Source organism: Methanohalophilus euhalobius (assembly GCF_900215215.1).
In the GTDB taxonomy this organism is placed as follows: Archaea; Halobacteriota; Methanosarcinia; order Methanosarcinales; family Methanosarcinaceae; genus Methanohalophilus; species Methanohalophilus euhalobius.
In genome coordinates, this window is sequence record NZ_OBDR01000003.1 from 115,343 (window position 1) to 229,409 (window position 114,067).

Sequence of the window (114,067 nt, forward strand, 5' to 3'; positions counted from 1 at the left end):
GATCTCATCTTCTATTTCTGCTACGTCTGCGGATTTGCGACGCAGGGAATCCAGCAGCCTGTCCTCGTTACGCATGAGCTCGTTTTTCTGGGTTTTCAGTTGTTCCAGTTCTTCCTTGTTTGCAGAAAGCTCGTCCCTTGTACGGGCAAACTTTTCGTCCACATCGGCAATCCTGCTCTGCAGTAGCATTCTCTGGGTGCGTTTTTCAGAAATTTCCGATTGCAGGGTTTCCTTCTGGAAACTGTGTTCCTTAATCTTTTCCTCGATGCCATCTACCTTACCCTTTGATTCATCGATTTCCAGAAAAGACCTGCGTCTTGCGGCATCGATCTCATCGATTTCCTGGCCTGCATATTCGATACGGTCACTGCATCCCGATATTTCCCCACGGATCTCTTCAATTCGCCTTTTTACCTCGATCTGCTCATCTTCGCCCATCTTCTGGATGCGCTGGTTAAGTAAGCGTAATTCTTCTTCCCTTTGTTCCAGGACATCTTTTTTCTGTTTAAGTTCAGAGGAGATTTCTTCCAATTTTTCCTGCTGGGCGCTGAATTCCTGCCCGACTCCTTCAAGTTCGGTTTTTGCATCCTTGAGTTTAGAAAGCAGCACGAAACCTTCAAACTTCATCTTTTCTTCCTTGAGGGACTGATACTTGACGGCCTGGTCACGTTCTCCCTGGAGCTTTTCCTTTTGCTTATCCACTTCATCTATCAGGATATCTGCCCGTTCAATGCGCTCCCTCACAACTTCAAGCTCATTGAGGGCTCTCTCCTTCTTATTGTCAAACTCTGCTACCCCGGCAATCTCATCTATGATCTTGCGTCGCTCCCCGGCGGTCATTGTGATGATTCGTGTGACATCTCCCTGCATTACGACATTGTATCCTTCGGGGGTGACCCGGGCCTTTGCAAGATAATTGTGCACATCGCCAAGACTTACTGATTTGCCGTTGAAATAGAAATAGCTGTAGTAACCATTGTCTGTGCTACGTACCTTCCGGCTGATCACTACTTCATCGTTGTCAACAGGCAGTTCCCTGTCCTTGTTATCAAAATAAATGGTAACCTGGGCATTGTCGGGATTTTTGCTTTTTTCCCCGTTATATATGAGGTCGGTAAGTTTTTCCGCCCTCAATGTGCGGGAGCTGGACAATCCCAGTACAAAAAGAATACCATCAATTATATTGGATTTACCACTTCCGTTGGGGCCTGAAATAGTTGTGAAATCATCAAAAAAAGGGATTTTTACTTTTTTCCCGAATGATTTGAAATTCAGAAATTCTATCTTTTTAATATACACGCCAATCCTCTTTGGACTTTAGAACGATTTCTTCTTCCTGACGATTATTTCAGAGTCCTCATCTTTGTTTTCGACAGTTTCGTATTCGCACTCCTTTTTATTTTCCAGGGGTCCCTTGTCACCGGCAATTATGTATTCACAGTTCTCGTTCTGGGTTTCTGGCTTGATGGTCTTTTCCACTTTGCGATTCTCACTTTCAGCAACGATGTACTCATCTTTTTCCTCTTCAGAAACCTCATTTTCCTGATTTTTCTCAGAAGGCATCATTTTATCGACATCCCTGATCTGGAAGTGCATACGAGGTTTTCTTTTTTGCTCGGGGGAAGACCGGGATCTTTCAGGGGTATCGTTACTGGTTTCTGCAGGTTGGGGTACAGGCTCCTTTTCCTCGGTATAAGCATCCTGGCTGACTGTTCCTTCTTCATATTTGCTCCATGCATCGGACTCCCTTTCCCCGGGTTGCTGTTTGTTTGCCTGTTCCATTTCCCGGATACGCGATTTCTGGTCCAGGAGTTCCTCAAGGATTCCATTTATATTTGTAGATATTTCTTTGACCTGTTGCTCAAGTTCGGCCAGCCTCTTGTTTATATCCATATCATTTCTCAATTCTTCTCGTAGTTCCGTCATAATAGAACTCTTGAGATTTGTTTTGATATCGGATATTTCCTCTTCTTTGTTACGGATCTGCTTTTCAAGACGTTCAATAATTAAATCTCTCTGCCCGGATTCCATCCAATTCCTCGCAAAACGTTCATTCCCTCAATATGAATATGATTTATTTATTCTTATAAATATTCTATTTAAATTATTCTTATATGCTTTCATTGCGCAATAATGGAAGATATATTTGTAGTGGGATCTTTCTGGACTTCAAATACATTATCAGCCGAATCGATAAGGGTTTCATCGTGGGATACTATCAGTATCTGGCCGACTCCCATGTCCCTCATAAGATCTATTAACTTTAAAAGCTGGTGCACATGTCCCCTGTCCAGGAACACAGTGGGTTCATCCATGATCAGAGGGGGCATTTCATTACGGTATTCCCCGCCGGCCAGTCCTTCCGAAAGTAACCTGTAAATAGCACATCTTAAAACAAGGTTAAAGATCGCCCGCTCTCCTCCGCTCAACAATTTGGGTTCCAGGGGAGTCCCGTCCTTCTCATAGATGGTAAGCTCATAATCAGTATCCAGCTGGATATGTGAGTAGGCATTGTTGGTGTACATAAAGGAAAAGATTTCATTGAGCAATCTGTCCAGTGCATCAATATTGCGTGTACGCAGATCTGCACGCAATCTCATGTACATATCTTCCAGATTTTCTACATCACTTCTTACAGCTTTGAGGTACTTTTCCCGGTTATTGAATACTTTTAGTTTTTCCTGCAACGCTTTTTTCCTTTTGAGGTTGGTTTCTATTTGCCCTATTTCCTTTAAAAGATCCGTTTTTTGTTTGTTCTTTTCTTCAATATCCCCAATTATTTTTTGATAAGCTTGCTGGAATTCATGCAATTTCTTCTCCAGTTTTTCGATATTTTCCTTGCCAAGTTCGTTTTCAAGTTGCTTTTTATTCCTTTTTTTCTCTGCTATCTGTTCATCAATGAAACGCACATTTTCCTGAATATCCGCAATACCTGTTTTCAGGTGTTGATGATCACTCTGCATTTGTGTATGATCCTGCCTTATCTTTATCAGGTATTTTGCACTTTCAAGATTTTCTTTCATTTTCTTATGATGCTCGGTGGCAGTTTTTGCAGTTTGCTGTATTTCTTTTATTTCATCTTCGGCTCTTTTAATATCTTTTTCCAGTTCTCCTATCCTTTCTGAAAGTTCCTGTTTTTTCTTTTCATCCTCCTGGTTTTGTTTCTTCAATTCCTCATTGTAGGAGGTCAGGTTTTCCTGCTTTTGATTTATAAGCAATTGCTTCTGTCTTTTTTCATCGACCTGTTTTTTTATTTTGCCTGCCTCTTTTAGGGTGGCAATTTTCTCTTCGGTCCTTTGCGTGTCCTGGATGAGTTTTTCAAGTTGCTCCTCAAGCTCTTTTTTCTGTAATTCTTCCTCCTTAGTATCATTGACAATGGTCGAGCCCTGCAGGTCCTGTCCACATGTGGGGCAGGCTCCTTTTTCCAGCAGGTTTCTATGTTCTGTGAGTGTTTTTGAGAGCTGGTCTAGCCGGGTTCTGACTTCCTTTTCTTTTCCATGGAGATGACGTTGCTTGTTCAAAAGCAGGTCTTCCAATTCCTCCAGATTGTCCAGTTTCCTCCGATCAAAACCCATTGATTGGGCATTCTCAAGGAGTGTCCCGATCTCGTCTTCCAGCACCGAATACTCCAGGTTGATTTCCTCTATTTCCTTTAACCGATTCTTTTCCTGAGTGGATCTTTTTTTGATTGCTTCTTCCAGTGCACTGAGATTTTGTTTTGTTTCAGTCAGGCCTTTCTGTGAATTTTCCCTTTCCTGTAGTTTCAGGTCCTGTTTGTTTTTTATTTGACTGATTTTTTCATAAGCATCCCGCTCTTCTTTTTCTGTACGGGCAGTGAAATTGTCCACATCTGTGGTTTCGTCAAGTTCGAAATAATCATATAATTCCTGTATTTTGTTTTCAATTTCCAGAATGGATTTGTGGAGCCTGTCTCCCTCCTTCCTTTTACTTTCCAGGGATGTGAGAGCTTCTTTTTTCCGTTTTTCCAGTCCGCTTATTCCCCTGTCCAGTTCATCGATCTGCTTTTGGGTTCTGGTATATTGCTCGATGTGCTGGCGATCCTTTTCGATACGGGTGCTGGTTCTGTCTCGCATCGTCTCCAGATTCGCAACTTCCTGTTGCAATTGCTTCAAATCCGTATTCAACTGATTTTTCCTGGCCACGGGTTTGGTTGCGTCAATTGTTTCAATCTCTTCCTGCTGGTCCTTAATCCGGGCATGAGTTTCAGTGATATGTCTCCCCACACCGGTCCTGGCACTTTTTGCCCGCTCCCGGTACTCTTCCAGTCTGCCTATTTGCAAAAGGTCATCTATCATCCTCTGCCTGTCTTTTTTGCGGGCATTGATGAGAACGTCAATATCTCCCTGCCTGATATATACACAGTTCTTATAGGCTTCTTCATCCATGCGCAGCAGATTTCGAATGGAATCATACGTCTGTGTGGCCTGGTTTACAACTACTTCCCCGTCAATCTCCAGATAAGATTTGGTGGTGGAGGCTTTGCCCGTTTCGGGATTGTTGCGAAATTCCTGAATGACAGCATACTCCTGCCCCCTGTGCTCAAATTCGAGGTGAATTACAGCTTCTTCACATCCCTTGCGCACCAGGTCTGCAAGTACGAAATCTTTTGGAATCCCCCTGTGGCCGAAAAGTCCCACAAAACAGGCTTCAAGAAGGCTGGATTTTCCACTTCCGTTGACTCCCGAAACCACAGTTACACCATCGTTGAAATCAATCTCGAGATCACTGTAACTGCGTATGTTTTTCACTTTAAGTCGTTTAAATCTCAAAGATAATCCCCCAGATTGTACTGTCGTGGAACCTTTGTTTTCTGTGGTTTTTGCTCAACATCCTTGTCCACTGCATTGGTTTCCTTTTTCTTCTTCCTTGGAGGCCGGGATTTTTTATCTTCTCCCTTTTCAACGAAGACAGGCTCCTCCTTTTGGGATGGCTCTTCTTTCCGATTACTTTCAACTTGTTTTTGCCGGTGAATGTTTAAGGGAATTTCCTGACTGAAATCCATTTGTTCTATCATCGTCGCTATAGAAGCTTCTGTTTTGTGGTCGATGGTGGTTTTAGGTATGGACAGGTCCCTTATGATTTCATCAATCAACAGGCCTGCATCTGTAAGATCCATTTTCTTGATTTCTTCCCGGGCAGCAATGTCGGGATCTGAGAATATTATTTCCGGTTGATTTTCAGTCTCGTCAGGGCAATTGCTTCGCAAATCGGATATGCGACTGACCAGTACTCCCTGCTTATCAAGAAATTCTTCTATCTCACTATAGGCAATATCCACCTGTAAATTGCCTTTTAGTTCAATAAAAACGACCTTTTCCTTCACATCATATTCGCGGATCGTATTGAAAATATCGCGGTATGCATCATTCTCATCCTTGATGTCCACTACGATGTGCAAAAATTCTCTCGTATTTATTTGTCGCCTGCCTATATCAATGCCTTTTTGGGAAACAGTGATTAAATTATATCCTCTGGGTTCTTCTTCTGCAGCACTGTTCCTTTCTGTGCTTCCACAGTAGGTAACCCATGTATTTTCCACCTTTGTTTTTTCATACTTGTGGTAGTCCCCGAGCAATATTGCATCCAGTGCACAGGGGAATGAATGGATTACTTCAGCCACATCCCATTCCCCGAAAGGAAACGGTTTCATTAGCTGATGCATTACAAGGATATTGTGTGTAGCTTCCCGGGCAGTTTCAAAAACGGAGTAGTCAAAAGACTGTATCTTCGGTCGGGGGATACTGTCTATACCATAAATCGCAATATTGCCTGCCATAAAAGGACTGTTGCCCAGGCGCCTGACCAGACGCATGTTTTCCAGCAGATCGAGCCACTGGGTTTGCTGTTTGCTTTCATGATTACCCACAATTCCCAGCAGGGGAATTTCGGCCGCTTTTAATTTAGACATTATCTGAATTGTTTCGAGAATGTCTTCCAGGGTGGGATTGCGGGAATCGAACAGGTCTCCTGCATGAATTACAGCATCGACTTTCATGTCAATGGCATCATCAATTACCTTTTCAAAGGCTTCCAGGAAATCCCGGCGGCGTACATCGCTGTGATATTGCCGATAACCAATATGTGTATCAGCAGTATGTATTAACCTGATTTCTCTATCCATTACAGCATCCCGTTTTACATAATGTCAGCCTCTATTTAAAAAGGCACTGGAGGAAAGTTTTAAATTCTTTTGTTTATTAATATTGCCGCTGGCAGCTTATAAGGGGAATAAGTCTTGAAGGAGTATGATAATGTCAAATGAAATTATTTTCGGTGGGGTTGAAAGGGTACCAGATGTACGTATGCTTTATGATATGGCTGAAGTTGTTTATGACAAAAAATGGCTTGAAGGAAGGGAAAATGAAGAACTCTATTATATGTACAGGGACCTGTCCCAAAACCCTGGCGATCTTGATAAAATAAAATCACATAACCTCAGGTATGATATCACAATAATACCTCCGGCAATGTTGGGAGTGGAATATGTAAAAACAGCCGGTCATTATCATCCGCAGGTACCGGGCAGCAATCTTTCCTATGCAGAGGTTTATCAGGTACATGAAGGCAGTGCTACCTATCTTCTCCAGAAAGTTAATGATGGTAAGGTTGAGGATGTTGTGGTTGTGGAAGCCAGCGCAATGGACGTGGTGGTTGTACCTCCCGGATACGGTCATATTACGATCAATGCATCGGATTCAACCCTCAAAATGGCCAACTGGGTGTGTCGTGATTTTTCCTCGGTGTATGAGCCTGTAAGAAACAAAAAAGGTGGTGCCTATTATTTACTTGAAGATGGCTTTATAAAAAATTCTGCATACTCGCAGGTGCCTGAAATACGTCACGTTAAACCGATGGATGTGCCTGAATTCGGCCTTTTCAGGAGGGAGGACATGTACGGATTAGTTGAAGATCTTTCCCGGCTGGAATTCCTGACAGTGCCTGAAAAGTATACTGATATTTTCAATCAGATTATCAATGAGTAAACATATAAACTATTGTGTATATTTTTCATAAAAACGATTTAAGGGTGTATCAATGCAGGATAAACGTGGTGTTGTGCAGTTCACGTCTTCAAAGATCGAAGACCTTATATTCAGGACCACCCTGGACTTAAAAAGTATGGAGGGGGATATAATTGTCAACCTCTCCATTGCTGATGCGGATGATATTGTCGATGTACTGGAGTTTTTGAAGCTTACTTCCAACAGCGGCCTTTCAGTAAGTCCTTTCTTAAAGGTCCTGGAAAGCGGAGACGTTATAGGTGATCTAACCATACCGGAGGGTAAGGTAGGCATCGCTACAATGTGTAGTATGACCATAGACGGGGTCTTGCTAAAATCGGGAATTATGACAAATCCCAAATTCGGGGGAGTTGTGCAGATCCGCAATGGTCTGCCCGTCAGATTTACTGATGTGCTGACCTATGCCAGCACCACAATAGATCCTCTTGAAGTACTCATGTCACAGGATATTACCTCTGTAACCCGGATGCTTCAGACCGGTTCGGGTAAGATTCTTGCAAACTTAAGGGAAGTCCATCTTGCAAAAAGGGATGAGATTAACAGTGTTCTTTCGGGAATGATGGATATTGGAATAAATGGTATTCTGGAGGTAGGGGACCCCAACAGCCGTGTACTCGATGTTCCAGTGGAACGTGACCATTTTGGTGTGGTGGTTATCGGGGGTACCAATCCAATGGCTATAATGAAAGAACAGGGAATCAATATCCGCACCAATGCAATGTCTACACTGATGGATATCAATTCCATGGACAAAATCGAAGACTATTTCTAAATTTAGTTTTTCTGGAATTGGGTTCCTATTATTTCATCCAGCTTATTGAGGAATTCGTTTCTGCCCGTTGCAGGTATTGTCGCTCCTGCTGCAATGTCATGTCCTCCTCCTGCGCCGTTTACGAAGCCGGCCGCATCTGACATTGCCTGTGATAGGTTGAGCCCCTTCCTGATAAGGTCCTGTGTTCCCCGGGCGGATACTTTTACACCATCATCTGAATCCGCAAAGGCAATTATGGGCTTGTCCCGTCTTCCGGCAGAAGTAATGCTCATACCGGCGATAATGCCGACAATCGTTTCTTTGATCTTGTTTCCTGCATCAAAATACTGTATGTGGTCCAGTTGTATAATGCCGTTTTCTTTCACAAGTTTTAGGCCGTTGACAAGATTTTGCCTGTGTTCTCCAAGAAGCTTCTTTGCATCCTCGTAAGCCTTTCCCCGTTCTCCCATGCATACGGCCAGTCCGGTCTCTGCGTGGTCATAGCGTGCTGTGGCATTGAGCAGTGTGGAAAATTCGGAAGCGTCCCGCATTTCCGTTCCTTCACGTTCATTGAGCAGGACATAAACTTCCCCGATCAATCTCTCAACCTTGAAGGGTTGAAGCCCGGATTTGATACAGTGTTGCATGACCCCGGATATTATTCTCTGTTTTTCTGCAGATTCAAGATCAATCCAGCGTCTCCATCGTTCATCGCCCCCAAACCGGATATTCATGTCATGGAGAAAGCCTATGCATGCATCCTCGTCACCGGACAGGCCTGGCAGGAAAGGATCAGAAGAAAATTGCAGAAGTTTATAGACCGGGCGGGTTTGTTTACCAAAAAGGGTGAGATCTTTTTCGTAACTTAGATGGCCGTTTTTCACTCCTTCTTCAAGTAGCAGGCGGTTAACACCTGTCAACTGCCCTTTTTTTAGGTGTTGCATGTCTCCGATAGCACCAACCATGGCTATATCAACCAGATCTCTATTCTGGCCAATCTCATTTGCAAGGATGTAGGTTGTTCCGGAGCCGCTTAACTGGTATGATCCGTTAGCACCGAAAAGATGGGGATTGAGGTGATATTTCCCTTCTCCACGAGGCTGGTGATGATCTGATACTATGGCATTGATACCCTTTGCAGTTATGCTGTCCAGCATGCCGCTTCCCAGATCTGTGAAGATTGCAAGTTCCGGATTTATATTTGCGATGTCTTCTATGATATTGTCATCCAGCTGTTTTACAAATCTCATTTCATAATTGATACCTGCACGTTGCAGGGCTTTACATATTATTCCGGCAGAAGTCAGGCCGTCTGCGTCAATGTGGGATACCACATATACAGATTCATGTTTCTGTATTTCTGTATTACATTCTCTTGCATGTTCTTTCATTGATCTGAGTACTTTTTCTATATGTCATTCCCCCGTCTGCATCCATTTATTTTGCTTGGCCCATTTTTCAGGTTCGATATGATATGCGTCACCCTTTCTTTCAAGCTTTGAATAAAGTTTAATTTCATCAATTGTGTATTTCAGTTCTCCTGATTCGTATTTTTCCTCGATATCTTTCCAGGGGATTATATAGGCTTGCCGGGACTTCCCGGACCCCTGTCGTAATTCAACAACCAGAAATCCGGCCCTTCCGGACCTTCTCAGGTATTCCGATATGCGTATTACCTGATGTGCCCCATTTTTGTCTATGGTGAAATGCTGACTGAAATAAAGTGCATTGGCCCCCTTTTCAGTTGAAATACTCTTGCACTCTATCCCTAAATAATAGTCCGGGTTCAAAGAATCTACCATTACATCCAAAAACTGGGGTGTGAAACGATGTTGTTTAATGCGGTGGGCTATCGCTTTTATATTGCAATTCTCAAAATAATCATTGAAAGACTGCACAAGTTTCCTTTCGAATTCTGTCATAACAGCTCTTTACCACCTTTTCTGATACATTCCATCGGTATTATTTTTATAGCTTGTCTTTATTTGCGTTAATTTCATGTATGAAGTTGAACATGTAAGTTTTCATGAGTAAAAAGAGCATTGAAATTCTGCTGGCTGTGGGTTCAGTAACCCTTTTCGCCGTTATGCTTATTGTTGTGCATTCTCTTGGAATGGCAAACGAGGGATACGGTTATGTGGTGTCACTGATGATTTTTGTACTTGTAGTTTCAGTGGTAGGGCTTAAGCTCCCTTCACTGGGATAATTAGTATAAGACAGGTTAAAAAGAGAAAGCGTAAGACCCCTTGAAGGGATTCTTACTTCTTTTTGCAGAATCAGGAATTCTGCTTCATCAGGAAAGTTATGAAATCCGGGCTTAAACGGGTTTCCTTGACCATTTTGTCGATAATTTCTTCTTCGGCAAGCCCTTCTTTCCTGAATTCTTCAATACGGTCATACACACTTCTGGATACTTCAGAATACTCGTTTATGTCTTTCCTGTGTCCCCATACATCGCCTTCAAGTAAGTCAATACCCTGCATTTCAAGATACATTCTTGCAGAGCTGGATATCGTTCTTTTATAGGAGCTGGGGATGTGCAGGGCCTTTACGTTGGGACATTTCATCACAAGGGAAAAAATATCCGTATTGGATGGCCTGAATGCGAGGTGAATAATCTCCTCATTTTCATCCAGGGTCTCGATTTCTTCTTTAGAACTGACTACTCTTATTTTCATTTTAGGTCCCTTCTTCTTTGATGTCAATTTTTCAAGCGGCATAAAATCCTTTCAAAACTGACTTATAATTGTATATACATTAGTTATTCTATATAAATTTTGTTAGGTCGAATTTAATTTAAATTAAAGGCGGTTTGTATTAATATTTCCTGATGTTTCATTTTTAAAATGAAACTCCCATTTAATCTCTGATTAAATGTGACTGGAAAAAGTTGAATTATGGAATATAAGGGATATTTTTTTGTATTAGCTTTGATAAAATGAAATATTAATAAACTTACCGCCATTAAATATTCACAGGAGGTTATAGACTGAAATCTATAGATATAGGAAAAGTGCACATTGATTGGCTGGGGCATGCAGGATTCAGATTGCGTGGGGATAATCTGGTGGTATATATTGACCCCTATAACGTGGGTGGTTATATCGACTACGAAGACCAGGCCGATGTGCTGCTTATCACTCATGAGCATTTCGATCATTGTTCCCCGCAGGATATTCAGAAGGTCAGGAAAAGCACGACTACTACCCTGATTCCGACAAGTTGCAGTCTGCAGTTTCGGGGCGATGCAAGAAGAATTGAAGCCGGGGATGTCCTCAGGGATGAACTTGCAATAAAGGGATTGAATATAGAAGTAGTTGCAGCTTACAATATAGACAAACCCTTCCATCCGGCCGGTGAAGGTGTGGGTTACGTGATTGAGCTGGAAGGTTTGCGGATATATCATGCAGGGGATACAGATTTGATCGATGAAATGGCTTCCATTGAAGCTGATATCGTCCTGCTTCCTATAGGGGGATATTATACTATGGATGAAAAGGAAGCTGCAGAAGCAGTTTCATGTATAAAGCCAGCTTATATCATACCAATGCATTATGGAAGTGTGGAGGGAACGGACGCCGACACAGATCTCTTCAAAAAACTTGTAGAAAAAAGAAGTAAAGCAAAGGTAATTATTCTTGAAAACAATAGTGATCCCTGAATATTTGAGGTAGTTTGTGTGTCTAAATCCCGAAAAAAGCAGAAAAATCTCATGAAGGATCTGGCAAAACAGAGAATTGAACACCTTTTCAAACTTGCAGAAGCATCATACAGTGTACACCCTCACAGAAGTAACAGGTATGTTACACTTGCACGCAGGATTGGTATGCGCTACAGAATCCGTTTGCCTGCCTCCCTTCGCAGAAGGGTGTGTCGTAGTTGTAATTCTTATCTTGTACCGGGTAGTAGTTCCAAAGTGCGGCTGAAAAAAGGAACAGTGTGTATAACCTGTCTGTCATGTGGCAGGAAAATGTGCATTCCTTACAAATAATTCTTTTTTTAAAATGAGGACAGTAAGGCCTTGATAAGCAGAGCTGTAATTATGATGACAATCCCCATTGTCAGATAAATTAAGACATTACGATATACTTCCTCTTTTTCAGAACCTGGCTTAATTCCCCAGTGATTGCAACTTCCCTTTGAATCACAACCACCACAGGAAGGAGTTTCATCTTCAGGCGCAGGTCTTTGGATAACCGGGAGTTTTTTCATTTTATCTGACATGTATTAACTTTCTATGTTTTCATTGATAAAACTATTGAAAAAATGATTAACGACGAGAGGGGGATTCGAACCCCCGAGGTGGCGAGCACCACAGGATTAGCAATCCTGCGCCATACCGGGCTTGGCTATCTCGTCCCGGGTAAGCAGTCCATAAGCCAGTCATATATATAAGATTTTGCTTGTATAAAGTGGCAGGCATGCATCCGGTTGCCATCATTCTCATTTTCCAGGGGACTGTGACCTCGCCTCCACCCCGCAACCCTGAGAGCGATGTATGTTCGCGGTAAGTCTGCTCCCTTCCGGGCCTCGACCGGTTTCCACGGTAAAGATAGAGGGCTGATTCTCCAACCAACCTCTCTAGCAACATCATCCAAACAGGACGGAGTTTCTTAGTTGAGGTCACAGGCTTGAAAATAATCCTGATGACTTCCTTCAGCTTCGTCTCCCGCATATCGGCGATTTCGGGTTACAGGTGACGCCGACCTACCCAGACTAGCCTGCCACCCTTAAATGTGGTTTGATGCTTATAAAATTATTCCTCTGCAGATGCGTTCTCCAATAGTCAACTACCCCTCCCTTACGGGAGGGGCTTGAATGTCAATTAAGCATTCGTCCGGGTGGCTGACAAGCACCCCCTGAGATTCCAGGATATACCTGTAATCCCGTGTTTTGTGTTCAATATTCATTGCACCAATCAGGTCGGCATTGTTCTCATAACCACATTTTTCACATCTAAAAGACAACCTGTTACGATTGTTTTTTGAGATATGATTGCACCGAATACATGTTTGAGAAGTATACGATGGGTCAACATAATGTGTAATTATACCTGCTTCTCTTGCTTTGTATTCAATGAATGTTTGTAATTGGCGGAAAGCCCAACTACTGTGGTTATGTCTTCTCTTTTTGGGAGTTTTGGAAAGAGTGGAATCACGTATTCCTGTTAAATCTTCCAGACCTATTACTGATACTTTGTTTTCAATTGCGAATCTCACAATTTCTTTTGAGATTGTGTGGTTTACATCTCGCATAAGACGTTTCTCTTTACCTGCAATATGTTTCAACATACGTTTTGCAGATAAAGTTCCCTTCGATTGTAAACGCTTTCGCATTGACTTGTACTGATTGCGAAGATTCTTAATTTCCCCACCTGCAAAAAAACTACATTTTTTGTCAGTGGTGGAAGCAACAGCAAGATAGTTCATACCAACATCTATACCCATGAAGGTAGATGCATCTGTCAATTCTTTATCAGGAACTTCTTTTTCCACACACAGATGGAAATAATAGTCTCCGTCTTTGTGTTTTACAACTTTGGATGCCTGATATTTCCATGAACCATCAAAATACTGTTTCGCATAGTCATAATTCAAAATGGAATATGCTTTCCTTCCGTTAATAGTGGTTATTTTAACCATATTTTCACTAATAGCAAAATCCCTTTTGTAAGAAAAAGTCATCGAAGACGGCGAAAATTGTACCTTTTGCCATTTTGATTCTTTCAGTTTATACAATGTTTTGTAACACCCTGCAACTTGTCGTGGGATATTACAACTCATTTGAGATTTCAATTTTAATGTTTCACGAAGATATGCGTAAACTTCCTGCTGTAATTTCATCGCTGAAATCGGTTTTCCATTGTCAAAAACGATTTCAGAAACATAATTCATTCCATCTGAATATTTCTGCATAGTTTCCACCAAATCATTATCAGGATTTGCTATTTTCAAGATAATTGTTTTAGTGAGAAACATACAATAGTATGTTCACTTACTTATTATAAAAAATTACTTTTGTGAAATATCAGGCGCATTCCTCTCCTACCTTACGGAAAGGAGACTCCTGCTTGATGAGTTGAAGAAAGTTAGTTATAGCTGTAAACTTAATATTAAATGGTGATTCTGTGGAGGAAATAATGGGTTTTGTGACAGGGAATACGAATCGACAAAAACTTCTTGAAATGCTGGCTTCTAAAGGTGAACTCGAGACATCCCGTATTGCAAAGAATATGCATCTTGCACAGCCTTCTGTCAAAAGACTGGTAGAAGAGCTGATGGAAAAGGAACTTGTAGTGGAAAATGAAGGCAAGTGCAGTCTGACAGAACTTGGAACAACAATTGAGAGGAAAGTGCAAAACCTCTGATTTATACTATCTCAATTCCGCCTTCTTTTATTTCATATTCTTTTATAAGGGGTTCACTGGCGGTTCCCCTTGATTTGATGATCTGGAACTGCCTTTTCATTCCTTTTTCAGTATCTGTCTGTTTAAGCAGGATTACATTATCCATTATGAAAGATGACTCCTTGCTCCTTATTTTTTCAGCCCCTCCAAAAAGTTCCGTGGTAAAAAGTGTCGTAACATCATGGCTTTTCAGGTAACCTACAAGGGAATGCAAAAATCCTCTTCTTTTAACAGGATCTATTATTGTGATTTCCACGTTCACAAGGCCATCTATTAGCAGTCTGGCAGGCTTTTTTTCCTCAACAATATTACTTATACGGTTGGAATATTCTGCATAACAGACGTTTTCGGTATCATAAGTGATTATACTAAGTTTTTCCTCGTCAATATATGATTGCAGGTCCCAGCCAAGATCCCCTGTGGCTTTTATTATCTGGTCTGCACTTTCGTAAAAGGTGATGATAGCACAATTTTCCCCGTTTTCGAGCCCCTGCTGGATAAATTGCCATCCCATTATGGTTTTCCCGGTGCCTGGTTCTCCTCCTACAAGAATAGAACTTCCAGCCGGGACACCTCCGTTTAACATTTTGTCAACTTCATCGATGCCAGTGTCAACTTTTTTATCTTCAGGAGCCCGTTCCTCATATTTCAGATTTGGGTATGCACTGAATCCACGTGTGTTCACCAGATAATTGAATTTCTGGGTCATGCATTCATTACTGTAAGAGGGCTTGACTCCCGTCATCTTGAGGATTTCCATCTGGTTGGAGGTCTGCATACCCTGATTGGTTCTGGACAGATAAATTATTCCATCTGCAAGATGGCTGACCACATAATTGTGAATTTCATCTTTCATTAACTCGCCTGTCAAAAACACCAGGGAATTGGATTCACGCACCATTGAGTCCAGGGTGTAAAAGAAACGCCTTCTCTCCTGTTCCACAAATCCAAATCCTATGGGTGTGATAGGGTCTATTACAAGTCTGTCTGGTTTTGCGGATGATATCGTATTGTCCATTTCGATAAGGGTACTTAGTGGATCCTTTTCTGCAATCGGCCTGTTAATCTCATGTACTTCCACGGATTCATCCAGAAATTCAAAAGTGGACAGGTACATCTTCAGTCGATCGGAATCTTCCGTTGTAATGGGTATGTACAGGGTTTTTTCGCCGGCTTTTGCTGCATTTGACAGCATCTGCAGTGCCATAGTTGTCTTACCTACACCAGCTGTCCCCGCAATAAGAATGATCGAAGGGGACTTGAAACCACCCACAATTTCGTCCATGCCATCAATATGACAGGGGATTTGCCTCAATTCACTCATCATAAGTTCTTATGAATTAAGAATTACTTATACTTTCTTGATTTCGTTATGCATAGAAGTTAAACATGTTTGTTTCAGCTTTGCTGTTCTAAATCACAGGTCTCAATTTCTTCGTTTTTTTCTATGAGTTGCTCTATGCGTTGTTCAGATTCTTGCAAAATGTTATTGCAGATGCCTGCAAGTTTTATTCCCCTCTCGAACATTTCCATGCTTTCCTGGAGGGATATCTGTCCGTTTTCAAGTTTTTCCACAATATCCTCGAGTTCGAGCAGGCTATCCTCAAAGTTTTTGTTTTCAGTGTTTGATGACATTTAGCATCCCTCATCCAAATTTTCTTTATGCTCCACTCTGCAACACCCATCCCTGAATTTCAATTGTAAACTCTGTCCCTTCTCAATATCAATAACACCGGTTATGGTCCCTCCCTCATCGGACTGTGCCACACAGTAACCACGGTCAAGAGTATTAAGGGGACTTACGGCATTCAATCGTCCTGCAAGGGCTCCGAGTTCTGCAACTTTAGTTTGCATTATATATTCCGTTCTGGATGTCAGGCGATATGTCACCTCATCCAGATGTTGGGTGCGCTGGTTGAGCAGTTCCCTGTATCTATCAGGACTAATTCGGCCAGAAAGGTATTCAAGATGTTTTTTCTGGTTCAGAATACGGTTTTTGAGTGCAGATTCCATTCTCTGTCGGAGGGCATCGATATGCCTCACCATTTCTGTCCTGTCGGGCACTGCAATTTCTGCGGCTGCTGAGGGGGTGGGTGCACGCACATCTGCTGCAAAATCTGATATTGTGAAATCAGTTTCATGCCCGATTGCCGCTATAACCGGCAGTCTGGAATTGTAGATAGCACGTGCCACCTTTTCCTCATTGAATGGCCACAGGTCTTCAAGGGAACCTCCTCCCCTGCCGGCAATAATGAGGTCTGCATCTGTACGATTGAGCAATTCCAGGGATCTTATAATGCTATCTGCGGATGCCTCCCCCTGGACAGTTGTCGGACAGAGCAGGATATCTACAGGATAGCGTCTCTGTAGTACATGCAGTATGTCGTGTATAGCTGCACCCGTGGCAGATGTGGCAACTCCTATCTTGCGGGGATAACGGGGGAGGAGCCTTTTGTGTTCGGGAGCAAACAAACCTTCTTCTTCAAGTCTTTTTTTGAGTTGTTCGAATGCTTTATACAATTCGCCCACACCATCCGGGCGGATGTCCCGCACCTGTAGCTGGTACTGTCCACGGACGGTGTAAACATTTACCGATCCAAAAACCAGCACTTTCATATCTTTTTCAGGCTCAAATTTTAATTTGCGGTTTGTGGAGCGAAAACTGACACAGCTTACCTGGCTTGATTCGTCCTTTATTGAAAAGTAGTAATGCCCGGATCGGTGTTTTGTGAGGTTGGATATTTCTCCTTCTACCCAGATCTGCTGCAGGGCCTTTTCAGAAGTTAACACGTTTTTGATATAGTTGTTCAGCCCGGTTACAGTATATATGCCCATCGTATTCTCCCCGCTGGTATATGCAAATCATGCTATTATAAATTGGTGCAGGCAGTATGAAAGTATTTGGATATCTTCAATAGGCATAAAAGAGTAAAATAAAGCAGTGATTAGCTGCTTTTGAATTCATTTTTGCTGCTTTTTGTCCCTGTATTTTGTGACAACTGCAGGGTCAGCCTCATCTGTTGCAACGAGCCTGCCACTTTCAAGAGCTCTGTCAACTGCCAGTTTACCCGTATCGCTGCGCACAATCAACGTTGTATATCCTTCCGGGCTTCCTACAGAACCTGCTGAAATATCAGCATACAGGGCATCGAAATCCTTACATATGTGACAACCTGGACGAATAGTATCTTCGATATCTTTCAGGGGGATGCTGATATTCTCATTCTTGAGTGTGACAACAAGTTTTCCCCGTACATCCATGCGTTCTATGTCCAGTGGGTTGATCTGCAGTTCTGATTTGAGTTTGCCTTCCATGAGTTTTTCGTAATCGAAACTCTCTGTACAGAACAGGCCGATTACATATTTTATCGACTTTGCAAAGGGTCCAAGTAATTCATTATCACTTTTACGCAGCTTCTCCACTGCCCGGGCGGCACAGGGCAGGGCAACAATTGCTATGTTCTTGCACTTCTTCCCGATTACGGCTTCCTTCAGGGCTGCAAGCAGCGGAACCCACCAGTTATAACGGCTTCCTGCACTGCTTATCAATGCCTCGCCGGATGTGATGACTGTGGATTTTGGTTTCAGGGTCCAGGGGTCTTCTGTTACAGTTACAACAGCATCAACAATGCCTCTCTCCAGACTGTCATACAGAATCGCAGAAACTGCCCCTCCACTCTGTTTTCCCGGGATTTCAAACCCTGCCTTTGCAGCCATGTATTCTTCCCTGCAACTGCTACTTTCGGGCATTTCTCCTTCTATGCGGGGGCATATGTCATAACATGCACCGCAGGGAACACCATCAGTGGCCTCCTTGCAGTAGCCATTGCTGGAAGGTTTTATGGATTCTTCTCCCTTCTTGAAATACAGGGCATCTGCAGGACATACCGCCACACAACCCCCGCATCCGCTGCAACGGTTTGTATCCCAGACTTTTTCCTTAAGATCGAGGTAGTTTCCCATCATGATCACATACATTTGACTAGGTTGGTTGTAAGGAAAGAAAACACTGTCCTATTTCGATATAACTTTTTCTTGTTTCTGATGGTAATGCGCTTTCTGGATACTGGGTTAAACAGAAAATAGAAATTAAAATTATGGTTAATAAATCAGATCCATCAAATTGTTTTATAAACCATGGAGTAATTTTATTGCAATATACACAGTGCAACTTTCATGTGCAATTATCCAATAAATAGTTGCATATGATGGCATATGAGTTTGAATCAAAATGCAAAAAAGAAATTCAATAATTGTGGGGTTACTTTTATTTATTTTAATTGGAATAGTATTGGCCATTCCAATTCTCATTTTCCAACCTGAGCCTGGCCCACTTGCATTCGGTGTCGATAATGTGGATAATACTGAACATAATGTCGTTGTAGAGATATTTGATTCTGACAACCAATCTATATTTTATGAATCCTATTTCCTTAAATCAGGAGACAGGACCGATCTTCAGTATATTAAGGGGCCTTTAGGTGTGTATAGGTTTGAAGTCACTCTGGATCAGGAAACCAAGCGGATTCACATGGCAGAGATACGATATGCACGAGATGTGAGCGGCTCTGATCTCGTGTATATAGACATCGTGAACAATACTGAAAATCCTATTGAATTTGGTATTGCTGTTCCATAAAGTCATTTTTGTTGCAATTGTTTCTCTGTTGCTATGTGTCGTCAAAGAGGAATGCATGAATTAATAATGCAGTTCACTCCCAGACATATTTGCCTGCAAAAGGCCTGCTGCTTGACGCGACTATTTTTGTGTACTTTGTATCCAGATATTTTTCCGGGTCAATTTCAAAAGATCCGCAAAACTCTTCAATATAAGGACTTATCTTCTCCAGATCCTCTTCTGTGAACTCCGTGATTTTGGCACCCACGCCAAGCTGTCTTTCTTTCAATTCACCTCGCAGGATGATCTCACCACCGTGAATTCCACTGCCAACACCTCTGCCTCCAAAAGTATTGTCACTTTTGCCCAGGACGATTATAATTCCCCCGGCCATGTATTCTCCCAGGAATGAGCAGGCATTGTCTCCAATAACCAGGATGGGTTTATGATCCTCTCCATATTCCTTCATATGAATGCCTCCTCTGTAACCGATATCGTCTCTCACGAATACTTTGCCGCCTCTCATGCTGTGGGCCACGGCATCACCTGCACTCCCGTGGATAACGATCTTTCCGCTGTCCATAGTATTGCCGGGTGCATGGTCGCAGTTGCCTTTTACGATACAGGTGGGACCGTTCATAAACATTCCAAGGTCACCACCCGGAACACCGTTGATCCGGATGGTAACTTCCCCTTTCAGCCCGTCTGCTATGAATCGCTGTCCAAGTACATTATCCACGATAATCTCAGTAGCACCCTCTGAAACAGCTCTGCGTATCTGCTGATTCAGGGGTGTGTAATGGAGTCCTTTTGCATCTATGTGTACTGGTTCCATTTGATCAGGCCCCCACAGGCTTTACCTGCAACACATCCAGGGTGCCTTCATCCAGCATATAGCCACGCAGCCTGCTACGATTACCTCTCAGGCTTTCTATACTGTTGATTCCGGCTGCACCCATGAGTTCACTGAGCTCCAGGGTCCAGGATTTAATTAGATTTGCAACATGTTCGGACTCAACTTCCGGATCAAGCCGGCTGACAAGGTCTTCCCTCTGGGTGGCAATACCCCAGGGACACAAACCACGGTAACAGTTTCCACAAACCCGGCATCCCATTGAAATCAGGGCTGCGGTTCCGATATAAACTGCGTCTGCACCAAGGGCTATGGATTTGGCAATATCTGCACTGTTGCGAATTCCCCCGCTGGCAATAACAGATACCTTGTTACGGATACCCTGATCATTGAGTTTCTGATCGACACTGGCAATCGCTGCTTCTATGGGAATGCCTACATTATCCCTGAAGACTTTCGGAGCTGCCCCGGTGCCTCCACGGAAACCGTCTATAACCACTGCATCTGCTGAGGACCTTGCAATACCAGCCGCCACAGCTGCGACATTATGCACAGCTGCAATTTTTACGAAAACCGGTTTCTTCCATTCGGTTGCTTCCTTGAGGCCTCTTACCAGCTGTGCCAGGTCCTCTATGCTGTAGATGTCATGGTGGGGGGCGGGGCTTATCGCATCGCTGCCTGCAGGTATCATTCGTGTGCAGGAAACATCCGTGCACACCTTCTCACCAGGCAGATGTCCCCCAATACCGGGTTTTGCTCCCTGTCCAATCTTGATTTCTATAGCGGCTCCCCTATCAAGGTAATTAATATCCACGCCGAACCGTCCGGAGGCCACCTGCACTATGACATTATCCTGATATGGATAAATGTCCTTATGCAGGCCACCTTCCCCGGTTCCCATGTATGTGCCGGTTTTGGCTGCTGCCTTTGCAAGACTTAACTGGGCATTGAGGCTGATAGCACCATAACTCATATGTCCGATCATTATCGGGGTCTGCAATTCCAGATTTGGGGATAGTTTGGTATTGAGTTTAATCTCCCCGTTTTCCTGCTTCCTTATATCAAGTTTTGAAGGTTTTTGCCCCAGGTAGGTACGTAATTCCATAGGCTCACGTAGGGGGTCTATACTCGGATTGGTTACCTGGCAGGCATCCAGCACCAACCTGTCGTAGATTATAGGATAATCCTTGGCATTTCCCATTCCCGCCAGGACGATCCTGCCACTTCGTGATTGGTTTATGACATCCTCCCGGGCTTGCGGAGTCCATAAGGGATGGCTGCGGTAATCAACGGGATGCTCACTGAGATTGATGGCATCCCGCGGACACATTGAAATGCAACGGTGGCATGCTGTGCATTTGCGTGAATCGATCAGGATATTGCCGTCATCCTCTTCCCGGAATACACCATAGGAACAATTATACACACACCTCATACATTGCATACATTGCTGCCTGTCTATCTGTATACGGTATTTCAGGGGTACACTTCCCAGGCTCATGTTACAACCCTCCCGATTACCGGCTCACCAGCACCCGGCATGTGGATATCCTCCACCTGGGGGTCCATGGTTCGAATTGCGGCTTCCTCACTGGATATGTACAACCTCGAACCGTGTTCCCCAACTACCAGTGGCCTGAGTTTTATCCTGTCAGTGAACCCTACTATGCCATCATGAGTGGCCACAACTATTGCGAAGGGGCCATTCATGAGAGCCGGGCCATAGGTCAGGCGAATTGCTTTGTTGAGTTCACGCTCTTTATCATTCATTTCATCGATCTCATCCCAGAAAGGCGGAGCCATTGCTTTTACAATGATCTCTGATGGTAATTCGTGATGTCTGCCGAGCAGGTCGAACAGGTATGCAACAACCTCGGTATCTGTATACATTGTACACTGGTAACCATTGCTTTCTACATATCTCTGATTTGTCCCGTAGGAAGTAATCTCTCCGTTGTGTACCACCGACCAGTTCAGCAGGTTAAAGGGATGTGCTCCTCCCCACCATCCCGGGGTGTTGGTGGGATAACGGTTATGTGCCAGCCAGATATAACCTTCATATTCATCAATTTTGTAAAAATTTGCCACATCTTCCGGCCACCCTGCGGCCTTGAACACTCCCATATTTTTCCCGGAGGAAAATACCAGGGCTCCTTCGATAGTCGAGGAATTAATTTCCATGACCAGATATTTGACGATATCTTCATCCGGTGTGAGACTTCCGGTCATAAGATCAGTATAGGGTTTGAAGAAGTATCTCCAGGGAACATGACTCCTTTTCAGGTTGGGTTGTTCCTTTGTAGGAATTTCTTCCTGATGGACGACGCGTCCCCATTTCTGGATAATATCATCAACTTTTGATTTTGGCTCCACAAGATTATCAAAGAATATGTGCAGGGCATAACAGTCTTCAAAATCGGGGTATATGCCATATGCAGCATAACCTGCACCTTCACCACTGCCACGCTCATTCATAAGGCTGAGGGCTTCTTTGATTCCCGAACCATTCATTTTTTGTTTCTGTCTGTCAATAACTCCTATTATCCCGCACATCGGCATCACCTTGTTATGATATGTAAAAGTGTGTATAAAGTGTATGTATCTAAAAAAATTTGGGCGGGACTTCCTGTGAAATCCCTGCTTAAAGTACACCAAGGTAGGTATCCAGTTCCCACTGGTGTACTTGGGCCTTATAATCATCCCATTCCTTATTCTTGGCACATAGGTAGTTGTTGAAAAGGTGGTCTCCCATGGTCTTTTTAACAAATTCACTGCCTGCCATTTCGTCTATCGCTTCCTTGAGGCTTCCTGGAAGAGAATTGATCCCCATGCCTTCTCTCTCCTGTCCGGAAAGTTTGAAGATATTGTGGGTTACTGCTTCTCCAGGGTCGGTTTTGTTCTTGATTCCATCCAGGCCTGCAGAAAGCATGGTTGCAAAGGCAAGATATGGATTACATGCCGGATCAGGACACCTGAGTTCTACCCTTGTACCCTTGCCCCTGGTTGACGGGATGCGTATCAGGGAACTGCGGTTACTGTCCGACCAGGTTATGTAGATGGGCGCTTCATATCCCGAGACAAGTCTTTTGTAAGAGTTGACAGTTGGGTTGGTTATTGCCGCGAATTCCCTGATATGTTCCAGCAGTCCGCCGGTGTAATACCTGGCTATGTCGGAGAGTTGGTTTGGAGTATTCGGATCAAAGAATACGTTTTCGCCATCCTGTGACATCAGGGATTGGTTGGCGTGCATTCCTGAGCCGTTTACACCGTAGAGTGGTTTCGGCATGAAGGTTGCATAGTAACCGTGGTGGTTTGCTATGGATTTGACCACATACCTGAATGTGATTACATTATCAGCTGTAGTAAGGGCATCCGAGAACCTGAAATCGATCTCGTGCTGTGAGGGGGCAACTTCGTGGTGTGATGCCTCGAGCTTGAATCCCATGTGTTCCAGGGCATAGTCAATTTCCCTGCGCACATCCTGGGCCATGTCAAGGGGTGCAAAGTCGAAGTAACCGCCTTTATCGGTAAGTTCGGTTGTGGGATTGCCTTCACTGTCCAGTTTGAACAGGAAGAATTCAAGTTCCGGTCCCACATTCATGGAATATCCCATGTCCTGGGCTTCCTTAAGGGTCTTTTTGAGAATGTAACGTGGATCTCCCTCGAAGGGGTTGCCATTCGGCAATTTTACATCACCTATTATACGCGCAACAGCTCCTTCGGTTGGTCTCCAGGGCAGGATACGGAATGTTGAAGGGTCGGGCATTAGCATCATGTCCGATTCCTCAATGCGGGTGAATCCTTCGATTGAAGAACCATCGAACATCACTCCTTCATCGAATGCCTCATCCAGGTCTTCGGAAGGAATTGCCCAGCTCTTGATAATTCCCATTGTGTCGGTGAACTGGGTACGTATAAACTTTACATCATTTTCGACGACCGCTTCAAGTACGTCTTCTTTGGTCTGTATCTCTGGCTTATGTTTCATTTCTCTCACCCTTCACAGGAATGCAGTAACCACTTACCGTATTACTTATATATAAAGATAACTACTGCATGCAAACAAATATAAAAAAAATATTTAAGCAATCTCATTTCATATAGATAGGGGGTACCAGGAAAACGGTCAGATTATATGAGTTTGATTCTTGGTAGAAAACTATGGATTATTCATCAAAAGCACAGACTGAAGAAATGGCATCTCTTGTAGAAACATGGTTAGGTAATCCTGCCACACGCAAAGTTCTCAGCAAGGTCGTTGCCGGATCTGATGGCATGCAGCGAATGGAAAGAATCCTGAAATCTTACGGGTGGGATACGGAGGATGATCTTGGCCTGAAGGACCGAATTGTCGGCAAAACGGTTAGAAGTATAATTGGACAGGTTGCCAATAAAACCGGCATCACAGAGGATGATATAAAGTCCAATATGAAGGTGGGTTACTGGCGCAAAGGGCTTGTCTCGACTCTGGCAGGTATTGGTTTGTGGGGTCCACAAAAGCCCTTCACTTCTTATGCACCCTTCCTGGTCGTCTGGAACTCTACCAATGCATGCAACCTTCATTGCAGACACTGTTACCAGAGTGCCATTAGCAGGCCCACACCGGATGAATTGAACACAGCTGAAAGGGTCAAAGTTGTGGACAGACTGGCAGATGAAGGGGTTGCCTATATCTCCCTGTCAGGGGGAGAGCCTCTTATGCGGAATGATTTTTTTGAAGTGGCTGCAAGAATATGCCAGAGGGATATGGGACTGGCTCTTGCGACCAACGGTACAATGCTAACGGCTGCACGGGCAAAGCGACTGGCAGATCTTGGTTGTTCCTTTGTCCAGATCTCTCTGGACGGTACCAGGCAAACTCATGATAATTTCCGTGGACTGGATGGAGCCTTCGATAAGACCCTGGAGGGTATCAAAAATGCAGTGGATGCGGGCCTGAACACTGAAGTAGCGATGACAGTAACCTCCCAAAACCTCGATGAGGTAAGTGAAGTGATTGATATCACTGAATCACTGGGTGCCGGCACCTTTATGCACTACAATTTCATCCCTGCCGGAAGAGGAAAGGAGATTATGAACAAGGATCTTTCTCCTCAGCAGCGTGAATCCCTTCTTGAGGAACTGGCCACAGAGGGGGAGAGAAGAAATATCAATGTACTTTCCACGGCTCCTCAGTTTTCACGGGTCTGCATGGGTGGGAGACATTCAATATCTTCATTGACCCACTTTGATTCGATCGGACAGAATAAACAATTGGCAGACAAAGTTGAATTTCTTGCGGAGTTTGTGGGAGGCTGCGGAGCTGGCCGTCTGTACTGCGGCCTCCAGCCAAACGGGGATATAATTCCATGTGTGTTCCTGCCAAAAACACTGGCAAACATCAGGTACAACAACCTTGTAGATGTGTGGCAAAACAGTGATTTTCTTGCAAAAATGCGTCAAAGGAATTCCTTTAAAGGGCAGTGTTCTGAATGTGCTTATTTGAAGGTTTGCGGGGGATGCCGGGCACGTGCATTTGGTTATTTCAATGATGTACAGGGGCCTGACCCCGGCTGTATACGGAATGCCGCTAGCTGGGATGAGCTGGAAAAGAAAATTGAGCACGATTCTGTACATCCTCTGTGAAAACAGTCGTTGTCGTTTGCCTCATCTTTATAACAAATGAAAATTTACTTGCAGGTAGGTGAATATAATCATGGCAAACTGGGTACGTATAAATTTTACATCATTTTCGACGACCACTTCAAGTAGTCTTCTTTGGTCTGTATCTTTGGCTTATGTTTCATTTCCCTCACCCTTCACAGGAATGCAGTAACCACATACCTTGTTAGTAGTATATAAGACATTCTGTAACGATGGGCTTGACCATAAAGTCCACTACATTGTGGTCAATGGGATACATAATAGTTAAAAGGTCTACTTTATGGTCAAAACATTAACTCGGAAAACGCTTGCTTGTAATATGATAGGCAAAAATCAGGGAGTGATAAATTACAATATTAAGAGACTGTCGGATAATAGATAAAAAAGATCCCCTTTACTTCATTAAAGAGCAAATTTAAGGCTTAAATTCATTTTTTTGAGAAATTATCATCTATTTGTTTGACATATTTTCAATCCAGCTTCTTTCAATCCTTTTTTAAGCCTCAACTCTTTCATCCCTTCTATCTTTAACATATATCCCCACTCATTTTAATAAATCTCTTTAGATTAACTGCAATTCCTGTTAACATTGCCTGGATATTCATCTTCTCTTTCCCCCAGAACTTTGCTCTTTTCAGCCCATGAAATCTCTTCATCTCTCCCTGTTTTGGTTCGATATGTGCCCTCATTTTCATATCCCGTTTAAAATCTCGAGATTTACTGTATCTTTTAGCCTCTTCTAAAAAGGTATTGATTCTAAAAAGGTATTGAACTACTGCAGACCGTAGCATCATTTCAGGTGTGTTGGTTACAGGACGACCTTTGTTTGAACAATAGAGTTTTTCACATGTTACATTGATGAACGAGAAATCAACATTTTCATTGATCTTATAAAGCAAATGGTTTTTGAGTATCAATTCGTAGACATCAGGACCATACACGAATGTTGTTTGCTTGGGTTTTGAACAGAATACATTTTAATCACGATAGAGTTAATTATTTCAGTTGATTATGGTTATATGATATAAATGTATCTCTTGATTGTGATTATGCGGTAGAATATGAGTATATACAATAGAAACTGTATGATATGTGTCTGTAAGTAGTAGACTTTTCCGACAGCCTCTACAAATTCCATTCAAAATTTATAAAAAGATTTTGTATATTGATATATTTCCTCACTCATAAAATAATAAATAAGTTACGCTCATGCAATGCCTGGTGATAATGAATAAATAGTTACGCTTTTAAAATGAAAAACTAATTTGATGGTCTCAGTTTCAACAGAGCAATCAATTGATAAGATATTAATATTATTGAATTTCATGGTAAAGGCATGCCAGAAGAAGACGAAACCTGCCAGGTGAATGTAAAGGGGGTTTACCTCATGAAAATGGAAGAGGGAATAGCGCCAACTGTCATCCTGGAAGATCCGGCCGGAAAAATAATGCCGATTTATATTGGGCATCTGGAAGCCCTGTCCATAAATAATGCATTAAACAGTGAGACCACACCTCGTCCAATGACCCACGACCTTTTAATGTCCATCCTCTCAAGAATGGAAGGCAAAGTTGAAAGCGTATTGATTGATGAAAAGACAGAAGGAGTATTTTTCGCCCGTCTGACTTTGAGCAAAAACGATGTTAAAATGGAATTCGATGCAAGACCCAGTGATTGCATCGCCCTTGCTCTGAGAGCAGATGTTCCAATCAATATCAAATATGAAATTCTGGAAAATGACATCATAAGTCCCGAAAAACTGGACGGTGCGAAATCATTCGAATCTCTCCTTTAACCGGCTCAAAAGTAAGAAGCAAGCGTTGTCTGAGACGATATTTCCTGTAACCCGGCAACTCTAACTCCAATCCGGCGAATGGTAGGTTTGTTTTCTTCAAGGAAGGTTGTTAGCAATTTGTCCAGATGTTGTCTCAGAATTTCTTTTTCAGCAACCGCTCTCTGGAGGGTATGGTTACGAGTTTGGGTTTTGAAATCAGATGTGATCATGATCAGTGTAACCTGACGGAAAGAAACACTTCTTTCGATAGTCTTTTTAATCACATCCTCGGCAAGGTTATCCAGAACTGGCATTATCAAATCGTAATCCGATGAATTTTCCGGCAAAGTGGCTATCCTCCCAATTTGCTCACTTCCTTCCCTTTGCCTGACAGGAGACTCATCAATCCCCTGTGCAGCCTTTTTGAGCCATGAACCTTTCTTTTTACCAAAAGCATCTATGAGAGACACAATGTCCGAAGAAGCAAGTTGTCCCACTGATTTTATGCCCATTTTTTCAAGCCTGGCGGCTGTGACATCCCCTACACCCCAGAGTTGAGAGGGAGCACGATTCGCCAGAAATTGATTTACATCATGTTGTGGGATGACAGTAAGTCCATCGGGTTTATTTTCTGAGGATGCCATTTTGGCAATGAGTTTGTTGGGCCCGAGCCCCACAGAACATGTCAGCTGTTCTTTTTCCAGAATCTTTTGCTTAATATCTTCACCCAGTTTACGGGCACATTCAAAATCACCGTTGCATTTTGCCGTAACTTCGATGAATGCCTCATCTATACTTATCTGCTCAAAGGATTCATCATTATCTGCATGAGAGCGCAGTATTTCCATGATACTGTCAGAAACTTCAGTGTAAAACTCTTTTCTTACAGGAAGAAAAACCGCATCCTGATTCAGTTTAATGGCTCTGGAACAGGGCATACCGGATTTAATACCGTATTCGCGGGCTGTATAATTGGAGGTGCTTACCGAGCCCCCGTGCTCCCCTCTCCCCGAATACATACAGACCACCACAGGCCTGCCTATAAGGGAAGGGTCTTCACGCTCCTCAACAGCAGCATAAAAGTAGTCCATGTCCACATGGACAACAATACGTGACATAATAAAAAGAGAGGTTTTTTAGATTTGTATAGTTTGTGGAAAAATAGATTCTCATTCTTTTTTCACATATCGATAGGAATAAAATGAACTATACGGATATATCAAACCAAACTGGAGGGACATAAGTGATTTACAACACATTTCCCACATGCGGGTTTGCGGGCAAAACATATGTTCCTGCCATGTAATATCAGGGTCAGGGAAAAATCATCCCACTCACTTTGATCGACAAGTTCTATCAGATCCTTTTCAATTTTGACAGGATCCTTATTTTCAGTAAAACCCAGTCTTGTAGCAAGACGTTTGACGTGGGTATCCACAGCAATACCCGCTTTTACACCAAAACCCCTGGCAAGCACTATATTGGCAGTTTTGTGAGCCACCCCGGGCAGTTTTAACAGGTCTTCCATCGTGGATGGAACTTCACCCCCAAAATCCTCGATGATAATTCTGGCACTCTGTTGCAGATGTTTGGCCTTGTTGCGGTAAAAACCCGTGGAATAAATATCCTTTTCCAGTTGTCGGATGTCCGCATCCGCATAATCAAAAACCGTGCGGTATTTCTTGAACAACTCACGTGTCACTTTATTGATCTGCACATCCGTACTCTGGGCTGAAAGAATAGTGGCTACCAGCAGTTCCAGAGGGTTTTTGAAATGCAGAGCAGGCTGCGGATCAGGATACTCCTTTTTAAGAAGTTCCCATATTTGAGAGAATTTAGAAAGATTACTGGCCGTCATAGAAAAAGAAAAGGAGATTTCAGACTTATTCAAGCCCGAAATCTTCAATGTTTTTATCTGCAAGTGCCTGGATCAGTTTGAGTTGTTCCTCTCCGCCTTCCATTTTGAAAAGATGTTTGAACCTTTTCTGCATCTTGAGATAATCCTCGACAGGCTTTTTCTGTTTGCCTATTTTGCGTACCTTTGTAACTTCACCATTCTCCATTTCATACAGCGGCCACAGACCGGTCTGTACTGCCAGTTTTGCAACTTCCACAGTCTTGGAAGTGTCAAAACCCCATCCTGTGGTACAGGGCGCATGGGCATGAATGTAGGTTGGGCCTTCAATCTCGGTTGCTTTCTTGATCTTTTTGATCATATCCCTGGGATAACCCAGGGAAGTTGTAGCAATGTATGGAGAACCATGAGCTGCCATAATTGCAGGCATGTTCTTCTTGGGCCTGGGGTTCCCATAGGAAACCTTTCCGGCAGGGCTTGTTGTGGTAGACGCATCAAAGGGTGTAGCACCACTCCTCTGCACACCGGTATTCATGTATGCCTCGTTATCGATACATACATAGGTTATATCATGGCCTCTCTCAAAGGCACCGGAAATGGATCTCATTCCGATATCAAGAGTAGCACCATCTCCTGCCAGAGCGATTACCTTGGTATCACCTTTATTACCCATTGCCTTAAGGGCAGCCTCCACACCGGAAGCCACAGCCCCTGCATTCTCGAAGAGGGAATGAACCCACGGGACCTCCCATGAGGTTTCGGGGTAGGGGGTACTCATAACTTCCAGACAGCCGGTAGGGGATATAATAATACAGTCCTCTCCTGCGGCCATAAGGGTGAACTTGGCCACCATTGCATCACAGCAACCTGCACAACCACGATGTCCTGATGTAAACAATGATTTCACAACAATTCCTCCTTCAGATCAGCATATTTGCTCTCAGTGTTGATACCCGAAGAGATTATGCCTTTAGCTTCCTCCACTATATCCTCAATGGTTTTTTCGGGTATGTCACGACCACCGTGTCCGATCATCCGGCCCACTATCGGGACATCAACCTTAGTATTATACAGGCTTGCCTTGGTCTCGGTAAACAGGGATCCTTCATTGAGTCCCAGAGAGATGTTCTTGTCAAGTGCGACAACAACCTTTGCATCCTTGATAACATTCTTTATTGCTTCTGCCGGGAATGGCCTGAAAGTCCTTACTTTAAGTAAGCCGACCTTGACTCCCTTCGCACGGAGTTTATCCACGACATCCCTGATGGTTCCTACAAGTGAACCCATAGCCATAAGGATTATATCAGCATCTTCTGTCTCGTATTCATCGATCAGACCACCATAGTACCTTCCAAATATTTCATAGAACTCATTGGCAGCTTCTTCTATCTTGGGCAGGGCATTATCCATTGCCTGTTGCTGCAGGTACCTGAATTCGGTATATACAGTCGGGTCTGCAAAGGCACCGAATGTAAGCGGGTTTTTAGGATCGAGTGAGTATTCCGGTTCATAAGCAGGCAGATATTCATCCACAAGGTCCTGTTCCAGCAAGACCACGGGCTCATAAACATGAGACAGGATGAAACCGTCCATACAGGTCATTGCAGGCATCATTACATCCTTATCTTCTGCAACCTTGTAAGCCTGAGCGGTCATATCCGAGATTTCCTGCAGATCTTCGGCATACATCTGGATCCAGCCTGTATCCCGCTGAGAGATGGAATCCTGCTGGTCGTTCCAGATATTAATCGGGGCACTGACCGCACGATTTGCGATGGTCATTACAATCGGCAGGCGCATTCCTGATACGTTAAAAAGCACCTCATGCATCAGTTCCAGCCCCTGTGAGGTGGTGGCTGAATAACACCTGGCACCTGCTGCTGCAGAACCTACAAGAGCCGAAAGGGCGGAGAACTCTGATTCGACTGTTATATATTCACAGTTTGGAATCTTACCATCGGCCATGAACTGGGAAAGGTCCTCCACAATATGGGTCTGTGGTGTGATAGGATATGCGGAAATAACATTTGGCCTGCATACCTTCACAGCATGGGCCACTGCATAGGAACCTTCGGCCACATCCATCTTATCCTTGTCAAGGGTACGTATAACTGTCATTTATTTCTCCTCCAGTACCATATCAATGGCTTCCGTGGGACATTCATTGGCACAGATTCCGCATCCTTTGCAGTAATCATAATCAAATTCAAAGAATCCGTCGTCCATGGGTAGTACTGCCATATCAGGACAGAGCAGTTCACATAATTTGCATTTGATACATTTGTCGTAATCAAAGACTGGTCTGAAAGTTCTCCAGCCACCTGTCTTGTTTACCCTCGTGGTACCGGGTTGACAGACTCCTCCGAGTTGTATGCTCATTATTTATCCTCCGCCATCAAGTCATAGGCTTTCTGCACAGCCTCTGCATTTTTCTCTCCTATTTTACCAGAGAAGCGCCCCTTTACTGCATTAACAATTGAACTGGCCCTGACCTCGCCCGTTGCACCGGCAAAGGCTCCTAAAAGAACAGTATTGACAATAGGCCTTCCAATGATATCAAGAGCTACCTTTGTTGCATTCACGGTCATTATACGGGCATTTGTGTCAAGATCAAAATCTTCCGGAGCAAAATCAGAATTAATAAGTATGATACCATCATCTTTTGCCCCGCTGTCAATATCCACTACCTCAAGAAGAGTGGGGTCCTGAACGATTATGTAATCTGGTTCATAAATCTGGCTTCTGAGCCTGATTGGGGCATCACTGATCCTTGTGAAAGCCTGAACCGGCGCTCCACGTCTTTCGACACCAAAGGCCGGGAATGCCTGGCTAAACTGGCCATCCTCAAAAGCGGCGCCTGCCAGTAGTTCGGCTGCTGTAACCGAACCCTGTCCGCCTCGACCATGTATTCTTATTTCTTTCATCTGTATTCTCCGTAACAAACGTAATGAACATATATTGTAGATAGCGGATACGAACCCGCATGCATCAACAATTACCGTTTGGATGGTAATTGGAATAAATGCAATGTTTAATTGTGTAGAATAGCTAATTATTATTTAGTTTTTCGGTGATAACAGATAAAAATTATTTTAAAAAATCCTAAAAGAACAATTATGACTCCTTGCATAGCATTCCCATCCTGGAAATGATATCATCACTACTCTTTACGTTCTGGATGGATTTGCGAAATGACCTGGAACCTGCAAGACCCCTGGTAAACCACGCAGAATGTGCTGCCAGGTTTACATTTTTGTCCAACCCATAGGTTTCCAGCAGTTTCAGGTATTCCTCCAGACTGCTTTTTCTCTGATCACAACCGGCTGGAGGGGACTCCGTGCCGCTTTCAAGAAATGACCCTATCCTTGAGAAGATATCAGGATCTCCCATGGCTGCCCGCCCTATCATAAGACCGTCACATCCCGTATATTCAAGAACCTGGGCAGCAAAAACACCGTCCCGTATATCCCCGTTTGCAATAACAGGAATTGATAGTTCCTCTTTTATCCTGCGAGCGTGCAAATGATCCGCCAACCCCGAATAGTGCTGCATGGCAGTCCTTCCATGGACTGTTATGGCCGAGACACCGGCGTTTTCAAGCCTTGATGCAAGTTCCACAGTCTGTGACACATCCCTGAATACGCGTATCTTTACAGTCACAGGCACATTTACTGATTCCACCACACACTGTATAATATTTTCCAGCACATCGGGTTTTTCCATAAGCTTTGAGCCCGCACCCGTTTTTCGGATTCTGGGAGACGGGCAGCCCGCATTGATATCTATAATTGAAGGAGATGATTCATTTTCAATCAGGCAGGCAGCCTTTGCCATAGAAACCGGAGAATTGCCAAATATCTGGACACCGAATATACCCTCATCCGGAAAACTTAGAGCCATCTGATGTGATTTTGCATTGTCGTGCAGTATCGCCTCGGAATTGATCATCTCGGTAAAAGCAAAAGATGCACCCCTACGCCTGCAAACTACCCGGTAGGCAAGATTGGTTACCTCTGCCATTGGAGCAAGCAAAAGGTTTCCTCCAAGCCTTATCTTTCCGATTTGCATGATATTCCATAGGGATAACGATATATAAATAATAACATATCATAGGGCAGGAGAGGAGAAACAACTCATGAAAATAATAGCCTTTGTAGGAATGCCCGCCTCCGGGAAATCCGAAGCCTCAAAAGTGATCCGTAATATGGGAATTAATGTAATCAATATGGGAGATGTGATACGGGAAGAGGTCAAGCACCGCCAGCTCGATCCAACAGACAGCAACACTGGAATGGTAGCCAATGACCTGAGGGACAAAGAAGGCATGGATGCAGTTGCCAGGAGATGTATCCCGAAAATCAAACAGAATGATAACGATGTTGTTGTGATCGATGGCATCCGCGGGATTGCAGAGGTGGAAATTTTCAAGAAAGAATTTGGAGATGAGTTTTCATTAATCGCTATAAGCAGTCCTATTGAAAACCGGTTTAAACGTGTGCGTAAAAGATGCAGAAGCGATGACATGCAAAAAATCGAAGATTTGAAAATCAGGGACGAAAGGGAGATGAAATGGGGAATGGGTCAGGCAATGGAAACTGCCGATGTAACCATTGACAACACCGCAAGTCTCAAGGAATTTAGAAAACAGGTGAAAGATACGGTGGGAAGAATAAATGGCCAGCGTTAAGTTTTGGGCCCGTGTAAATCCAACAGAGGATGTCTCAAAGGTATGCGAGGCGCTTACAAGGATTAGTGGTCTTGCACCCCGTTTAGATGATAATATCGCAGTTATAGATTGCAACCATCGTGACCTGCAAATATTCCACCACCTGCTGCGGGATGAAGCAATCCTCGATACCGCAAGGTCCGTTCTCGAAAAAGGAATACACAGCCCGGAAGAAAAAATAAGTTTCATGCTCAATAAACAGGTTGCTTTTGTGGGACGCATCAGTTTTCCTGCAGGAGAAGAAGAGCTAGGGTCGATCCATGTGGAAATTAAATGTAATGAAGGGGAACTGGAAGATATAATTAACTGGTTAGCCCCTCCCACAGAAGAAGGAAAACCTGTTTATGAAAAGGAAATGCCCCCATTAAGAGAAGGTGAGTAAGTTGCCACCGGCAATCGGGTTTTCTGCAAGAGCAAGCGGGGAAATGCCACTTGAATGGGCTTATGAACTGGAAGAGATGGGATATTCAGCAATTGAACTTGTACAGGAAGGAAAACAGAAAATTACTGCTGAAAACATTGACAGGATACAACAGATAAAGGATACAACAAACCTGACCTTCACAATACACCTGCCGTTTTCTGACATAAACCTTGCAACCCTCAATCCCGGTATACACAAAGAAATTATAAGGCAGATGGGACATTGCCTGCACATGGCATCAGGTCTTGCTGAAATCGCAGTAATCCATCCTGGTTATCTCTCCCCTGAAGGAGCATTATATCCCGAAAAAGCCTGGGACAATACGATAGGATCACTGAAAGAGATAAGCACGATTGCAGAGGATAAAGGAATTACGATTGCACTGGAGAATATGCCAGATATGCCTCACATATTTGGAAAATATCCTGCTGAAATACTGGAAATAATAGAAAAGGCAGATTCGGATAATATAGGCATGACACTGGATATTGGCCATGCCAATACAATGGGCTTGCTTGATGAGTTTCTGGATTCCTGCAGAGAAGTAATGATCCATTCCCACATACATGACAACCATGAAAAAAGGGATGAACACCTCCCTCTTGGCAAAGGCTGTATTAATTGGAAAAAAGTATTTGACAGGGTTGACGGTTATGAAGGGTTGTTTATTACAGAAATGAAAAATCTGCAAAATGGTACAGAATGCATGGAATATTTGAAATCAAATCTTATTCTTTAATTCTTCCGTGCCTTGTGTCCACATCATCCATCCTATCCAGTAATTTACGGATTGCAGTCCGAATAGCATCCGACTGACTCACGAATTTCCTATCTACCCCTACATGACAATTAAGATCATCAAGCAACTGCTGGGGGATATCCACACTAACCTTGGGCATAAATCTCACTCTCCTGTGAATTTTATATAAGATAATAACTGATAATACATATAAACAACTCGTTGAAAACGGGCCTAAGAAAATAAAGTTGGCATACGTTCAATTATGTTTATAGAATAAGGGGAGTTCTATTTCAACAACCGGATACAACATATTTTTGGGATTTTACAAAATAATAAGCTCTATATTGAAACCTATAGAGGAAAAGCCAGACACAAAATACTCTGGTATTGAGTGGGATGTATCACACAAGCGGCTCAAACCTGGGGAAATATCACAATAACGGGCAATACTAAGCCCGACGCCCGCATAAACATGATCGTGAGATTCAAGGTGGCAGTTGAGGTGCATGATGGCAGGTACAGTCATGATTTCCGGAAAGTGCAAATTCCAGAAGGCCGAATGAATTTAAAGTCCAAACAAGGCCTGTTAAGAACATGACATTTACCGTTAAAATGTTGATGCCTTCCCGACAACACAGGGATGCTGAAGAGTCGGTGGCCACATACATAGACACAAATGTGCCTTCCGGCACCTTCAATATATTCTTAGATTAAAATAAGAAAAGCAAATAGGCGGGCCGGAAGGGATTTGAACCCTCGGCCTATGGATTAAGAGTCCATCGCTCTGCCTGACTAAGCTACCGGCCCATTTGTGCGGCCCTTCATAAGCATTACCTGAATATATACGTTTCGGCAAAAAGATAGGCACTGTTCAGTTAAAAAATAACTAAATGGGGATTCATCCCCCCATTTAAAGGGGATGAAAATGGAACAGAATGCATAATTAGATTTAGTGCCGGTAGATATTAAATCTTACGTGCAAAGGAAAAGAAGGAATCTAAAAGCCATAGCATTATCCATACTTGTGTACCAGCAGGGACTTAAGTTTGAGGAAAAACTCAGAACTATTATTATAACGCGGCTATAAATCCCGATTCTAAAAGAATAATCTATGCCAAGATATATCCTACAAGGAACCACTTAACTACGAAATCTTTCTTTAAGGATTTGAAACGAATATATGGAGAAATGCCAAAGAGGGCAGTTGTGGATGGGGGGGCCACGGTACACTGTTATGGAGAAACCCGGGATTAAGAGAACTGTAATATCCGGGGGTATCAGAAACTATATCAACCGATGGTTCAAATCTTTTAAAAGCAGGATTAAGGTGTTCGATAAATATTTCCCACATAAAGAGGGACTTGTTCAGCATATCAGTAATTGGATCAATATGTTTAATCCTAATTACATCAGAAATCATCAAAATCTAAATTCATATACGCCGTATCAATGGGAAAGATGTTTTAACTGAACAGTGTCTTTGTGTACAGCCGTTAAATATATATCTATAGATTCTCTACTTCACTTTCGCATAACCTAATATAATATGTATTCTAATTTTCCTCTAGCAGTGGGTCATTTATGTATATTGAGAGAACCGAAGAATATCTGGAAACCATACAGGGTTTGATCACTCGCACCAGTTCCCCGGCCAAGAACAAGGATATAGCAAAGGAACTTGAAATTGCTCCGGCAACAGTTACTGAAATGATACAGCGTCTCTCGGATGAAGGTCTTGTGACTCATGCTCCTTATCGCGGGGTTGAATTGACCGAATCCGGAATAATACAGGCCAACAATCTCCAGCGAAAACATCTGGTGCTCAAGAACTTTTTCACCAGGGTACTTGATATAAATGAAGAAGTAGCGGACCAGGAAGCCTGTGCGCTCGAACATGTTATGTCAGATGTTGTACTTGAAAGAATGTGCTCTTATCTGGCAGAAAAAGGCCTTTGCGATATTTCTGAAACCACTCTGCCTGCTAAATGTAGTTTGAGCAGGGAACATTATATTTCTCTTGTAGAAATGAATGAAAAGACTAAAGGAAAAGTGGTAATGGTTGCCCTGCCAAAAGAGACCAAGGATAGGCTCACGTCACTGGGGATGGTCGCAGGAGAGGATATTGAAATCAAAAGAAAACAGAAACAGGGATGCATTTCTATAATTACCAAGGGTACTGAAATAGCCCTGGGAAAAGAAGTGGCGGAAAAAATCTTTGTAAAACCTGCAGAAAACGACCACAGGCAGCGGAGACGTGGTACTCATTCCTGATTCTTGCTGCGGGGCAGCCGAAAAACGCATGCATGACGGCGATCATGACATGACAATTGCCTTTGTTGGCAATCCCAGTGTAGGTAAAAGTGCTTTTTTTTCCAGGGTCACCGGTGTGGGTGTCATGGTTTCCAATTATCCGGGAACCACTGTGGAAATGACACGCGGGACTGTAAAGGTTGGCCAGAAGAAAATAGATATCGTTGATTTGCCGGGTATTTATTCACTGGGTACATCCACAGAGGACGAACGGGTCTCAAAGGAATACCTGCTGCGTGAATATCCCGATGTGATTGTAAATGTGGTGGATGCCACAAGACTGGAACGTAACCTGTATCTTACCCTCCAGATACTGGAACTCGGTGTACCCGTAGTAATTGCCCTAAATCAGCTGGATGCCGCCAGGGAAATGGGTATTGATATTGACGCCCCCAAATTATCCCGGCTACTTGGTGTGCCGGTTGTACCTACTGTTGCCACCAAGGGAATCGGGCTTGAGGAGGTCCTGAAAGAAGCAGTTGACCCATCCCTTTCACCAGCAGGGCGAATCCGTGTTCACTATGATAACCATATAACTAACGCTATCAATGACCTTGGTGTGGATTTTCCTGATACTGCCTCTGTAATAAGATTGCGTGCCCTTGAAAATGACAGTGATTTTGTACGCATGTGCTGCAGACCCCATGAGGCAGACCTGCTTTTGTCAAAAGCTTCAGAAATGGCTTCAGAGATCGAAGATGCCCACAATATGGCTATTTCAGATACCATGGCAAGAGACCTCTATGGGGAAGCCGGCCAGATTACAGACTCGGTGCAGTCAATTGTAGAAAAGGACACTTCTCTAAAGCATCGTATTGATGATATGCTCACATCTGAATATGTGGGTGTCGTGGGTCTTGCAGCAGCCCTTTTACTTACTTTCCTTCTGGTTTTCAGGGTTGGGGGATTCCTGGAAGAGGGAATCGTCCATCTTTTCGAAACCTACCTCATAGCTCCGGTTGAAGCGGAGCTTGCAGCAAGCAACCCCCTTGTGCGCAATGTGATCATCTATTCCCTGCTGGGCATAGAGGCTGGATTTGCCATTGCAATTCCCTACATAGGGATTTTTTATATTATACTCTCCATTTTCGAGGATTCGGGATACCTGACCCGCGCAGCTTTCCTGCTGGATAACCTGACCCACAGGATGGGATTGCATGGTAGGGCAGTGATTCCCCTGGTACTGGGATTGGGTTGTAATGTACCGGCAATCATGGCTACCCGTGCATTGAATACATTGAGGGAAAGGCGTATCGCTTCGGTTCTCATATCCCTTATCCCCTGTTCTGCAAGGACTGTTATTATTCTGGGACTTGTAGGCACTTTTGTAGGTTATTGGGCTGCAGTATCTATCTATGTGCTGGAAATCTTTATAATTTTCATAACCGGCTGGATATTGGGTAGGGGTCTTCCCGGGGAGCGGACCGGTTTTATAATGGAGATGGGTCCGTTGAGACATCCTGATGTTGTGTCCACTCTTAAAAAGACCTGGCTTAGGATACGTGAGTTTGTCTACATCGCTTTTCCTCTGCTGATAGTGGGGAGTGCATTTTTGGGTGGGCTGGATAGCCTGGGTATACTGGATATTTTCGAGAATGCCGTATCTCCTATATCTGTGGGGATTCTCGGTCTGCCTGCTTTTGCTGCCACAGCACTTGTATTCGGTATATTGCGCAAGGAAATGGCGCTTGAGGTACTGGCGGTACTTGCGGGTACTGCTAATTTTGCAACGGTATTGACGCCTCTACAGATGTACGTGTTTGCTGTAATTACAACAATATATATTCCATGTGTTGCAACCATTGCAATACTTAAACATGAGCTGGGCACAAGGGATACTGTTATGATCTCCACATTTACGATACTCCTTGCATTCACAGTGGGTGCAGTGGTCTACCAAATCGGAATGCTCTTGTAAAATAGGTAAAAATCGGCAGGTTTTTAAAAACAATCAACGGTGTTAACTTTAATGACACGCATCACTGATCCCCGGAAAAGAAATGCAATATCTGTTTTACAAGATATTTTTGAAATGAACAATATGAGGGAACCTGTGGGAGAAGAGGTAGATTCGTTGCTCGAAACCATAGGCACACATGCCAGTCTTGTAGAGGGCGATGTTTTATTAAAGGAAGACTTTGGTGATACAGGCCCTTATTCGCCATTGAGAGACAATGAAGGAATGTAATTTTACCAGTCAGGCGCGAGATTGAGTAAATCTACTATATCCCGCAGGATGTCTGGATCAAACTCATCATCTATCCTGTAGTCACTTATTACATGGCCTTCCAGGCTGATCCCATCCACATAACCGTACCAGTATATCACCATTCCACTGCCATATAATTCTTCATAGTGGAAAAACTGCTTTTTGATATAGGTCTGATGATCGGTTTCGTTACCAAATACGGCTTTGCTTTCGATCCAGTTTACCTGCTGACCCCGGATCTCAACAGGATCAGGAAGGAAAAAATCAGGTGTCTTTTCTGCACTTTGTTTTCTCAATTCTTCTTCTGTTAGATATTCGATATTTCTGTATTCAAGCCACTTGGCTACAATCATTTCCCCTAATATTCCTTTCCTGGCCTGAAAAGAGTGGGCTTCAGGTGAAAAATAAAGATCTATTTCAAGAGCTTCCTTTATTTCAGATGCAAGCCGGTTGTCTTCTATCTCATCTAGGTGGTTGAATACGTATTTCTTGGACATCCCCATCTCTTTTAGCAGCGTTGTAGCTATAAGTGTAGGAGGGAATTTGTATTCTTCTGAAAGTTGAATTATACTGCTGCCCCTTTTCCATTTTTTGAGCAGTAAAGCACTTTTATTCTGTATGATATAGTATTTTTTCTTGACATAATCGATAATTTTCTGGTGCAGGATGGAAGCGATTACGCCTACGGGCTGGCAGTAATCCAGGGCCAGTTTTTCGAAGTCTGAAGCATTCGTGACGCTTCGGTGTATCTCATTGAATTCAGTTTTGTCCATCTTTGTTCCCCTTCAGGAGACATTTGTGGCACTGCCTGGTTGCACAGTACCTTTTAGCATACTCCACTATCAGGGCGTGGTATTCCTTATACATATCCACATCTTTTGGAATATTTTTCTCAAATATTTCCTGCAGTTGGTGGTAATTACCTTCAATTCCGATACATCGCATTATTCTGGTTGTATATGCATCAATTACAAAACAAGGTTTGCCGGCAGCATATAACAGGATACTATCTGCAGTTTCAGGTCCGATACCCTTTAATTCAAGTAAACGTCTGCGTAGTTTTTCTGTTGGAAGGGAGAAAAGTACTTCTTCACCGTGATAATGAAAAAAACTTGATATTCCTTTTAATCTGCTGGCTTTTTGTCTGTAAAATCCGGTACATCTGACATCCTCTTCAAGTTCCTGCAGATCCATCTCTGCCAATCTGCCCGCCTCAACCATATTTTTCTGTTTAAGGTTATCGATAGCTTTTTCCACATTCGTCCATTTTGTCTGCTGGGTAAGTATTGCTCCCACGATAACTTCAAAAGGGGTTTCAGCAGGCCACCACTGCTGTGAACCTAATTCCCGGATAAGTGTGTTATAAACAGATTGCAGCATCTCTGCATGCATATTATCTGCTTTATCTGTCGGACCAGAACTCTTCTTCATAATCATCTGGAAGGTCAAGTTCCATTGCTTTATCTATACTTTTCCTCTTTCCTTCTGTGGATATCTCTCTGGTTTTTTCTTTTGTGGGAGCCTTATCTCTTCCAGGTTGTGGGATTTCTTTTGTGGGTTCTCTGGAATCTACCGGTGGTTCTGTTCTGTCCCTGAGTTTTTCCTTCACACGTTGAGCATATTCATCCACTACAGATTCGGAACTCCTTCTCATTTTTGTGGTCTGATTATACCCAACGGAACAGTTCTCATCACCGCTACGCCAATCCACATGGTAGAGGTGACACTTTCTTTTTTTGCACACATGAGTCCTATCAATGGGACAGATTTCCGGTAAAGACATACTTAACACTCCTCATATAGGTGAATATTAGAGGCTTTTAAGAGTATCGGCTATCAGGGGGGCTACCGAGATACTGCTCTGTGGTTTTTCAAGGGTATCAGTGGATATAATCTCCTTGACACCAGCATTGTAAAGACGCACCACGGCATTGCGTGCAAGTACCGGGTGTATACAGGCAACATATATGTCTGCTGCACCCTGCTCTTTAAGCATACGGATAGATTCTGCCATGGTACCACCGGTTGCAATCATGTCGTCCAGCAGTATCAGATCCCTTCCGCTCACATCAATCTCTTTTTCAGCAATCGTTACACTTTCTCCGCTATGCCTTGTTTTTTCAAGTTGTTCGTAGGGAATGCCTATATCTGCAGATGCACTTTTTGCAAGTTCGAGGGCACCAACATCCGGGGAGATTATGAGTGGATCTGTCAGGTTCAGAGAACGTATATGATTCCCGATTAAGTGTGAAGCGTCAAGGTCAAAGGAATCGGCATTGAAATGTTCAAGTATGCTTCTCTCATGTATGTTTACAGTGAAAACCCTGTCAGCATTAATGGTTCGGCCAATTGCACGCGCACTGACCGGTTCTCCCCGATTGAAAACTTTGTCCTGTCTGGCATATCCCATATACGGTATTACAACGTTGATGGTTGGTGCTTCTTCACAAGCATCTATTAATTGTAGCAGGGCTACATAATCACTATCTGTAGGTGTACTCTGTATTATAGTAACATCATCGATGCTGTCATCCCTGATGCGGGTATACAGTTCCCCGTCAGGGAATCTTTTATAGTCGCATATTGTGGGAGGCGTATTGAGTTGCTGTGCCACTTTAGAGGCAAGCAATTGGGAAGCTGGTCCGGCTATTATTTTCACATCATTCCCTCGCTTTTTTGATAATGGTTATGAATGTATTGGTTACTTATAAGAATTGGGTATCAGCTTTCTTTTGCTTTGTGGATTACCTCAATATCAGTGATCCGGGTATGGGGATAGTTTCCGGTTTCATCCTTCTCAAGTGCTTTGACCATGTCCCATATTGCAAGGAGGGCACAGCTTACGCCTGTAATTGCTTCCATTTCCACGCCGGTCTGGCCTCTGGATTTGACGGATAGGTTAACAGTAATCCTGTCTTTACATATCTCAAAATCCATGTCGATACCGGTTATCGGGATCTGGTGGCACATCGGAATAAGTTCCGGAGTCTTTTTGACAGCCATTATGGCGGCAATACGGGCTGTGGCCAGTACATTGCCCTTTTCGACATATCCCTTTTGGATTTCTTCAATGGTTTCTTTACAAAGGAATATACTCCCCCGGGCAAGAGCAGTGCGTTTGACCTCGCTTTTTCCGGATACATCGACCATATGAACATGGCTATCTTTGATGTGAGTGAATTCTCCCACGGATTCGCCCCATTTAATCTATTCTGAGATTCTGGCGCTGCTTATAGTCCTCAAGTTTTTTCCCGAGGGCTTCGTACAATGTATGGGCTTCACCAAAACTCAACTTGATGATTTCTTCATCTTCTCCATGACTGATTATAACTCGCAGTCTGTTCCTTTCAATATCCACTACAACATTCCTGTCTTTTGTATGTGTCATTTTATCACCTGTTATTGTCTCATAATGTCTGTAATATGTTCGATCACATCTGTTGCCAGTAATCCGTACCCCTTTTTTGCAAAAGCCACATCTCCTGCCTCTCCATTAACAAATGCCCCGCAGCAAGCGGCATTAAACGCATCCGTGCGACAGAACAGGGCACCCACGATTCCTGCGAGCACGTCTCCTGTGCCGCCAACGGACATACCGGCATTTCCACTATAGTTTTGTCTTATGTATTTGCCATCAGAAATAATATCGGTTTTCCCCTTTAGGATGGTTATAACTTTATTTTCCCGGGAAAAATCATGTAACATTTTGGCCCTTGCAGGCAGTTCTTTTTCAACTTCCTTTCCTGTAAGTCTGGCGAATTCCCCGGGATGAGGCGTAAGTATCATTTCACAATTTTCAGGAGGGGGCAGTTGTAATTCATTAAGGGCATCTGCGTCCGCAACAACTTTCTTGCATAGGGGCAGGATTTGGTGTATTGCCTGGTGTATTGTTTCTTCGTTACCCAGCCCCATTCCGATAACCACCACATCGTGTGCATGAATAAGGTCTTTTAAGATTTCAATATCGTTTGTATGCAGAATTTCAGAGGATAATTTCCTGACAATGAGGTTGGGGGAAAATGAGGCGATTGTGTCCGACACATTTGCCGGGGAGGCAATGGTCACGATGTCTGCACCGGTGCGCAGGGCAGCCATTGCTGAAAGGGCTGGTGCTCCGGAGTATCTACCTCCTCCGATGATAAGTACCCTGCCTGACTGTCCTTTATGTGAATCAATACGACGTTTGAGCAGAGGTTCCAGGTCCCCTCTGTTTACAGTGTCTTCTGCGTCCCTGCAAACGCCGATATTGATAACTTCGACATCTCCTGTAAATTCACCCTGGTTTTCGAGGCCGGTTTTCATTCTGTGGAATGTCAGGGTTGTATCTGCCATGACAGTATTCTCACCCTTTCCAGTAGCAGGATCGAGACCCGAGGGCGTGTCTACTGCAACCACATAGGAGTTGCCGGTATTAATGGCATCTATCAATGTAGCTTCAGGTTCCCTGACATGTCCCCGGATTCCCGTGCCAAGCAGGCCATCTACAATGACATCCGCTTCTTTGAACCATTGGAAAACATCGGATTGTGTGGAATCCGTAATCTCAGCCAGGCCCTTAATACCACAATGTTTCAATAAATTGAAATTTTCCAATGCGTCCTTTGTTCTTATGCCGCTTGCTTTCCCCGCCAGGATCACCCTTGCTCTAATATTATCATAATAACTTAGATGACGGGCGGCAACAAATGCATCGCCGCCATTATTTCCCCTTCCTGCCACGATCAATACATTGTTGTGAACATCCAGGGATAACACTTTACGTGCAATCGCAGCTCCTGCATTTTCCATAAGCTGTATCCCTTTCAATCCCAGATGTGTGCAGTTTGTGTCTATGGCTTTCATTCTGTCAGGTGTAATAGATTGCATTCTTTCCTCTGTTATTTATTGTTCTTCTGAGTTAATGAAATTTCTGCTGTTTTATCTTTTATTCACCATTTTGAGACGAAAATGTCTTAATAGTTAGGGATTATTTCATCTTCTACAGGGAGGTATATTCTCATTCCCGCCGCACCAAAAGAAAATGAACCTGAAAGGACACGTTTTAAACCTACCTATCTGATACTTGGAAGTGGAAGTATTGGTTTTGCCACAGCAAAGGCATTGAGGGAATTAGGAAAAGAACTTATCATAGTTGATAAGGACCCACAAAAAGTCGAGACCCTGCGTGAGGAAGCCTATGAGGCGATAGTGGGTGATATTTCCGAGATTGAAACTCTACGTGGCCTTCAGACTAAAAAACTATCCGGTGTATTGATTGTCAGTTCAGATAACGAGGCCAATAAACAGGCTCTCAGGAATGTGAAAAAACATTTCCGTCCTTCTCTCTACTGTGTTGCAAGGGCATCGGATGTAATTAATCTGCAGGAAATGGAAGAAATTGGTGCGGATTTTGTGTTCATGCCATCCCGGATAGTATCAAAATCCCTTTCAAGGTCCCTTGAACGTGCTGAATCTGTGAGAATCGGTAACCAGCTTTCCCAGTGGTTCAGAAAAAACACTGGGAAAAGCCTTGCTGTAGTGGTTCATGATAACCCTGACCCTGATGCTATAGCAGGTGCCCTGGCCCTTAAACTCATGGCCGAAAATTATGGTCTGTATCCCACGATTCTCTATAATGGTGAAATAGGCCATCAGGAGAACAAAGCATTTGTAAACCTGCTGGGTATCAATCTCGAGCATATGGAAGGTCGGGATATATCTGAATTTGATGAGATTGCTCTTGTCGATTGTGCGGTGGCAGGGTCAAACAATATGCTTCCAGAAGGGACACATATTGGTGTGGTAATAGACCACCATCCTGTAGGTGATGCTGAAATAGATGCTGATTTTATTGATATTCGCCCCAATGTGGGGGCTTCTGCTACTATAATGACCAAGTACCTGCAGGAATTGAATATAGAAATCAGCAGTGAAATTGCCACAGCTCTGCTGTATGGCATTCGTACCGATACACTGGATTTTAAGCGCAACACCGATCCCAATGATCTTTCAGCTGCTTCTTTCCTTTATCCGATGGCCGACCATGAAGTTCTGGATCAGCTTGAAAGGCCGTCAATGTCTATCGAAACCCTTGATGTACTCGGCCAGGCTATCAAGAACCGGCAGGTCATTGGTAGCTACCTGCTTTCCAATGTGGGAATCATCCGGGACAGGGATGCTCTTCCTCAGGCAGCCGATTATTTACTCAATCTTGAGGGTATATTTACCACAATCGTTTTTGGTGTAAGTGACGAAGTTATCTATGTTTCAGGACGCAGCAATGATATCCGTGTCAATCTGGGTGCCATCCTGAAAAAGGCTTTTGGTGAGGGGTCTGCCGGTGGCCATTCCACAGCTGCAGGTGCACAGATTCCTCTGGGTGTTTTCAGTGACATAAAGGACCGTCAGACTTTACTGAAACTTGTAGATGAGGCAGTCGTTAAGAAATTCCTCAAGGCTGTCGGGGTAGAGGAAGTAGATGAATGAGATATGAATGAAGGAAAAAGAATATCGTTCACTTATTATAAAGGATTTGGAAAAACGAGTATTGGACTCTATTTCCATATCTCTTCATGATCTTGCCATGGAAATAGTCCGTATCGGTTTCAGATGCAGTGGATGTGGCAGATGCTGCAAGTTTTCCACTGGAGATAACAGCGTACTCCTGACCTATTTTGATATTGACAACTTGAAAAAAAGCGGCAATATAACTGCTATTGAACCAACGGTAGCAGAAGAGGATATGTTTCTGGCAGATACTGAAGGTATAGTACATACATTCGGCTGGAGGCTTAAAAGGAAAACAAACGGAGAGTGTGTCTTCCTGGGTGAGGCCGGATGTGCCATATATCCATTCAGGCCTCTTCTCTGCAGGACCTATCCTTTCCATATCGCAGAAGGCAAGCTGGAAATTTCTGAATGTAAAGGGGAGGGCAGGATTATACCGCTTTATCATGCACGCAGGCTTGCAAATGAAGTGTTACAACGCTATATTATTGAACTTCGGGATACTATTATGACATACAGGCATTTTAAAGAGGGACCATTATTTCTGGCTTCCCAACCTGCTTCTGATTATAAGTTGATTGTACATGATAGCAGGGGAAAATGGAAACTCGATGACAAATGATTCTATCGATTGGTTTATTTATTATATCACACATTATTTTTGCTGATTATCATGTCTGCCAATGACTCTCACCCAATGACTATTTCAGAAAAGATATTTTCCCGTGCCTCGGGCAAGGAAGTCAAAGCCGGGGATTTCGTCCTTGCAAATATTGATCTTGCAATGACCCATGACATCACCGGTCCACTGGCTGTTGATGGTTTCTATGAAATCATGGAAGGTAAGGAAGAAAAAAAGGTCTGGGATCCCAGCAAGATTGTAATCCTGTTTGATCATCAGGTTCCGGCTGATTCTCTCCATGCAGCAAAGAATCACATTATGCTGCGTGAGTTTGCACAGGAACAGAATATTCTCAATTATGACGTTTATGAAGGGGTCTGTCACCAGGTGGTGCCCGAAAAGGGACATGTGAAACCCGGTGACCTCGTAGTAGGTTCGGATTCACATACATGTGCCTATGGTTCCCTGGGTGCTTTTTCCACCGGTGTGGGCTCTACGGATATGGCAGCGGTACTTGCTTCTGGCAAACTCTGGTTCCGTGTTCCCCAGACCATTCGCTTTGAAGTTGAAGGAAAATTGCCCGAGAGGGTTTATTCCAAGGACCTCATCCTTCACCTGATAGGAGATGTGGGTGTTGAAGGTGCAAGATACATGGCTGCGGAATATGCAGGTTCGACAGTACGTTCCTTTTCTATCTCCGAAAGGATGACCATGTCCAATATGGCCATAGAGATGGGAGGAAAAGCAGGTATCATCGAACCGGATAGTGTTACCGAAAAATATCTTCAGGAAAGGATTCCTGGATACAATCTTAATTCCCATTGGGTTTCCGATGAAGGTGCGGATTATCAGGATATCCGTCACTACGATGTGTCGAACCTGGAGCCACAGCTTGCCTGTCCTCATAATGTTGACAATGTAAAGCCCGTTTCAGAATTAGAAGGAACAAAAGTGGATCAGGTATTCGTAGGCTCCTGTACCAACGGCAGGTTTGAGGACCTTGAAATTGTTGCCAATATGATGGGTGATGAACCCGTTGCAGAGGGCGTCAGGCTGCTGGTTATACCTGCTTCAAGGACTGAATACATGAAAGCCCTCAGGGCCGGCTATATAGAACAGTTCATGGAAGCCGGTGCAATTGTGGAATCTGCATGTTGTGGACCTTGTATGGGTGGCTCATTCGGCCTTCTGGGTGACGGTGAAGTTGGCCTGGCAACCTCTAACAGGAACTTCCGTGGCAGGGAAGGAAGTGCTGAATCCTTTGTTTATCTGGGCTCTCCTGCGACAGCTGCAGCTGCTGCACTGACAGGTGAAATAACCGATCCAAGAAAAATATAAGTAAGCAGTAGACGGGAGACCACAAAAAATATATTTATCAATGTTAATTGGATGATAAGACGTTGGCTGAAAAGCTTAAAGGTGTCCCGTCATACTGGTTTTTCTTCCAACGTCATCCTATTTATTTTTGAACAAGATATTTTATTACGTCTACCGGGCTCAGTATCCCGATTGGCCTGTATGACGCACCTACCTTTTCCTCTGACATTACTATCAGGCGATGAATGTGCTTTTCAGCCATCTGTTTTGCCGCATCCTTTAGTTTCATATCCGGATTTACGGTTTTAACAGATGATGCCATCAAATCTTCTATTGAGGCAATTTCCCAGTTTTTGTTTCCGAGTCTGGAGAGAATATCCATTTCGGAAACAAATCCAAAGGTTTCACCATTTTCGTCAACTGCTACAACAGCAGAAACATCACGATTTGCCATTGTTTCTGCTACCTCTGCTGCGGTTGCATCCATTGGTACTGTAACCACTCCTCTGCTCATTGCATCTTTTACCTGCATATTTTCCCCTATCATTTTTCTGACTCCTTGGAAAGATATCATTTACCTCTTCCTCATTTAATTTATTTTTTGCAGGCATATATAGGCATTGGCTATTGAAGAAGGGAAAATCATATAATATCATATATCCTTTGGAAAACTTGTATTCCTTTCTTCAGGGAGTGATTACCAATGAGTTCAATTTCAGTTCTAGAAGACGTATATGATGTTATAGAAGATCGCAAAGAAAACGCAGTTGAGGGTTCTTATGTATGCTCTCTTTTGAAGCACGATAAAGGGATGGATAAGATTCTGGAAAAAATAGGTGAAGAATCCACTGAAGTAATCCTTGCCGCAAAAAATGGACAGAAAGACAGGATTATTGAGGAATCCTGCGATTTGTTTTTCCACATGCTGGTTATGCTTTCAGCCAACAATATTACCCTGGACGAGATATCTGCTGAGATGAAAGGCAGACGTCACTGATATTTCAGTAAACAGCAAGTTCGTGCAGTACATCGGTTTTTGATAACAGTCCTGCAGGCTCGTCGTTGAGTGTCACCACAAGTCTTCCGATGTCATACTTGTTGAACATCTGGACCGCATCACTGAGGGAAGAATTCCCGTTAATGGTGATAAGATCCCTTGTCATAATATCTTTAACTTTGAGTGTCATTTTTCCACTTGCAAGAGCTTCTCCTATATCTGTGAATGTCACAACCCCGACCATCTTGCCATTATCTTCCACGGGAGCACCATGTATATTGTTGCTTACCAATATCCTGGCAGCTTCCTGGATGGTTGAATTGACATTCACATAAATTGGCTGGTGAGTTATGTAATGTTTGACGGATTTTTTGGGTAGTGAAACCATTTCGTTTATTGAGAATAGAAGGGAATTTTCGGTATCATCCCTGCCTACAATTTCCCCTCGAACTATCAGCCTGTTTACAGGTGTTGGGCCTACCTGCACCTGGTCTCCTTCGAGGAAACTGCGGACATTGCCTATTACTTTAATCCTGCCATTGCAAAGGTCTGGATGCCTGACTGTTGTGAATATGATCTCAGCAGCTGTAGCTCCCTGTACAAGTTCCCCATTACGATAGATAGGCACAATTGCTTCATGTTCCATGGATGTGACACTAAGAGCTTCATAGGCGGTACCCGTTGCACGGTATCCTCCTTTTGGGCCGGGGACTCCTTCTACAAGTCCCAGCATTTTCAGGGATTGCATCTGGTTTCGGACTGTCCCTGGATTGCGGTCAATCAGATCGGCAATCTCTTCCCCTTTAACGGCCGAATCTTTCTGGCGCTGTAAATTTATCAATGCAATTAGTATTTCTTTCTGGATTGGAGTAAGTTCCATGATGACCACCGCTTTGTAGTAAGAAATGATCAAAAGCTGTATTTATAAATAGTGTTTTTGCAGAATAAAGACTATATATCTTACTTGTGTTTGTCGCAATCGGAAGGTAATCGTATCATGATATTTGAGAAGATTAGTACAGTACCTACAGAAGATGAACTTGTAGACAAGGCTTTCAGGCGGGCCAGTCGTGCAAATGCAGGTAAGAAGAGAGGAGGTAGGGAGGCTGCTCTGAAAGCAGACGAATCAATGGTACTTACTGCAGGTAACATCCTGACAGATAATCTCTCCAATATTGTGAGGAGGTTCCCCAGTTTTGAAACCATACCACCTTTTTATTATGAACTGGCCCAGATTCTTGTTGATGTCGACAGGATGAGGCAATCCTTATCCCGGCTTGACTGGGCATCTTATAAGATCCATGATCTCTCCAGAGAATATGTCCAGAAAATGAGAGGTGCCCCTTCATCACCACAGGTACGAAAAGAAGCTTTTGGCAGGATGGCTTCCGTTATTTCATCTATCAAGAAGGATCTTTTGTATCTGAATGAAGCACGCAACAAGCTTCGCAAGCTTCCGGATGTGAGGGAAGAACCCACAATAGTTGTGGCGGGTTATCCCAATGTGGGTAAGTCGAGTTTTGTGGCTGCTGTCACCGATGCAAGACCAGAGGTTGCCTCATACCCCTTTACAACCAAGGGTGTTACGATAGGTCACTTTATGCGAGGATATAACCGCTATCAGGTAATCGACACCCCCGGTCTGCTCGATCGTCCGATGGCTGATCGCAACGAAGTGGAGATGCAGGCTATTACTGCTCTGAAATATCTTGATGCAGTGGTAATTTTCATCCTTGATCCCAGCGAAACCTGTGGCTATGAAATGTCCCAGCAGGCAAAATTGCTTGATGATGTGCGGAATAATTTTGGATTGCCTGTGCTGGTCGCTGCAAACAAATTGGACCTTTGTGGAAACAACACATTTAAAGTGGATATTGAAATGTCCACCCTCTCCGGTGAAGGAATAGATGAGGCGCTTTCGTTGTTACTCGAGCGTCTGGAAGAATAATTTAGAGTATTTCTTCCATAATTTTCATTGCTTTTTTTATGTTTTCCATGGAGGTGGCGTATGATATGCGCATATGTCCTGCTCCACCTTCACCGAATGCTTCACCCGGCACGACCACTACTCCATTTGCGATAAGTTGCTGGGCGTATTCAGGTTCGACCTCGGGAAATGCATAAAATGCACCTGCGGGCTTGTGGCATTTGATACCCATCCCATTGAGCCCTTCTATTAGCATATCCCTGCGTTTTTTGAATTTTTCGCGCATATGCACAACCGGGTCAAAGGGTCCCTGAATGGCAGCAAGGGCAGCCCTCTGGGATATGGAACATGCACACGCCTGTACATATTGATGAACTTTTAACATTTGCTGGATGTATTCTGAAGGAGCGGTAACATATCCCAGTCTCCAGCCGGTCATCGAATAGGTCTTTGATGTTGCATTCACGGTAATTACATTGTCAGAATATTGGGCGGGACTGACATGTTCTCCTTCATAGATGAAATGCTCATAGACCTCATCAGAAATCAGTGTGAGATCATAGTCATCTGCAATCTCGGCAAATCCTTTCATGTCCTTTTTCGTCTGGACTGCCCCTGTGGGATTGGAAGGAGAATTCACGATAAAAGCTTTGGTTTTTGAGGTGATCTTTTCCATCACGTCTTCAGGTTGCATTCTCAGGTCATCGGACAGGGGCACACTGATTCCTTTTCCTCCCATTATGCTTGCAAGAGATGAATATGATACGAAACCCGGATCTGCAAGAAGAACTTCATCACCCGGATTTACCAGTGATGCAAGTGCAATTTCCAGGGCCTCTGAGGCACCGGATGTTACGATTATATCATCCGGTGTGGTGGCAATTGCGTTTTCTTCCCGGAACTTTTTGCTCAGTGCCTCCCTGAGTTCTATGATGCCGGGCCCCAGGGTATAGCCTGTAAATCCTTCATTTATGGCATTTATAGCACCCTTTTTCACATGTTCGGGTGTGTCGAAATCCGGCTGGCCCAATCCAAGATTGATGGCATCCGATCCGGCCGCTTCGAATATTTTGCGGATGCCGGATATGTCGATGTCCTGCACCCGTTGTGAAAATTTGCCGGCAAACATTTTAATTACTCCAATTTGGCATGGCGGGATTTAAGATCCGCTTCTGAGGCACCTGTGATAAAGATTAATTCTGCAACAAGGGCATCAAGGAAGACAAGGGAAGATATTTCAAAGGAAGTGCCCAGGGGTGTGAGGTGGGAATATTCCCCTCTCATGTGTCTTTCAAGATAGCCGCCTGCATCTTCCTTGCTGCGTCCATGTATTTCCAGGGTTGTATCTGATATATGGCCAAGTGTGGAATCCTTATTGGAAGTTACTGTTATCAGGGTTGCTCCGATATCCTTTGCAATTCTTCCCAGGTCTGATACTGAGCGTGTTTCTCCTGATCCGGAAATGGCAATAACTACATCGTTTTTGTGTACTGCAGGGGTTGTAGATTCTCCTACGACAAAACTTTTAAATCCCAGGTGCATGAGGCGCATGGCAAAAGCTTTCCCAACAAGGCCTGACCTTCCAGCTCCTGTTATAAATATGGAATCTGCATTCATTATGTACTCAATGGTTTTCTTGATACTTTCCTTGTCAAGCCTCTGTGCTATGTCCTTTATGTGATCAGCCATCAATTCCATGGATAATGTGAGGTGTTCACATTCATTACAGGTATTCATTCTCTTTATTTCTCCTGTTTTTCTTTACTGCTATCCTTGTAATTTATGTTTTTTACTTTCCAGTCATCAATTTCTTTGAGATGCTCGGTTAATCGGGTGATGTCTGAATCATCCCCATTCCAGTATATATCTATTTTTACATCTCTCTGCTGCAATTTTCTGACTATGTGTTCTGCAAAAAAGAAAAGGGCCTTTTTGTTATAGAAGGGTATGTGGAATGTAGCCCTGTAACCACTTTCACATTTAGCGTAGGATACCAATACATATCCATGGCTTTCATATTCTGTTATTTTCTCAAAAGGACAAACAATTTCCACTTCATGGACAGCGGATTTATCAATCCGGGAAATAGATATAAGAATTCTCCCAACAACGACTTCAGGAGTCTGCCTGCCAAACCACACAGATATTTTTCCATAGGTACAAATGACATTGACGTCGTCTCTCCCCATTTCATAAGATGAAAGGGACTGGTTGCTGGTATTTTCCTTAATGTCTCTTTCTATGGATTCCATAGGTTAAACAACACTTATCTGTTTGAGGATACCAATGCTGTAATCATATCCCTGTCTTTTTTGAGGGTCTTAAGCTGATCTGCCGGGCCTATAAGGGTCAGTCTGCCTTTTGGGCCTTTGTTGAAAAGTTTTCCCAGAAAAGACTTTGTTTCGTGGGCTGGATACGTCTCCATTTCGATACCTGAGAATTCATCAGGTGCTATTTGTGTCATTGTCATCTCGATAAGATTGGCTTCTTCCTCAGGACTGAGTCCTCTTTCCAGTACAAGGATTTTACCGTTTTTGACTTCATCAATGATGAAACGAACCTTTTCCACAGGGCTCATCCTTGCAAGACGATCCTCTGAAAGTAAATCCATTTGAATACCCTGCATTTCAAATCACCCAAATCTCTTTGCAATTTCCTCATAAAGAGTATCAATGTTCTTTCCTTCAAGGGCAGATATGGCAACGAGTGGATGCTGGGGGAATGCTTCCCTTATTGTTGAAGGTGATGAATCTTCACGATCGATCTTGTTGGCAGCGATTAAGAGCGGAAGGCCGCGAGCTTCCATATTTCCTATGACCGTGACATTTACCTGTGTAAACGGATCCTCGGTTGCATCCATTACAAGGATTATACCGTCAAGATTTTCCAGCCATTTGACCGCTTCAATTACTCCTTCGGTGGCTTCCTTTGCTCTGCGTTTAGATTCTGCTTCACTCATCCCCTGCTCCATGAATTCATGGAAATCTATCTTTGTGGCAAGCCCGGGTGTATCTATAATATCAAGTGATAGTGAATTACCATTGCCTTTGATCGTTACTCCTTCTCTTCTCCTGGCACGGCGTGTCTCATGTGCTACATTGGATACCGACCCCATAGCATCTCCTGTCCAGTCACGTAGTATGCGGTTTGCAAGGGTGGTCTTCCCTGCATTTGGGGGTCCATAAATGCCGATCCTTGCACTTTTTTTATTGAGCAGTTTCTTCAGGAGATCTGTGAAGTTTCTTTTTAATGATCTTATTACTCCCATCTATTTCCTCCATTTATAATGTGGGAATTGTCCTCGTGATTTCTGATATTATCATTATATAAATAAGCGTCTGTTTTTTAATTCAGGCACTTTCCTCTGTAGTGGCGATGGACATATTTATAGCAGTCTCAGCAATATTTGTCCCGTATTCTGCTGTCCTCTCTATACTATCGGCCACGGTCCCCAGTCCGACTACAGTCCCTACGTCTTTTAGTTTCATAAAGGATGCATTGAGTTTGTCAACATCGGTTTTTATGTGCTGTATGTTCTCAATGGTTTTATTCGCCAGTTTCACATCACAACCATAGAGGGCATCAATTGCCTTTTCCACAGTGTTGCGTGCCTCCTCACTCGCCTTTTCGATAGGCTCCATTATTTCTTCGGGAACAGGTCCTTGCAGTTTTCTGGTAACTCCTGCGATTCTGTGGGCATGGTCTGCAATCCTTTCCAGGGAACTTGCAACAAGTCGGAAATCATGATATTCATCAATAGATGTCTCTGTGGTATCGGCAAGCCGTGTTCCTCTGAACAGAGAGCGGAACTGTTTTGATATGAGTAAAAACAATCTGTCCACTTCATCATCCCTGAGCATCACATCAAGTGCAAGGTCTTTTTCACCGGTCCTGAGAGACTGGATGGCGTCCTTGTGCATTGAAGTGGAAATAAGGTACATTCTGCGGATACTTTTTTTGATGGAAACTTCTTCAGGGTTGAGTAGATCCTGTATGAGGACACTTTTGGAGGTTTCCTCGATGATTTCGGGGCCGATTAATTTGTGGCAAATTTCTCGTATTATTTTTTTTTGCTCGGCAAGTATTCTTGGGGACACAAGTTCGATAAGGTCGTAACCGGCAACATAGGCAGCAATTATGTTACGTATCAGGCCTTCTCCCTTGTAATTGGTGATTTCCATCTTACGTTTTTTGGGTTTTGTTGTGGTGTCCAGAGTGGCTATATTAAGGGATCCATCAGGTTGGTTTCTGACGGATACTCTGGAGCCTGCTTCAACTCCCATTCTCTGTGCCCAGGGTTTAGGGAGAGAAATAATATATGTAGAACCTCCGGTTTGCTGTACTTTTCTTGTTTCTATATCCATCCCTCGATTAATTCGTCATCACTATATATGCGTATATAGATGGGTTCCTTGTATATATGTCCATCGTATATAATTTTCATTAAATAGATTCTCTGTACCCGTATTTTCCAATAAGGGGTACAAAAATAACGCCGCCAAGGTTTTCCTCACTGAAGGTTCCGTCATCAAGTTTGTGGACAAGAATCAGATTTTGCATGTATTTGCCAACCGGAATCACCATAATTCCGCCAGCTGAAAGTTGCTCTTTGAGGGGTCGAGGGATAGATGGAGCTGCAGAGGTTACGCACATACGTTCATATGGAGCCTGTGGAGAATAACCGAGAGTGCCGTCGGCTTCGATGACAGTAACATTGGTGTAACCCGCCTTTTTAAGGTTACTTTCGGCAAATTGTTTTAAAGAAGGGATTCTTTCCAGGCTGTATATATGGCCCTTTTTGCCCACTATTTCGGCCATAACAGCAGCATTATAACCGGAACCGGTTCCGATTTCAAGAATCTTCATGCCTTCTTCTATTTTCAGGACATCACACATTATGGCTACCATATGAGGTGCTGAAATCGTTTGCCTGTTCCCTATAGGTAAGGGAGAATCAATATATGCAGAGTCTTTAATATCTTTGGAAACAAAAAGGTGTCTGGGAACTTTACCCATAGCTTCAAGCACCTGTTTTCCGATTCCTTCTTCTTTGATCTGGTTCACCAGTTCCTTACGTTTCTCTTCATACTCCAAGCGGTCCTGCCCCCTCCCCATCCTTTCTTATAGGCCACCCTGCCGAAGATTCTTTTTATATATTTGGCCTCTACTTTGTCTCCCCTTTTAAACCTGAATTTTCCTCCACGTATCTTTATTCTTGTGATCCTGAAGCGCTCTCCCCCAGCTTCGTATTCCAGGCCGACTTCAAAAATTTCTTCTCCGGGTACTCTTTTTGTATGGGGATTAGTATTTCCTATGGATTGTACTGATATTTTGACATCGACTTCATCAATCGCACGTGCCCAGATGGTTTCAACATCTGCAATCTTTGCGTATTCTTCACGTTTTGTAGGTGTTTCGATGGAAGTGATCTGTATGGGGTATACATCTTCACCGTTCTGGTCCTCCACAACCAATTCTTCGTTTGTCGTGATGACCTGTGTCTCTTCAAAAAGTGCATTTGTCTTGAATGATTCATCCCCTCGACTGATTACTAATCTTACAGGGATGGTCTTCTCTGTCTCGATCTCTGTGGGATGTACATCACCGCAAACCTGGCACCGGACAAGCATGTTCTGTCCATCCTTCAGTATGTCGTGCCACACGAATTCCTGTGGTGAGCATGCAGGGCATGTGGTCTCGATCTCTTCACTCATAATCGCCAGTTAGGTTTGAGGGTATATATCTAATTGATGCTTATTGGATATTGCCGGCTGCATGTGCGGCTATGAATTCCCTTAGTAGTTTTGTACCGAGCAGGGCTGTCTGTCCACTGTCATAGTCCGGAGCAATTTCCATAATATCAAAACCAACTGTGTGGGGGGCAAAAGCATGTATCAGGTCCCTTACCTGCCAGGGATCAAGGCCAAAGGGCTCAGGAGTACCTGTTGCAGGGGCATAAGCAGGGTCCAGACAGTCCATATCCAGAGAAAGGTAGAATTGTGAGGTTCCTATTTCTTTCATAACCTTTGTAGCAAGTTTTTTGGCAGAATATTCTTTCACATATTCCGGTGTGTAATAGGATATGTGATTATCTTTTGCAAAATCCCATTCGCCCCGGGGTCCGCTCCTTGTTCCAATGGATACATACCTGTCGGTGGCCTCTTCTAATATATGCCGGCTGACGCACGCATGGTTATTTCTCACTCCGCCAAACTCTTCCCGCAGGTCAAAATGGGCATCCAGTGCGATCACTCCAATGTCATCATCGTCTTTTGTACAGGCTTTAATGGTGGAAAGGGTAAGAGAGTGTTCTCCCCCTATCATAATGGGGATTTTTTCATTTTTTACGATGTCCCTGGTATCATAGTAAAGGTCCCTGAGGGTTTCATCAACAGAAGAATAAACTTCAAGGTTGCCTGCATCATGGATCGGAATAGATGCAAGGTCAATATCAAAAAAAGGATTGTAACTTTCAAAATTTTCAGACGCCTGTCTCATAGCATCCGGAGCCCTGCGACTTCCCGGCCTGTAAGAGGAAGTCCCGTCAAAAGGGACTCCGAATATAACATATTTTGCGGCCCCGTAATCCCACAGGGCGTCCATCATAAGGGGCTGGTAGAACATTTCATTATTTAACGCAGGTCTATCTTCATTTTACCCATGGCGGTTATGTATGAAATGTCTCCCCCTTCGTTCACCCTATCCTTGTATTCATCGGGGATTTCCATTTCGAAGGTGGAATAGTCTTCCATGTCCATGAGCTGGGCGATGTTTCCTGTGACGGAAAGTACCTGTGCACTTTTCCTTTCGACAATAGGCACAAAGGTCTTTGAGGAAACGGAGCTTACGATTGAGCGTTTTTGTCCATCGAATATACCAACTGCGTCAATCCTTGCTTTAGCAGAACCATGTTTTCCGGGTTTGGATTTTGACAGGCCCTTGATAATGCATGGTTCGTCATCGATAATTACGTACTTGCCTTCCTTGAGTTCCTTTACTTCAACCTGTTGTTTCATGTGATTATACTCCTTTGATAAATTATGAGCATCTGATAAGTCAGGGGTATAATTTTCAGTTCCCGTATATCAACTTAACGAACTGATTCATCGTAATTAATGGCTTTTTCCATTTCCAGTAATTTTTTCTTTAATTCTTTGCCACCTGCATAGCCACCTATATTATTTTTAGCAACTACTCTGTGGCAGGGTATTATCAGGGGGTAGGGATTTTTGTTAAGTGCCCGGCCGACTGCCCGACTTGCTTTGCTTTTTCCAATGTCTTCTGCCAGTTGCCCGTATGTGCGTGTTTGTCCGTAAGGGATTTTGCGGGTGGCTTCCAGGACTTCCCGCTGGAACTTTGTAAGATGTGTAAGGTCCGGATCATATTTCAGGAAATCCACATACTCGCCTGCGAGATATTTCATGATGTCGCAACACAGCTGCTGCATATTCATTCTTTGCCTTTAAAAACCTCCTTCTCGATTTGTTTGCGTTGCTTGCGCATTTTTCTCCATCCAATCCCGTGGTATCCTATTATGGTTACGATTACTATTATTGCACCTATCAGGTAGGGGAAAGTGGATTCTAATAGAAGGGGATTGATGTTATCACGTTGTTCATAGCTGGGATACATGATATCTCCTCTTTCTGTGCTATGTCCCAGTCCCAGGGCATGTCCTATTTCGTGCTTGGACACCTCCTGCATATTTGCATCACCATATTGCACCCAGGAAAACCCCTGGTAGTTTCCTGCTTCAAGCACTATTTCAGCATGCAGGTATTTGTTCCCGACAATGGTGGGTCTACAGTATCCAGCCACTCCTTCACCGGCTCCCTCTACCTTTTCAAGATTCTCCACCCAGCGAACATTTATGTCTGCGTCAGGATTATCGATGATTTTGAATTCAGGCTGGTAACTGAGGGCCCCGTTTCCACCTTTTTCCCAGTAATCCAGGGCAATTTCTACCTGTTCTCTGTAGGTGGGACTGTAGTGTTCAGGTGTATCCTTATCATCTATATATACGGATATGGGGCTGTGGTCCCAGGGTTTGTCTGATATTTTTTCAATATCTGCAAGGGAGGTGCTGGTGAAAAATATCATGACGGCAAGTAGTACGAAAAGGATTTTTCTAGCCGGTATTTTCATACCAACCAATAATCCCCCATCAAAAATAAAGATTGCCCGGAATACAATTATATTTTAATAGTAGTAGAATTATTTTCCTCCTATGTTTAAAAAGTCATTAATTATGGTCGTTGCTCTTCTCATACTTATTTCGTGTGGATGTCTTTCTTCGGAGGAAAGCCAGATCGGGAATTCGACCACAACGGTTGCCAGCGTGATAGATGGGGATACTTTCGTGACGGATTCCGGGGAGAAAGTAAGACTAATCGGGATAGATACACCGGAGGTGGATGAACCCTATTATACCAAGGCAAAAGATTATTTGTCCAACCGGATCGAAGGTAAACAGGTTTTGCTGGAAGGGGATAGCAGTAACCGGGATACTTATGGCCGTCTCTTGAGATATGTCTGGCTTGACGGTGAACTGGTAAACAGGGAGCTTGTGGAAGAAGGTTTGGCTCTGGCCAGGGCCTATGAGCCCGACACGAAGTATCAGCATATTTTTGCTGAAGCCCAGCAACATGCAAGAACTGAGAAATTAGGGATTTGGTCCTATTCGAAAAATAACAATACCGCAGTTATTTCTTATCTGGAAGCAGGCAGCCATGTAGGTGAGGTGAACACGGTTGAAGGTAGGGTGGTATCAACAGCTAAAAATGAAGAGGATGGCATAATCTATCTGAATTTCCATGATCCTTACAAAGGTTACTTCACTGTAATAATATGGCAGGACAGCTGGTCAAATTTCCCCCAATCTCCTGATACTTACTATGAAGGTAAGGATGTGCTGGTGACAGGCAAGATCAAGGATTACAAGGGCACACCTGAGATTGAGATAAGTGGAGTTTCACAGATTGAAATTGTGGGGTGAACTTAAAGGAATCTTTGTCACCTCCTGTTGCACAATTGGTTTACCGGTAATAATGTAGCATCGTCATTATTTTCCTTGATATTTTTTTGAAAACTGAAATGACAATAGCAATCATTGCATACAGCAGTAAAAATCAAATATCCAGAATGGATGAATGACGGATAAATCATTCCTCCCTTCGTACTGATACAACTAGATCTTCACAAAAATACAGAGACTATCAAACAAATTTGTTATTATATGAATGAATATATCAATCCGTGCAGATGCACGGATTCTTTCCACAGGTAGGACAACTCTGTGGATATTTTTCGTTGAATACCTCTTCCAGGTCTATCCCGTAGAGATTTGCCAGTGCCCCAATCCATGCAAAACAGTCAGCCAATTCCTCCCGGATGCTCTCCGGGTCATCCCGCCGGATAGCCTCGGCCAACTCACCCACTTCTTCCACCAGCCAGAGGGCGGTCGCTGTTTTTCCCCGCCTTTTGTCGTTCTCCAGATAGAGATCGCACATCAATTGCTGGAAGGCTGCTATCTCCATTATTGTCACCTCAGGGACGTACAGGCACGTTGTTCTTACGCAGGTGTTTTTTCACATCATCAACCGTATATTCCCCGAAGTGGAAAATGCTGGCAGCCAGTCCTGCATCGGCTTTACCTTTTACAAACCCTTCCTTCATGTGTTCAGGGCCACCCACACCGCCGGAAGCAATAATCGGGATTTCCAGTTCCTCGGACAGTTTGCGGGTTATCGGCAGGTCAAAACCATCATAGGTACCATCACGGTCCATGCTGGTTAGCAGGATCTCACCCGCACCCAGTTCTTCCACCTGTTTGGCCCACTGTACAGTATCGATACCGGTACGTTTGCGTCCGCCATAGATGACAACCTCATACCATACCCGGCTTCCGTCCTCAAGTTCGATGATGGTCTTGTCGGGATTGTTCTCAACGTCTGTATTGCGCTTACAATCAATAGCAACAACAATACACTGGGAGCCGAATATGTCCGCACCTTCCCGCACAAGTCCAGGGCTTTTGACCGCGGCGGTGTTGATGGAGACCTTATCCGCACCCGCACGCAGGATTTCACGGATACGTTGCACCGAACCAATTCCTCCCCCCACTGTCAGGGGAATGAAAACCTCGTTGGCTGTGCGCTGTATTACATCGATCATGGTATCCCTGCCTTCATGGGATGCCGTGATATCCAGGAAAACCAGTTCGTCAGCGCCCTGTTCATTATAGCGTTTTGCCAGTTCCACCGGATCACCGGCTTTCCTGAGGTCAAGGAATTCCACACCCTTAACTACGGTCCCGCCGGCTTCATCCAGGGTTACATCAAGACACGGGATGATTCTTTTTGTGAGCATGCAATTGACAATGAACCATTATTGTATTAAATATTGCTGTAGAAATACAGTACCTACTTCGTAAATTACATATACGTACAATAAATACATTCTATTGTTGACTAAAAACGGGAGTGGTTGTATGATGTACAGCAGGCATGCGTATGCCTCACCAGTGAGACATATGCTACATGACATGCCGCATGATTCCTTTGTCAATGCACACGTAGTGCTGCAGGATAAAAGAGAATGCGACATACCCCGGATCACTGATTGCAGGGAAACTTCCGACGGCAAATGGATTGTATTTGCCCAGCATATCGAGGATCGGGAAAAGGCAACATTCCTTAAGAAAAGGGATGTGCAGAGTTTCTATGTTTTTTATGTGCATACCCCGCATGACACCGGGGCATGTGCTTAATTTTTTTTCAATATCTTAAGAAAAGGTGATATGAAAGCATAAATTCAGCCTTGATTAGCCTATACTACATGCAATTAAATCACAAAATAATAAATATTAGTAACACTTATTGCTTTTCCTATATATAATAATCCTACAGGAAGAGTACAAAAGACTGATAAGATCATATTTTGAGAAAACACGGAAAATCGTAATGTATGTGCGGAGTTTTTGAACATCAATTTATTATGTGTTGTCCTGTTACTAGATGTATTTTCGTGCCTCTGACTTCTTATTGGGATTCGTAAAGATAGTATATTCTTAACTCCGGACTGACCAACAGATCACAGACACAATAAATGAATATGATAAACGGTGAAATAGGTAATACTAAACAACTATTTATAACAGCGTCCTTATGTAGAACCAAAAATTCCATCCTGAAAAGTATCTCATTTTCCCGTAAGAAGCACAGTGATCGATCAACATGACAAGTGATAGCCCTTTGATAGAGCTTAAAGAAACCTCATATTTCTACGCAAACAGCAAAACAAGAGCTCTTGACAATGTAAACCTGAGGATATACCCCGGAGAGAAGATAGCACTCCTCGGAGCGAATGGTGCAGGAAAGTCAACACTTTTCAAACATCTGAACGGCATACTCAAACCAAGTTCAGGCCAGGTTATTGTCAATGGACAGAAGATCTCCAGGAAGAACATAAAAGAAGTGAGACAGACCGTGGGGATCGTATTCCAGGACCCCAATGATCAGATACTGGCACCTACTGTCGAGCAGGATGTTGCTTTTGGACCAATGAACATGGGACTTCCCATCAAGGAGGTTGAGAGCAGAGTCTCCGAAGCCCTTGAACTTGTACACATGTCAGGTTTTGAAGAACGCTCACCTCATCACCTGAGCGGAGGGCAGAAAAAACTTGTGGCAATCGCCGGTATATTGGCCATGCGACCGCAGGTAGTAGTACTTGATGAACCCACTGCGGGACTGGATCCGCTGACCGCCAATAAGGTAATCAGTGTGATAGAGAAAATGAACAAAGATATGGGAATAACTGTAATACTTTCAACCCATGACGTTGATATCGTACCTCTATTTGCTGACAGGGTCTATGTTATCCACCATGGAAGGATTGAAGCAGAGGGAACCGCCAGAGAGATATTCAAAAAACATGAGATACTGGAACATGCACACCTGAGGATGCCCAGAATCGCAGAGGTCTTCGAGCTGCTGCTGGAGAGTGGAATCGAGGTGGATATAAAGATAACACCACACGATGCAAGGGATGAAATACTTCGTCTTCTGGGAATGCAGGCAGGAAAATGCAGATAACGCTTACCGATATCGAGAGAGAATCCTACAAGAACAGTCCCGTTCACGGCCTTGACGGCAGGGTCGAGATACTTGTGACAATTGCAATAATAGTCTTTGCAGTAAGCCTTCCGCGCATAGATGACAGCAATTTCATTCGCCTTGCAATAATTGAATTGTACCTTATCATCCTGATACTGCTAGCAAGACTGAATCTTTTCTACGTGCTGGTCAGATTCCTTGCAGTGCTGCCATTTGGACTGTCAATAGTCCTGATTCAACCCTTTGTGAGACAACCTTTCATTGATACGTTCACAGTATATACAGAGCTCCCGCTTGGCATCACAATGACCTATGAAGGCACATACTTCGGATTGACACTTCTTGCAAAATACACAGTCTGTGTGACAGCCATCGTACTTCTTTCCTCCACAATGAAGATGAACGAAATGGTCGTATCCGCAAGGCGCCTTGGAATTCCCAGGGAATTCACGCTTCTGCTGACAATGATGGTAAGGTATCTCTTCGTATTCTGGATAATGCTCAAGCGCATCAGGACAGCCCAACAGACCCGCCTTTTTGACATATGGAACAAAAATGCACCGCGCAGATGGATACTTGAGCAGGTGGGATATACAATCAGTTCTTTGTTCATCCGCTCCTATGAACAGGGGGAGCGAACGTACATCAGCATGTTATGCAGGGGTTACGGGAATGATACTGCCAACATCTATATGCACAGTAACAAATTAAGATTCAAGGATGTTTTCTTTTTCTTAGCAACAACCGTAATTTTGATATTTTCTGCTGTTATGTAAAAAAGGCTCTGTAGAAAAACTCATTTGAATAATTACTGAAACAGAGATTGCCCGACCTATATTATGGAATAAGAACTTGAACTTAACTTCTTTGACCTGATTTCTGTATTTCCTTGTCCTCAATTCTTCTCTATACTTCCTTTCCAAAACAGAAAACATCGTCTCTGCCAGGTTTCTATAATGGTATATATTTTCATCAAATTCATCTCTCATCTTTCGACGATATACCATTAATTCAACAAGTTTAACTAACTCAACAAGGTTAACAACATCTCTATAGTTCTTACCTGTGTACTCTTTGATCAATACCAGTGTCATTAACTGATGTTGAGTATATTTTCGTTTGGGATACTTACAACTGTGGATTGGAAGATGAGATATACAGCTACAGACAAGCTGTATCAATAAAGTTTAATTAATCGCTTGACATGCCATCAAATCACAGATTTAATGGGAATTCCAGATTTCCAATCTGGAACAAAATACATTCATCACCTTTGTGTTTTTATGGCTAAAATCACATTGGGAATTGTTCTTATAAAAGTAATTATTAGTGGAAATTAGAAGAAAGGGTTTCTACAGAGATGCAAAAAATTAAAAGAAGGTATAAATACTCCACACCAAACGCAACGCTTAAAGGCAGAGGATCATTTCTTTACTAATTTTCCGATGACAAAAGCAATGACCAACATCATGAGAGTGCCAGAGACGATAGCTACCACTTCACCCGTCTTACCATGGCCTTCAATCGCGTAATCAGGCACTGGTGACTCGAAGACCGGATCCATTTCTTCCATGGCGGCCATCTTTACTTCATCAATTACATCATAGGATGCACTCTCAAGACCATCAGGGTCCTGAGATGCAATAAAAGGTGCAAGGACGGATATTAGCAATGCAATGGCAATACCTGCGTAAAGGAACTTCATGTTGTTTTCTGACATGATCTCACTCATGCTGTCACACCTCCTGACTCTGCACTCAGAAAGGAGTTATCAAGAAGATCCGGCCTTGATTTCTGGATTGCTGTTATCACTATGGCAGTGATAAGACCTTCGCCTACGAACCCTATTATCAGATGATACAGACCCATTGCTGTAAGTCCTGCAGCAAGCGGGAAGGTTCCTGCAATGTACATTTCAACAGCACAGGCAAGGGCAGATACGAATAGACCAAGCCATGCACCGATGAAGGCGGAAATTGTTATACTGAGCTTGCTTTTCCTGAGAGCGACAAATGTGTAATAGCCCAGAAATCCAGAAATTACGCCCATGTTAAGGATATTTGCGCCCATTACAGTGATACCACCGTCAGCAAATACAAAACCCTGCACAAGCAGGACAAGTGTGAGTACAAGTACACCTGCAAAGGGGCTTCCGAAGATAATAGCCACAAGAGCTGCCCCGATCATATGACCACTGGTACCCATGCCGATTGGAATATTTAGAGCCTGTATTGCAAAAATACCAGCTGCAAGAGCTGCCAGTATAGGTACTTTTGTGTCATCAAGTTCTTTTCGAGCCCATTTGACGGACATAAAAATAAATGGGAGGGCAATGACCCAATAAATCATTGCCTGACTTAAAGGCATAAATGAATCTGGTATATGCATTTTAATTCCTCTTTTTGTTAATTGAACAAAATTCAATATGAAATTTGTTCTCATTCGTAACACTTACATGAATGGAAATAGTGTCATATATATTTATGGGATAGATTAAGCCTGCTACCGTATTGTTCTCTGATATTTTAGGATGCAGAATAAGTCCTGCGACAATAATGAACACAGAACGCAGTTGCTTTGCAAAACTTGAAGGTTTTGAAAACAAAATGAACAATACCTTAAACAATCTCCTGTGATCAATCTGGATGAAACTGGGATGAGGATTAATGCAACTCGTGATTGGCTCCATGTGGCGGGGACGAACAAACTGAAATATTATTTCCCACATAAAAAGAGAGGTTCAGATGCAATGAACACATGGGTATTCTACCAGGTCACACTAGTGTTGCAACTCATAATTTCTGGAAACCTTACAACAAATACGATTGGAAGCATTCATTATGAAATGCGCATCTATTGAGGGAGTGGAGCTTCTGAAAATAGTGATCAACAATGGCCAAAGATAATGCCAGATCTGTTGATGTGCATCAAACATCATGTTAATAATGGTCTTTTAGATCCGGAGTCAAATCAAAGGTTAAGTGAAGATTAGGGTCACGTCATTTGTTTTGGGATAAGTGAAAATCCTCCAGACCTTGAATCAAATGTTCAGTCTGGAAAACAAGGACCTAAAAAGCAAACCACGGTAAAGAATTTGCTGGATCGGTTTATAGGATACAAGGAAGATATCATGCAGATTATGTACTACCCAAACGTTCCCTTTGATAACAATCAGGAGGAAAGAGACATCAGGATGACGAAAGTACAGCAGAAGATATCAGGTACTTTCCGTAGCGAAAAGGGTACAAGGAATTTCTGCCGCCTTAGGGGTTACGTTTCTGCTGTCAACAAGAAATCTGTATCTGTTATAGACTCGATCAGTGAAATATTCTATGGGATTCCACTTATTCCATTATTGCAGAATTGAGCGCAGATAGAGAAGTCAGCGTGGTGGAAACGAGCTAGGCTGAATAGTTACAAATCGGGAAATAATTGCCGAAGGTACGCCTCGCGAAATATTTTCAGACTGGCAATTACTCAGGGATAACAATCTGGAGGCACCCGATGTGTTCAAACTATTCCAGGTACTCACATGTTTTGGATATGACTGTGAGAAGTTGCCCTTAAGCATTAATGAAGCAGTTGAAGAATTAACAAAAACGATAGAAAGTGGCAAAGGACATGTCCACCTGCACATTCATGAACATACCCACAGGAATGTCAGTGAGTACCTGAGTAACTATAATCACCACTCATAAAAAATAACCTTCTCATTCATCCAGAGTGTAATAATAATATTCACCCTTGGATTTTTGCAACCTGTCCAGATGTGAATCCTTTTTATTGACCCGGGGCCGGGACGTATCTTCATCACGGCGAAAAGTTATGTCCAGGTTGGAGAGGAACTTATTCATTCCTTTCTGCATACCGGTCGGAGAATGGGCTTCACCATATACAGCCGGCTCACCTTCAAACACAATCAACCTTTCACTTAGCATATCGATCATGTAAATATCATGATCTACAACCATGGCGGTTTTCTTATTGTTCTCGGCAAAACGCTTGATGGTCCTGGTGGCCTGGGAACGCTGCTCTACATCAAGATGAGCACTGGGTTCATCCAGAATATACATGTCTGCATCCCTGGTCAAACAGGCTGCTATTGCAACCCTCTGTAGTTCACCACCACTGAGGTCTGTCAGCATGCGGTCATAGAGTCTTTCAAGCTGGAGAGGTTTGGCAATCTCGGCCTCATAGTAACTGGTGTCGACCTTTGAGGAGATTCCCCTCAGGAAATACTTAACCGGCAGATTCTGATCAACTACGACATACTGGGGCTTATAGGAAATGGATATATCAAAATCCATCTCTCCACCATCCGGTTCCTCCTCGCCCGCAAGGACCTTTACGAAAGTGGACTTACCGATTCCATTGGGACCGACAACACCGAGCACTTCACCGTTTTTAAGAGAACCTCCAGCTGCTTTGAGGCTAAACTTATCATAGTTCTTGGAAAAGCCCTCATATTCCACAAGCGTGCCTACTTCTTTTTCAGCTCTTGGGGGATGTACCTCAAAATTAATACTGTCCGGCCTGACACGCACATTTTCCTCGGGAAGATAGCCTTTGAGATACTGATTGATGGCAATACGCACTCCCTTGGGATGAGTAATCACACCATAGCCGGAAGGCATACCATAAGCAACATGTACCACATCAGAGAGCATGTCCAGAATTGCCAGATCGTGTTCTACAACAAGTACGGCCTTGTCCTGTGAAATTTCCTGAATTAACTGGGACACTTTTATACGCTGGTAAATGTCAAGATAGGGACTGATCTCATCAAAAAAGTAGAAATCGGCATCTTTGGCAGCACAGGCAGCAATCGCTACTCTCTGGAGTTCCCCTCCGCTCAAGTCCCCGATATTGCGATCCATTATATGAGATAAACCGAGTTTATTCACAAGATCATCCAGCCTGCCGCATTCATCTGTATTTTCAAGCAGTTCACGGGTTTTGCCCTTGAAAGCTTTGGGGATCATATCCACATTCTGGGGTTTCTGGGAAACTTTTATAGTGCCTTCTGCAACCTTGCTGAAATATTCATACATAGAGGTTCCTGAATAATATTCAAGCACCTCATCCCAGCTTCCTTCCTCACCACCAAAATTGGGGATCATGTTTCCTGAAAGAATCTGCACACAGGTACTTTTACCGATACCATTGGGCCCCAGAATACCGGTTACCCTGCCGGTTTCAACTGAAGGCAGGCCATAGAGTGCAAAGCCATTGGTACCATAGCGATGGATTGGTTTATCCAGTTCCTCGGGCAGGCCAATGATCATAATGGCATCAAAGGGGCATTTATTGACGCATATACCACAACCCACACACATTTCTTCTGAAATAATGGGTTTCCCGTCTTCTCCAAAAATGATGGTTTCATCGCCTGTCCTGACGCGGGGACAATATTTCTCACACTCGTGGCTGCATCTTCTGGGCTGACATCTATCTTTATTCAGTACTGCAATTCGCATATCAAAATACCTGCCAGACAAGAGTGGATATCAGTTCAAAAGTAATGTCCATGTGACAAGGCAAAAATCAATAACTATGAACTCTACGTAAAACCAATCTTTCATACCAAATTCCTTGGTATCGATATTGATCTTTGGGTAAATCAGGCGCTGGGCGTAATAGGCAAGTATTGCAACAATTACAAGGATAGCATACCATTTTGTGTCCGCTCCTATTCCCAGTACGTTGAATGCTATGATACCTGCGAAAATTCCTATAAAAGCAGCAACTGCAGTCTTCACGATACCCTCAACATGAGCTGCTCTCTTCTCCTCGGGGGTCATGACCTTCGTAGCTGTGGCCACTTCTGCAGCAGAAGCCTTTTCCCCTTCAGCAGGCTTATTTTCCTTTTTTGATTTATTTGCTTTATTTTTCAAGGGGCATCTTCTCCTGAATGAATATTATAAATGAACATACAACACAATAACCTATATAAACGTTTATTCATAGGTGATCACCTATTACATAAATTCATTGCTGACAACATTATTGATATCCGCAAGGCAAACGGCATCATAACCCAATGAATTCAGATGACAAGCAAATCTAGAGGGACGATGTCCCCCGGGATGATAAACAACCACAAATTCAGGATCGATATCCAGAACCATTTTTTCCAGGCCTGAAGCATCCAGGTGGTCGCTGATATTAATGGAAGGAAACCTATGGTCCCGGCGTCCTGTAATCATGTATTTGGACATATAAAGGGGAAGTTCTTCGAGTTTGCCCGGAGAAACAACATTGACTCCAGCTCCTGCACCCATTGAAACAAGTTCACCTGCATCCTCAAGCAGGTTTTGTGTAAGTTCCTGCGACTTATCATCCATCCCTATTGGCCCTTCATAACCTGATTGCCTGATCAGTCTGACAACTCTTTGCGCCTTCCCGAAGGGATACGCGCCAAATGCTACATCCTGGGGAGATTCAAGAGCCGCATATAATCCTTCCAGGTCATCCTCAAAATAACAGGAAAGGTCAGCAGGATCTCCATAATTTGCCTCGGTTATGAGTACATCACAAGAGGGAAGATTTGAGGCATCCTTCACATCACCTGTTGCAAGAATACGCATCCCATTTTCATTTTCCCACCCAAAGGCCACAGAACCATCGGTGTGATGGGTTGGATAGGTCTGGATTTTTACTCCCCTATGCTCAATAAGCCCATTTTCCCCTGTCAAATTGCCTTTAAAGTTACGACTATGCCGTACCTCCAGGGCATTCATGGTTTTTTCCGTGCATATTGAGCACTCAGAAAGCATTGCTGAACTTCCATGATGGTCAGAATGGGCATGGGTTATCAAATAAGCGTCTGGCTGCGGATATTTTGCCGCAACCCTTGTAGAATCAATAAAAAAAGAACGCAAATTCCCTTCTTCACTTCTGAACTTTACAGCCAGATGGGGCTTGAAACTTCCACGGGCGTTTTTTTGCCTATACGGCATCATACCCATCCTGACCAAACGCTGCACTTGTAATACCTCAGGACAGGAAAGGATTACAACTTATTTACCATTTCCGAAAAAAGAAGATAAAAGAAAAGGAGAATGTATCAGAACAATTTATTCAGTTCAGCACTCAGTATATCGGCACTGGTTACACCGGTATACCTTTTAATTTCCGAACCATCTTTTTCGATGATTAGGGTAGGTACCGCATGAATTCCATATTTCCCGGCAAGATCCGGACTCTGGTCCACATCAACTTCCTTAATATCGACCTTGTCGCCGAGTTCCTTCTCCAGGTTCTCAAGAATTGGTTTCTGCATCTTGCATGGGCCACACCAGGTGGCGCTGAAATCATATAATACAACATTACTCATCCGATATCACCTTGAATATTACCATATATATCTACAACAGTATCTTTGAAATGCTTTACCGTGGGTTGCACGGTGTTGCACCAACCATACAAAATCATGTTTTTATCCTATATAAATTTGCTGGTGCAAGAATCAGGGTTTCGATGTACCGTTCATACGAATATTGCTATAATACATACATTCTTCCCTGGAAAAGAGAGGCATAGGCACATCTTCATCCACCAACATTACAGGTGCATTCCTCACAATTACGCAGGGTACACTTTCTCCACCCTCACCCATTACAAGCTGGCAGGCAGACATAATATTATCAGCCACAGCCTTATGAGTGATATGAAGGATATTTCCAAACAGGTCACTCTCTCCCCGGGCATCCTCGACCGGAATTATTCCGGAGGTACCAAGCGCCACACCCACACATCCCAGTCGCAGGGGCTGGGTACGACTGTCACCCACAATTACACCTATATCACATCCAAATTTATCCCTGAGTCCTTTCCTTATAACTGAAGCACTTTTATCGGCATCTTCTGGAAGCAGGACAACATGGCCTGCCGGGGCATTGGAACCATCAATTCCTGCATTGGGAGAAAGATTTCCTTTAGTTATAGTCAATGCGGCACCGGGCACTCCCCCGAATACTTCATCACATTCCTGCAACACCAATTCCATTTCCCGCGGATCGAGGCTGTAGCGGTGGGCCAGTTTCAGTGCCTGTTGTGTGGGACTTATGTCTGAAAGGTTCACTATCCTTCCTTCAGCTGTAGCAACTGCAGATTCGGCCAGCACTACCACGTCACCATTTTCCAGAGTAATGGATTGTTCTGCAAAAGATTTTGAAAGAATCTCTACAATATTATCCCCGGAATTTATAATGGGGGTTTTTACGCCTATAAGCTGCATTGAAGGGGATTTATTCGCCTTCTGCAAGATATTCCCCCATTATCTGGATGGCACAATATTCCCCACACATGGAACAGGGGCCCTCCATCGGGCAAAAATCCCTTGGACGATCCGGGTCAACAGCAAGTTCCATCTGTCCTTCCCAATCAAAACTGGCGCGTCTTTTTGCAAGCATACGATCTTTTTCTGCCATACCATATTTCATCGAGTCACCTATATGAGCCGCTATCTTGAAAGCAACAAGGCCTTCCATCACCTGATCCGGGGTTGGCAGGGAAAGGTGTTCGGAAGGAGTTATGTAACAAAGATAATCGGCACCGGCACCGCTTGCCATACTTGCCCCTACAGCCCCTGCGATATGATCATAGCCCAGGGCAATATCCGTAGGCAGGGGACCTGCCACAAAAAGGGGATGAGGGGATTTGGAACGATAGGCCTCAACATATTCAGCAATGGAAGATGCTGCCACATGGCCACCCATACCTTCTATGATTACCTGCACGCCTTGCTCATTGGCACGTTTTGCAAGGGCTGCATTTTTTTCCATCTCCATCAGCTGGGCCGGGTCCGGCCTGTCATGGATACAGCCGCTTCTCATAGTGTTACCCAAAGACAGCACCACATCCTTATCCCGGAGAATTGCCATGACCTCATCGAAGTTTTCAAGAAATGGGTTTTCACAGCCGCTGACTAACATGAAGACACTGGTAAATGAGCCTCCCTTGGAAACCATTCCCATCAGCCTTCCCGAACCCTTCACTTCCTCAAGCATCGCTCTTTCCACACAGTGCAATACCACAGAACTTATGCCTTCGGCTACCTGGGATCTGAGATAGGAAAGAATGTCAGCTGAAGTGACATTTTTCAGCCCACATTCCACAACTGCCTGGTAAACGGGAACCGTAGTCAATGGCAAGGTGGTGTTTTCGATAATTGCTTTACGAATCTGCGGGATGTCTCCCCCCATTGAAAGATCGGTTATGGTATCGGCACCGTATTTTTCTGCAATCCGGGCTTTTTCAATCTCTGAGGAGGGATCAATGCTCGCAGCGGAACTGCCAAGATTTACATTGATTTTGGTAGTAGCCCCTTCCCCGATGGCAACCGGAGGATTGCCCTGTCTTGTCATGATTACAAGGCTGCCCCTTGCGACACGGGATAGTACCGTGTCAGGATTCATTTTTTCCTGTACTGCGACCTGCTGCATCTCAGCGGTCAGTTCACCGTTTTTGGCATGATCGATCTGTGTAAGCATAATAATCCCTAAAAGGGTCAGTGTTTTTCATGTAAGCCGGCCATTTCAAAGAGGGCCGTGATATGCCTGTAATGGCCAATGGGCATAAGATGGATACCCCTGCACACCTTCTTTAATTCACGTATCTGTTCGGCACATATTAGAAGGCCTTCTTCTGCAGGATCTGTCGAGGATTCCATGCGTGCTATCAGTTCATCACCAACCCGGATACCCGGTATCTTTTCGTTCATGAAACGGGCCATATGGGCGGACTTGAGAGGAATAAGCCCCGCAAGCACCGGCACCTCCATATGGGAAATGCCTTCCATGAATGTTTCAAAATGTCCGATATCATAGACAGCCTGGGTCTGGAAAAAATCAATTCCCATATGTGCTTTCTTTTCAAGTTTCATTAGCTGCAGAGGCTGATCGGGTTCGGTGTTGCAGACTGCACCTTTTGTAAAGGAGGGAGCTGATTCCAGAGGGTTGCCTGCAATGTCATAGCCGCCCTCCAGTTGATTCATTGCCCCGAGCAGTTGTACCGAATCAAGATCATACACCGGTTTTGCACCGGGGTTGTCACCCTTTGTCGGGTAGTCCCCGGACATTATACAGACATTTTCCATACCCATTGCATAAGCCCCGAGCAGATCGGACTGGAGAGCCAGGCGATTGCGATCCCTGCATGTAAATTGCATAATAACATCCAGCCCCCGCTCCTTTAACAGGTGACCCATTGCCAGCGGAGACATACGCATAACCGCACGCTGATTATCGGTAACGTTAAAAGCGTCCACATAATCCCGTACCAGTCCTGCTTCCTCAAAGACCGAGGAGACATCCACACCTTTGGGTGGTGATATCTCTGACGTTACTATAAATTCATCGGACAGCAATTTTTCCTTGAAGGCAGAGGGCATGGCAGGATAATATGTGACATTGGTTTTTAAACTCATCGAAGCAGGAAAAGGAAATAGTAATACTCAGCCATTATATTCCTTCGGCTCGAAAATCCTCTCCAGCAGGTCCAGTCGGCCAATCTCTTTGAGCCTTAAGTATATCAATTCCCAGGCACAATCCCTGTCAGGGTCAACTTCACATTTACCTTGCATTGCACCGCCGCAGGGACCATTCATAAGACCCTTGGGACAGCGGGCCGTCGGGCAGACACCGCCAAAAAAATCTGCAATACAGCTGCCACACATGGCACACAGGTCTTTTCTGACATGGCCTTCTGAATATCCACCCAGTGAATTGGTGTTTGTTGCAGGATGCACCGGAACATCCACAAGAGAGGAAACCACTGAAATACCGCTGCCACAGGACATTACTATAATGGTGTCGGCTCTTTCGATTGCAGGATCATTCTCCAGCAAACTCTCCTTTGATTTAATGTTGCAGGCAGCCTTTGCAACTCCTCCACCAATTACTTCTTTTCCCGCATTCCTTAATTTGCGGCACATAGCCTCAACTTCAGGTTCCCCGCCTACATGTAACTTGGTGGCACAGACTCCGCAGCCCAGCACAAATATCTTGCCGGGATCATCGAGGTTTTCCAGGATTTCTTCAAAGGGTTTGGAAGAGGAGATTATCATAGGTATCCATTCTGCAAAAGGAAAAGATGGTATTAAAGTTTACCAATACATTCGAATAAATTAGCATAACTATCATTGTTTTGTGCTGATGTTCCTCTTGCGTTTTCCGCATCTTCTGCAGAAATAATGTTTCTCTGCAACACTGGAAGAGAAATCAGAATAGCCTCCGGTATTTTTCCATTCATGGATACCAATAAAGCAAAGGAGTTTGGATAATTGCATTCCAATCTCCTTATTTTTCAATCTCCGGCATTCCTATACCCACAAATGTCAGCTTGGTCTCAACAGGCAAGCCACTACCTTCATGGAGTTTGATTTCCTGCTTGCTGACTTCCACTTTAACATCTTCGCGATCCAGACCGGCTTCTTTCATATATTCAAGCACTATTTCCCTGCCGAGTTTTTCAGCTGCTTCAAGTGCATCCGGATAACTTGGGAATTTTTGCCTGCCATGCGGGGAGAACATCATTATGCCTGCTTTGTTTCCCTTGGATATCGTACGAATCAGAATCTCCACACGTTTGATACCTTTACCCACAACTGCCCCCACAGCATTACCAACTTCCGCATGTTCAGGGAGGATTATGTCGGCATCCAGCAATTCATTCACTTCATTCACATAAGCACTTACAGGTCCGCCCAGAAGTATAACCGGAACATCTACTTTGAAATGACTGTAAAACTCTTTCTGGTTTGCAATGATTGTCTCAATTTCCTCTTTATCCACCTTCCGGAGAAGATAGGCCATTATGTATAATGCCATATTATGGGCAAATTTGGATTTTACAGTCTTGGAAAACTTGCTTTTTTCCAGAAAAGTCAACCTGCCCAATGTGTTTGCACCTATATGGGATGCTTCCGCATTCCAGGCATCATACTCACCGAGTACATGTAATGCATCCGTAGGAGTAAAGCCGATAGCCTGCACCAGTCTTTTCTGGATCAGCCTGTCCAAAAGCAGAGGAGAAGGCAATCTGTCGATGAATATCTCGGTAACAGAGACGGGTTCTTCACCTATATTATCCAGAATTTCCTTTTCAAGTTTACTGATATTTGGAATCTCTTTACCTGTTTTAACAAAGAATTTGGTGGGCTGGATATTCTCACACATCTGCATTTTGGAAGGAGTACGTGAAAGTTTGAGCTTATCAATAATCGATGGCCATTTAGAAGCTGCTACACATAGAGGCATGACCCGGCGAGGGCCAATGTTTATCTTCTGGGCTTTGATCCAAACGTGGCTATCTCCCCCCATAGCTGAGGTTTCCATGCGTAGGGCCTGTACCTTGGTCTGCCAGCCTCCCACTACTGCGCCCCTGTCGGTAATCTCGGGCAACCCGTCATTTATCATGGCTACATCGGTACTGGTACCACCGACATCAATAGCAAGACATGTCGGAGAATCCGATAAATAGGACGCACCGACAAGACTTGCGGCAGGTCCTGAAAATATGGATTCAATGGGTTTTTCTTTGGCTTCCTCGATACCCACAACTGAACCATCACATTTGAGCATCAGAAGACGAGCATTAATGTTACGTCTTTCCATTTCACCAATAACTGTTTCTATGAACTGACTTGTTATAGGTATCAATTGGGCATTGAGATAAGCAGTAACTCCTCTTTCATAGGCCCCCAATGCCTGGGACAGCTCATGGCCACAGACCACCGGCATTCCGGTAATTTCTTTTACGATCTCTTTTGCCCGCAGTTCATGGTTTGGGTTACGTATACTAAAATAGGACGAAATGGCAAAAGCCGACACGTTCTCCTTCATTTTTGTCACATAATCCCTGATAGCCTGCTCGTCCAGAGGGGCTATTTCCTCACCATAAGAGCCGTGTCCCCCTTTAATTACAACAGAATTGTCGATGGAATGTCCTTCAGGAATCGAATAATCCCCGATCATCAACAATGCCACAGGGTAACCGGTTTTTTCCAGAATGGTGTTCGTGGACAGGGTTGTGGAGACAGATACTAATTTTACCTTTGTAAGGTACTCTTGATCCAATCCGTCAAGCGAATTTCTTATTCCTTCAAGAAGGTCCGGATAAGTGGTAAGAGCTTTATTTGAATCGATTACTGCTCCGTCCGAATCCCTGATTATAACCGAATCCGTATATGTGCCACCTGCATCAATTCCCATACTGTATTGCATAATAGTTGTCTCCAATTAATTAGTCCATCTCTAAATTATATGCTGCAAGCATAATCAAATTAATACACAGGAAACAATATATCCTGTATCGCAAACTGCCTGTACACAACATGTTGTGAACGATTTGCAATGTATCACATGGTTTTGCATTATCCATACAAAATCATGATTATATAATATATATCATTTGGGGAATGCCAGTATAAAAAGACATGGTATGCAACAGTATTAATGAAATAGAAGGGATTTCAAGGCAAATGTAGCATGAATAACGATATGCAGGATCGTAATAATCCTGCAAGGGAGCATTTAGCATATTGCTTATAGACCGGTAAACCATTCGATTGGCCCCAGAGTATAGCATCTATTTCATAAATTCTGAATAGATTTGCCTATACTTTTATTGCAATATGTTTAACTAATTAAATACTGGTATAGTTTTAAACATACTGATTTATGCTTTAATAGGAATTCTGATCACAGCGTAATATTTGTATATTATAAGAATCTGGAAATCGACTTAGAACAACATTTGAAAAAATATGATCCGTTTATCTAGTTGTACCAACTTCAAGCATTCTTCAACAAGGAACACAGCCTCCTCATTCAAATTACCATAACTTAACTACTCTTCGAAATAGCTTCCCAGATGTACAATCCCCCCAACATAGGCCCCATCACAAACAAAAAAGATAACATCAGAACAGCAATGAGTTCGCTATTAATACCACGCGGATCAATTAATTCATTTCCAACAAGCACTAAACCATTTATTGCAGAAAAAAACAAAATTATCTTCAGATTCCTGGTATTGTTGCATCCGATAGAACGAGCATAAATGTAGAAACTTACAGGCATTGCTACCAGAAGCAATGTAAGAAGCATGAATGCAATTCCTTGTAAAAAGTTAAATTCATTCTCAACTCCTAAATTGAGCTTTGAGTGCGAAATAATTGCCAAAAACGCAATTACACATGAACAGACGATCAAAGGCAGACCAGCAACATTCCTGCTCTTAAATACTTTAAACACAATCAAGGACATTGGAAGTATGTAGATAACACCTACTATCAGGTGATAGATATCTATAATCGGTTCAGGCAAGTACATGTTGACTAAAGTCATTCCTAAAACTGACCATCCTAGCCAAATCCATCCCATAAATAAAAGAGATGCCTCCCAGGGTTCCTCTTTAATTCTATCAATAGATGATGTTGGCAATCCATGTTTCCTTTTCATTTTTTCTTTCTCCAAATCCAACTATCCACTTCAAATGCACCACAGTGTTACTTCTTCAATAAATAGAATTGTATTTAAATTTCCTTCACTAAAAGCGCAGCAGCCTCATTCAATTTACCACAACTCAACTACTCTTTGACATAACTTCCCAAATGTATAATCCCCCAAATATAGGACATATCACATACAGAAAACAAATTCGAACCCTGCCTCCGGGCACGGGGTTTCAGTTATTCCGTCAAGACTTGCTGAACCCCACTAACATCGTTATGATGTTGCATTATGTCTAACTATGCCACATAATAAATAATTTCTGACCATATCATCAAACTGAAAGTGAACGGTTGAATACAAGGATAGAACTATTTCTTACAGGAAAGATATGGCATAAATCAGCAGGCGTGCCGGACATCCGGCTTAGAAGTTGATTACAAAAAAAGCATTTTTAATAAAAAGCCCGGCAAAAAACTCACTCCGCCAGCATGACAAAGAATCTCACTAAAGGGTTTGGATGGAAGTAGGCAACTAAATAATATAATATTGTATTAATTATCAAAACTATAAGTGCTACAGTTGACAATTTGTTAATAGATGGTTTGTATGACATTGTGTCCCTTATGATTTTGTTACTTTGCATCTGCGGTAATGTTTGATATACAATATACTTAATATAGGCATTAGCAGAAAGAAGCCTGCTATTTTGATGTCTGAAACTACCTCAAGCCAGAAAAATTGAATCATGAGATCATCGACCTGTCCTAACTTCAGTTTAGCTATATGCAAAATCATGGGAACAATAACACATATAACTGGCAACAAAACAACTAACTTTATTTCTTTAGTAGTTTTTGTAAGATCAAAATTTATCGAAGGCAGTAAATAAACAAACAGACCATAAGGAAGAATGACAATATAAAGCAGTAGTGATGGCAATTGGTTATAAGGGAAACCCATGTAGAATATTTGGTCAGTATTTGAATATATTACAATTTCTGCAAATCTTTGGATAGGAAACAATAAGGCATAAAACAGTGAATCCGGGTGGGCTTCATAGACCATGGCCCTAGTATATCCTAGCACAGCCACCATGGTCTGGTATATTCCAGCAATTAATAGAGGTATGCAGCATGATACCTTTCTAATATCAGTTCTGCTCTGAAAAATATTCTGCATAATGGGGGCCAATGGCATAAAAAAAAGAATAAAAACTAATACAGTAATCAACAAAGCAAACATGTTCTGGATAAGACTAAGCCCTGTCCCCCTCATCATGCCTATTGTCAAAGTAATGGCAATTAACAATAGATGCTGCATAACAAAAAGAAGAGATTCAAATGGCATTTTATCTTTAATTTTTGAGATAGATTGAATAAAGAAATTCATTATTAACCACTATCCATATGGATTTAACAATTGTATTGCTTTATATCATCATAAATTTTGTATTTGATACAATTCAAGATGCTTTCACATTATTTTTTAAAAAAGAATTAATGTCACAAATGAGCTTTTTAGGGGAGCCCCATTTGTGATATATCAGCCTTACATAACGTAATCATACAATCCATGATTATACTTTGCAGTTTCTCGGACACATTGAGCTGTATAGTATCCTACGTATAAGTCTGAATCGAAATTTTGTGGATCATTAGTAACTTCATCCCATATATAGTCGAAATACTGGGCACTAAAATCAGCATTGCTTTCAGTAGCTTCATCAGGATTTGTCACCGTTATAGATTGGTTGTTACCACTGACATAGTCACCAAAATCATATCCTGAGTTCCACTGGGCATAAACATAACTCTCGTAAGCATCATGTGCATTACTATTAAACAGATTTTCTACAAAATTCAATGACTGATCAAGTGCTCCAGCGGAATGAAAAGGAATTCCAGCATCTGAAATATAATGGCTGGCAATTCCAAAATCTTGATGTGCAGCGACATAGTTTGCATTATCAGCATAGACTTTTGCAGTACCGGCAAAAGCATCGCATCTTCCTGCAGCTCCACCAATACCAGTTTCAGCATCTTCATAATGATTATAGTATCTGTATCCTGGAAGTTCATAACCTGACTCGTCGGGATCATCTGCTTTGTTTCTTGCATATGATGCATATGAAGAACCATCACAAGCATACTCTGCAAAGTCCTTATGGGGGGTGGCAGTCCATTTCGTCCCAATATCTTGATAATCACTAAAAGCTTCTTTCTCTATCATAGGCCCCAGTTCAGCCATAAATCCATAATCATCCTTGGTTATCTTATCTGGGTACCTATTCCAGATATCCTGCAGTCCAACTTTATATTCTTCCTTTTCTTTATCAGAAACGTCGAAATTGTTAATATATTTCATCTTAATAGTTTGACTTTCAGGATTTGTTGCAGCAAAAGCAAGTCCTCTGAACGGCATATTTTTCACTACATCCGGTAAAGAATTCTGCAATGCCAAGTAATCATCAACTTCTTTCATTCCTTTCTCCCCCAGTTCAGCCTCTAAAGCCTCCATTTTTAACTGGGCAGGATCTTTTACCGGAGTGCTGTTTTGTTCATCTGTTGAAGCCACTGTTGATGGTATTAAGCACAGGCACAATACCATAGCAATACATGCTATCAAAAGGCTATCTCTTTTCTTCATCGTTTATTTACCTCTTTGATTTACTAAACCACAGAGGCAAAGCTACGCCTATATAGTGTAAACTAAAGACCTAACTCTGCCCCAGATCATGGGGTTCAGTCATCGCAGTAAGATCATGACCCTTCCCTCGAACATCTTTAAGATGTTGCATTATATCCTATATGATAGACAGTATAAGTATTTTCTAACCACATCATCGAACTGTTTTCTTTCAGTTCGACGATATGGTCACAAAAGATATATCCTTTTTTGTGCATGACAAATTATTATGAATCATAGGAGAAACTTTATGATTAGAAAAATTGTATTATTACTAATAGTAATGCTTGTGTCGGTATCTTTTACCGCAGCTACTGCCAGTCAGGACAACGGATATACCACAGTTCCTGTCAAGTCAGACCCTACGATCACACCCAGATGGGTTTCTGAGACCATCACACAGGGAGAAACAAACTGGCATAGTAGAACAGTCAGTTCTTACACAACTTTACATCATATAGACTTGAACTGGGGCGATGCAAGCGACTCACTCAGATTAAAAGTGTACTCTCCAAGCAACCAGCTAATTGGAACATTCTATGACAATTCCGACGGTGTCATCGATGGAAGAATTAACATTGAAATAACAAACTCCGATGGAATTGAAATCGGAACATGGCATCACGAGGTCTACGGCTATAGTGTCACAGGTACAGAAGATTATTATATCTGAAAATTGCTTCCATTGTCATGAGGAATTTATGGACTCTCTTTTTGCTTTTCATACTCATTTGCAGTCCAGCCCTAGCCAGTACAAATGGCTACGAAGTATCTCCATATACGGGCCCTGAAAGAGGTATGTATGAAGGTGGTGGCGATGACGCCACCCTGACTTTCTGGGAACTCCCGTTATCCCTCCAGATAGTATATATCTCCGGGTTATTGGGCGCCTTGCTAGCTGTCTACAAGTTCCTGCCTTTGTTGCTCGGAAAAGTAAGACAAAACTGCAAAAAACAAAATCGGGATGAAATTTTCAAATTTATAACCGCTAACCCCGGAAATACGATCTCTGACATTGAAAAACATCTCAAATTGAACAGAAGCACTATCCGGTACCATTTGAAAATGCTTCAGATATTTAACAAAATAAAATATGTCCGAAAGGGGAAATTTGTAATGGTTTTTGAGAATATTTCCAGATGCACCTAGAAAGAAAAACTCGTATTCATCTTGCAGAATGATACGAGGAGAGACATTTTAATAACTATATTCAGGAAGCCGGGAATTACAAATCAAGATCTCACTCAGGCATTCGATCTGGCTAAAAGCACCGTCCACTGGCATATTAATGAGCTGTGCAATGAAGGATTTGTACATTTCAAGACCGATGGGAAATACAAACGATATTTTATTAAGCCGGAAATCAAGACATATCTGGAAAAAATCCTGCTGGCATCTGATTTCTCCAGAAAATCGCGGATTTAAGAAAACAATTGCTGGTTCCGGTCTGTTTGTTCCATAGTGTTAGATATTAAGACCGTGCACTTAATAAACCTATCTTAGGATTCAGTGGCACAAAAAAATCGGTATAACTATGTGTGTCAAGATTAGCTCCTTATTAGATTCTCCACAACTCAACTACTCTTTGACATAACTTCCCAAATGTATAATCCCCCAAATATAGGACATATCACATACAGAAAACAAATTCGAACCTTGCCTCCAGGCACGGGGTTTCAGTTATTCCGTCAAGACTTGCTGAACCCCACTAACATCGTTATTATGTTGCATTATGTCTAACTATGTCACATAATAAATACTTTCTGCCAATGCCATAAATATTGCGAGATTATCAAATTAGGTCATAATTCCTCCCATTCTAATTTGATGATATTAAGTCACACATAATTTGCAAATGAATTGGTTTGTTTGACCTTATTTTGCAAATTCGCAGTTACAAACAATTGATATGCCACAAACTTCATAATCGAATACATTTCCTTACTTGCATTCTTCATCCCCTAACATCAAATTTTACAGTCCATTTTATATTCTTATGTATTCTCTCACATTCTGCTCTTTTTGAATATTCTTCTTCAAATCCCTCATCCTCGATGTTCTCATTCCGCAGGTGCATCCCGATCTGTTTTTTCCTTCCGTTTTCATAGAGAAAACGAAGTTTTTTCTCATACTTCATATGAATCGATCCAACGATTTTCCACATCTTATTGACCCAGTGATCGATTCGTTTCATTGTTCCTTCATTCTGGACTTTTGAATCAGAAGAATATGCAATAACAGGTTTTGCCTTCAATTTATACCATACATCAGCATGATTGTTGAACGAATCATACCCTCCATCCAGTGCATAAGTATCGATGTCCACTCCCATTTTTACCAATACATCAATGTGTTTTTTCAATTCGGGTGAATCATTTGCAGCACCCTTTGTATGTGTCATATAGATTGGAAGTGTACCAATCATCGTGATATGTGCCTTATCCATCTTACATTTGTAATGCGGATTATAATCCGCATATCTATCATATCTGGATGCTTCAAGAGGTGTCGAATCTGTTTTTAGATCCCTAATCTTTGTAATTCTGGCTATTTTCTTTCCAATCCTGAACATAATTTCATTAAATCCCTCTTTTCCCAGCCTGTATTTTACAAAATGGTGAATCGCGTTAAATCGAAGATTTAACGGGAGTTACTACATAGTAGTAACAGTGTTGCATGTGAGGGAAGATTAATAATACCATTATCATCTTCAAAACACAGAAGCCTGGCTTCCTGATTTGTTAAGGTAGATATCGTTTTTTCAAAAGAGAGGTTTCTATAGGATTTACAACGATGAGCTTTATCATTGAAGTAATCTTATACCTGAAGTGCCAGTCCTTATCGGCATAATATCTACGTTCTACATAGGAAGCAATGTCATCGATATCCAGAAAATACAATAACTGGCATATTGATACGCTGTCTTTGTTCAGATAACTGGCTATTGAATCTCTGGTACAGATTTCGTCCGAAACATTGTGATAATATTTCATGGACTGGCACATTTTCTAATATATAAACGTAATGCATGAGCTACGCTCATGCAACGTTCCGTGGTAATGGAAAAAGAGTTACGCTTTTAAAGCGAAAAGCTAATTTGATGGTCTCTTCTTTAGACAATGATACTTCATCTGTAATGTCTATTGTATTAAGATATTCATCTTTTCTCTTGGTGGGATTTCTGTAATCAGTACTTACCGGTTTGAACATAAGAAAATTTTATAGTGTCTATGTTACAATTTATACCCTGCCATCCAATTATCAAAAACATATATTTTATATCATGCTAGAAATATTATTGCGTTGTATCCTCTTTATAAATAGTGAAATGACTGATTTTTTATTTGTTTCAAAAAATTATTATTTCAACTTATTTTTTCTCTACCTCTAGAGTATCTGCCCACTCAAAGCTATAATGGTAATAGTTATCTCCAACTTTCATGAACTCAGTATCATTGTTATACAGAATCAAGTCGAATTCATCCAGATTATCCATGACCTCTTCATTCTTATAAGGAACTTTGATCATATTCCCCGGAGAGGACACCGCTTTGTGTATATAGGGATAATTTTTCAGTTCCTCTTGGGTAAATTCCACAAAATTGCTTGGTTCCTCCTGAACTGGCTTTGCTGACACATAAAGGCCTGCTCTGGGGCTGTCTATAACTGCTCCGGGGTCGTCTATACCTGTTTCAGGGTGCTCTATTGCTAAAAAGAAGTAAGCAATTGCAATCACAAAAAAAAGAATGGCAGCTCCACCAATAACCTTTCTTTTTGTATTCATTCTTTCTTTACCTCATTCAATTTACTCCAGAGGCAAGATAAGCCAAACTTTAAGTATCCTCAAAGCCAACATAATCATGCCTTCGGGCACGGGGTTTCAGTTATTCCGTCAAGACTGGCTGAACCCCACTAACATCTTTTTATGATGTTGCATTATGTTCTAACTATGTCACGTAATAAATGATTTCTGACCATATCGTCAAACTGAAAGTGAATGGTTGAATACATAGGATAGAACTATTTCTTACAGGAAAGATATGGCATAAATCAGCAGGCGTGCCGGACATCCGGCTTAGAAGTTGATTACAAAAAAAGCATTTTTAATAAAAAACCCGGCAAAAAACTCACTCTGCCAGCCTGTCCTTCACATCCCGGATACCTTTCAGCTGGTCCAGACACCCGATCATCTCAAGGCTTTCGTAGATCACCTCCCATGCACAGTCCTTCTCGGTATCGACCTCGCATTTTTGCCGTCCATGGAACCGCCGCAGGAACCGTTGAGAAGTTCCTTGGGACACTGGGCCGCGGGACAGACACCGCCGAACTCGGCGATGGTGCACGGGCCGCACATGGAACAGAGGTGATGAATGATACGATCCTCTGCCATGGCACCCAAGGAATCGGTGTTGTTGGCAGGATAGACATCAACATCCACAAAGCGGGCGATGTTGGAAGTGCCGATTCCGCATCGGCATCCTTAAGGTTGGATGTCATCGCGATCTCCAACTCTCCTCCAGCATGACAAAGAACCTCACTAAAGGGTTATGGAAGATGAGATCATCATGATTTATTCAGATAGAAGTATTCCGCGTCAGATTCCTGTTTCAGTGCTTCTTTTATCAGATATGATATCATTGGAAGGTTTCTTGCCCTTATTTATGTAATTCTAAAACATTCCTTAACAAAAAAGATTGCAGTTACGATAAACACAACCCCAATACCTATACTTATATAATAGATAGGTTCTACATTAAAAAACGGTACCCACCAATAACCGGATGGAACCCCGATGGTACGCACACCAAAATTAACAAAAAGCATTCCAAAAGATACGCAAACAAGAGATAAAATGAAAGATAATATTTTTGTTTTGAAGATATTATTTTTGGATATCATTTCTATTTTCCATTTTCTTTGATTTAAATTAAAAGTTTTCAACTTTACAACTCCAAGCCCCATTTCAAAAAATTAAGAAGGGGATGACAGAATAAGTAAGTATTTAAATCATCCCATTCCAACATTTAAAATTGAGAAGCTGTCAGGCTATTATCCCACACAAAATCATAGGGTGAACCATACGGTCTTCTCTCTTCACAAGCTCCATTTATTGATTGAGAACCTTCATAGTTACCTACCCATTCTACTGTATATTTACCAGCATTTCCTATCTGGCACTCCCCGGGCTTGGGTCTTACTTTGTCTTGATGAAGTACAAAATCACCGGATATTCCGCAATTAACCCCTTGATACACAGCACCAAGATTGACTGTTACAACTTCCTCGTCACCTATAATATCTGCATCAGGCGAATAAACAATCAGGTCATAATTAGAGTTGCCAATATTTACTTTGTTGCAAAAATCACGGAGATTTGAGTCATCACCTAAGGGTTCTGTATTTTCTCTATTTTGTGCTGAACTCCATTGCCAATAATAATAATGTTCTCTACCTAGTTCATCAGTTTTATCTAACTTATAGAGGGCGACCAAATTATCAGAACTTGCCATCACAACCCCATTGGAATTTTTTACTTCCAGATGCTCAGTCCACGAATTTACATATTGTATGTTCTCTTTATCATATGGAAGTGAATTTTTCAAACCTACTTCCGGTTCTATTCCAAAAACACCTGCATCTCCGTACTTTTGTTTCATTTTATCTACATATACCTCAAATTCTTTTTCAGATAATCCCGGAGTTTCAGGAGTTATTGTTTTACTCGCTTTTGCCACAAGCACATGATCACTTTTATTGAGATTTTCTTCAATATCCATCACTTCAAGCGATTTATCATTCATGTGCTCTGCACTCACTGCTGGTATAAATGCCATGCTAACCAACAACATTGCTGTTAGCATTGCACCTATTCCAGATTTGACATTCATTTTCATTTACTTTTACCTCTTTGATCTACTAAACCACAGAGGCAAAGCTACGTTTATATACTACAGAAAACAAATTCGAACCCTGCCTCCGGGTACAGGGTTTCAGTTATTCCGTCAAGACTGGCTGAACCCCACTAACATCTTTTTATGATGTTGCATTATGTTCTAACTATGTCACATAATAAATAATTTCTGACCATATCGTCAAACTGAAAGTGAATGGTTGAATACATAGGATAGAACTATTTCTTACAGGAAAGATATGGCATAGATCAGCAGGCGTGCCGGACATCCGGCTTAGAAGATGATTACAAAAAAAGCATCTTCAATAAAAAGCCTGGCAAAAAACTCACTCTGTCAGCCTGTCCTTCACATCCCGGATACCTTTCAGCTGGTCCAGACACCCGATCATCTCAAGGCTTTCGTAGATAAGTTCTCAGGCAAGTAATTTTCAGTGAACATAGAATAAAATGAATCTTTTACAAAACTGAAAGTTATTATTTGGATATCTTCAACATTGGGTGGACAACTAAAATTATGTATATCTACCTTTCAAGCATCATGGAATTCAAAAGATTGTGCAGGAGTATGATCTAGATTGTACACATTTGCTTGCAGGACGTTAAAATTACCCACACGATGTTAATGAGAACCTATTTTTCTATAATTAATATGAGACCCTTAAAATACAAAAAAATAAAAGAAAGTGTTTTATTTTCCACTTTCAAGTACATCCGTCACGCATTTCTCAATTTGTGTAGTATTGGAATTGTAGTACACTCCGTTAATTTGAACAATATCATCACCTACAATAGTAATTGTTGATATTCGTTGTCCCCCTTCATAAAAATTGAGGGCATACAAATATCCACCAAGATCTTTTTGCTCCTCCATTTTTGTGAATGGAAAACCGGAAATACAATTTACCAGATTGGTTATTTCGCTTCCATCTTTTATATCAATCGAATCCCCGCTTAATCCGTTTATGATCGATATTTTAGTTACATCTGCATAACTAACGTTCAGTATTTCAGATCGTATGTCTTTTTCAGGTTCATCTGTGGTAAATTCAGTGAAACCCACTAAACCGATTATGACAATGAATAGCATCACCACGTGTATTATTTTGACCAATTTTATCTCGCTCCACTACCTTTCCATAAAAATAAAAAGTTAGAGAACCTGCTTTGCAACAGATTCTCTAATATTTTTATTAATCAATATACACCATATCGTCAATATAACCATCCACAGCCACATTGACATTATTTCCACCCCATCCATTATTAATTATCATGTACTTGTAGTTGATAAGTTCGACATATCCATGAGCAATTAACCAATGGTTAGTATACGTTGGATGATTAACTGTGAGAACAATTGCAGGTTTATCTGAATTGATAAGAGATTTCAATTTGCTGAAACTAAAAGAATATCTAGAATCTGCGCTGTAATCATCATCCAGGTTCTGATCTTCTAAGTAATCATTTAGTCCGTTCTTAATTGTTAAAGCAGTCGTTCCTTGGTTTGGAATATAGCCACCATTAATTATGAGGCTCAGTAAATCATCTTGGTTTTCGTTGGATGAATCAACAAAGCCATCATAATGTTGATCATCAAAATATATTAGCGTGATACCAGCAGCTATAGGTCCACAGAATATGTTGTCATCTTCCCATGTTCTCAATGAACCGTCCAACGATCCACTACCTATAGATCGTCCACTCATCCTATTGTTTAAGGCTTTCAGATCAGCAAGTTTCTTATCTTTGTCTGTACTCGCAACTGTATAAACATATTCAGGAGTTACTGTTTCATCTACGGCATTTCTCATTCCGATCTGGAATAACTCTCCTTGCTTATCTTCCATGTAGGCAAGGGGACCATTGTAGACATATGTTTTATCACTGTCACTAAACGGAGATTTGCCTTCTAATGAAAATTCAGGAACAGAAAGGTCATTTACATTAATTATAATGTAGCCACCATTCATCATTGAAAATGACACTGCTTCCAACTCACCATTCAGATTATTCAGTGGAATGGGGCTAATTAATTCCTTTGATTCACCCATAATATTCAGGAATAGTTCACCATATTCTTTTTCTGTACTAAATTCATTCTCCTGCCCCACGGCAGCCGGTACAATTACCATGGTTGCAACAAACATTGCAATTAGCGTTAGCGTTGCAATTCTTATTTCTTTTGTTCTCATGTATTTACCTCTTTGATCTACTTAAACCACAGAGGCAAAGCTACGTTTATATACTACAGAAAACAAATTCAAACCTTGCCTCCGGGCACGGGATTTCAGTTATTCCGCCAAGACTGGCTGAACCCCACTAACATCTTTTTATGATGTTGCATTATGTTCTAACTATGTCACGTAATAAATGATTTCTGACCATATCGTCAAACTGAAAGTGAATGGTTGAATACATAGGATAGAACTATTTCTTACAGGAAAGATATGGCATAAATCAGCAGGCGTGCCAGACATCCGGCTTAGAAGTTGATTACAAAAAAAGCATTTTTAATAAAAAGTCCGGCAAAAAACTCACTCCGCCAGCATGACAAAGAATTTCTCTAAAAGGTTTGGATGATAGGGTCATCTTGATACCTTCAGGTCTTTTTCATATAACGGTATTCAACATCAGATTCCTGTTTCAGTGTATCTTTGATGAGTTTTGATATCAACGGAAGGTTTCGTGCCTGGCATTCCAGCTTATCGGCAAGTCTTCTGACCTGAAGCAATGTGCCCATTACAATTACATCGGTCCACTCGGCCTCGTGGGAAACAGCATCACGTTCAAGCGCTGCATCCCCGCCGCGTGCCAGAATCTCCTGCTTGATGATCAGGGCCTCGGTAGTGGTAATGTTACTGATACGCAGTACACGGTTCACGGTCTTATTCTTCATAATGGTGGAACCCGTTTCGGTAACACCGATATTTTTCATCACAAGAGCTGCATCATCGGGGTTTGTGATGTCAAGCACACTGACCTCAAACCCCTTTTCCTCCACGACCGGCTGTCTGCCCCGTATCGCCTCGGCTATTCGTACAGCATCCGTTGTCGCAGCCACATCGTGGGTGCGTATAATGTGCGCCCCTTTATGCACAGCAATTGCGGTTGCTGCCAGACTTCCATATAATCTTTCAGCAGCAGGCTTGTTCAGGACCTCGCCTATGAAGGATTTGCGGGAAAGAGCTGCAAGAACCGGTCTGCCAAAAAGCTGCAGACGTTCAAAACGGTCAAATGTCTCAAAATCGTATATCGGATCTTTTTCGGGGACCCATTTACCAATAGCGGGATCCAGAATTAATCGATCCATATCAATACCCTTCCCTTCACACATCTCAATGATTGCCTCCAGGGAATCCATAACCGCATCCATCCCAAGCACGTCACCCGGTACTTTCCGGGAGGCCATTACAACAGCAGGACATTCATGGTCTGCCACCACACCCGCCATGTTTACATCAGTCATGAAACCGGAAACATCATTTACAAGGTCAGCGCCCCTGTCAAGACACTGGTCGGCAATATCCGCAAACACGGTGTCCACTGAAAGAACAGCATCCACGTTTCCTGCAAGAGCATCTATTGCAGGAAGTAATCGTTCCCGTTCTATTTCCTTGCTTATGGGTTCTGCAAGGGGCCAGGTGGAGCGGCCGCCTATATCAAGCACGGTTGCACCTTCCTCCACCATTGCAGAAGCAGCATCAATGAGGGAATCTTCCCTGACAACAGATCCCTTGTAAAAGGATTCATGGCTTAGGTTCAATACACCCATCAATCTTACGGGGTGGTTGTCTCCTACATTTAGTCCACATATGTCAACATCGACTACCATTGAAACTACCAGCTGATTTTATATTTAACAGGATAATTACTCAATTTTCTTTGCAGCAAAGGTCACATGGGTCAGAAGCGTGGCTATGGTCATAGGTCCCACGCCCCCTGGCACCGGTGTAATAAGTGAGGCTTTATTCACAACATTTTCAAAGTCCACATCACCATATATCTTGCCTTCTTCTTCGGTGATTCCCGCATCAAAAACAACAGCTCCTTTTTTGACCATATCTTCTTTGATGAGATGCTTTACACCGGCTGCAACTACAAGTATATCGGCACCTGCGGTGTAACTTTTAAGATCTTTGGTGTAAACATGGCATACCGCCACTGTAGCATTGCGGTTTAAGAGCATTGCTGCCATGGGTTTACCAACTACATTACTGTGACCGACTATCACAACATCTTTTCCTTCAATGTCTACATCATAATATTCAAGAGCACGAATTATCCCCGCAGGCGTGCAGGGAACAAAACCCTCGTCGCCGATCATCAGGTTGCCCACGTTATAGGGATGGAAACCATCCACATCCTTTGCCGGATCAATAGCCTGCATGGCTTTTTTTGCATCCAGATGCTGAGGCAAGGGCAACTGAAGCAGTATACCATGAATATCTGCACGCGTGTTCAGATTCTTGATCCTATCCAGCAGTTCCTTCTGGGTGATAGAGGCGTCGAGCTTCTGATCCTCCGCATAAATGCCTACCCTGTCACATGCTTTATGCTTCAGTCGTACGTACAATTGCGAGGCGGGGTCCTGTCCCACAAGGATAGTTGCAAGGCCGGGGACCATACCGTCATCAGCCTTCATAGAAGCTATTTCTTCTGTTAATTCTGCCTCAATCTGCTTTGAAATCGCTCTGCCGTCTATGATTCCCTGTTTAGCTTCACCCGCCATTTAACCACCTTAGAGATGCTTGTAGATCGGGAAGTCGCTGCACAGCTGCTGTACATCAGCATTAACCTGATCCAGTACATCCTGATCTTTTGGATGCTGGATTACTGTTTCTATGAAGTTAGCAACATCTTCCATCTGAGCCTCCTTCATACCACGAGTGGTGACCGCAGGAGTACCTGCACGCAGACCGCTTGTGATGAACGGACCCCGGGTTTCGAAGGGTATAGTGTTCTTGTTGATAACAATCCCACCATTACTCATATAGGTCTCAGTCTCCTTACCGGTCAGATCATATTTGTTGAGATTGATAAGCATAAGATGATTATCCGTGCCACCGGCCACTATATCAAAATCACGGTCTATCAGACTTGCACAGAGAGCTTTTGCATTTTTTACGGTCTGTTTCTGGTCCTGCTTGAACTTATCCGAAAGAGCTTCCTTAAATGCAACTGCCTTGGCAGCAATAATATGCATAAGAGGACCACCCTGGAGACCGGGGAAGACTGTTTTATCCACACCTTTTGCATATTCTTCACTACACATGACCATCCCGCCACGGGGGCCCCTCAGTGTTTTGTGTGTAGTTGTTGTTACAAAATCAGCATATGGCACCGGACTTGGATGTTCACCAGCTGCAATCAGGCCTGCGATATGGGCAACGTCGGCAAGCAGATATGCATCCACTGAATCAGCGATTTCCCTGAAGCGCTTGAAATCGATCGTGCGGGAATATGCAGAAGCACCGGTAACTATCATCCGGGGTTTTTCCTTTTTTGCCATTTCCTCAAGGGCATCGTAATCCAGCTCTTCGGTTTCCTCTGCTACTCCGTAGGGTACAATATCATAAAGTTTACCTGAAAAACTTACAGGACTTCCATGCGAGAGGTGACCTCCATGAGAGAGGTCCATTGCCATAATCCTGTCACCTGGATTAAGGACAGAGAAGTAAACAGCCATATTGGCACCTGAACCTGAATGCGGCTGGACATTCACATGCTCGGCACCAAAAATTTCCTTGGCCCTTTCAATCGCCAAATCTTCTGCAATATCAACAAAGTCACAGCCTCCGTAGTACCTCTTACCGGAGTAACCTTCTGCATACTTGTTGGTCATAATGGAACCCTGAGCTTCCATCACCGCCCTGCTTGTGTAATTTTCTGATGCTATAAGGTTGAGTTTATAGTCCTGTCTTTCGGCCTCAAGCTCCAGTGCTCTGGCAATATCGGAATCTGTTTCTGAAATATAAGACATATTGTTCCTCCTTGTATCTTTGAATTTATGAAATAATCATAATATATGTACACGTCTTCCTTTTACGTACAGTCTACCTTCGGCAAACAACTTAACTGCTTCGGGGAAAATAATATGTTCCTGTGCAAGTATTCTTTCAGAAAGGGATTCTTCTGTATCTGAATCAAGTACAGGTACACTTTTTTGTAGAATAATCGGGCCGGAATCCATCCCTTCGTCAACAAAATGTACAGTGCAACCTGTGATTTTTACACCATAGTCCAGCGCCTGTTTTTGGGCATGCAGACCTTTAAAAGAAGGCAAAAGGGCAGGATGAATATTCATGATCCTGTTACTGTATGCATTTATCACATCGGAACCTAGAATTCGCATGAAACCAGCAAGTAAAAGCACATCTGTACTGGATCTTGCAAGAACGTCCAGAAGTGCATTATCTAAATCTTCTTTGGATTGATAAGCAGCCGGGTCGATAAAAACAGCATTTATGCCATGATTCATAGCCCTTTTAAGACCATAAGCGTCCTTATTATCACTTATAACCACACTGACATTGGCATTTGGGATATAACCACTTTCTACATTATCAATAATTGACTGTAGATTAGAGCCCCTGCCGGATATCAGGACTGCAATGTTGAGAGTCATTGCCCATCCTAAAGGAATTGCCATATATTATAGTTTTGGAAAAAACAATACGAAAATCAATAATCAACACTCTCACTGGCCCTTTCACTTATAAGGTCATCCAATTCCTCTGAATCAGAAAGAGAATCCAATTCCTTTCTTTCAATCAGGACTGTGTGTTCTACCGATGTAATTTTACTTTCTCCTTCAATGATATAAACCGATCTTGTACGTGTGATGGTAGATATATTGCTCATCAAATGAGCTCGCTTTACCATCGCATTGCTGTACTTACTTACCCCGGTCAGGAAAGTAGTGGAACAGTCCCTGGAAACTGCATTAAAAGGTGCCTGGGATATTGAAAGTACATCATAGCCTAGCCCGTAAATGAAACTCAGGATACCATTTGTAGGAGGGTGCAAGGTGCCATTTTCATCAGTTTCCTGACGGGAACGGTGAAACGGACCCAAAATATCAATGGATTTTGCAAGCGCCACATCAAGCAACTCTTCCAGTTCGAGTACAACATCAATGGAAGCATCCATACAGCCTTCCTCATATTTACTGATGGTGCGCCGGGATACTCCCAGATGTGACGCCAGGGAACCAATGGACATCGAAAGTTGACTTCTGGCATCCCGCAGCACATCACCATCAATGGAAACATAGAGACCCCCGGGAGCCGCTGAAATCAGAGGAGGTATACCTTCTACAAAATAATCATATAGAGTCTGGACATTAAGAGCAGGAATCTCATACCGGACATAGACTACGCTATCTTCAAGCATCTGATCACGCGTTTTTGCCCCAATCAGCATCGGAGTACCACCGAGATATCCTGCCAATGCTTTCATTTCAGATGCTGTTTCTTCATTCAGGCTATCAATATTATATAATGCCTTACAGAAAAGAAGTACATCATCCTGCCTTGCTGCCAGATCAAAACTACGAGGTCTAATGTTACAGCGGCTAGATACAGTAAAATTACTCTTTTCCAGTACATCAATGATTTGATGTATTAGAATGTCTTTTGTCATGACAAACTATAATGTCCTTGCACATCTATATAAATATATCTACCCACAAATGCATGATTGAAAAACATGATCATAAGCTTTGATGATACAGATTCCCGCAGTCTTGGGATGTGCACCACATACCTTGGTGCTCTATTGATGGATGAACTTAAAGTATATGGTAAACCCGCCGGTCTGCCCCTGCTTATAAGGTTGAATCCCACCATACCCTTCAAAACACGGGGTAATGCTGCAGTTGCGATCAAAATAGAAACATATGAACCTGAAAAGATCAAAAAACATGTAATACAGAGAATAGAAGAACTGGCACAGATGGAGGATGAAAATACAAATCCGGGTGTGGTCTTTCTCGAAAACAATAATAATAATGAAGTTAAGACTGTTCTGACCACCTTTTTCAAACGCGCTGTGCAACACGTAATCACCATCCAGGAAGCAAAGGGGATCATTGAAAAATACGAACTTGATGCCAGAGGGTACAAAAACAGCCGTGGTCTGATAGGAGCATTGGCCGCCTGTGGTGCCATGCTGGAAGAAGAGTGGGACCACACTTATGAATACCTCTCCTACAGGCGGAAAGAAGCATGGGGCACACAGCGATTTGTAAATGAAAATAGCGTTATCCGGGCAGATGATGCCACCTATCCCCATACATGGGACAACCGTGATATTACAAACAATCTGGTAGTCTGCATACCTCATTCACCAGACCCTGTCCTGTATGGCATTCGGGGACAAACGCCCGAATATGTTTCCCATGCCGCCTCCATGATAGAGGGAGAAGTTACCGAAAGATGTGCAATCTATAAGACAAATCAGGGAACTGATATGCATCTGATTCCAGCAGAAAGCATCAGTAAACTGCAGGACATGGAATCATACATAATCCAGGGATTTGTAGCTTCAATTCCCCGTACAATTGAAGGAGGGCATACCCTATTCCTTTTCAGGGACAAAGAGGGAGAGGAAATGGAATGTGCCGCTTTTGAACCCACAAAAAACTTTCGTGAACTTGTTCGTAAACTTATCCCGGGAGATCATATCACACTACATGGAAGTGTCAAGAATAAAACACTGAATATTGAAAAAATTGATGTGATAGAACTTGAGGAAAAATACAGGAAGGTCAACCCCCTGTGCCCTAAATGTGGGAAGAGTATGAAATCTGCCGGCAAGGGACAGGGATATCGATGCAGGCGTTGCAAAACACGGGCATATATAGCCACAAAATCTAAAGTTGAAAGAGGAATAAAAACCGGAATGCATGAGGTCCCCCCCTGTGCCCGCAGACATCTTTCAATGCCTCTTATCCGGAAAGAAGGAAAGAATATTCACCCTTCAAGGTAATTTCAGCTCCTTATATCTGCAAGGTCTGCTACAGGAGGCAGCATTCGTTTGTGCATATTGGAATCGACACGCTGGAGAAGTTTGTCCAGCTCGGACTCTGGAACACCACATTCTAAAGCCACTGCACCGGCCTCCTCTCCTGCAAGCATTTTTATCAGGATGTTGTCGATTGTATCATAGGAATGACCCAATTCATTTTCATCTGTCTGGTCTTCCCAGAGAGCGGCTGACGGGGATTTGTCAATGATTCCGCCGGAAACACCTGTTATTTCCGCCATTTGGAAAACTTCAGTTTTATAGAGGTCCCCGATTGGTTCGAGGTCCACCCCGCCGTCGCCGTACTTGGTATAGTAACCCAGCAAGATTTCGGTCTTGTTGCCGGTACCTGCCACAAGTCTGCTGCCAAGATTGGCATAATAGTAAAGAATAGACATCCTGATCCTGGCTTTCAGATTGCCGTTGACGTATTTGTTAGAAGGGTCAGACCCTGGCATATTTGCAAGATATGTTTGAACAATTCCCCCAATATCAATGGTCCTGAATTCAATCCCGAGTCCATGGGCCACCTCGGTTGCATCCAGTACATCTTCCGGCGGTGTGACATTCAGTTCAGGCAGATGCAGCCCCAGTACATTCTCAGCACCAAGTGCTTCCACTGCCAGATGCGCCACAAGTGCAGAATCCACCCCACCGCTGATACCTACAACAGAACCGGTTACACCGGCACCTTCACATTTCTTGCGAATGAAATCTACTATTCTTTCCTTTGCTTGCAGAATGTCCATTTATATCCACCTGAGGTGGCATTATTTGGACGGATTGTATTAATACATTTACACCGGAAAGAGTGGGGCTTAAATAAAATAAAAGATATATTTTATATGAATATACAAAGGAGCATTTAATGTAACAAGTCACCATCCATATCCAGGGCCTCGATAGTATACTCAAGGGAGGTTGGAATAGTCCTTCTGCAATCCTTGTAGCCGGTGTTGCAGGCAGCGGGAAGACCACATTTGCATTGCAGGCATTATGTGAAAGTGCAAGAGAAGGGAAAGTTTGCCTGTATGTTACTTCGGTCAACGAACCTGCCACAGTCGTGAACAACTTTGTGTCAAGGCTGAGCCATTATGATGTATCCCGGATCTCCAGAGGAAATATACATCAAATATCCCTTGACATAAGATCCCTCGATCGGGGTATATATTCCTTCATGTGGAATCATGAGGAATCCTTTGAAAAAATCAAACCTGAAATCATCGTTATTGACCCAATTACAATAATAGGATGCAGTTTCGATAAGAATACCAGAAGAAGATTCTACTATGAATTTTTCAAAAGGATGAAAAATTGGAATTCACTGGTAATTGTTACCGGAGAGATGTCAGAAAAGGAAATTGAAGAAAGTACACTGGGATATGTAACAGATGGAATAATACATCTTACAAATAAGGAAAAATGCAAATATCACACTCTTGATGGCAGGAACCATATCATCCGGACTTGCGACAATAGGTGAAGCGGGCAAAAATTTGCATGCTGACAGCACTATAGCAACCGTTATGTAGCGGACAAGATACATTTAAAAAAAGGTCTCATCGTTCTCAAGAACTTCAATTCAAAGCATAAGAAAGAAATCCATGAGATTAATATTGGCGAAGATGGACTGAAAATTAAAGGAATCTTGCCCCTTACCGACATAATATCCTGAAGAGGCGGGCTTAATTTTAATATTCCTTTAACATATATAGCCTCATGAAAATTTACATAGCAGACACCGGCGTTTTCATCAATCGAATGGGTAGGGACCGCCAACTTGTTACAGTACCTGCAGTAATCGATGAAACGAAGGCAAAATACACAAGTATGGAAATGTTGATCGCCCTTGAAACCGGGGCAAAAGTTGAGCAACCAGATCCTGTATTCAGGAAAAAAATCATGGACAGGGCAGAAGGTACAGGCGATCTTGAAGAACTTTCCGGGACCGATATCGATGTGCTGGCAAAAGCTCTGGAACATGGGAAAAATGCTGTCCTCATGACAGATGATTATGCTGTGCAGAATGTGGCAAGCATGATTGGTATAAAGGTAGAACCCATATCCCAATCCAGAATAAAGGACAAAATAATCTGGGGAAAAAAATGCACCGGGTGCATGAAAAGATTTGACAGAGGCGAAGAATGCCCCATCTGTGGATCCCCCCTCAAGAAAATACGTAAAAGAAAGATATAATATTAGAAAGGATGTATAGGGAAACAAATAGCATAAAACAGCACGTGGGGATAAAATGAAAAATATAGAAGAACTTATACAAAAAGCAGTCGAACTGCAGTCCAATGGTCTTGTTACCGGCCAGATCGCAAATGAACTTAATGTTTCCAGGGATACTGTTACATGGCTTCTCATGCGGAGTAAAAGAGGTGCAGAAGCCCCTGCACCAAAGGACATCTCTGTCAACTGGAGTGCCATCGGTAAAAGCTCTTTCCGCCTGCGTTATATTTCACAGGCCCTGTGTGACATGGTGCTCGAATCCCTTGATAAAAGTGACCAGAGGGCAGACATGGTAGTGGGAATCGGATTAAGCGGTGTACCCATGGCCACCATGATTGCCGAGGAATTGGGTGTCGAATTTTCTATATTCCACGGTTATGACAGCCAGAAAGAGAGGAATAAAAACACAGGAATTTTTAGTAGAAATTTCGGGCATGTTAAAGGAAAAAACTGCATTATTGTAGATGATGTGGTCTCATCTGGCTCAACGATTACCGATGTAATTGAACAGACAAAGAAAAGCGGATCCAACCCGGTGGCAATTGCGGTCATTATTGACAAGAAAAATTCGGAAACAATCAGCGGAGTCCCTGTGAACTCACTCATCAAACTGGCAAGAGTGGATTGAAGGAGATATTATATCTCCGTATCCACTTCATACTGACCTATTTTTTCCACAAGTTTGGATAGGACTGTTTTACGCATTCCTTCCACAAATTTGATACTTCCTACAACAAGGTGCCCACCACCATTCACCCCTCCACCGACAACTTCCTCATGGAGGTTTCTGACAATTTCAGGGATATTCATCTTAACCCCGCGGGACCGTATGACTGCAAAATCCGGCCCATAGCCAATCGTAACGATGGGTTTTCCTTCATTTTTCCTGCAAATCCTGTCATGGACTTCCCCGGCGGTCTTGCCAGGAGCCGGGAATGTGAATTTGTGGGCATAATTCTCCACATCAAGCACATTCATAATAGCACCGTTGGGCAGTTTCTGTGATTTGACATTGGGCATACATGCCTCAAGTTGCTCATCCATCATAGTGCGTGCCTGCTCACACAGCAGATCTACAAGCTGTTTATGCCTGGTGGAGTCACCAAAATTGAGAAGATCGTTTACAATTCCCCTTCCACTGTTGAATTTCAACCAATAGGCTTCAAAATCAAGGGCCAGGGCAATATCCTGCAAATTTTCCAGGGAATACCTGGAAGATACAAGATCAATATACTGATAGGCCTCATCGGCCTCTGAACGATCCCCCACAGCAGCGATTGCAGGGAGATGTTTTATCTGATCAGTGACTTCAGGATTGATCATCCTTGCAACCTCTGTGGAAAGCATACCAGCGGTCTGTCCAAAGTCCCCACCCACATGAGCAGGGTTTACGTGAGCCAGCAGGTAATCATCAACTATCTTATCCGGATGATGATGGTCCACAACCACCATATCAATACCATATATCAATGCCTGTCTCATCGCGGGTACGTCTTCCTCCGTGGAACCGTTATCCACCATTACAACAAGCGGCAGTTTCTGGTTATGCCTTTCCGCATCTTCAAGAGCAAAGGAAATATCCTTTGTCACATCCATGATCTCATAAAATGGGGCTTTTGAAGGAGCACGTTTGTAGAAATAGTATTCTCCATCCTGACCGTTGACTTCACGAATAAGGGGCAGGATTGCCTTTTCAATGGCCACACCTGCAGTCATGCCATCAGCATCAGCATGGTGGCGCAACAAGATCGGACGTGACCTTAGAATGGCTTTTTTGATAATTCGGGCAACGTCTTTCATCGCAGGACGCAGGTCTTCCAGAATCTTGCTTTTGACAAGGAATTCTATATCCGAAGGTTCTGCCCTCTGGTCAAGTATACGATCTATACGTTCCCTGACAGTCTGCTCTCTTTCATCTTTGAGCTGCTTCATGCTCTTGACTTCAAGCTGCAGATCCTCACCCCTGAGGTTGACCTCTCCTGTAAGAGAGACCACCATATCCGAATCAATGTCCGGATATGCCCGCTCCCCTGCACTTTCAAAGGCTGCACAGGGAATTACACCGCCTTCATCGGAAATTACAAAAATGGTGGGACCACCTGTTTGTTTGACCTGGAGCACCTCTCCTTCAATACGCACAAGTTTACCCACATAATCCTTCAATTCAGACGAGATACGTACCGGCATTTCTTTTTCGACTTCTACGACCTTATGTTCACCGACACTTCGTGGTAGCAGGTCCATTTTCCCGTCAGAACGGATCTCATTTAGCTCTACGATCAGCCGTTCCCCGGGTTCAAGTTTGGCCTTTATGTTGCTTGAATGGATCAACCCGCGCAGATTGGAATTCAGGTTCACAAAGGCTCCGAATGATGCCAGGTTGTTTACCTCTGCGTGGTAATATTTACCTACAGAAAGCTCGTTCATGTCACAGGAGTCGTCCAGCATATGGACAACCTTTACCTCATTGCATGATTTGCAGATCTCGCGTCCATCTATCAGATGGTCGATGGATTTGCCGCATAGGTCACAGCTATAAAGAAATCCTTCTCCTCCGCAGGAAGGACATGGGTCCTTTATTTCAACTTCCCCGCTACCACCGCATTTTTCACATACGGAACTGCCTTTGAGGAAGCTGTTTACATCTTTTTCTGAAAGTTCCATAAGGTTAATTGATTTTGGTTTCCCGGAGCCCTTACATTCAGGACATTTCTGTATAGAGGATTCACGGGCACCAGTTCCGCCACATTCACTGCATTTTTCTTTCATTGTATCTGTGTTGCTGATTGACCTGCTTGTTTATGTAGGTTGCTGCAAAGAGAGAATTTTATTTGGCATTTTAAATATATCTACTTACAGAGAATTACAATAGTAAGATCTCCACCTGCTCCATCCATCTAACCAATAACTTTTAGAAGTATTGTTTGCAAAGTATCATAAAGGGAGAGTTTAGCATGGCATTAGAAGAATATATAATTCCTATATTAATCGTATTAGTAATAATCCTGTCCCAATCCATCAAAGTGGTAAAAGAATATGAACGAGTGGTCATCTTCAGGCTGGGCAGATTTAGCGGAGTGAAGGGTCCGGGTGTATTTTTCATAATTCCTATTATCGATACTGCGGTCAAGGTAGATCTGCGTGTCGTAACAATAGATGTCCCGAAACAGGCAGTTATCACCTATGATAACGTTACAGTGGCAGTGGATGCAGTCATCTACTACAAAGTTCTCAAACCCGAGTCAGCAGTTACAGAAGTTGAGGATTACAAGTATGCAACCGCAATGCTTGCACAAACAACCCTGCGTGATGTAGTTGGCCGAATCGAACTTGATGAAGTTCTATCTGGAAGAGAGGAGGTTAATAAGGACATACAGGAGATGCTGGATGCTTCCACCGATCCATGGGGAATCAAAGTTACCTCGGTCACCCTGAGGGATGTGAGTGTTGATGAAAAGATGCTCCGGGCCATTGCCCAGCAGGCTGAGGCCGAACGTGAGAAACGGTCCCGTATTATCCTTTCAGATGGAGAGTACAAGGCTGCCCAGAAATTGCTTGACGCCGCCAGGCTCTATCAGGAAGTCCCAACTACAATAAAACTGAGGGAGTTGCAGACAATAGCCGAAGTTGCCAGAGAAGGCAACACGATTGTAGTCACCAACACCTCTGACAGTGGGGATATAGCGGCCCTGACCGAAGCATTCACTGCAAAGAACAAATGAGGGTGATCCATGAGGATCAAAACCCTTTCCCTATTTCTTTTTGCATTTTTACTATTGATATCAGCCGCATCAACTGCCAGCTGTGAAAAAGTACTGATACTTGAGATGTCAGATTCCATCACAACGGTATCCGATGATATGGTAAACAATGCACTGGCAATTGCTGAAAGCGAGGATTATGAGGCACTTGTAATTACCCTGAATACCCCTGGAGGAGGTCTGCAGGAAACCCTCAACATAATAGAAAGCATTGATGCCTCACCTGTGCCTGTAATCGGCTACGTATATCCAGAAGGAACAAAAGCATGGTCTGCCGGCACACTGATCCTTATCAGCACCGATATCGCTGCCATGACACCATTCACTGTGATTGGTTCGGCCCAGCCTGTACAGGCATCGCCTGCCGGTGGCTCAGAGCCCATCAACGATTCTAAGACAATAAATGCCATCGTTGCCCTATCCAAGGAAAAAGCAAGCAAGCATGACAGGAATGTGACCGCTGCGGAGTTATTTATCACTGAAAATCTCAACCTAAACGCTGAGGAAGCAAAAAACAACAATGTTGTCGAGTATATAGCAGAAGATATCCCCGATCTGCTTGAACAGGTGGACGGAGAAACTATCAAGAACAGGCAACTCAACACCTCTGGTGCGAATATTGTCAATTATGAGCCAGGCCTGAACCTGTACCTCATGAACATAATTTCCAATCCCATTATTTCTTCCCTGCTGCTAATGATAGGCATTTATGCCATTGTCCTGGGAATTTCCAGCCCGGGAGCAGGTGCGGAAATTTTCGGTGCAATTCTTATAGCTCTGGGCCTGATTGGAATGGGTTTTGATGTCAATGTAGCAGCACTGTTTTTGATTGGTGTGGGGGTGGTCCTGCTTATTCTCGAATTGCAGGCGCCGGGATTTGGCATATTCGGTATTGCAGGGATTGTGTGCCTGATAGCAGGCAGTATATTCCTGATACCCATGGATTTCCCTCGCTGGTATACACCGGCAGACGTACAGAGGAGTATGATGTTCTATATTGTTATACCCACAATAATAATCGGACTATTCTTTGCCTTTGCAATATACAAAGTAGTACAGGCCAAGGGACGCAAGCCAATTATTGGTGAAGAAATGAACGGTGAAATTGCCGAGGCTATAGATCCAATATCCGAAGGGAGCCCGGGTTATGTACGATATAGCGGAGAATACTGGAAAGCCCGCTCTGAAGACACCATCAACCCGGAAGAAAAAGTGGAAATACTGGAAAAAGACGGACCCGTACTCATTGTACGTAAGTTTAAGGGGAAGTAATCACTGCTTCCCCAACATCTCCACAATATGTCTCTTTTTGGATATAGCCTCTTCAGCCGCCCGGTCAATCGCTTTGCACATTGCTTCGAAATCATCGGGAGTTGTATCTCCGACCATCTTCTTAATTGGTGTATAGGCAGATTCACGGAAACGTGGCGTGAAGTCCCGGCGCTGGCCGTCAATCACAAGCTCGGCACCTTGTCCTTTTTCAACATAACCAACTGTTGCAATATCGACACCGGCATTTTGAACGGTTTCAAGAATTTCCTGCTCGTGTTCAGGAGGGACTATCAAGAGAAGGGAGTCCAGTGATACACCCAGATAATCTATATTGAGGCTTTCAAGCATACCTAAGACCCGGGGATTTACGAGCCCACGCATATTTTCCTCTTCAAAGACGAGCTTGACTCCTGCAGTCCTTGAGATTTCCTTGGCATCACCGCGTACCCCTCCGTTGGTAACATCGGTCATGGCATGTACTTTTTTATCCAGGTCTTTTTCAAGGAGTGCCTCGCATGCCTGGAGGAATTTGATATTGATGGTCTCATCCACCACATCATGCATCCCGTAATAGAGAGCGGTTGTGGAAATAGTTCCGCCGCCTGCACCTTCGGTCATGAGAATCACATCCCCGATATCGGCCCTCTCCCTTGCAGTCATCGCGGAAGCGACACCCACAGCACCGACACCACCGGTCATTCGATCTCCGATTACCATATCCCCTCCAATACGCAGGGTACTTCCGGTCACAAGAGGGATGTCTGTAAGTTCCGATACTGCAGTGATACCTGCGACATGGTCGAATATCTTTGCTACATCCCCGTCATCGGCCACATGGATATCCGAAAGCAGGGCAAGGGGCCTGGAACCCATTACATAAACATCCCTCAAAGAAGCCCGGGCTACATGGAAACCTGCAAGGAAAGGAAAATCACTCAATCTGGAATGAATGCCATCGATTGTGACTATGAGGAAATCCCCTCCTTCCATCTGCACAGCTCCGGAATCATCCAGATGGGTGCTGTCTACTGCAGCTTTGGTGCTACCTATTACCTCAGCAATTTTTTCATGGGCATAGAAATCGCCTGTGCCCCTGGAACCTACCCCGAACTGACCCATAGTTACGCCTGAAGTGATCGGGGATAGTACATCTCCCTTTACATCCAGGGTTGCTCTGGCTTCTTCAATGGCTGCTTTTGCCAGTGCAATAGCATGCTGTCTGTCGGTGTCCTTTATTTCCATGATACGTTCTGCAAGTTTTTCGGCAATCCCGTCTTCTCCACGAAGCAGGGCATGCCTGGCATAGCCTTCAATATCCATGATTAATCCTCAGCACATTTTAACAAAATTACTCAATATCCTCAACCCAACTTCACCGCTCTTCTCCGGATGGAACTGGGTCCCTATTACATTGCCTTCTTCATTAACAACGGATGCAGCAAACTGCACACCATATTCACAGGAAGCGAGAGTATGATCATCGTCAGTACTCACATAATAGGAATGTACAAAATAGACATAGGAATCATTTTCGATGCCCTCATAGATAGGATGTTGCTGTGTCATATTAATGGAATTCCATCCCATATGTGGAACTTTAAGTTTACTATGGGGAAAACGAACAACACTGCCGGGAATGAAACCCAGCCCGTCCCGCATGCCTCCTTCCTCGGAATTTGTCATAAGCATCTGGTGACCCAGACAAATGCCAAGCAGGGGTTTGCCTGATTCGACATAATCGTAAAGAACATCCAGGAAAGGCTCGATGTTGCTCATGGCATCACTGAATGCCCCTACACCGGGCAGTACGACCCCATCACTGTTCTCGATATCTGAGGGGTCTATTGAGATATTTACAGAAGATTTGGCATGTTCCAGCCCTTTCTGGACACTCCTGAGATTGCCAAGGCCATAATCAATGATGGTTATTTGTTTCATGTCAGATAAAAAAGGGTTTTGATACATCAATGTATCGAACAATGCTCACCAGCATAACCCCTCGTACTCCACATCCTCCAGTTCTTCAGGATCTAAAAGATAGCGCCCGTCAACCAGAAGTTTCCTGTCCATCGAATCAAATTCAGTGTTAAGTTTTCTGAACTCGTCCCATTCGGTCATTAACAGACAGGCCTGTGCACCCTCAAGAGCTTCCTGTGCACTGGATGCATAGGTGATGTCGGGAAAGACCTTTTTCATGTTATCGGTGGCAAGGGGATCATAGGCATGAATATCCGCCCCTTTTTCCAGCAATTTCCTGATAACGGGGATCGAACGGGATTCACGTATATCATCGGTATCGTTCTTGAAAGCCAGGCCCAGCACGGCAATCTTTTTATCTTTAATATCCGGTAGTTTGTCCTCGAGGATCTCAACCAGCTGGAGAGGTTGCAGTTCATTGACCTCAATTACTGATTCCAGCAGGGAAGGATAATAATCCAGGTCCTTTGCACTTCCGATCAGGGCACGGACATCTTTGGGGAAACATGAACCACCAAAACCCGCCCCACTATTCAAAAAAGCCGGATTGATACGGAAATCCCTGCCTACCGCATCCATAACCTCATAGGTATCAATACCCAGGCGTTTGCAGATGTTGCCCACCTCGTTGGCAAAAGATATCTTGGTTGCCAGAAAAGCATTATTCACGTACTTGATCATCTCTGCTGTACGTATATTTACGCTGGTTACCTCACAATCAATATCCCTGTAAAGATCGGACACGATGGAATCGGAACGTCTGTCAAGGGAGCCTACCACTATTTTATCGGGATTCAGGAAATCATGCACAGCTCGGCCTTCACGCAGGAATTCAGGATTCATGGCAAGCCCAAGGGTATCCCCCGCCTTACGTCCGGAATAGTCCTCCAGAATGGAACGAACTACCCCTTCTGTCGTACCGGGCACAACCGTACTTTTCACCACTACGGTATGATAAGCATTTTTGGACCCAATTGATTCCCCAAGACTCTTACTTGCAGCGGCGACTATCGAAAGATCAATCTCACCGTTATCTGAGGAAGGTGTGCCCACACAAATAAAAGATACATCGGTATTCTGTACAGCATAATCATAATCAGAAGTGGCAATCAGGCGTTTGCCCACATGCTTGTTCATAAGCTCTTCCAGTCCTGCTTCCCAAACAGGAGGATAACCATCATTGATTTGCCTTACTTTTTCTTCATCAATGTCTATACATATCACTTCATGACCAAGTTCAGCAAAACAGGCTGCTGTAACCGAACCCACATAACCTGAACCTACAATAGAGACTCTCATAACTATAACTCCTGGCTGTGTAAATTGTTGGCAATTCTATATTAGGATGATGGTTTGCCGGGTAAAAAAGACACGAAGATGAATCAAAAAAGAGGGGATTGATATGATCCCCTGATTTACAGGCCTGCCCTGTCAACAAGTAAATCAGCTACCTGTTGGGCACTGGTAAACGGGAAATCGCTTTCCTTGAGCAAGCCGCCTGCTTCGCCGGCGGTAATCTCTACATCCCCGGATTTGCAGGTTGTGTCCGCCCCTGCAGGAAAAGCTGCCAGGAGGGCTTCAGGAGTTTTTATCGGAAACGGTGCATTCTCAAGGGCGCCTTTAATCTGAGCGCGTATATCTTCTTTTACAGACATTGTATATCACCAATTATCAAAAGGGAGTATATTAATATATACTTGATCGTCAGTAAAATGTATTAAAAGCATATTTGTACATAAAAATAACCTTACATAGGAATGTAAATAACATGCATGACAGGAAAAAACAAAGCAACCACCCTCCAGACCATCAGGAACTTGACGAAATTAGACAGGAAATCACTTCCATGAGGAAGGAATTCAACCGTTTCCTCGAAAATTCCAACCGCAATATTGTAGAACAACTTGCATCTGATATTAAAAAGAATTTTTCCAGAGTTTTGATTGAATATATCAACAAGGATATCGAATCGTGCCTGAGGGAAAAGATGATCAAGGATTGTAAGATGCGGGACTTCTGTGAACAAAAATTCAATGAACTGCTAGGAGAAACCTCCTACCTCATAAGCAAGGATGATGTGAAGAAGGAAACTATTGAAAAATACTGGAAAGAGATAGAAAACCTACGTAAAATGACCGGTATGCCAATGTGCGACCAGTGTTTCTCACATGTAAATAACCTCTACCGGAAGCAGGTAGATGTAATGCAATCCCTGCAGATATATGATCGCCAGAACAGGGAGCAAAAGGCAGATGAATTGCCTGTCGAAGTAGTATCTGCCATCTGCGAACCTGTGGCAAACAAACAACGATTATCCATACTAAAAGCTCTTGCAGCAACCCCCAGAGGATTCTCAGAACTGTCCAAAATTACCAACCTGAGAGGAGGAAATCTCCTGTTCCACCTGCAAAAACTCCTGGATACACAGATGATAGTCCAGCAGGGAGAAAGAGGTGATTACTACATATCAAAAAAAGGATATGCAACCCTTGAAGGGCTACATGCCATATATTCAAAAATTGATAACAATTGAACTTACAATATTTTAATTAATACCGGATAACCCTCACCGATGCCATCAACAATCTCATCAGCAATCGGAGAACCTTTACGTACCTTGATATCCCCGTGCCTGCTCACGGTTGCAGTGAAAAGGTATTGCTCACCGACAAAAACCTCCACATCGGTCTTAGCCAGTTCCGGAGCTGAAAGTACAACATGTTTCTTCGTATGCTCGACTACCGGCCTGACTTCCATAGGAACTTGCCTTTTGGATTGGCCATCAAACTGGCGTACATCGATATGTACTCCCAGCATTTTTTCAATGCGGTCAATCACAGAGCCCCCTTTTCCTATTACTTTTGGGACATCATGTTCAAAAACCCGCACAACAGCCTTACTATCATTCACCATTTCCACTTCTACCGGACCACTGACATAATTTTCCACAACCTCACGTATTTCGCCTTCGGCCAGGTTCCAGGCAGGTTTCTTGAATTCCAGTGCAACAGGCATCACAACTACCTGCTCACCATAGGTGTAAATCTCATATTCCACTTTGCCTGTTTCAAAATCCGACACTGTGATTACCGGTCTTGCAAGATCAGCTTCGGTCATACCAGAAGGAACCTTTACAGTGAAATCCAGTATCTGGACCTTTGCAACTTCTCCTTTTTCGATAAATACAACCGTATCGACTACCTGTGGAATCACTCCCAGCTCAACCCTTCCAATCAGACGCTGTACGGCATCTACTGCCCTGTTGGCATGTACTACACCGACCATGCCCACACCAGCAAGCCTCATGTCAGCAAATATACCGAAATCCCGGCTTTTTCTGACCTCATCATAAATCGTATAATCCGGCCTCACAAGCAAAAGGACATCTGCAGTATTGGCCATATCACCATCCAGCGGGGCATACTGGGTAATCTCGCGGGGCACCTGAAGATCCCTGGGGGATTCCATAGTCTTTACAACATAACCACTTTCATGCAAATATATAGCAAGCCCGGCTGCAAAAGTTGATTTGCCCGCCCCGGGAGGTCCTGAGATCAGGATACCCCTCTGCATATTCACACGTTCCTTAAGCTGCTCACTGAGCCTGTATTCATCGAATTTCACAGAAGCTACCGGACGCACAGCGGTAATTTCAATGTCATCAGAGAATGGTGTCTGTGAGATAGCAATCCTCATATTACGAATCTGCAGAACGGAAGCCCCTCCCATAGACATTTCAATAAAAGATTCATTGTCAGCACGGGCCCTCTCCAGAAGTTCTCTGGACATCTGGTGCAGTTCACTATAACTGCAGGGTTCATCCCGGATTTTTTCAAATCTCACATCCCCTATACTGCCTCTTTTGGCCATTGGGGATACTTTGTTTTTCAGGTGTAACGACATCGTGTCATCAGTGAAGAAATTCTCTATGTGCAGAGGAATAAACTCAGCCGAAGGTGGATGAATGTACTCCACCTCCAGTCCCCTGGCACGACCAAAGTCCGCCTGGAGTCTGTCCCCCGTGACAAAAAGTGCATCAAAATCCTCTGCAGTTGATCGTATAAGGGCATCTATTTCCCCTCCCTTTGCAAGTTGCACCTGCTCAAGACTGGGGCGCTCGCCCACAAAATCAAGCTCTATAAGACCTTCCTGTTCAAACTGATTAAGCTGGTTAAGTTCTTCCAGCCCCGTTTGCCCAATCTCAAGCCCCCTGTTTGCCTGGGCTTCCAATTCGGCCACTACAGCTTCGGGGATCAGAAGCTTTGCTCCCCTGTACTCTCCCTCCTTCACCTTTTGGGAAACTCGGCCATCTATAACTACGCTTGTATCGGGTACGATCTTCAGAGCTTTAGGATTATCCATAATTATTGCTATGATACGAAGATATTTAATTTAATTGCATCGTGAGTACGAATCAGTAGACATCATCAGGATCAAAGACCCTTTCACCAACTATATCTCCATTGATATTCCTGTAAAAACATGACCTGTAACCCACATGGCAGGCCCCCCCATCCTGCCTTACTTTCAGGAGCAGGGTATCCATATCACAATCCACAAGGATGTCCTTTACATATTGAATGTGCCCGGAACTCTCCCCCTTTTTCCACAACTTCCCACGACTGCGGCTCCAGTAGTGTGCAATACCACTATCAAGGGTTTTTTCAAGGGATTCGCGATTCATGTATGCAAACATCAATACATCCCCGGTTTCATCGTCCTGTACAATTGCCGGAATAAGGTTATCTTTGAATTTCATGTCATCTATAGCTATCATCTAATCGCCGTAAATAAAACTATAACTATAAAAACTAAGAGGAATCAATATATAAAAGAATTGGAGATTTAAATATATCAATATCCCTGACATGCATGCCAACATAATTGAAAATAATCATAAAGATGTCTGTGACATTGAATTCAGAATGCGGGAAAGGAAAGGAGATTGAGCTTAAAACTATTACGAGGATACCTCAAAATTGATAATTCAAACAGGTGGAAAAATGAAACAAAACGTTACACAAATATTGAAGGACATTTTCACATCATCTGGATACAGGATAGTGGACTCCAGTATCGCTGACCTGATCGCAGAAAAAGATGAAAAGAAAATGTATATAAAATTCAGCAATCTCCTGAATACATCATGTATTGAAGATTTTGCATACAATATCTGCGATGGAGCCGGTCTAATAGTAGCAACAGAAAATGCTTCTCAGGAACAGATTGAATTTGCAAATCAAAAAGGGGTTATTGTATGGGACAGGGAAGAACTTGCATACCAGATAGGTAACGCTGTGCTTGCAGACATCGAGGGGGAAAATCTTGAACTGGGAGGACAAAGTGCCCCTGTCGAAAAAACCACTGAAGAATATATCATCGCTGATGACAAGAAAAAGAAACCAGATGTGTTTTCCGGCAACAAAAACGAAGTGGAAAATAGAGCAATTGAAAACAAACCTGAGGTGAAACCTGACGTCGAAGCACCTTCAGTTGAAAACAAGGTAATCGACTTGCAAAGTGCCCCTGTAAATATTACCGGCGAGCGTGCAATATCAATAGCAAGGCCACATCAGAGGGATGTCACGAATGCGGCACTCAAGTTTGTACCCTTGTGGAAATATACCTATGAGATTCAGGCGCAGAGACAATTCCGCTCCAAGATAATAGACATAGAAGGCAATGGAGAGGGATACTTTAACTCAATGAATGAAATATTTGAGGATTTTGATCTGCCTGAAATAAGTAATCAGGTAGAAGTAGAAGTCAACGATTATGAAGTCAAAAGCCCAATCATTACAAAAGAAGATGCCACCAAAGCTATCTATGAAAGAATAATTGACCAGTACACCCGGGATGTCAAATTCGATAATACTATAGGTGAAGCTATAATTTCCGAACACAAAAGGATTTCTCCCTCCAAAAAAGAAATTGAAATGGAAATTGAGATGGTTTATTTGCCTGTATGGGAAGCTAAGGGTAAAAGAAATTCGGTGGAAATAAACGCTACTAACGGGGAAGTATTGTTAAATCCGGTCGATAACGATGTGGAAATAATGTGATTTGTTCCTACTGGAGCGAACAATATATATAGGAAAAATTTATATATATACACCATTGCTAAAGGGAACCATAGCGGACCCTTAAGGAGAGAACACATGATAGAGATAACAGAAAAGGCAGCAACAGAACTTAGAACCCTGATGGAATCGGAAGACAAAAAAGACCACGCATTGAGGATTTTTGTCGCAGGGATGGGTTGCAGTGGTGTACAGTATGGTATGGCACTTGACAATGAAACCAAAGAAGATGATGTTACTGTCACCGACAAGGAAATAAAAATCGTGATGGCAAATGACATCAATGAAGAACTTTCCGAAGCCACAGTCGACTTCATAGAAACCCCTCAGGGCAATGGATTTGTCATCGACAATCCCAGTGAAATGAGTGGGTGCGGTTCATGCGGTGGCAGTTGCCACTAAGTTATATATAACTGCAAGTAATAGGACATCATCCTTAAAAGGAGACATGATATATGATTCCAGGAATGGGCGGCAAGGGTATGAACCCAAAGAAGATGAAACAGATGATGAAACAGATGGGAATTAGTGTAGATGAAATTTCCGATGTGGAGCAGGTAATCATCCGTACCCCTGACAAAGACATTGTATTTAATGATGCAAACGTAAGCATCATGAATGCACAGGGAGTCGACACATATCAGATCGTCGGCACTCCTGAGGAAGTAGCAAGGGAAGTTGAAATCCCCGAGGATGATGTCAGGCTTGTCAGCGAACAGACAGGTGTGTCTGAAGAAAAAGCAAAAGAAGCACTCAAAGATGCCAACGGCGACTTGGCCGAAGCAATTATGCAACTGTCTTCCTGAAAAAGGAGGACAGCCTTCCTATTTTAAGATTTTTCAAGCTTTTTTTCCTTAAGGATCATATGATATTCCCCTATGGAGTATTGTGAATAAAAAGCTCTTTTTACAACTTCACTCAGGGAAGGATGTATGTCCATTGAATGTACAAGCGGATGGGTCTGGGGACCATCCACATACATCAAAGGAATTACCTGATGTATAAGTACCGATGCCTGAGGCCCTATAATGTGGATTCCAAGGATTTGTTGAGAATTGTCTTCAATAATCACTTTCACGAAATAATCATGCAAATCCATGGCAAGGCCTTTACCTGTATTTTCAAATTCCTCAAAACCAATAGAAATACTTTCTTCGCCGAAAGATTCAATTGCTTCTGCTTCACTTAACCCCGCGCCTGCTATCTCGGGCCAGGAAAACACAGCATGAGGTACGGCATGATAATTCACCTTTATGTCCTGTCTGAGAATAGCATTCTGGAATACAACAGTCGATTCATAGTTTCCGACATGTTTGAAAAGCTGCTGTCCATTACAGTCCCCGAAAGCCCAGACATTCTTGCAGGTTGTTTCAAGCTTTTTATTAACCCTTATCCAGCCTTTTTCATCGGTAACAATATCCCCTTTCTCAGGATGGAGAATATCGGAATTGGAGGCCCTGCCTGTAGCCAACAGGATTTGTTCAGCTTCAATGCTGATTTCAGCACCTTCATTATTTATCGCATTAACTTTTTTCATACCCTTATTCTCCTCTACACTGACAACCCTGTAGCCGTTATGGATATCCAAGTATTGCTCCATCTTTCTTTTTGCAAGAAGGGATATTTCGGGCTCTTCCTGTTGCAGAACCCGCGGACCATTACCAATAACAGTGACCCTGCAGCCCATGGCAGAAAAGAAGTGTCCGTATTCAGCTGCTATGTAGCCAGCTCCTACAATCACAAGGCTTTCAGGGAGAGATTCTATATCCAGCACTTCATCACTTGTTAAATATGTAACATTACCCAGCCCTTCTATAGGCGGCACAAAGGGTTTTGAACCTGTGCAGAGAAAAATCATTGGGGCTTTGAGAGTTTCAGCCCCGATCTTCAGGGTATACGGTGCAATAAATTGGGCAACACCCTGATAATAATCCAGTACATCATCGGATTCCAGGCCTTCACGTATCATAGCAATGTCTGCGTGAATGGCATTTCTCATCCTGTCCATTATAGATTTAAAATCAATATCTTCAATCTTTGCAGAGATACCAAATCTCTGTGCGGACTTTATTTCACGTACAAGTTCAGCCGGATACAAAAGCATCTTTGAAGGAATGCAGCCCCGTGTTAGACATATACCACCGGGTTCATCCTTATCCACAACAGCAATCTTCATTTCCGGATTTTGCTGGAGGATGGAGCCCACATAATTCATGCCCGAGCCAGTACCTATGATAATCAAGTCATATTCTTTCAATTATTATACCCCCTTCTGAGATTATAGCCAATATCAATTATAGATAATGGTTAAAGTTACACAATAAAACCTACTAGATAAGCAACAGATCCAATCTGCATCACTGTAAGGGTTCTGGACCTGAGAAACAATACATTTTCCGGGGAGGGATTATTGAGCAGCAACCTAGATATGAAGATATACATCAATGATACCGGTAGGATCAGCACAAGGAATAAAAGGTCATAGTAAAGACCCCCGTGTATTTGCACAAAAAAGGGCAATGGATCCAGAAGAAAAACCACCAAATATAGGGCAGAGGATACCGTTGCGGCAACACGGGGGGGAGACACAACATGCCAGAGTACTGATTCCACAGGCACGGTCACCTTCCATATCAGGGATATCAATCATTATTTCATAACCCAGACCTGCAAGGAATGCCATAAGCATATAATAACCTGCCAGAGGCTCTATTTCAACATCAGAAATAATGGAACCAAACAGAATGGTTGCCATGAAACAATAAGCTATGGAGATATTTTTCAGGAGAAAGATCCTTTTTAGGTGCATGCTGTATAGTACCGATATCACTATGTTCAAACCTATGAAAATCAGAATTACAGGTCCAAGTGGTACAGATAACAGAAGGGAAATGCCCAGAAAGAGCAGGCCGGAATGCAGGGCTTTTTTTCCGATAAATTACCGTTTCCAGAGGACGCGCCATCTTCCCATTTAACCTGTCTGTAAAACGGTCATAGTAATCGTTGATTGCAAAGGAGCCCGTGAAAAGAAAAATTGCAACTGATGCTGCCAGCAGATACTCAATGACATGGCCAGCCACGTCTTCAGAAAGGATACCGGCAAGAAATACAGAAAATGTTGCAAACACCGAATTACCAATCCTTGTCAGAACCATATAATTTCTGATGGTTCCAGCCTTAAATGACATGTGATTAGCCCAATATGCTGTTTATTTTTGTCCTGACAAGTGTCTTGAGTTCTTTGAGATTGTTCAGTTTATTCATTTCCTCAGAAGATATAAAGAGCTCAAGGCCATTTTCCGTTTCGATATACCCACATGGGAAGGATGCTTCAATATTTCCATAATTTCCAGCAAATTCATCCCTGTGAAAGAACCGAACCGGAATGCCGAGCTGTTCTATAAAAATCTTCCATTCATCTTTCATACCTCTGCTGCCATAGGTGATTGCACACAATTTACAGCCATAACTGGCAGGTGAAACTATTTTATGGACATAATCTTTCATCTCATTCAACAGGCCACTATCTGCATTATAAACAAAAATAATTGATGATATTGTCACGAAACTACCCCGTAATGGAAAGATAGTTCTATATTCAATATATCTTTACTGCCAAGCCTTATACACCATTTATCCATTCAACTTTGGCTTGGCGTAAAATTTGAAATATAGTATTGATTTCTCTAACAGGTAAATAATTGCAGTACAGATATTGAAAAAAGTGCGTAATTGAGAACAGGTAAGTATCAATAAGTTGAGTCAGCAGCGATGCATAGTTCCCAAAGGCTCTCGCACTTTAGTACAGTATACAACGCTGGCAGGCTTATCTTCTGTGTTCGGG

The 114,067-nt window shown here is 43.0% G+C and carries 127 protein-coding genes, 2 tRNA genes, 1 rRNA gene, 1 other RNA gene and 4 pseudogenes (1 of these 135 only partly in view); 41 read left to right on the forward strand and 94 right to left on the reverse strand.

The window, feature by feature from the left end:
- The 4 genes from smc to CP947_RS04435 all read right to left on the reverse strand — a co-directional run.
- Positions 1-1,299: the beginning of a chromosome segregation protein SMC gene (smc, locus tag CP947_RS04420; RefSeq protein ID WP_096712035.1), read on the reverse strand. Its footprint begins 2,223 nt before the window's first position; the window shows 1,299 of its 3,522 coding nt (coding positions 1-1,299); it begins with the start codon at positions 1,297-1,299; the stop codon falls past the left edge of the window.
- An 18-nt stretch (positions 1,300-1,317) separates the two neighbouring features.
- The gene (locus CP947_RS04425; protein WP_096712036.1) at positions 1,318-2,031 is read right to left on the reverse strand and encodes a DUF7518 family protein; all 714 of its coding nucleotides are present in this window, start codon (positions 2,029-2,031) and stop codon (positions 1,318-1,320) included.
- 89 nt (positions 2,032-2,120) lie between these two features.
- Complete coding sequence (locus tag CP947_RS04430) at positions 2,121-4,790, reverse strand: AAA family ATPase (RefSeq protein WP_096712037.1); 2,670 nt, start codon at positions 4,788-4,790, stop codon at positions 2,121-2,123.
- Positions 4,787-6,142, reverse strand: coding sequence for a metallophosphoesterase family protein (locus CP947_RS04435; RefSeq protein WP_096712038.1), 1,356 nt, complete (start codon positions 6,140-6,142; stop codon positions 4,787-4,789). Before CP947_RS04435 ends, CP947_RS04430 begins: the two co-directional genes overlap by 4 nt.
- 130 nt (positions 6,143-6,272) lie before the next feature.
- Here CP947_RS04435 and CP947_RS04440 point away from each other — a divergent pair, with 130 nt between their 5' ends.
- Complete coding sequence (locus CP947_RS04440) at positions 6,273-7,004, forward strand: glucose-6-phosphate isomerase family protein (RefSeq protein ID WP_096712039.1); 732 nt, start codon at positions 6,273-6,275, stop codon at positions 7,002-7,004.
- A 52-nt stretch (positions 7,005-7,056) separates the two neighbouring features.
- Positions 7,057-7,815, forward strand: coding sequence for a DUF128 domain-containing protein (locus CP947_RS04445; RefSeq protein ID WP_096712040.1), 759 nt, complete (start codon positions 7,057-7,059; stop codon positions 7,813-7,815).
- 2 nt (positions 7,816-7,817) lie between these two features.
- Here CP947_RS04445 and CP947_RS04450 read toward each other — a convergent pair whose 3' ends face one another.
- Positions 7,818-9,185, reverse strand: coding sequence for a single-stranded-DNA-specific exonuclease RecJ (locus CP947_RS04450; RefSeq protein ID WP_096712041.1), 1,368 nt, complete (start codon positions 9,183-9,185; stop codon positions 7,818-7,820).
- Between the two features lie 24 nt (positions 9,186-9,209).
- Entirely contained in the window at positions 9,210-9,716 is a 507-nt protein-coding gene (locus tag CP947_RS04455; protein WP_096712042.1) for a hypothetical protein, read from the reverse strand.
- 104 nt (positions 9,717-9,820) lie between these two features.
- Between CP947_RS04455 and CP947_RS04460 the strand changes: the two genes are divergently transcribed.
- Positions 9,821-10,000 carry a hypothetical protein gene (locus tag CP947_RS04460; protein ID WP_096712043.1) on the forward strand — a complete coding sequence of 60 codons (180 nt, stop codon included), beginning with the start codon at positions 9,821-9,823 and terminating at the stop codon, positions 9,998-10,000.
- 70 nt (positions 10,001-10,070) lie between these two features.
- Here CP947_RS04460 and CP947_RS04465 read toward each other — a convergent pair whose 3' ends face one another.
- Complete coding sequence (locus CP947_RS04465; RefSeq protein WP_096712146.1) at positions 10,071-10,472, reverse strand: DUF1699 family protein; 402 nt, start codon at positions 10,470-10,472, stop codon at positions 10,071-10,073.
- A gap of 311 nt (positions 10,473-10,783) precedes the next feature.
- Between CP947_RS04465 and CP947_RS04470 the strand changes: the two genes are divergently transcribed.
- Together CP947_RS04470 and CP947_RS04475 are read left to right on the forward strand one after the other, a co-directional pair.
- A complete protein-coding gene (locus CP947_RS04470) occupies positions 10,784-11,455 on the forward strand; it encodes an MBL fold metallo-hydrolase (RefSeq protein WP_096712044.1) in 672 nt (223 codons plus the stop codon).
- Positions 11,456-11,473: 18 nt separating this feature from the next.
- On the forward strand, positions 11,474-11,785 hold the full coding sequence (locus CP947_RS04475) for a ribonuclease P protein component 4 (RefSeq protein WP_096712045.1): 312 nt from the start codon (positions 11,474-11,476) through the stop codon (positions 11,783-11,785).
- Between the two features lie 8 nt (positions 11,786-11,793).
- Here CP947_RS04475 and CP947_RS04480 read toward each other — a convergent pair whose 3' ends face one another.
- From CP947_RS04480 to CP947_RS04495, 4 genes are all read right to left on the reverse strand, one after another.
- Entirely contained in the window at positions 11,794-12,018 is a 225-nt protein-coding gene (locus tag CP947_RS04480) for a hypothetical protein (protein WP_096712046.1), read from the reverse strand.
- Positions 12,019-12,068: 50 nt separating this feature from the next.
- Positions 12,069-12,153 (reverse strand) — tRNA-Ser (locus CP947_RS04485).
- A 54-nt stretch (positions 12,154-12,207) separates the two neighbouring features.
- An RNA gene (ffs, locus tag CP947_RS04490) (signal recognition particle sRNA) lies at positions 12,208-12,521 on the reverse strand.
- A 63-nt stretch (positions 12,522-12,584) separates the two neighbouring features.
- Positions 12,585-13,709, reverse strand: a complete 1,125-nt coding sequence (locus CP947_RS04495; RefSeq protein ID WP_243641517.1) for an RNA-guided endonuclease InsQ/TnpB family protein — start codon at positions 13,707-13,709, stop codon at positions 12,585-12,587.
- 212 nt (positions 13,710-13,921) lie between these two features.
- Between CP947_RS04495 and CP947_RS04500 the strand changes: the two genes are divergently transcribed.
- Positions 13,922-14,161 carry a winged helix-turn-helix domain-containing protein gene (locus tag CP947_RS04500; protein WP_243641516.1) on the forward strand — a complete coding sequence of 80 codons (240 nt, stop codon included), beginning with the start codon at positions 13,922-13,924 and terminating at the stop codon, positions 14,159-14,161.
- A 1-nt stretch (position 14,162) separates the two neighbouring features.
- Here CP947_RS04500 and CP947_RS04505 read toward each other — a convergent pair whose 3' ends face one another.
- The 4 genes from CP947_RS04505 to CP947_RS04520 form a co-directional block, all read right to left on the reverse strand.
- Positions 14,163-15,527 carry an ATPase domain-containing protein gene (locus CP947_RS04505; RefSeq protein WP_243641515.1) on the reverse strand — a complete coding sequence of 455 codons (1,365 nt, stop codon included), beginning with the start codon at positions 15,525-15,527 and terminating at the stop codon, positions 14,163-14,165.
- A gap of 71 nt (positions 15,528-15,598) precedes the next feature.
- The gene (locus CP947_RS04510; protein WP_096712049.1) at positions 15,599-15,835 is read right to left on the reverse strand and encodes an exodeoxyribonuclease VII small subunit; all 237 of its coding nucleotides are present in this window, start codon (positions 15,833-15,835) and stop codon (positions 15,599-15,601) included.
- On the reverse strand, positions 15,836-17,035 hold the full coding sequence (xseA, locus tag CP947_RS04515; RefSeq protein ID WP_096712050.1) for an exodeoxyribonuclease VII large subunit: 1,200 nt from the start codon (positions 17,033-17,035) through the stop codon (positions 15,836-15,838). It abuts the gene before it with no gap.
- A 126-nt stretch (positions 17,036-17,161) separates the two neighbouring features.
- Positions 17,162-18,166, reverse strand: coding sequence for a Coenzyme F420 hydrogenase/dehydrogenase, beta subunit C-terminal domain (locus CP947_RS04520; RefSeq protein WP_243641514.1), 1,005 nt, complete (start codon positions 18,164-18,166; stop codon positions 17,162-17,164).
- Positions 18,167-18,431: 265 nt separating this feature from the next.
- On the opposite strand from CP947_RS04520, the gene CP947_RS04525 reads away from it, so the two are divergent.
- Positions 18,432-18,839 carry a hypothetical protein gene (locus CP947_RS04525; protein WP_096712051.1) on the forward strand — a complete coding sequence of 136 codons (408 nt, stop codon included), beginning with the start codon at positions 18,432-18,434 and terminating at the stop codon, positions 18,837-18,839.
- Positions 18,840-18,912: 73 nt separating this feature from the next.
- Here the strand turns inward: CP947_RS04525 and CP947_RS04530 are convergent, their stop codons facing one another.
- The 4 genes from CP947_RS04530 to glnA form a co-directional block, all read right to left on the reverse strand.
- Positions 18,913-19,653, reverse strand: coding sequence for a GltB/FmdC/FwdC-like GXGXG domain-containing protein (locus CP947_RS04530; protein ID WP_096712052.1), 741 nt, complete (start codon positions 19,651-19,653; stop codon positions 18,913-18,915).
- A gap of 4 nt (positions 19,654-19,657) precedes the next feature.
- Complete coding sequence (locus CP947_RS04535; RefSeq protein ID WP_096712053.1) at positions 19,658-21,172, reverse strand: glutamate synthase-related protein; 1,515 nt, start codon at positions 21,170-21,172, stop codon at positions 19,658-19,660.
- A complete protein-coding gene (locus CP947_RS04540) occupies positions 21,169-22,224 on the reverse strand; it encodes a class II glutamine amidotransferase (protein WP_096712054.1) in 1,056 nt (351 codons plus the stop codon). Before CP947_RS04540 ends, CP947_RS04535 begins: the two co-directional genes overlap by 4 nt.
- Positions 22,225-22,312: 88 nt before the next feature.
- Positions 22,313-23,659: a type I glutamate--ammonia ligase gene (gene glnA, locus CP947_RS04545; protein ID WP_096712055.1), complete on the reverse strand. Its 1,347-nt coding sequence runs from the start codon at positions 23,657-23,659 to the stop codon at positions 22,313-22,315.
- A 173-nt stretch (positions 23,660-23,832) separates the two neighbouring features.
- Between glnA and CP947_RS04550 the strand changes: the two genes are divergently transcribed.
- Positions 23,833-25,296 carry a radical SAM/SPASM domain-containing protein gene (locus tag CP947_RS04550; RefSeq protein WP_096712056.1) on the forward strand — a complete coding sequence of 488 codons (1,464 nt, stop codon included), beginning with the start codon at positions 23,833-23,835 and terminating at the stop codon, positions 25,294-25,296.
- A gap of 545 nt (positions 25,297-25,841) precedes the next feature.
- Here CP947_RS04550 and CP947_RS04555 read toward each other — a convergent pair.
- The gene (locus CP947_RS04555; protein ID WP_128754769.1) at positions 25,842-26,231 is read right to left on the reverse strand and encodes a transposase; all 390 of its coding nucleotides are present in this window, start codon (positions 26,229-26,231) and stop codon (positions 25,842-25,844) included.
- A gap of 419 nt (positions 26,232-26,650) precedes the next feature.
- Between CP947_RS04555 and CP947_RS04560 the strand changes: the two genes are divergently transcribed.
- Positions 26,651-27,109 carry a bifunctional nuclease family protein gene (locus CP947_RS04560; protein WP_096712058.1) on the forward strand — a complete coding sequence of 153 codons (459 nt, stop codon included), beginning with the start codon at positions 26,651-26,653 and terminating at the stop codon, positions 27,107-27,109.
- A gap of 5 nt (positions 27,110-27,114) precedes the next feature.
- Here the strand turns inward: CP947_RS04560 and dinB are convergent, their stop codons facing one another.
- The 7 genes from dinB to dusB form a co-directional block, all read right to left on the reverse strand.
- The gene (dinB, locus tag CP947_RS04565) at positions 27,115-28,206 is read right to left on the reverse strand and encodes a DNA polymerase IV (RefSeq protein WP_096712059.1); all 1,092 of its coding nucleotides are present in this window, start codon (positions 28,204-28,206) and stop codon (positions 27,115-27,117) included.
- Between the two features lie 101 nt (positions 28,207-28,307).
- Positions 28,308-28,946 carry an endonuclease III gene (gene nth, locus CP947_RS04570; protein WP_096712148.1) on the reverse strand — a complete coding sequence of 213 codons (639 nt, stop codon included), beginning with the start codon at positions 28,944-28,946 and terminating at the stop codon, positions 28,308-28,310.
- A 25-nt stretch (positions 28,947-28,971) separates the two neighbouring features.
- Positions 28,972-29,850: a pyruvate synthase subunit PorB gene (gene porB / locus CP947_RS04575; RefSeq protein WP_096712060.1), complete on the reverse strand. Its 879-nt coding sequence runs from the start codon at positions 29,848-29,850 to the stop codon at positions 28,972-28,974.
- Positions 29,847-31,061 (reverse strand): pyruvate synthase subunit PorA, encoded by a 1,215-nt coding sequence (porA, locus tag CP947_RS04580; protein ID WP_096712061.1) that lies wholly within the window; start codon positions 31,059-31,061, stop codon positions 29,847-29,849. Before porA ends, porB begins: the two co-directional genes overlap by 4 nt.
- Complete coding sequence (gene porD, locus CP947_RS04585; RefSeq protein ID WP_096712062.1) at positions 31,062-31,322, reverse strand: pyruvate synthase subunit PorD; 261 nt, start codon at positions 31,320-31,322, stop codon at positions 31,062-31,064.
- Positions 31,322-31,867 carry a pyruvate ferredoxin oxidoreductase subunit gamma gene (locus CP947_RS04590; RefSeq protein WP_096712063.1) on the reverse strand — a complete coding sequence of 182 codons (546 nt, stop codon included), beginning with the start codon at positions 31,865-31,867 and terminating at the stop codon, positions 31,322-31,324. Before CP947_RS04590 ends, porD begins: the two co-directional genes overlap by 1 nt.
- Positions 31,868-32,057: 190 nt before the next feature.
- Complete coding sequence (gene dusB / locus CP947_RS04595; RefSeq protein ID WP_096712064.1) at positions 32,058-33,011, reverse strand: tRNA dihydrouridine synthase DusB; 954 nt, start codon at positions 33,009-33,011, stop codon at positions 32,058-32,060.
- Between the two features lie 67 nt (positions 33,012-33,078).
- On the opposite strand from dusB, the gene CP947_RS04600 reads away from it, so the two are divergent.
- From CP947_RS04600 to CP947_RS04610, 3 genes are read left to right on the forward strand one after another with little or no spacing between them, the layout of a single operon-like run.
- On the forward strand, positions 33,079-33,630 hold the full coding sequence (locus tag CP947_RS04600) for a dephospho-CoA kinase (protein ID WP_096712065.1): 552 nt from the start codon (positions 33,079-33,081) through the stop codon (positions 33,628-33,630).
- The gene (locus tag CP947_RS04605; RefSeq protein WP_096712066.1) at positions 33,617-34,051 is read left to right on the forward strand and encodes an RNA-binding domain-containing protein; all 435 of its coding nucleotides are present in this window, start codon (positions 33,617-33,619) and stop codon (positions 34,049-34,051) included. The genes CP947_RS04600 and CP947_RS04605 overlap by 14 nt, the downstream gene beginning before the upstream one ends.
- Positions 34,044-34,832 (forward strand): sugar phosphate isomerase/epimerase family protein, encoded by a 789-nt coding sequence (locus tag CP947_RS04610; RefSeq protein ID WP_311133157.1) that lies wholly within the window; start codon positions 34,044-34,046, stop codon positions 34,830-34,832. The genes CP947_RS04605 and CP947_RS04610 overlap by 8 nt, the downstream gene beginning before the upstream one ends.
- Here the strand turns inward: CP947_RS04610 and CP947_RS04615 are convergent.
- Together CP947_RS04615 and CP947_RS04625 are read right to left on the reverse strand one after the other, a co-directional pair.
- Positions 34,822-34,992, reverse strand: a complete 171-nt coding sequence (locus CP947_RS04615) for a ribbon-helix-helix domain-containing protein (RefSeq protein WP_096712068.1) — start codon at positions 34,990-34,992, stop codon at positions 34,822-34,824. The genes CP947_RS04610 and CP947_RS04615 overlap by 11 nt on opposite strands.
- Positions 34,993-35,568: 576 nt before the next feature.
- Positions 35,569-35,642 (reverse strand) — tRNA-Lys (locus CP947_RS04625).
- Between the two features lie 774 nt (positions 35,643-36,416).
- Here CP947_RS04625 and CP947_RS04635 point away from each other — a divergent pair.
- The 3 genes from CP947_RS04635 to CP947_RS04645 are packed head-to-tail and all read left to right on the forward strand — an operon-like array spanning position 36,417 to position 39,333.
- Positions 36,417-37,106, forward strand: coding sequence for a metal-dependent transcriptional regulator (locus tag CP947_RS04635; protein WP_096712071.1), 690 nt, complete (start codon positions 36,417-36,419; stop codon positions 37,104-37,106).
- A complete protein-coding gene (gene feoB / locus CP947_RS04640; protein ID WP_308736810.1) occupies positions 37,090-39,063 on the forward strand; it encodes a ferrous iron transport protein B in 1,974 nt (657 codons plus the stop codon). Before CP947_RS04635 ends, feoB begins: the two co-directional genes overlap by 17 nt.
- Before the next feature lie 51 nt (positions 39,064-39,114).
- Complete coding sequence (locus CP947_RS04645; protein ID WP_096712072.1) at positions 39,115-39,333, forward strand: hypothetical protein; 219 nt, start codon at positions 39,115-39,117, stop codon at positions 39,331-39,333.
- 2 nt (positions 39,334-39,335) lie between these two features.
- Here CP947_RS04645 and CP947_RS04650 read toward each other — a convergent pair whose 3' ends face one another.
- The 7 genes from CP947_RS04650 to CP947_RS04680 all read right to left on the reverse strand — a co-directional run bounded on the left by CP947_RS04650 (position 39,336) and on the right by CP947_RS04680 (position 44,220).
- Positions 39,336-40,127, reverse strand: a complete 792-nt coding sequence (locus CP947_RS04650) for a C15orf41 family protein (RefSeq protein ID WP_096712073.1) — start codon at positions 40,125-40,127, stop codon at positions 39,336-39,338.
- Complete coding sequence (locus tag CP947_RS04655) at positions 40,114-40,785, reverse strand: endonuclease III domain-containing protein (RefSeq protein ID WP_253247325.1); 672 nt, start codon at positions 40,783-40,785, stop codon at positions 40,114-40,116. Before CP947_RS04655 ends, CP947_RS04650 begins: the two co-directional genes overlap by 14 nt.
- Positions 40,757-41,137 (reverse strand): hypothetical protein, encoded by a 381-nt coding sequence (locus CP947_RS04660; protein WP_096712074.1) that lies wholly within the window; start codon positions 41,135-41,137, stop codon positions 40,757-40,759. The genes CP947_RS04655 and CP947_RS04660 overlap by 29 nt, the downstream gene beginning before the upstream one ends.
- A gap of 27 nt (positions 41,138-41,164) precedes the next feature.
- Positions 41,165-42,013, reverse strand: coding sequence for a ribose-phosphate diphosphokinase (locus CP947_RS04665; RefSeq protein WP_096712075.1), 849 nt, complete (start codon positions 42,011-42,013; stop codon positions 41,165-41,167).
- Positions 42,014-42,075: 62 nt separating this feature from the next.
- The gene (gene moaC, locus CP947_RS04670; RefSeq protein WP_096712076.1) at positions 42,076-42,543 is read right to left on the reverse strand and encodes a cyclic pyranopterin monophosphate synthase MoaC; all 468 of its coding nucleotides are present in this window, start codon (positions 42,541-42,543) and stop codon (positions 42,076-42,078) included.
- A gap of 13 nt (positions 42,544-42,556) precedes the next feature.
- A complete protein-coding gene (locus CP947_RS04675; RefSeq protein WP_096712077.1) occupies positions 42,557-42,742 on the reverse strand; it encodes a hypothetical protein in 186 nt (61 codons plus the stop codon).
- 11 nt (positions 42,743-42,753) lie between these two features.
- Positions 42,754-44,220, reverse strand: coding sequence for an NAD(P)H-hydrate dehydratase (locus CP947_RS04680; RefSeq protein WP_096712078.1), 1,467 nt, complete (start codon positions 44,218-44,220; stop codon positions 42,754-42,756).
- A gap of 189 nt (positions 44,221-44,409) precedes the next feature.
- Between CP947_RS04680 and CP947_RS04685 the strand changes: the two genes are divergently transcribed.
- Genes CP947_RS04685 through CP947_RS04695 form a run of 3 tightly spaced genes read left to right on the forward strand, consistent with a single transcriptional unit; the run spans position 44,410 to position 47,800 of the window.
- On the forward strand, positions 44,410-45,819 hold the full coding sequence (locus CP947_RS04685; protein ID WP_096712079.1) for a DHH family phosphoesterase: 1,410 nt from the start codon (positions 44,410-44,412) through the stop codon (positions 45,817-45,819).
- Positions 45,820-45,826: 7 nt separating this feature from the next.
- Positions 45,827-46,462, forward strand: a complete 636-nt coding sequence (locus tag CP947_RS04690; RefSeq protein WP_096712080.1) for a YkgJ family cysteine cluster protein — start codon at positions 45,827-45,829, stop codon at positions 46,460-46,462.
- Between the two features lie 51 nt (positions 46,463-46,513).
- Entirely contained in the window at positions 46,514-47,800 is a 1,287-nt protein-coding gene (locus CP947_RS04695) for a 3-isopropylmalate dehydratase large subunit (RefSeq protein WP_243641512.1), read from the forward strand.
- Positions 47,801-47,921: 121 nt separating this feature from the next.
- On the opposite strand, the gene CP947_RS04700 is transcribed toward CP947_RS04695, so the two are convergent.
- Complete coding sequence (locus CP947_RS04700) at positions 47,922-48,353, reverse strand: CBS domain-containing protein (protein ID WP_241646038.1); 432 nt, start codon at positions 48,351-48,353, stop codon at positions 47,922-47,924.
- Between the two features lie 129 nt (positions 48,354-48,482).
- Between CP947_RS04700 and CP947_RS04705 the strand changes: the two genes are divergently transcribed.
- Positions 48,483-48,776 carry a phosphoribosyl-ATP diphosphatase gene (locus tag CP947_RS04705; protein ID WP_096712081.1) on the forward strand — a complete coding sequence of 98 codons (294 nt, stop codon included), beginning with the start codon at positions 48,483-48,485 and terminating at the stop codon, positions 48,774-48,776.
- A gap of 4 nt (positions 48,777-48,780) precedes the next feature.
- Here CP947_RS04705 and CP947_RS04710 read toward each other — a convergent pair whose 3' ends face one another.
- Positions 48,781-49,656 (reverse strand): CBS domain-containing protein, encoded by an 876-nt coding sequence (locus CP947_RS04710; RefSeq protein ID WP_096712082.1) that lies wholly within the window; start codon positions 49,654-49,656, stop codon positions 48,781-48,783.
- A 117-nt stretch (positions 49,657-49,773) separates the two neighbouring features.
- On the opposite strand from CP947_RS04710, the gene CP947_RS04715 reads away from it, so the two are divergent.
- Entirely contained in the window at positions 49,774-50,724 is a 951-nt protein-coding gene (locus CP947_RS04715) for an NOG1 family protein (RefSeq protein WP_172425452.1), read from the forward strand.
- Position 50,725: 1 nt separating this feature from the next.
- On the opposite strand, the gene CP947_RS04720 is transcribed toward CP947_RS04715, so the two are convergent.
- The 12 genes from CP947_RS04720 to CP947_RS04775 all read right to left on the reverse strand — a co-directional run bounded on the left by CP947_RS04720 (position 50,726) and on the right by CP947_RS04775 (position 58,848).
- The gene (locus tag CP947_RS04720) at positions 50,726-51,832 is read right to left on the reverse strand and encodes a pyridoxal phosphate-dependent aminotransferase (RefSeq protein ID WP_096712083.1); all 1,107 of its coding nucleotides are present in this window, start codon (positions 51,830-51,832) and stop codon (positions 50,726-50,728) included.
- 5 nt (positions 51,833-51,837) lie between these two features.
- Complete coding sequence (gene hxlB / locus CP947_RS04725) at positions 51,838-52,440, reverse strand: 6-phospho-3-hexuloisomerase (protein ID WP_096712084.1); 603 nt, start codon at positions 52,438-52,440, stop codon at positions 51,838-51,840.
- 5 nt (positions 52,441-52,445) lie between these two features.
- Entirely contained in the window at positions 52,446-52,955 is a 510-nt protein-coding gene (locus tag CP947_RS04730) for a hypothetical protein (RefSeq protein ID WP_096712085.1), read from the reverse strand.
- A gap of 14 nt (positions 52,956-52,969) precedes the next feature.
- Positions 52,970-53,329: a DUF2073 domain-containing protein gene (locus CP947_RS04735; protein WP_048902195.1), complete on the reverse strand. Its 360-nt coding sequence runs from the start codon at positions 53,327-53,329 to the stop codon at positions 52,970-52,972.
- A gap of 6 nt (positions 53,330-53,335) precedes the next feature.
- On the reverse strand, positions 53,336-53,971 hold the full coding sequence (locus tag CP947_RS04740) for an Era-like GTP-binding protein (protein WP_096712086.1): 636 nt from the start codon (positions 53,969-53,971) through the stop codon (positions 53,336-53,338).
- An 82-nt stretch (positions 53,972-54,053) separates the two neighbouring features.
- The gene (locus CP947_RS04745; protein ID WP_096712087.1) at positions 54,054-55,067 is read right to left on the reverse strand and encodes a phosphate uptake regulator PhoU; all 1,014 of its coding nucleotides are present in this window, start codon (positions 55,065-55,067) and stop codon (positions 54,054-54,056) included.
- Between the two features lie 79 nt (positions 55,068-55,146).
- Entirely contained in the window at positions 55,147-55,797 is a 651-nt protein-coding gene (locus CP947_RS04750) for a protein-L-isoaspartate O-methyltransferase (protein ID WP_096712088.1), read from the reverse strand.
- Entirely contained in the window at positions 55,764-56,417 is a 654-nt protein-coding gene (locus tag CP947_RS04755) for an HVO_0476 family zinc finger protein (protein WP_096712089.1), read from the reverse strand. Before CP947_RS04755 ends, CP947_RS04750 begins: the two co-directional genes overlap by 34 nt.
- Positions 56,418-56,457: 40 nt before the next feature.
- A complete protein-coding gene (gene speB, locus CP947_RS04760; protein ID WP_096712090.1) occupies positions 56,458-57,327 on the reverse strand; it encodes an agmatinase in 870 nt (289 codons plus the stop codon).
- An 8-nt stretch (positions 57,328-57,335) separates the two neighbouring features.
- Positions 57,336-57,719, reverse strand: a complete 384-nt coding sequence (locus tag CP947_RS04765) for a translation initiation factor IF-5A (protein ID WP_096712091.1) — start codon at positions 57,717-57,719, stop codon at positions 57,336-57,338.
- Positions 57,720-57,793: 74 nt separating this feature from the next.
- Positions 57,794-58,126, reverse strand: a complete 333-nt coding sequence (locus tag CP947_RS04770) for a methylated-DNA--[protein]-cysteine S-methyltransferase (RefSeq protein ID WP_241646036.1) — start codon at positions 58,124-58,126, stop codon at positions 57,794-57,796.
- Positions 58,127-58,152: 26 nt separating this feature from the next.
- A complete protein-coding gene (locus tag CP947_RS04775) occupies positions 58,153-58,848 on the reverse strand; it encodes a matrixin family metalloprotease (protein WP_096712154.1) in 696 nt (231 codons plus the stop codon).
- Between the two features lie 82 nt (positions 58,849-58,930).
- On the opposite strand from CP947_RS04775, the gene CP947_RS04780 reads away from it, so the two are divergent.
- Positions 58,931-59,698, forward strand: coding sequence for a thermonuclease family protein (locus CP947_RS04780; RefSeq protein WP_096712093.1), 768 nt, complete (start codon positions 58,931-58,933; stop codon positions 59,696-59,698).
- Positions 59,699-59,951: 253 nt separating this feature from the next.
- Here CP947_RS04780 and CP947_RS04785 read toward each other — a convergent pair whose 3' ends face one another.
- Positions 59,952-60,239, reverse strand: a complete 288-nt coding sequence (locus CP947_RS04785) for a MazG nucleotide pyrophosphohydrolase domain-containing protein (RefSeq protein WP_096712094.1) — start codon at positions 60,237-60,239, stop codon at positions 59,952-59,954.
- 10 nt (positions 60,240-60,249) lie between these two features.
- Positions 60,250-61,071, reverse strand: coding sequence for an imidazole glycerol phosphate synthase subunit HisF (gene hisF / locus CP947_RS04790; protein ID WP_096712095.1), 822 nt, complete (start codon positions 61,069-61,071; stop codon positions 60,250-60,252).
- 121 nt (positions 61,072-61,192) lie between these two features.
- Here hisF and CP947_RS04795 point away from each other — a divergent pair, with 121 nt between their 5' ends.
- The 3 genes from CP947_RS04795 to cbiQ all read left to right on the forward strand — a co-directional run bounded on the left by CP947_RS04795 (position 61,193) and on the right by cbiQ (position 63,595).
- Positions 61,193-61,471, forward strand: coding sequence for a hypothetical protein (locus CP947_RS04795; protein ID WP_132130924.1), 279 nt, complete (start codon positions 61,193-61,195; stop codon positions 61,469-61,471).
- Positions 61,472-61,937: 466 nt separating this feature from the next.
- Positions 61,938-62,798 (forward strand): energy-coupling factor ABC transporter ATP-binding protein, encoded by an 861-nt coding sequence (locus tag CP947_RS04800; protein ID WP_096712097.1) that lies wholly within the window; start codon positions 61,938-61,940, stop codon positions 62,796-62,798.
- Positions 62,789-63,595 carry a cobalt ECF transporter T component CbiQ gene (gene cbiQ / locus CP947_RS04805; RefSeq protein WP_096712098.1) on the forward strand — a complete coding sequence of 269 codons (807 nt, stop codon included), beginning with the start codon at positions 62,789-62,791 and terminating at the stop codon, positions 63,593-63,595. The genes CP947_RS04800 and cbiQ overlap by 10 nt, the downstream gene beginning before the upstream one ends.
- On the opposite strand, the pseudogene CP947_RS11115 reads toward cbiQ, so the two are convergent.
- From CP947_RS11115 to cbiM, 4 genes and pseudogenes are all read right to left on the reverse strand, one after another.
- A pseudogene (locus CP947_RS11115) lies at positions 63,554-63,820 on the reverse strand (IS5 family transposase); the annotation flags it as partial. The gene cbiQ and the pseudogene CP947_RS11115 sit on opposite strands and share 42 nt — an antisense overlap.
- A gap of 9 nt (positions 63,821-63,829) precedes the next feature.
- Positions 63,830-64,001 (reverse strand): annotated as a pseudogene (locus CP947_RS11120) (IS5/IS1182 family transposase); the annotation flags it as partial.
- A gap of 241 nt (positions 64,002-64,242) precedes the next feature.
- Complete coding sequence (locus tag CP947_RS04815) at positions 64,243-64,551, reverse strand: PDGLE domain-containing protein (RefSeq protein WP_241646034.1); 309 nt, start codon at positions 64,549-64,551, stop codon at positions 64,243-64,245.
- Complete coding sequence (cbiM, locus tag CP947_RS04820; protein WP_363094249.1) at positions 64,548-65,261, reverse strand: cobalt transporter CbiM; 714 nt, start codon at positions 65,259-65,261, stop codon at positions 64,548-64,550. Before cbiM ends, CP947_RS04815 begins: the two co-directional genes overlap by 4 nt.
- A 68-nt stretch (positions 65,262-65,329) precedes the next feature.
- Between cbiM and CP947_RS11125 the strand changes: the two are divergent.
- The 3 genes and pseudogenes from CP947_RS11125 to CP947_RS04840 form a co-directional block, all read left to right on the forward strand.
- A pseudogene (locus CP947_RS11125) lies at positions 65,330-65,727 on the forward strand (IS66 family transposase); the annotation flags it as partial.
- A gap of 105 nt (positions 65,728-65,832) precedes the next feature.
- Complete coding sequence (locus CP947_RS04835) at positions 65,833-66,186, forward strand: IS66 family transposase (RefSeq protein ID WP_277749691.1); 354 nt, start codon at positions 65,833-65,835, stop codon at positions 66,184-66,186.
- Positions 66,187-66,325: 139 nt separating this feature from the next.
- Complete coding sequence (locus tag CP947_RS04840) at positions 66,326-66,517, forward strand: hypothetical protein (RefSeq protein ID WP_243641511.1); 192 nt, start codon at positions 66,326-66,328, stop codon at positions 66,515-66,517.
- Positions 66,518-66,529: 12 nt separating this feature from the next.
- Here CP947_RS04840 and CP947_RS04845 read toward each other — a convergent pair whose 3' ends face one another.
- The 13 genes from CP947_RS04845 to CP947_RS04900 all read right to left on the reverse strand — a co-directional run bounded on the left by CP947_RS04845 (position 66,530) and on the right by CP947_RS04900 (position 79,924).
- Positions 66,530-68,296, reverse strand: a complete 1,767-nt coding sequence (locus tag CP947_RS04845; RefSeq protein ID WP_096712103.1) for a ribosome biogenesis/translation initiation ATPase RLI — start codon at positions 68,294-68,296, stop codon at positions 66,530-66,532.
- 30 nt (positions 68,297-68,326) lie between these two features.
- Positions 68,327-68,713 (reverse strand): EMC6-like membrane protein, encoded by a 387-nt coding sequence (locus CP947_RS04850; RefSeq protein ID WP_096712104.1) that lies wholly within the window; start codon positions 68,711-68,713, stop codon positions 68,327-68,329.
- Positions 68,714-68,797: 84 nt separating this feature from the next.
- On the reverse strand, positions 68,798-69,781 hold the full coding sequence (locus tag CP947_RS04855) for an MBL fold metallo-hydrolase (protein WP_096712156.1): 984 nt from the start codon (positions 69,779-69,781) through the stop codon (positions 68,798-68,800).
- Positions 69,782-69,885: 104 nt separating this feature from the next.
- Positions 69,886-70,155: a thioredoxin family protein gene (locus CP947_RS04860; protein WP_096712105.1), complete on the reverse strand. Its 270-nt coding sequence runs from the start codon at positions 70,153-70,155 to the stop codon at positions 69,886-69,888.
- 132 nt (positions 70,156-70,287) lie between these two features.
- A complete protein-coding gene (cofE, locus tag CP947_RS04865) occupies positions 70,288-71,085 on the reverse strand; it encodes a coenzyme F420-0:L-glutamate ligase (RefSeq protein WP_096712106.1) in 798 nt (265 codons plus the stop codon).
- Entirely contained in the window at positions 71,069-72,313 is a 1,245-nt protein-coding gene (gene thiC / locus CP947_RS04870) for a phosphomethylpyrimidine synthase ThiC (protein ID WP_096712107.1), read from the reverse strand. Before thiC ends, cofE begins: the two co-directional genes overlap by 17 nt.
- 17 nt (positions 72,314-72,330) lie before the next feature.
- The gene (locus tag CP947_RS04875; protein WP_243641510.1) at positions 72,331-73,248 is read right to left on the reverse strand and encodes a methylenetetrahydrofolate reductase; all 918 of its coding nucleotides are present in this window, start codon (positions 73,246-73,248) and stop codon (positions 72,331-72,333) included.
- A gap of 27 nt (positions 73,249-73,275) precedes the next feature.
- Positions 73,276-73,887 carry a methylenetetrahydrofolate reductase C-terminal domain-containing protein gene (locus CP947_RS04880; protein ID WP_096712108.1) on the reverse strand — a complete coding sequence of 204 codons (612 nt, stop codon included), beginning with the start codon at positions 73,885-73,887 and terminating at the stop codon, positions 73,276-73,278.
- A 32-nt stretch (positions 73,888-73,919) separates the two neighbouring features.
- Entirely contained in the window at positions 73,920-74,072 is a 153-nt protein-coding gene (locus CP947_RS10505; protein WP_164909078.1) for a hypothetical protein, read from the reverse strand.
- A gap of 47 nt (positions 74,073-74,119) precedes the next feature.
- Complete coding sequence (locus tag CP947_RS04885) at positions 74,120-76,045, reverse strand: hydantoinase/oxoprolinase N-terminal domain-containing protein (protein ID WP_096712109.1); 1,926 nt, start codon at positions 76,043-76,045, stop codon at positions 74,120-74,122.
- Between the two features lie 621 nt (positions 76,046-76,666).
- Positions 76,667-77,299, reverse strand: a complete 633-nt coding sequence (locus tag CP947_RS04890; protein WP_096712110.1) for a hypothetical protein — start codon at positions 77,297-77,299, stop codon at positions 76,667-76,669.
- Positions 77,300-77,899: 600 nt separating this feature from the next.
- Positions 77,900-78,667, reverse strand: a complete 768-nt coding sequence (locus CP947_RS04895) for a hypothetical protein (protein WP_096712111.1) — start codon at positions 78,665-78,667, stop codon at positions 77,900-77,902.
- A gap of 159 nt (positions 78,668-78,826) precedes the next feature.
- On the reverse strand, positions 78,827-79,924 hold the full coding sequence (locus CP947_RS04900; protein ID WP_096712112.1) for a phospholipase C/P1 nuclease family protein: 1,098 nt from the start codon (positions 79,922-79,924) through the stop codon (positions 78,827-78,829).
- A gap of 322 nt (positions 79,925-80,246) precedes the next feature.
- Here CP947_RS04900 and CP947_RS04905 point away from each other — a divergent pair, with 322 nt between their 5' ends.
- Genes CP947_RS04905 through CP947_RS10735 form a run of 3 tightly spaced genes read left to right on the forward strand, consistent with a single transcriptional unit; the run spans position 80,247 to position 81,388 of the window.
- Positions 80,247-80,636: a peptidase domain-containing protein gene (locus CP947_RS04905; protein ID WP_241646095.1), complete on the forward strand. Its 390-nt coding sequence runs from the start codon at positions 80,247-80,249 to the stop codon at positions 80,634-80,636.
- 17 nt (positions 80,637-80,653) lie between these two features.
- Positions 80,654-81,112, forward strand: a complete 459-nt coding sequence (locus tag CP947_RS10730; RefSeq protein ID WP_241646093.1) for an ArsR family transcriptional regulator — start codon at positions 80,654-80,656, stop codon at positions 81,110-81,112.
- A 21-nt stretch (positions 81,113-81,133) separates the two neighbouring features.
- The gene (locus CP947_RS10735) at positions 81,134-81,388 is read left to right on the forward strand and encodes a winged helix-turn-helix domain-containing protein (RefSeq protein ID WP_241646091.1); all 255 of its coding nucleotides are present in this window, start codon (positions 81,134-81,136) and stop codon (positions 81,386-81,388) included.
- A 413-nt stretch (positions 81,389-81,801) separates the two neighbouring features.
- Here the strand turns inward: CP947_RS10735 and CP947_RS04915 are convergent.
- The 4 genes and pseudogenes from CP947_RS04915 to CP947_RS04925 all read right to left on the reverse strand — a co-directional run bounded on the left by CP947_RS04915 (position 81,802) and on the right by CP947_RS04925 (position 84,353).
- Positions 81,802-82,968, reverse strand: a pseudogene (locus CP947_RS04915) (transposase).
- A gap of 365 nt (positions 82,969-83,333) precedes the next feature.
- Positions 83,334-83,747: a hypothetical protein gene (locus tag CP947_RS04920; RefSeq protein WP_096712114.1), complete on the reverse strand. Its 414-nt coding sequence runs from the start codon at positions 83,745-83,747 to the stop codon at positions 83,334-83,336.
- A 343-nt stretch (positions 83,748-84,090) separates the two neighbouring features.
- The gene (locus tag CP947_RS11030; protein ID WP_277749695.1) at positions 84,091-84,174 is read right to left on the reverse strand and encodes a hypothetical protein; all 84 of its coding nucleotides are present in this window, start codon (positions 84,172-84,174) and stop codon (positions 84,091-84,093) included.
- Complete coding sequence (locus tag CP947_RS04925) at positions 84,171-84,353, reverse strand: methylenetetrahydrofolate reductase C-terminal domain-containing protein (protein WP_253247326.1); 183 nt, start codon at positions 84,351-84,353, stop codon at positions 84,171-84,173. Before CP947_RS04925 ends, CP947_RS11030 begins: the two co-directional genes overlap by 4 nt.
- Here CP947_RS04925 and CP947_RS10510 point away from each other — a divergent pair.
- A complete protein-coding gene (locus CP947_RS10510; RefSeq protein WP_165868941.1) occupies positions 84,330-84,488 on the forward strand; it encodes a hypothetical protein in 159 nt (52 codons plus the stop codon). The genes CP947_RS04925 and CP947_RS10510 overlap by 24 nt on opposite strands.
- Positions 84,489-84,622: 134 nt before the next feature.
- Here the strand turns inward: CP947_RS10510 and CP947_RS04930 are convergent, their stop codons facing one another.
- The 9 genes from CP947_RS04930 to CP947_RS04970 all read right to left on the reverse strand — a co-directional run bounded on the left by CP947_RS04930 (position 84,623) and on the right by CP947_RS04970 (position 93,515).
- Entirely contained in the window at positions 84,623-84,904 is a 282-nt protein-coding gene (locus tag CP947_RS04930; protein WP_243641509.1) for a hypothetical protein, read from the reverse strand.
- Positions 84,905-84,987: 83 nt separating this feature from the next.
- Positions 84,988-85,857 carry a hypothetical protein gene (locus CP947_RS04935; protein WP_096712115.1) on the reverse strand — a complete coding sequence of 290 codons (870 nt, stop codon included), beginning with the start codon at positions 85,855-85,857 and terminating at the stop codon, positions 84,988-84,990.
- Between the two features lie 705 nt (positions 85,858-86,562).
- The gene (locus CP947_RS04940) at positions 86,563-86,985 is read right to left on the reverse strand and encodes a hypothetical protein (protein ID WP_128754763.1); all 423 of its coding nucleotides are present in this window, start codon (positions 86,983-86,985) and stop codon (positions 86,563-86,565) included.
- A gap of 79 nt (positions 86,986-87,064) precedes the next feature.
- The gene (locus CP947_RS04945; RefSeq protein ID WP_096712117.1) at positions 87,065-88,066 is read right to left on the reverse strand and encodes a hypothetical protein; all 1,002 of its coding nucleotides are present in this window, start codon (positions 88,064-88,066) and stop codon (positions 87,065-87,067) included.
- A 407-nt stretch (positions 88,067-88,473) separates the two neighbouring features.
- Positions 88,474-89,706 (reverse strand): dihydropteroate synthase, encoded by a 1,233-nt coding sequence (gene folP / locus CP947_RS04950; RefSeq protein WP_096712118.1) that lies wholly within the window; start codon positions 89,704-89,706, stop codon positions 88,474-88,476.
- A gap of 36 nt (positions 89,707-89,742) precedes the next feature.
- The gene (locus tag CP947_RS04955; RefSeq protein WP_096712119.1) at positions 89,743-90,603 is read right to left on the reverse strand and encodes a tetrahydrofolate dehydrogenase/cyclohydrolase catalytic domain-containing protein; all 861 of its coding nucleotides are present in this window, start codon (positions 90,601-90,603) and stop codon (positions 89,743-89,745) included.
- Between the two features lie 9 nt (positions 90,604-90,612).
- On the reverse strand, positions 90,613-91,854 hold the full coding sequence (gene glyA / locus CP947_RS04960) for a serine hydroxymethyltransferase (protein WP_096712120.1): 1,242 nt from the start codon (positions 91,852-91,854) through the stop codon (positions 90,613-90,615).
- 36 nt (positions 91,855-91,890) lie between these two features.
- Positions 91,891-92,499, reverse strand: coding sequence for a phosphoribosylglycinamide formyltransferase (purN, locus tag CP947_RS04965; protein WP_096712121.1), 609 nt, complete (start codon positions 92,497-92,499; stop codon positions 91,891-91,893).
- 56 nt (positions 92,500-92,555) lie between these two features.
- Positions 92,556-93,515 carry a transcriptional regulator gene (locus CP947_RS04970; protein ID WP_096712122.1) on the reverse strand — a complete coding sequence of 320 codons (960 nt, stop codon included), beginning with the start codon at positions 93,513-93,515 and terminating at the stop codon, positions 92,556-92,558.
- Positions 93,516-93,581: 66 nt separating this feature from the next.
- Here CP947_RS04970 and CP947_RS04975 point away from each other — a divergent pair, with 66 nt between their 5' ends.
- On the forward strand, positions 93,582-94,862 hold the full coding sequence (locus CP947_RS04975; RefSeq protein WP_096712123.1) for a tRNA(Ile)(2)-agmatinylcytidine synthase: 1,281 nt from the start codon (positions 93,582-93,584) through the stop codon (positions 94,860-94,862).
- A 2-nt stretch (positions 94,863-94,864) separates the two neighbouring features.
- Here the strand turns inward: CP947_RS04975 and CP947_RS04980 are convergent, their stop codons facing one another.
- Positions 94,865-95,647: an NAD+ synthase gene (locus tag CP947_RS04980; protein ID WP_096712124.1), complete on the reverse strand. Its 783-nt coding sequence runs from the start codon at positions 95,645-95,647 to the stop codon at positions 94,865-94,867.
- Between the two features lie 140 nt (positions 95,648-95,787).
- On the opposite strand from CP947_RS04980, the gene CP947_RS04985 reads away from it, so the two are divergent.
- The 3 genes from CP947_RS04985 (at position 95,788) to CP947_RS04995 (ending at position 97,761) form a co-directional block, all read left to right on the forward strand.
- Entirely contained in the window at positions 95,788-96,381 is a 594-nt protein-coding gene (locus CP947_RS04985; RefSeq protein WP_279387843.1) for an RAD55 family ATPase, read from the forward strand.
- A 236-nt stretch (positions 96,382-96,617) separates the two neighbouring features.
- Complete coding sequence (locus tag CP947_RS04990) at positions 96,618-97,094, forward strand: NOB1 family endonuclease (RefSeq protein ID WP_096712126.1); 477 nt, start codon at positions 96,618-96,620, stop codon at positions 97,092-97,094.
- A gap of 55 nt (positions 97,095-97,149) precedes the next feature.
- Complete coding sequence (locus CP947_RS04995; RefSeq protein ID WP_096712127.1) at positions 97,150-97,761, forward strand: orotate phosphoribosyltransferase-like protein; 612 nt, start codon at positions 97,150-97,152, stop codon at positions 97,759-97,761.
- An 8-nt stretch (positions 97,762-97,769) separates the two neighbouring features.
- Here the strand turns inward: CP947_RS04995 and CP947_RS05000 are convergent, their stop codons facing one another.
- On the reverse strand, positions 97,770-99,902 hold the full coding sequence (locus CP947_RS05000) for a DHH family phosphoesterase (RefSeq protein WP_096712128.1): 2,133 nt from the start codon (positions 99,900-99,902) through the stop codon (positions 97,770-97,772).
- A gap of 185 nt (positions 99,903-100,087) precedes the next feature.
- Here CP947_RS05000 and CP947_RS05005 point away from each other — a divergent pair, with 185 nt between their 5' ends.
- Positions 100,088-100,855: a slipin family protein gene (locus tag CP947_RS05005; RefSeq protein ID WP_096712129.1), complete on the forward strand. Its 768-nt coding sequence runs from the start codon at positions 100,088-100,090 to the stop codon at positions 100,853-100,855.
- Positions 100,856-100,864: 9 nt separating this feature from the next.
- The gene (locus CP947_RS05010; protein ID WP_096712130.1) at positions 100,865-102,166 is read left to right on the forward strand and encodes an NfeD family protein; all 1,302 of its coding nucleotides are present in this window, start codon (positions 100,865-100,867) and stop codon (positions 102,164-102,166) included.
- On the opposite strand, the gene CP947_RS05015 is transcribed toward CP947_RS05010, so the two are convergent.
- From CP947_RS05015 to CP947_RS05030, 4 genes are all read right to left on the reverse strand, one after another.
- A complete protein-coding gene (locus CP947_RS05015) occupies positions 102,167-103,486 on the reverse strand; it encodes an AIR synthase-related protein (RefSeq protein WP_096712131.1) in 1,320 nt (439 codons plus the stop codon).
- A gap of 9 nt (positions 103,487-103,495) precedes the next feature.
- Entirely contained in the window at positions 103,496-104,104 is a 609-nt protein-coding gene (gene hisH / locus CP947_RS05020; protein ID WP_096712159.1) for an imidazole glycerol phosphate synthase subunit HisH, read from the reverse strand.
- A gap of 45 nt (positions 104,105-104,149) precedes the next feature.
- Positions 104,150-105,442 (reverse strand): UDP-glucose dehydrogenase family protein, encoded by a 1,293-nt coding sequence (locus CP947_RS05025; RefSeq protein ID WP_096712132.1) that lies wholly within the window; start codon positions 105,440-105,442, stop codon positions 104,150-104,152.
- Positions 105,443-105,558: 116 nt separating this feature from the next.
- A complete protein-coding gene (locus CP947_RS05030; protein WP_096712133.1) occupies positions 105,559-105,798 on the reverse strand; it encodes an MTH865 family protein in 240 nt (79 codons plus the stop codon).
- A gap of 113 nt (positions 105,799-105,911) precedes the next feature.
- Between CP947_RS05030 and CP947_RS05035 the strand changes: the two genes are divergently transcribed.
- Entirely contained in the window at positions 105,912-106,676 is a 765-nt protein-coding gene (locus tag CP947_RS05035; protein ID WP_096712134.1) for a winged helix-turn-helix domain-containing protein, read from the forward strand.
- Positions 106,677-106,678: 2 nt separating this feature from the next.
- On the opposite strand, the gene CP947_RS05040 is transcribed toward CP947_RS05035, so the two are convergent.
- On the reverse strand, positions 106,679-108,505 hold the full coding sequence (locus CP947_RS05040) for a PINc/VapC family ATPase (RefSeq protein WP_096712135.1): 1,827 nt from the start codon (positions 108,503-108,505) through the stop codon (positions 106,679-106,681).
- A gap of 52 nt (positions 108,506-108,557) precedes the next feature.
- Positions 108,558-108,920, reverse strand: a complete 363-nt coding sequence (hisI, locus tag CP947_RS05045; protein ID WP_096712136.1) for a phosphoribosyl-AMP cyclohydrolase — start codon at positions 108,918-108,920, stop codon at positions 108,558-108,560.
- A gap of 226 nt (positions 108,921-109,146) precedes the next feature.
- On the opposite strand from hisI, the gene CP947_RS05050 reads away from it, so the two are divergent.
- The 3 genes from CP947_RS05050 to CP947_RS05060 all read left to right on the forward strand — a co-directional run bounded on the left by CP947_RS05050 (position 109,147) and on the right by CP947_RS05060 (position 111,029).
- Positions 109,147-110,205 carry a hypothetical protein gene (locus tag CP947_RS05050; RefSeq protein ID WP_096712137.1) on the forward strand — a complete coding sequence of 353 codons (1,059 nt, stop codon included), beginning with the start codon at positions 109,147-109,149 and terminating at the stop codon, positions 110,203-110,205.
- A gap of 96 nt (positions 110,206-110,301) precedes the next feature.
- Complete coding sequence (locus CP947_RS05055) at positions 110,302-110,625, forward strand: HesB/IscA family protein (RefSeq protein ID WP_013038371.1); 324 nt, start codon at positions 110,302-110,304, stop codon at positions 110,623-110,625.
- A gap of 53 nt (positions 110,626-110,678) precedes the next feature.
- Positions 110,679-111,029 carry a nascent polypeptide-associated complex protein gene (locus CP947_RS05060; protein ID WP_096712138.1) on the forward strand — a complete coding sequence of 117 codons (351 nt, stop codon included), beginning with the start codon at positions 110,679-110,681 and terminating at the stop codon, positions 111,027-111,029.
- A gap of 23 nt (positions 111,030-111,052) precedes the next feature.
- Here CP947_RS05060 and CP947_RS05065 read toward each other — a convergent pair whose 3' ends face one another.
- The 4 genes from CP947_RS05065 to rrf form a co-directional block, all read right to left on the reverse strand.
- A complete protein-coding gene (locus CP947_RS05065) occupies positions 111,053-112,480 on the reverse strand; it encodes a dihydrolipoyl dehydrogenase (protein ID WP_096712139.1) in 1,428 nt (475 codons plus the stop codon).
- Positions 112,481-112,702: 222 nt separating this feature from the next.
- A complete protein-coding gene (locus tag CP947_RS05070; RefSeq protein WP_096712140.1) occupies positions 112,703-113,158 on the reverse strand; it encodes a UbiA family prenyltransferase in 456 nt (151 codons plus the stop codon).
- 257 nt (positions 113,159-113,415) lie between these two features.
- Positions 113,416-113,787 (reverse strand): hypothetical protein, encoded by a 372-nt coding sequence (locus tag CP947_RS05075; RefSeq protein WP_096712141.1) that lies wholly within the window; start codon positions 113,785-113,787, stop codon positions 113,416-113,418.
- 196 nt (positions 113,788-113,983) lie between these two features.
- A 5S ribosomal RNA gene (gene rrf, locus CP947_RS05080) occupies positions 113,984-114,067 on the reverse strand; the annotation flags it as partial.

Coding starts and splice junctions, on each gene's coding strand:
- hisI (WP_096712136.1), bottom strand. CDS start 108,920: ATGATAGCTATAGATGACATGAAATTCAAAGATAACCTTATTCCGGCA.
- CP947_RS05040 (WP_096712135.1), bottom strand. CDS start 108,505: ATGGATAATCCTAAAGCTCTGAAGATCGTACCCGATACAAGCGTAGTT.
- CP947_RS05050 (WP_096712137.1), top strand. CDS start 109,147: ATGAAACAAAACGTTACACAAATATTGAAGGACATTTTCACATCATCT.
- CP947_RS04465 (WP_096712146.1), bottom strand. CDS start 10,472: ATGAAAATAAGAGTAGTCAGTTCTAAAGAAGAAATCGAGACCCTGGAT.
- porD (WP_096712062.1), bottom strand. CDS start 31,322: ATGAGCATACAACTCGGAGGAGTCTGTCAACCCGGTACCACGAGGGTA.
- dinB (WP_096712059.1), bottom strand. CDS start 28,206: ATGTCACGTATTGTTGTCCATGTGGACATGGACTACTTTTATGCTGCT.
- CP947_RS04435 (WP_096712038.1), bottom strand. CDS start 6,142: ATGGATAGAGAAATCAGGTTAATACATACTGCTGATACACATATTGGT.
- CP947_RS04845 (WP_096712103.1), bottom strand. CDS start 68,296: ATGCGAATTGCAGTACTGAATAAAGATAGATGTCAGCCCAGAAGATGC.
- xseA (WP_096712050.1), bottom strand. CDS start 17,035: ATGGGCATATATACTGTAACCGGGCTGAACAACTATATCAAAAACGTG.
- CP947_RS04535 (WP_096712053.1), bottom strand. CDS start 21,172: ATGAGCCTGGGAAGTGTACCCCTGAAATACCGTATACAGATAGACAGG.
- CP947_RS04510 (WP_096712049.1), bottom strand. CDS start 15,835: ATGTCATCAAACACTGAAAACAAAAACTTTGAGGATAGCCTGCTCGAA.
- CP947_RS04590 (WP_096712063.1), bottom strand. CDS start 31,867: ATGAAAGAAATAAGAATACATGGTCGAGGCGGACAGGGTTCGGTTACA.
- purN (WP_096712121.1), bottom strand. CDS start 92,499: ATGACTCTCAACATTGCAGTCCTGATATCCGGCAGGGGCTCTAATCTA.
- CP947_RS04720 (WP_096712083.1), bottom strand. CDS start 51,832: ATGTTTGCCGGCAAATTTTCACAACGGGTGCAGGACATCGACATATCC.
- CP947_RS04600 (WP_096712065.1), top strand. CDS start 33,079: ATGAAAATAATAGCCTTTGTAGGAATGCCCGCCTCCGGGAAATCCGAA.
- CP947_RS10730 (WP_241646093.1), top strand. CDS start 80,654: ATGAGGAATTTATGGACTCTCTTTTTGCTTTTCATACTCATTTGCAGT.
- CP947_RS04675 (WP_096712077.1), bottom strand. CDS start 42,742: ATGACACATACAAAAGACAGGAATGTTGTAGTGGATATTGAAAGGAAC.
- cbiM (WP_363094249.1), bottom strand. CDS start 65,261: ATGAGAACAAATTTCATATTGAATTTTGTTCAATTAACAAAAAGAGGA.
- CP947_RS04560 (WP_096712058.1), top strand. CDS start 26,651: ATGCCAGAAGAAGACGAAACCTGCCAGGTGAATGTAAAGGGGGTTTAC.
- CP947_RS04775 (WP_096712154.1), bottom strand. CDS start 58,848: ATGAAAATACCGGCTAGAAAAATCCTTTTCGTACTACTTGCCGTCATG.
- CP947_RS04770 (WP_241646036.1), bottom strand. CDS start 58,126: ATGAAATATCTCGCAGGCGAGTATGTGGATTTCCTGAAATATGATCCG.
- CP947_RS04615 (WP_096712068.1), bottom strand. CDS start 34,992: ATGCCCAAGGTTAGTGTGGATATCCCCCAGCAGTTGCTTGATGATCTT.
- CP947_RS04920 (WP_096712114.1), bottom strand. CDS start 83,747: ATGAATACAAAAAGAAAGGTTATTGGTGGAGCTGCCATTCTTTTTTTT.
- CP947_RS04955 (WP_096712119.1), bottom strand. CDS start 90,603: ATGGCGGGTGAAGCTAAACAGGGAATCATAGACGGCAGAGCGATTTCA.
- thiC (WP_096712107.1), bottom strand. CDS start 72,313: ATGCTTACACAGATCGATCATGCCAAAAACGGTGAACTGACCGCTGAG.
- CP947_RS04795 (WP_132130924.1), top strand. CDS start 61,193: ATGATGTACAGCAGGCATGCGTATGCCTCACCAGTGAGACATATGCTA.
- CP947_RS04480 (WP_096712046.1), bottom strand. CDS start 12,018: ATGTCAGATAAAATGAAAAAACTCCCGGTTATCCAAAGACCTGCGCCT.
- CP947_RS04970 (WP_096712122.1), bottom strand. CDS start 93,515: ATGACAAAAGACATTCTAATACATCAAATCATTGATGTACTGGAAAAG.
- CP947_RS04525 (WP_096712051.1), top strand. CDS start 18,432: ATGCAAAAAAGAAATTCAATAATTGTGGGGTTACTTTTATTTATTTTA.
- CP947_RS04885 (WP_096712109.1), bottom strand. CDS start 76,045: ATGCAATACAGTATGGGAATTGATGCAGGTGGCACATATACGGATTCG.
- CP947_RS04855 (WP_096712156.1), bottom strand. CDS start 69,781: ATGATGCCGTATAGGCAAAAAAACGCCCGTGGAAGTTTCAAGCCCCAT.
- CP947_RS04905 (WP_241646095.1), top strand. CDS start 80,247: ATGCTTGTGTCGGTATCTTTTACCGCAGCTACTGCCAGTCAGGACAAC.
- CP947_RS04655 (WP_253247325.1), bottom strand. CDS start 40,785: ATGAAGAAGAGTTCTGGTCCGACAGATAAAGCAGATAATATGCATGCA.
- CP947_RS04605 (WP_096712066.1), top strand. CDS start 33,617: ATGGCCAGCGTTAAGTTTTGGGCCCGTGTAAATCCAACAGAGGATGTC.
- CP947_RS04815 (WP_241646034.1), bottom strand. CDS start 64,551: ATGAGTGAGATCATGTCAGAAAACAACATGAAGTTCCTTTACGCAGGT.
- CP947_RS04540 (WP_096712054.1), bottom strand. CDS start 22,224: ATGTGCGGGATAATAGGAGTTATTGACAGACAGAAACAAAAAATGAAT.
- CP947_RS04705 (WP_096712081.1), top strand. CDS start 48,483: ATGAGTTCAATTTCAGTTCTAGAAGACGTATATGATGTTATAGAAGAT.
- glnA (WP_096712055.1), bottom strand. CDS start 23,659: ATGAAACATAAGCCAGAGATACAGACCAAAGAAGACGTACTTGAAGCG.
- CP947_RS04880 (WP_096712108.1), bottom strand. CDS start 73,887: ATGATAATCTCCTCTTCCAAACCCTTTGAAGAAATCCTGGAAAACCTC.
- CP947_RS04990 (WP_096712126.1), top strand. CDS start 96,618: ATGAAAATTTACATAGCAGACACCGGCGTTTTCATCAATCGAATGGGT.
- CP947_RS04445 (WP_096712040.1), top strand. CDS start 7,057: ATGCAGGATAAACGTGGTGTTGTGCAGTTCACGTCTTCAAAGATCGAA.
- CP947_RS05010 (WP_096712130.1), top strand. CDS start 100,865: ATGAGGATCAAAACCCTTTCCCTATTTCTTTTTGCATTTTTACTATTG.
- CP947_RS05025 (WP_096712132.1), bottom strand. CDS start 105,442: ATGAGAGTCTCTATTGTAGGTTCAGGTTATGTGGGTTCGGTTACAGCA.
- CP947_RS05055 (WP_013038371.1), top strand. CDS start 110,302: ATGATAGAGATAACAGAAAAGGCAGCAACAGAACTTAGAACCCTGATG.
- CP947_RS05005 (WP_096712129.1), top strand. CDS start 100,088: ATGGCATTAGAAGAATATATAATTCCTATATTAATCGTATTAGTAATA.
- CP947_RS04425 (WP_096712036.1), bottom strand. CDS start 2,031: ATGGAATCCGGGCAGAGAGATTTAATTATTGAACGTCTTGAAAAGCAG.
- CP947_RS04945 (WP_096712117.1), bottom strand. CDS start 88,066: ATGAGAACAAAAGAAATAAGAATTGCAACGCTAACGCTAATTGCAATG.
- CP947_RS05015 (WP_096712131.1), bottom strand. CDS start 103,486: ATGGATATTGAAGGCTATGCCAGGCATGCCCTGCTTCGTGGAGAAGAC.
- CP947_RS04975 (WP_096712123.1), top strand. CDS start 93,582: ATGATCATAAGCTTTGATGATACAGATTCCCGCAGTCTTGGGATGTGC.
- CP947_RS04660 (WP_096712074.1), bottom strand. CDS start 41,137: ATGTCTTTACCGGAAATCTGTCCCATTGATAGGACTCATGTGTGCAAA.
- CP947_RS04755 (WP_096712089.1), bottom strand. CDS start 56,417: ATGAGTGAAGAGATCGAGACCACATGCCCTGCATGCTCACCACAGGAA.
- CP947_RS04895 (WP_096712111.1), bottom strand. CDS start 78,667: ATGAATTTCTTTATTCAATCTATCTCAAAAATTAAAGATAAAATGCCA.
- CP947_RS10505 (WP_164909078.1), bottom strand. CDS start 74,072: ATGAATGGAAAAATACCGGAGGCTATTCTGATTTCTCTTCCAGTGTTG.
- CP947_RS04460 (WP_096712043.1), top strand. CDS start 9,821: ATGAGTAAAAAGAGCATTGAAATTCTGCTGGCTGTGGGTTCAGTAACC.
- CP947_RS04635 (WP_096712071.1), top strand. CDS start 36,417: ATGTATATTGAGAGAACCGAAGAATATCTGGAAACCATACAGGGTTTG.
- CP947_RS04735 (WP_048902195.1), bottom strand. CDS start 53,329: ATGCAGGGTATTCAAATGGATTTACTTTCAGAGGATCGTCTTGCAAGG.
- CP947_RS04925 (WP_253247326.1), bottom strand. CDS start 84,353: ATGGCAGAGGATCGTATCATTCATCACCTCTGTTCCATGTGCGGCCCG.
- CP947_RS05030 (WP_096712133.1), bottom strand. CDS start 105,798: ATGTCTGTAAAAGAAGATATACGCGCTCAGATTAAAGGCGCCCTTGAG.
- hisH (WP_096712159.1), bottom strand. CDS start 104,104: ATGAAACAAATAACCATCATTGATTATGGCCTTGGCAATCTCAGGAGT.
- CP947_RS04690 (WP_096712080.1), top strand. CDS start 45,827: ATGAAGGAAAAAGAATATCGTTCACTTATTATAAAGGATTTGGAAAAA.
- CP947_RS04715 (WP_172425452.1), top strand. CDS start 49,774: ATGATATTTGAGAAGATTAGTACAGTACCTACAGAAGATGAACTTGTA.
- CP947_RS04495 (WP_243641517.1), bottom strand. CDS start 13,709: ATGCAGAAATATTCAGATGGAATGAATTATGTTTCTGAAATCGTTTTT.
- CP947_RS04520 (WP_243641514.1), bottom strand. CDS start 18,166: ATGATGGGAAACTACCTCGATCTTAAGGAAAAAGTCTGGGATACAAAC.
- CP947_RS04900 (WP_096712112.1), bottom strand. CDS start 79,924: ATGAAGAAAAGAGATAGCCTTTTGATAGCATGTATTGCTATGGTATTG.
- CP947_RS04935 (WP_096712115.1), bottom strand. CDS start 85,857: ATGAAAATGAATGTCAAATCTGGAATAGGTGCAATGCTAACAGCAATG.
- CP947_RS04695 (WP_243641512.1), top strand. CDS start 46,514: ATGTCTGCCAATGACTCTCACCCAATGACTATTTCAGAAAAGATATTT.
- CP947_RS04505 (WP_243641515.1), bottom strand. CDS start 15,527: ATGATGAGTGAATTGAGGCAAATCCCCTGTCATATTGATGGCATGGAC.
- CP947_RS10510 (WP_165868941.1), top strand. CDS start 84,330: ATGAATGATACGATCCTCTGCCATGGCACCCAAGGAATCGGTGTTGTT.
- CP947_RS04550 (WP_096712056.1), top strand. CDS start 23,833: ATGGATTATTCATCAAAAGCACAGACTGAAGAAATGGCATCTCTTGTA.
- hxlB (WP_096712084.1), bottom strand. CDS start 52,440: ATGAATACCTGTAATGAATGTGAACACCTCACATTATCCATGGAATTG.
- dusB (WP_096712064.1), bottom strand. CDS start 33,011: ATGCAAATCGGAAAGATAAGGCTTGGAGGAAACCTTTTGCTTGCTCCA.
- CP947_RS04650 (WP_096712073.1), bottom strand. CDS start 40,127: ATGGACAAAACTGAATTCAATGAGATACACCGAAGCGTCACGAATGCT.
- CP947_RS05060 (WP_096712138.1), top strand. CDS start 110,679: ATGATTCCAGGAATGGGCGGCAAGGGTATGAACCCAAAGAAGATGAAA.
- CP947_RS04745 (WP_096712087.1), bottom strand. CDS start 55,067: ATGGATATAGAAACAAGAAAAGTACAGCAAACCGGAGGTTCTACATAT.
- CP947_RS04710 (WP_096712082.1), bottom strand. CDS start 49,656: ATGGAACTTACTCCAATCCAGAAAGAAATACTAATTGCATTGATAAAT.
- CP947_RS04860 (WP_096712105.1), bottom strand. CDS start 70,155: ATGAGTAATGTTGTATTATATGATTTCAGCGCCACCTGGTGTGGCCCA.
- CP947_RS04700 (WP_241646038.1), bottom strand. CDS start 48,353: ATGATATCTTTCCAAGGAGTCAGAAAAATGATAGGGGAAAATATGCAG.
- CP947_RS04875 (WP_243641510.1), bottom strand. CDS start 73,248: ATGAGTTTAAAAACCAATGTCACATATTATCCTGCCATGCCCTCTGCC.
- CP947_RS05035 (WP_096712134.1), top strand. CDS start 105,912: ATGCATGACAGGAAAAAACAAAGCAACCACCCTCCAGACCATCAGGAA.
- folP (WP_096712118.1), bottom strand. CDS start 89,706: ATGGTAGTCGATGTTGACATATGTGGACTAAATGTAGGAGACAACCAC.
- CP947_RS04740 (WP_096712086.1), bottom strand. CDS start 53,971: ATGGGAGTAATAAGATCATTAAAAAGAAACTTCACAGATCTCCTGAAG.
- hisF (WP_096712095.1), bottom strand. CDS start 61,071: ATGCTCACAAAAAGAATCATCCCGTGTCTTGATGTAACCCTGGATGAA.
- CP947_RS04730 (WP_096712085.1), bottom strand. CDS start 52,955: ATGGAATCCATAGAAAGAGACATTAAGGAAAATACCAGCAACCAGTCC.
- CP947_RS04645 (WP_096712072.1), top strand. CDS start 39,115: ATGACACGCATCACTGATCCCCGGAAAAGAAATGCAATATCTGTTTTA.
- CP947_RS04780 (WP_096712093.1), top strand. CDS start 58,931: ATGTTTAAAAAGTCATTAATTATGGTCGTTGCTCTTCTCATACTTATT.
- CP947_RS05000 (WP_096712128.1), bottom strand. CDS start 99,902: ATGAAAGAAAAATGCAGTGAATGTGGCGGAACTGGTGCCCGTGAATCC.
- nth (WP_096712148.1), bottom strand. CDS start 28,946: ATGACGGCCAGTAATCTTTCTAAATTCTCTCAAATATGGGAACTTCTT.
- speB (WP_096712090.1), bottom strand. CDS start 57,327: ATGTTCTACCAGCCCCTTATGATGGACGCCCTGTGGGATTACGGGGCC.
- CP947_RS04440 (WP_096712039.1), top strand. CDS start 6,273: ATGTCAAATGAAATTATTTTCGGTGGGGTTGAAAGGGTACCAGATGTA.
- glyA (WP_096712120.1), bottom strand. CDS start 91,854: ATGTCTTATATTTCAGAAACAGATTCCGATATTGCCAGAGCACTGGAG.
- CP947_RS04765 (WP_096712091.1), bottom strand. CDS start 57,719: ATGAAACAACAGGTTGAAGTAAAGGAACTCAAGGAAGGCAAGTACGTA.
- porA (WP_096712061.1), bottom strand. CDS start 31,061: ATGACAGTTATACGTACCCTTGACAAGGATAAGATGGATGTGGCCGAA.
- CP947_RS04450 (WP_096712041.1), bottom strand. CDS start 9,185: ATGAAAGAACATGCAAGAGAATGTAATACAGAAATACAGAAACATGAA.
- CP947_RS04800 (WP_096712097.1), top strand. CDS start 61,938: ATGACAAGTGATAGCCCTTTGATAGAGCTTAAAGAAACCTCATATTTC.
- CP947_RS04980 (WP_096712124.1), bottom strand. CDS start 95,647: ATGGACATTCTGCAAGCAAAGGAAAGAATAGTAGATTTCATTCGCAAG.
- CP947_RS04680 (WP_096712078.1), bottom strand. CDS start 44,220: ATGCAATCTATTACACCTGACAGAATGAAAGCCATAGACACAAACTGC.
- CP947_RS04995 (WP_096712127.1), top strand. CDS start 97,150: ATGAAAAATATAGAAGAACTTATACAAAAAGCAGTCGAACTGCAGTCC.
- CP947_RS04785 (WP_096712094.1), bottom strand. CDS start 60,239: ATGGAGATAGCAGCCTTCCAGCAATTGATGTGCGATCTCTATCTGGAG.
- cbiQ (WP_096712098.1), top strand. CDS start 62,789: ATGCAGATAACGCTTACCGATATCGAGAGAGAATCCTACAAGAACAGT.
- CP947_RS04455 (WP_096712042.1), bottom strand. CDS start 9,716: ATGACAGAATTCGAAAGGAAACTTGTGCAGTCTTTCAATGATTATTTT.
- CP947_RS04530 (WP_096712052.1), bottom strand. CDS start 19,653: ATGGAACCAGTACACATAGATGCAAAAGGACTCCATTACACACCCCTG.